General features: G+C 67.6%; 95 protein-coding genes and 2 pseudogenes (1 of these 97 cut by a window edge). 59 read left to right on the top strand and 38 right to left on the bottom strand.

Annotation, left to right across the window (positions count from 1 at the left end):
- Together EJV47_RS21705 and nagB are read right to left on the bottom strand one after the other, a co-directional pair.
- Nucleotides 1-1171, bottom strand: the start of a protein-coding gene (locus EJV47_RS21705) for a SusC/RagA family TonB-linked outer membrane protein (RefSeq protein WP_126695311.1). It extends 2081 nt beyond the left edge of the window; only the first 1171 of its 3252 coding nucleotides appear in the window; it begins with the start codon at nucleotides 1169-1171; its stop codon lies off the left edge, out of view.
- 383 nt (nucleotides 1172-1554) lie between these two features.
- The gene (gene nagB, locus EJV47_RS21700) at nucleotides 1555-3480 is read right to left on the bottom strand and encodes a glucosamine-6-phosphate deaminase (protein ID WP_126695310.1); all 1926 of its coding nucleotides are present in this window, start codon (nucleotides 3478-3480) and stop codon (nucleotides 1555-1557) included.
- Nucleotides 3481-3820: 340 nt separating this feature from the next.
- Here nagB and EJV47_RS21695 point away from each other — a divergent pair, with 340 nt between their 5' ends.
- The 3 genes from EJV47_RS21695 (at nucleotide 3821) to EJV47_RS21685 (ending at nucleotide 9932) form a co-directional block, all read left to right on the top strand.
- Nucleotides 3821-6949, top strand: coding sequence for a SusC/RagA family TonB-linked outer membrane protein (locus EJV47_RS21695; RefSeq protein WP_126695309.1), 3129 nt, complete (start codon nucleotides 3821-3823; stop codon nucleotides 6947-6949).
- Between the two features lie 100 nt (nucleotides 6950-7049).
- Nucleotides 7050-8600, top strand: a complete 1551-nt coding sequence (locus EJV47_RS21690) for a SusD/RagB family nutrient-binding outer membrane lipoprotein (RefSeq protein ID WP_126695308.1) — start codon at nucleotides 7050-7052, stop codon at nucleotides 8598-8600.
- A gap of 45 nt (nucleotides 8601-8645) precedes the next feature.
- Entirely contained in the window at nucleotides 8646-9932 is a 1287-nt protein-coding gene (locus EJV47_RS21685) for a hypothetical protein (protein WP_126695307.1), read from the top strand.
- A 99-nt stretch (nucleotides 9933-10031) separates the two neighbouring features.
- On the opposite strand, the gene EJV47_RS21680 is transcribed toward EJV47_RS21685, so the two are convergent.
- On the bottom strand, nucleotides 10032-11051 hold the full coding sequence (locus tag EJV47_RS21680) for a pectinesterase family protein (protein WP_126695306.1): 1020 nt from the start codon (nucleotides 11049-11051) through the stop codon (nucleotides 10032-10034).
- Nucleotides 11052-11266: 215 nt separating this feature from the next.
- On the opposite strand from EJV47_RS21680, the gene EJV47_RS21675 reads away from it, so the two are divergent.
- Nucleotides 11267-12085, top strand: a complete 819-nt coding sequence (locus tag EJV47_RS21675; RefSeq protein WP_126695305.1) for a hypothetical protein — start codon at nucleotides 11267-11269, stop codon at nucleotides 12083-12085.
- On the opposite strand, the gene EJV47_RS21670 is transcribed toward EJV47_RS21675, so the two are convergent.
- The 7 genes from EJV47_RS21670 to EJV47_RS21640 form a co-directional block, all read right to left on the bottom strand.
- Nucleotides 12071-13882 carry a family 10 glycosylhydrolase gene (locus EJV47_RS21670; RefSeq protein ID WP_126695304.1) on the bottom strand — a complete coding sequence of 604 codons (1812 nt, stop codon included), beginning with the start codon at nucleotides 13880-13882 and terminating at the stop codon, nucleotides 12071-12073. The two genes, EJV47_RS21675 and EJV47_RS21670, sit on opposite strands and share 15 nt — an antisense overlap.
- A gap of 201 nt (nucleotides 13883-14083) precedes the next feature.
- A complete protein-coding gene (locus tag EJV47_RS21665) occupies nucleotides 14084-14728 on the bottom strand; it encodes a M15 family metallopeptidase (RefSeq protein ID WP_126695303.1) in 645 nt (214 codons plus the stop codon).
- Between the two features lie 94 nt (nucleotides 14729-14822).
- A complete protein-coding gene (locus EJV47_RS21660) occupies nucleotides 14823-15563 on the bottom strand; it encodes a DUF434 domain-containing protein (protein WP_126695302.1) in 741 nt (246 codons plus the stop codon).
- A gap of 80 nt (nucleotides 15564-15643) precedes the next feature.
- Nucleotides 15644-16966 carry a serine hydrolase gene (locus EJV47_RS21655; protein WP_165903872.1) on the bottom strand — a complete coding sequence of 441 codons (1323 nt, stop codon included), beginning with the start codon at nucleotides 16964-16966 and terminating at the stop codon, nucleotides 15644-15646.
- A 129-nt stretch (nucleotides 16967-17095) separates the two neighbouring features.
- The gene (locus EJV47_RS21650) at nucleotides 17096-17494 is read right to left on the bottom strand and encodes a hypothetical protein (RefSeq protein WP_126695300.1); all 399 of its coding nucleotides are present in this window, start codon (nucleotides 17492-17494) and stop codon (nucleotides 17096-17098) included.
- A 46-nt stretch (nucleotides 17495-17540) separates the two neighbouring features.
- On the bottom strand, nucleotides 17541-17753 hold the full coding sequence (locus EJV47_RS21645; protein WP_126695299.1) for a hypothetical protein: 213 nt from the start codon (nucleotides 17751-17753) through the stop codon (nucleotides 17541-17543).
- A gap of 150 nt (nucleotides 17754-17903) precedes the next feature.
- Entirely contained in the window at nucleotides 17904-18263 is a 360-nt protein-coding gene (locus EJV47_RS21640) for a hypothetical protein (RefSeq protein WP_126695298.1), read from the bottom strand.
- A 129-nt stretch (nucleotides 18264-18392) separates the two neighbouring features.
- Between EJV47_RS21640 and EJV47_RS21635 the strand changes: the two genes are divergently transcribed.
- The 3 genes from EJV47_RS21635 to EJV47_RS28480 all read left to right on the top strand — a co-directional run bounded on the left by EJV47_RS21635 (nucleotide 18393) and on the right by EJV47_RS28480 (nucleotide 21816).
- On the top strand, nucleotides 18393-19184 hold the full coding sequence (locus EJV47_RS21635) for a rhomboid family intramembrane serine protease (RefSeq protein ID WP_126695297.1): 792 nt from the start codon (nucleotides 18393-18395) through the stop codon (nucleotides 19182-19184).
- Nucleotides 19185-19358: 174 nt separating this feature from the next.
- A complete protein-coding gene (locus EJV47_RS21630) occupies nucleotides 19359-20279 on the top strand; it encodes a T9SS type A sorting domain-containing protein (protein WP_126695296.1) in 921 nt (306 codons plus the stop codon).
- Nucleotides 20280-20592: 313 nt separating this feature from the next.
- Nucleotides 20593-21816: an esterase/lipase family protein gene (locus tag EJV47_RS28480; RefSeq protein WP_207895958.1), complete on the top strand. Its 1224-nt coding sequence runs from the start codon at nucleotides 20593-20595 to the stop codon at nucleotides 21814-21816.
- 150 nt (nucleotides 21817-21966) lie between these two features.
- Here the strand turns inward: EJV47_RS28480 and EJV47_RS21620 are convergent, their stop codons facing one another.
- Complete coding sequence (locus EJV47_RS21620; RefSeq protein ID WP_243651259.1) at nucleotides 21967-24441, bottom strand: glycoside hydrolase family 31 protein; 2475 nt, start codon at nucleotides 24439-24441, stop codon at nucleotides 21967-21969.
- 184 nt (nucleotides 24442-24625) lie between these two features.
- Between EJV47_RS21620 and EJV47_RS21615 the strand changes: the two genes are divergently transcribed.
- The 3 genes from EJV47_RS21615 (at nucleotide 24626) to EJV47_RS21605 (ending at nucleotide 30647) form a co-directional block, all read left to right on the top strand.
- Nucleotides 24626-25756 (top strand): glycosyltransferase family 4 protein, encoded by a 1131-nt coding sequence (locus tag EJV47_RS21615; protein WP_126695295.1) that lies wholly within the window; start codon nucleotides 24626-24628, stop codon nucleotides 25754-25756.
- A 12-nt stretch (nucleotides 25757-25768) separates the two neighbouring features.
- Entirely contained in the window at nucleotides 25769-26257 is a 489-nt protein-coding gene (locus EJV47_RS21610) for a YdeI/OmpD-associated family protein (protein WP_126695294.1), read from the top strand.
- Between the two features lie 547 nt (nucleotides 26258-26804).
- Nucleotides 26805-30647 (top strand): T9SS type A sorting domain-containing protein, encoded by a 3843-nt coding sequence (locus EJV47_RS21605; RefSeq protein WP_126695293.1) that lies wholly within the window; start codon nucleotides 26805-26807, stop codon nucleotides 30645-30647.
- An 81-nt stretch (nucleotides 30648-30728) separates the two neighbouring features.
- Here the strand turns inward: EJV47_RS21605 and EJV47_RS21600 are convergent, their stop codons facing one another.
- Together EJV47_RS21600 and EJV47_RS21595 are read right to left on the bottom strand one after the other, a co-directional pair.
- The gene (locus EJV47_RS21600; protein ID WP_126695292.1) at nucleotides 30729-32795 is read right to left on the bottom strand and encodes an alpha amylase C-terminal domain-containing protein; all 2067 of its coding nucleotides are present in this window, start codon (nucleotides 32793-32795) and stop codon (nucleotides 30729-30731) included.
- Between the two features lie 348 nt (nucleotides 32796-33143).
- A complete protein-coding gene (locus EJV47_RS21595) occupies nucleotides 33144-35240 on the bottom strand; it encodes an OmpA family protein (protein ID WP_126695291.1) in 2097 nt (698 codons plus the stop codon).
- Between the two features lie 173 nt (nucleotides 35241-35413).
- Between EJV47_RS21595 and ggt the strand changes: the two genes are divergently transcribed.
- From ggt to EJV47_RS21530, 13 genes are all read left to right on the top strand, one after another.
- Nucleotides 35414-37192, top strand: coding sequence for a gamma-glutamyltransferase (gene ggt, locus EJV47_RS21590; protein WP_165903871.1), 1779 nt, complete (start codon nucleotides 35414-35416; stop codon nucleotides 37190-37192).
- A gap of 218 nt (nucleotides 37193-37410) precedes the next feature.
- Complete coding sequence (locus tag EJV47_RS21585) at nucleotides 37411-37968, top strand: hypothetical protein (RefSeq protein WP_126695290.1); 558 nt, start codon at nucleotides 37411-37413, stop codon at nucleotides 37966-37968.
- A gap of 42 nt (nucleotides 37969-38010) precedes the next feature.
- Nucleotides 38011-38868, top strand: coding sequence for an energy transducer TonB (locus EJV47_RS21580; RefSeq protein ID WP_126695289.1), 858 nt, complete (start codon nucleotides 38011-38013; stop codon nucleotides 38866-38868).
- A gap of 219 nt (nucleotides 38869-39087) precedes the next feature.
- On the top strand, nucleotides 39088-40419 hold the full coding sequence (locus EJV47_RS21575) for a carboxylesterase family protein (protein ID WP_126695288.1): 1332 nt from the start codon (nucleotides 39088-39090) through the stop codon (nucleotides 40417-40419).
- Nucleotides 40420-40551: 132 nt separating this feature from the next.
- Nucleotides 40552-43563 carry a TIM-barrel domain-containing protein gene (locus EJV47_RS21570; RefSeq protein WP_165903870.1) on the top strand — a complete coding sequence of 1004 codons (3012 nt, stop codon included), beginning with the start codon at nucleotides 40552-40554 and terminating at the stop codon, nucleotides 43561-43563.
- Between the two features lie 249 nt (nucleotides 43564-43812).
- Entirely contained in the window at nucleotides 43813-44256 is a 444-nt protein-coding gene (locus EJV47_RS21565; protein WP_126695286.1) for a hypothetical protein, read from the top strand.
- Between the two features lie 194 nt (nucleotides 44257-44450).
- Nucleotides 44451-44903, top strand: coding sequence for a hypothetical protein (locus EJV47_RS21560; RefSeq protein ID WP_126695285.1), 453 nt, complete (start codon nucleotides 44451-44453; stop codon nucleotides 44901-44903).
- A gap of 33 nt (nucleotides 44904-44936) precedes the next feature.
- Entirely contained in the window at nucleotides 44937-46070 is a 1134-nt protein-coding gene (locus EJV47_RS21555) for an acyltransferase family protein (protein WP_126695284.1), read from the top strand.
- 48 nt (nucleotides 46071-46118) lie between these two features.
- On the top strand, nucleotides 46119-46679 hold the full coding sequence (locus tag EJV47_RS21550) for a hypothetical protein (RefSeq protein WP_126695283.1): 561 nt from the start codon (nucleotides 46119-46121) through the stop codon (nucleotides 46677-46679).
- 107 nt (nucleotides 46680-46786) lie between these two features.
- Nucleotides 46787-48259 carry an alpha-amylase family glycosyl hydrolase gene (locus EJV47_RS21545; protein ID WP_126695282.1) on the top strand — a complete coding sequence of 491 codons (1473 nt, stop codon included), beginning with the start codon at nucleotides 46787-46789 and terminating at the stop codon, nucleotides 48257-48259.
- 199 nt (nucleotides 48260-48458) lie between these two features.
- Nucleotides 48459-48944 carry a DinB family protein gene (locus tag EJV47_RS21540; protein ID WP_165903869.1) on the top strand — a complete coding sequence of 162 codons (486 nt, stop codon included), beginning with the start codon at nucleotides 48459-48461 and terminating at the stop codon, nucleotides 48942-48944.
- Between the two features lie 114 nt (nucleotides 48945-49058).
- Entirely contained in the window at nucleotides 49059-50228 is a 1170-nt protein-coding gene (locus EJV47_RS21535) for a T9SS type A sorting domain-containing protein (protein WP_126695280.1), read from the top strand.
- Between the two features lie 237 nt (nucleotides 50229-50465).
- Nucleotides 50466-51818, top strand: a complete 1353-nt coding sequence (locus EJV47_RS21530) for an alpha-amylase family glycosyl hydrolase (RefSeq protein ID WP_126695279.1) — start codon at nucleotides 50466-50468, stop codon at nucleotides 51816-51818.
- 30 nt (nucleotides 51819-51848) lie between these two features.
- On the opposite strand, the gene EJV47_RS21525 is transcribed toward EJV47_RS21530, so the two are convergent.
- Complete coding sequence (locus tag EJV47_RS21525; RefSeq protein WP_126695278.1) at nucleotides 51849-53432, bottom strand: N-acyl-D-amino-acid deacylase family protein; 1584 nt, start codon at nucleotides 53430-53432, stop codon at nucleotides 51849-51851.
- Between the two features lie 162 nt (nucleotides 53433-53594).
- Between EJV47_RS21525 and EJV47_RS21520 the strand changes: the two genes are divergently transcribed.
- Entirely contained in the window at nucleotides 53595-54548 is a 954-nt protein-coding gene (locus tag EJV47_RS21520; protein ID WP_126695277.1) for an aldo/keto reductase, read from the top strand.
- A 103-nt stretch (nucleotides 54549-54651) separates the two neighbouring features.
- On the opposite strand, the gene EJV47_RS21515 is transcribed toward EJV47_RS21520, so the two are convergent.
- On the bottom strand, nucleotides 54652-55083 hold the full coding sequence (locus tag EJV47_RS21515; RefSeq protein WP_126695276.1) for a hypothetical protein: 432 nt from the start codon (nucleotides 55081-55083) through the stop codon (nucleotides 54652-54654).
- A 252-nt stretch (nucleotides 55084-55335) separates the two neighbouring features.
- Here EJV47_RS21515 and EJV47_RS21510 point away from each other — a divergent pair, with 252 nt between their 5' ends.
- The 5 genes from EJV47_RS21510 (at nucleotide 55336) to EJV47_RS21490 (ending at nucleotide 60348) form a co-directional block, all read left to right on the top strand.
- Nucleotides 55336-56109: a rhamnogalacturonan acetylesterase gene (locus EJV47_RS21510; protein ID WP_126695275.1), complete on the top strand. Its 774-nt coding sequence runs from the start codon at nucleotides 55336-55338 to the stop codon at nucleotides 56107-56109.
- A gap of 268 nt (nucleotides 56110-56377) precedes the next feature.
- Nucleotides 56378-57169: a rhamnogalacturonan acetylesterase gene (locus tag EJV47_RS21505; protein ID WP_243651257.1), complete on the top strand. Its 792-nt coding sequence runs from the start codon at nucleotides 56378-56380 to the stop codon at nucleotides 57167-57169.
- The gene (locus tag EJV47_RS21500) at nucleotides 57166-58119 is read left to right on the top strand and encodes a pectinesterase family protein (protein ID WP_126695274.1); all 954 of its coding nucleotides are present in this window, start codon (nucleotides 57166-57168) and stop codon (nucleotides 58117-58119) included. Before EJV47_RS21505 ends, EJV47_RS21500 begins: the two co-directional genes overlap by 4 nt.
- 87 nt (nucleotides 58120-58206) lie before the next feature.
- Nucleotides 58207-59535, top strand: coding sequence for a T9SS type A sorting domain-containing protein (locus EJV47_RS21495; RefSeq protein WP_126695273.1), 1329 nt, complete (start codon nucleotides 58207-58209; stop codon nucleotides 59533-59535).
- A 96-nt stretch (nucleotides 59536-59631) separates the two neighbouring features.
- On the top strand, nucleotides 59632-60348 hold the full coding sequence (locus tag EJV47_RS21490; protein WP_126695272.1) for a YetF domain-containing protein: 717 nt from the start codon (nucleotides 59632-59634) through the stop codon (nucleotides 60346-60348).
- 109 nt (nucleotides 60349-60457) lie between these two features.
- Here the strand turns inward: EJV47_RS21490 and EJV47_RS21485 are convergent, their stop codons facing one another.
- Together EJV47_RS21485 and EJV47_RS21480 are read right to left on the bottom strand one after the other, a co-directional pair.
- Nucleotides 60458-60856, bottom strand: a complete 399-nt coding sequence (locus EJV47_RS21485; RefSeq protein WP_126695271.1) for a hypothetical protein — start codon at nucleotides 60854-60856, stop codon at nucleotides 60458-60460.
- 58 nt (nucleotides 60857-60914) lie between these two features.
- A complete protein-coding gene (locus EJV47_RS21480) occupies nucleotides 60915-61394 on the bottom strand; it encodes a carboxypeptidase regulatory-like domain-containing protein (RefSeq protein WP_126695270.1) in 480 nt (159 codons plus the stop codon).
- Nucleotides 61395-61754: 360 nt separating this feature from the next.
- Between EJV47_RS21480 and EJV47_RS21475 the strand changes: the two genes are divergently transcribed.
- Nucleotides 61755-62492 (top strand): LytR/AlgR family response regulator transcription factor, encoded by a 738-nt coding sequence (locus EJV47_RS21475; RefSeq protein WP_126695269.1) that lies wholly within the window; start codon nucleotides 61755-61757, stop codon nucleotides 62490-62492.
- Between the two features lie 350 nt (nucleotides 62493-62842).
- Here EJV47_RS21475 and EJV47_RS21470 read toward each other — a convergent pair whose 3' ends face one another.
- Both EJV47_RS21470 and EJV47_RS21465 read right to left on the bottom strand, forming a co-directional pair.
- A complete protein-coding gene (locus EJV47_RS21470; RefSeq protein WP_126695268.1) occupies nucleotides 62843-63610 on the bottom strand; it encodes a hypothetical protein in 768 nt (255 codons plus the stop codon).
- Nucleotides 63611-63703: 93 nt separating this feature from the next.
- Nucleotides 63704-65188 carry a T9SS type A sorting domain-containing protein gene (locus EJV47_RS21465; RefSeq protein ID WP_165903868.1) on the bottom strand — a complete coding sequence of 495 codons (1485 nt, stop codon included), beginning with the start codon at nucleotides 65186-65188 and terminating at the stop codon, nucleotides 63704-63706.
- A 335-nt stretch (nucleotides 65189-65523) separates the two neighbouring features.
- Between EJV47_RS21465 and EJV47_RS21460 the strand changes: the two genes are divergently transcribed.
- Both EJV47_RS21460 and EJV47_RS21455 read left to right on the top strand, forming a co-directional pair.
- On the top strand, nucleotides 65524-66084 hold the full coding sequence (locus tag EJV47_RS21460) for a hypothetical protein (protein ID WP_126695266.1): 561 nt from the start codon (nucleotides 65524-65526) through the stop codon (nucleotides 66082-66084).
- Nucleotides 66085-66164: 80 nt separating this feature from the next.
- Complete coding sequence (locus tag EJV47_RS21455; protein ID WP_126695265.1) at nucleotides 66165-66578, top strand: hypothetical protein; 414 nt, start codon at nucleotides 66165-66167, stop codon at nucleotides 66576-66578.
- 112 nt (nucleotides 66579-66690) lie between these two features.
- On the opposite strand, the gene EJV47_RS21450 is transcribed toward EJV47_RS21455, so the two are convergent.
- The gene (locus EJV47_RS21450; RefSeq protein WP_126695264.1) at nucleotides 66691-68595 is read right to left on the bottom strand and encodes a WG repeat-containing protein; all 1905 of its coding nucleotides are present in this window, start codon (nucleotides 68593-68595) and stop codon (nucleotides 66691-66693) included.
- A 148-nt stretch (nucleotides 68596-68743) separates the two neighbouring features.
- On the opposite strand from EJV47_RS21450, the gene EJV47_RS21445 reads away from it, so the two are divergent.
- Nucleotides 68744-69106: a hypothetical protein gene (locus EJV47_RS21445; protein WP_126695263.1), complete on the top strand. Its 363-nt coding sequence runs from the start codon at nucleotides 68744-68746 to the stop codon at nucleotides 69104-69106.
- A gap of 4 nt (nucleotides 69107-69110) precedes the next feature.
- Nucleotides 69111-69254 carry a hypothetical protein gene (locus EJV47_RS28170; RefSeq protein WP_165903867.1) on the top strand — a complete coding sequence of 48 codons (144 nt, stop codon included), beginning with the start codon at nucleotides 69111-69113 and terminating at the stop codon, nucleotides 69252-69254.
- A gap of 327 nt (nucleotides 69255-69581) precedes the next feature.
- On the opposite strand, the gene EJV47_RS21440 is transcribed toward EJV47_RS28170, so the two are convergent.
- Together EJV47_RS21440 and EJV47_RS21435 are read right to left on the bottom strand one after the other, a co-directional pair.
- Nucleotides 69582-70124: a DUF6799 domain-containing protein gene (locus EJV47_RS21440; RefSeq protein WP_126695262.1), complete on the bottom strand. Its 543-nt coding sequence runs from the start codon at nucleotides 70122-70124 to the stop codon at nucleotides 69582-69584.
- A gap of 368 nt (nucleotides 70125-70492) precedes the next feature.
- The gene (locus tag EJV47_RS21435; RefSeq protein ID WP_126695261.1) at nucleotides 70493-73522 is read right to left on the bottom strand and encodes an ATP-binding protein; all 3030 of its coding nucleotides are present in this window, start codon (nucleotides 73520-73522) and stop codon (nucleotides 70493-70495) included.
- A 146-nt stretch (nucleotides 73523-73668) separates the two neighbouring features.
- Here EJV47_RS21435 and proC point away from each other — a divergent pair, with 146 nt between their 5' ends.
- Together proC and EJV47_RS21425 are read left to right on the top strand one after the other, a co-directional pair.
- Nucleotides 73669-74487 carry a pyrroline-5-carboxylate reductase gene (proC, locus tag EJV47_RS21430; RefSeq protein WP_126695260.1) on the top strand — a complete coding sequence of 273 codons (819 nt, stop codon included), beginning with the start codon at nucleotides 73669-73671 and terminating at the stop codon, nucleotides 74485-74487.
- Nucleotides 74488-74673: 186 nt separating this feature from the next.
- Nucleotides 74674-78231 (top strand): PAS domain-containing protein, encoded by a 3558-nt coding sequence (locus EJV47_RS21425; protein ID WP_126695259.1) that lies wholly within the window; start codon nucleotides 74674-74676, stop codon nucleotides 78229-78231.
- Here the strand turns inward: EJV47_RS21425 and EJV47_RS21420 are convergent.
- From EJV47_RS21420 to EJV47_RS21400, 5 genes are all read right to left on the bottom strand, one after another.
- The gene (locus EJV47_RS21420) at nucleotides 78200-78604 is read right to left on the bottom strand and encodes a DUF3224 domain-containing protein (RefSeq protein ID WP_126695258.1); all 405 of its coding nucleotides are present in this window, start codon (nucleotides 78602-78604) and stop codon (nucleotides 78200-78202) included. The genes EJV47_RS21425 and EJV47_RS21420 overlap by 32 nt on opposite strands.
- A 121-nt stretch (nucleotides 78605-78725) precedes the next feature.
- Nucleotides 78726-79301, bottom strand: coding sequence for a YceI family protein (locus EJV47_RS21415; protein WP_165903866.1), 576 nt, complete (start codon nucleotides 79299-79301; stop codon nucleotides 78726-78728).
- A gap of 164 nt (nucleotides 79302-79465) precedes the next feature.
- A complete protein-coding gene (locus EJV47_RS21410) occupies nucleotides 79466-80011 on the bottom strand; it encodes a hypothetical protein (RefSeq protein WP_126695256.1) in 546 nt (181 codons plus the stop codon).
- 405 nt (nucleotides 80012-80416) lie between these two features.
- A complete protein-coding gene (locus tag EJV47_RS21405) occupies nucleotides 80417-81613 on the bottom strand; it encodes a helix-turn-helix domain-containing protein (RefSeq protein ID WP_126695255.1) in 1197 nt (398 codons plus the stop codon).
- Nucleotides 81614-81772: 159 nt separating this feature from the next.
- Entirely contained in the window at nucleotides 81773-82798 is a 1026-nt protein-coding gene (locus tag EJV47_RS21400; RefSeq protein WP_243651256.1) for a transglutaminase-like domain-containing protein, read from the bottom strand.
- Nucleotides 82799-82921: 123 nt separating this feature from the next.
- Between EJV47_RS21400 and EJV47_RS29165 the strand changes: the two are divergent.
- Nucleotides 82922-83116: pseudogene (locus EJV47_RS29165) on the top strand (AraC family ligand binding domain-containing protein); the annotation flags it as partial.
- Between the two features lie 31 nt (nucleotides 83117-83147).
- On the opposite strand, the pseudogene EJV47_RS28165 reads toward EJV47_RS29165, so the two are convergent.
- Nucleotides 83148-83245 (bottom strand): annotated as a pseudogene (locus EJV47_RS28165).
- 45 nt (nucleotides 83246-83290) lie between these two features.
- Between EJV47_RS28165 and EJV47_RS28160 the strand changes: the two are divergent.
- Both EJV47_RS28160 and EJV47_RS21390 read left to right on the top strand, forming a co-directional pair.
- Nucleotides 83291-83785, top strand: a complete 495-nt coding sequence (locus tag EJV47_RS28160; RefSeq protein ID WP_165903865.1) for a helix-turn-helix domain-containing protein — start codon at nucleotides 83291-83293, stop codon at nucleotides 83783-83785.
- A gap of 146 nt (nucleotides 83786-83931) precedes the next feature.
- Nucleotides 83932-84342, top strand: a complete 411-nt coding sequence (locus EJV47_RS21390) for a DUF983 domain-containing protein (protein ID WP_243651254.1) — start codon at nucleotides 83932-83934, stop codon at nucleotides 84340-84342.
- A gap of 3 nt (nucleotides 84343-84345) precedes the next feature.
- Here EJV47_RS21390 and EJV47_RS21385 read toward each other — a convergent pair whose 3' ends face one another.
- The gene (locus EJV47_RS21385) at nucleotides 84346-84984 is read right to left on the bottom strand and encodes a hypothetical protein (protein ID WP_126695253.1); all 639 of its coding nucleotides are present in this window, start codon (nucleotides 84982-84984) and stop codon (nucleotides 84346-84348) included.
- Nucleotides 84985-85116: 132 nt separating this feature from the next.
- On the opposite strand from EJV47_RS21385, the gene EJV47_RS21380 reads away from it, so the two are divergent.
- Nucleotides 85117-85437 (top strand): hypothetical protein, encoded by a 321-nt coding sequence (locus EJV47_RS21380; RefSeq protein ID WP_126695252.1) that lies wholly within the window; start codon nucleotides 85117-85119, stop codon nucleotides 85435-85437.
- A gap of 80 nt (nucleotides 85438-85517) precedes the next feature.
- On the opposite strand, the gene EJV47_RS21375 is transcribed toward EJV47_RS21380, so the two are convergent.
- The gene (locus EJV47_RS21375; RefSeq protein WP_126695251.1) at nucleotides 85518-85925 is read right to left on the bottom strand and encodes a hypothetical protein; all 408 of its coding nucleotides are present in this window, start codon (nucleotides 85923-85925) and stop codon (nucleotides 85518-85520) included.
- Between the two features lie 8 nt (nucleotides 85926-85933).
- Entirely contained in the window at nucleotides 85934-86248 is a 315-nt protein-coding gene (locus EJV47_RS21370; RefSeq protein ID WP_126695250.1) for a hypothetical protein, read from the bottom strand.
- Nucleotides 86249-86451: 203 nt separating this feature from the next.
- Here EJV47_RS21370 and serA point away from each other — a divergent pair, with 203 nt between their 5' ends.
- The 6 genes from serA (at nucleotide 86452) to EJV47_RS21340 (ending at nucleotide 92352) form a co-directional block, all read left to right on the top strand.
- A complete protein-coding gene (gene serA, locus EJV47_RS21365; protein ID WP_126695249.1) occupies nucleotides 86452-88359 on the top strand; it encodes a phosphoglycerate dehydrogenase in 1908 nt (635 codons plus the stop codon).
- Between the two features lie 8 nt (nucleotides 88360-88367).
- Nucleotides 88368-88964: a hypothetical protein gene (locus EJV47_RS21360; protein WP_126695248.1), complete on the top strand. Its 597-nt coding sequence runs from the start codon at nucleotides 88368-88370 to the stop codon at nucleotides 88962-88964.
- A gap of 18 nt (nucleotides 88965-88982) precedes the next feature.
- Nucleotides 88983-89570, top strand: a complete 588-nt coding sequence (locus EJV47_RS21355) for a hypothetical protein (RefSeq protein WP_126695247.1) — start codon at nucleotides 88983-88985, stop codon at nucleotides 89568-89570.
- A gap of 15 nt (nucleotides 89571-89585) precedes the next feature.
- The gene (locus tag EJV47_RS21350; RefSeq protein WP_126695246.1) at nucleotides 89586-90605 is read left to right on the top strand and encodes a nucleotidyl transferase AbiEii/AbiGii toxin family protein; all 1020 of its coding nucleotides are present in this window, start codon (nucleotides 89586-89588) and stop codon (nucleotides 90603-90605) included.
- Between the two features lie 12 nt (nucleotides 90606-90617).
- Nucleotides 90618-91094 carry a hypothetical protein gene (locus EJV47_RS21345; protein ID WP_126695245.1) on the top strand — a complete coding sequence of 159 codons (477 nt, stop codon included), beginning with the start codon at nucleotides 90618-90620 and terminating at the stop codon, nucleotides 91092-91094.
- A gap of 109 nt (nucleotides 91095-91203) precedes the next feature.
- The gene (locus EJV47_RS21340; protein WP_243651267.1) at nucleotides 91204-92352 is read left to right on the top strand and encodes a TlpA disulfide reductase family protein; all 1149 of its coding nucleotides are present in this window, start codon (nucleotides 91204-91206) and stop codon (nucleotides 92350-92352) included.
- A gap of 84 nt (nucleotides 92353-92436) precedes the next feature.
- Here the strand turns inward: EJV47_RS21340 and EJV47_RS21335 are convergent, their stop codons facing one another.
- A complete protein-coding gene (locus tag EJV47_RS21335) occupies nucleotides 92437-94110 on the bottom strand; it encodes a PA14 domain-containing protein (RefSeq protein WP_126695243.1) in 1674 nt (557 codons plus the stop codon).
- Nucleotides 94111-94416: 306 nt separating this feature from the next.
- Nucleotides 94417-94791: a T9SS type A sorting domain-containing protein gene (locus tag EJV47_RS21330; protein WP_165903863.1), complete on the bottom strand. Its 375-nt coding sequence runs from the start codon at nucleotides 94789-94791 to the stop codon at nucleotides 94417-94419.
- Here EJV47_RS21330 and EJV47_RS28155 point away from each other — a divergent pair.
- The 8 genes from EJV47_RS28155 to EJV47_RS21295 all read left to right on the top strand — a co-directional run bounded on the left by EJV47_RS28155 (nucleotide 94775) and on the right by EJV47_RS21295 (nucleotide 101918).
- Nucleotides 94775-94930 carry a hypothetical protein gene (locus EJV47_RS28155; protein ID WP_165903862.1) on the top strand — a complete coding sequence of 52 codons (156 nt, stop codon included), beginning with the start codon at nucleotides 94775-94777 and terminating at the stop codon, nucleotides 94928-94930. The two genes, EJV47_RS21330 and EJV47_RS28155, sit on opposite strands and share 17 nt — an antisense overlap.
- Nucleotides 94931-95041: 111 nt before the next feature.
- Nucleotides 95042-95395 (top strand): S-adenosylmethionine decarboxylase family protein, encoded by a 354-nt coding sequence (locus EJV47_RS21325; RefSeq protein WP_126695241.1) that lies wholly within the window; start codon nucleotides 95042-95044, stop codon nucleotides 95393-95395.
- A complete protein-coding gene (locus EJV47_RS21320) occupies nucleotides 95392-96705 on the top strand; it encodes a DUF4178 domain-containing protein (protein WP_126695240.1) in 1314 nt (437 codons plus the stop codon). Before EJV47_RS21325 ends, EJV47_RS21320 begins: the two co-directional genes overlap by 4 nt.
- Before the next feature lie 83 nt (nucleotides 96706-96788).
- Nucleotides 96789-96983, top strand: coding sequence for a hypothetical protein (locus tag EJV47_RS21315; RefSeq protein ID WP_126695239.1), 195 nt, complete (start codon nucleotides 96789-96791; stop codon nucleotides 96981-96983).
- Between the two features lie 105 nt (nucleotides 96984-97088).
- Nucleotides 97089-97304 carry a DUF350 domain-containing protein gene (locus EJV47_RS21310; protein ID WP_126695238.1) on the top strand — a complete coding sequence of 72 codons (216 nt, stop codon included), beginning with the start codon at nucleotides 97089-97091 and terminating at the stop codon, nucleotides 97302-97304.
- On the top strand, nucleotides 97297-98877 hold the full coding sequence (locus tag EJV47_RS21305; RefSeq protein ID WP_126695237.1) for a polyamine aminopropyltransferase: 1581 nt from the start codon (nucleotides 97297-97299) through the stop codon (nucleotides 98875-98877). Before EJV47_RS21310 ends, EJV47_RS21305 begins: the two co-directional genes overlap by 8 nt.
- Nucleotides 98878-99126: 249 nt before the next feature.
- The gene (locus tag EJV47_RS21300; RefSeq protein WP_126695236.1) at nucleotides 99127-100824 is read left to right on the top strand and encodes an NAD(P)-binding protein; all 1698 of its coding nucleotides are present in this window, start codon (nucleotides 99127-99129) and stop codon (nucleotides 100822-100824) included.
- Nucleotides 100821-101918, top strand: a complete 1098-nt coding sequence (locus EJV47_RS21295) for a hypothetical protein (RefSeq protein WP_126695235.1) — start codon at nucleotides 100821-100823, stop codon at nucleotides 101916-101918. Before EJV47_RS21300 ends, EJV47_RS21295 begins: the two co-directional genes overlap by 4 nt.
- 310 nt (nucleotides 101919-102228) lie before the next feature.
- Here the strand turns inward: EJV47_RS21295 and EJV47_RS21290 are convergent, their stop codons facing one another.
- Both EJV47_RS21290 and EJV47_RS21285 read right to left on the bottom strand, forming a co-directional pair.
- A complete protein-coding gene (locus EJV47_RS21290) occupies nucleotides 102229-103038 on the bottom strand; it encodes a ParA family protein (protein WP_126695234.1) in 810 nt (269 codons plus the stop codon).
- Nucleotides 103039-103154: 116 nt separating this feature from the next.
- The gene (locus EJV47_RS21285; RefSeq protein WP_126695233.1) at nucleotides 103155-103835 is read right to left on the bottom strand and encodes a metal-dependent hydrolase; all 681 of its coding nucleotides are present in this window, start codon (nucleotides 103833-103835) and stop codon (nucleotides 103155-103157) included.
- Nucleotides 103836-103923: 88 nt separating this feature from the next.
- On the opposite strand from EJV47_RS21285, the gene EJV47_RS21280 reads away from it, so the two are divergent.
- On the top strand, nucleotides 103924-105702 hold the full coding sequence (locus tag EJV47_RS21280) for an ABC transporter substrate-binding protein (protein ID WP_126695232.1): 1779 nt from the start codon (nucleotides 103924-103926) through the stop codon (nucleotides 105700-105702).
- A 246-nt stretch (nucleotides 105703-105948) separates the two neighbouring features.
- Here EJV47_RS21280 and EJV47_RS21275 read toward each other — a convergent pair whose 3' ends face one another.
- The 3 genes from EJV47_RS21275 to EJV47_RS21265 form a co-directional block, all read right to left on the bottom strand.
- Nucleotides 105949-107277, bottom strand: coding sequence for a DUF6438 domain-containing protein (locus tag EJV47_RS21275; protein WP_126695231.1), 1329 nt, complete (start codon nucleotides 107275-107277; stop codon nucleotides 105949-105951).
- A 139-nt stretch (nucleotides 107278-107416) separates the two neighbouring features.
- On the bottom strand, nucleotides 107417-109258 hold the full coding sequence (gene yidC / locus EJV47_RS21270) for a membrane protein insertase YidC (protein WP_165903861.1): 1842 nt from the start codon (nucleotides 109256-109258) through the stop codon (nucleotides 107417-107419).
- 402 nt (nucleotides 109259-109660) lie between these two features.
- Complete coding sequence (locus EJV47_RS21265) at nucleotides 109661-111322, bottom strand: CTP synthase (RefSeq protein ID WP_126695229.1); 1662 nt, start codon at nucleotides 111320-111322, stop codon at nucleotides 109661-109663.
- A 195-nt stretch (nucleotides 111323-111517) separates the two neighbouring features.
- On the opposite strand from EJV47_RS21265, the gene EJV47_RS21260 reads away from it, so the two are divergent.
- From EJV47_RS21260 to EJV47_RS29160, 4 genes are all read left to right on the top strand, one after another.
- On the top strand, nucleotides 111518-111814 hold the full coding sequence (locus tag EJV47_RS21260; RefSeq protein ID WP_126695228.1) for a hypothetical protein: 297 nt from the start codon (nucleotides 111518-111520) through the stop codon (nucleotides 111812-111814).
- Nucleotides 111811-112269, top strand: a complete 459-nt coding sequence (locus tag EJV47_RS21255) for a PIN domain-containing protein (RefSeq protein ID WP_126695227.1) — start codon at nucleotides 111811-111813, stop codon at nucleotides 112267-112269. The genes EJV47_RS21260 and EJV47_RS21255 overlap by 4 nt, the downstream gene beginning before the upstream one ends.
- Nucleotides 112270-112366: 97 nt before the next feature.
- A complete protein-coding gene (locus EJV47_RS21250) occupies nucleotides 112367-112834 on the top strand; it encodes an aryl-sulfate sulfotransferase (protein ID WP_126695226.1) in 468 nt (155 codons plus the stop codon).
- 38 nt (nucleotides 112835-112872) lie between these two features.
- The coding region (locus EJV47_RS29160; RefSeq protein ID WP_424321812.1) for a transposase-like zinc-binding domain-containing protein at nucleotides 112873-112960 on the top strand (88 nt) is incomplete at its 3' end.

The raw sequence follows: 112960 nt of genomic DNA, 5'->3' as shown, positions 1-112960 counted from the left end.
CTTCCGAGCCGCCCGTCAGCGAGACGCCGTTATCGGTGCCGTAGCCGCGCTGGAAGATGTCCTCGAAGTAGTTGTAGCGCGTCACGTCCACCAGGTTGGTGGCCAGCGGGGTGTTGGCGTTGGCCCGGTTGATGACGGTCGTCGTCAGGCCCGGCACCGGAATGTTGGCCGACTGCAGCGGGGCGGCCGAGCCGATAGAATACAGCCGGAACGTGTTGGTGGTCAGCGAGCCGTCCGGGTTACGGGTCGGGTACGTATCGGCCCCGAACTGCTTGCCGTAGGTATTCACCGGCACCATATGGCGCAGCTCGTTCATGTTGAAGCTGGTGTAGGCCGTCACCCGCACCTGCCCGGCCTGCCCGCGCTTGGTGGTGATGATGACCACCCCGTTGGCGGCCCGGGAGCCGTACTGCGCCGCCGCCGCCGCCCCGTTGATGACGTTGATGCTGGCAATGTCGTTAGGGTTCAGGTCGGCCAGGCGGTTCTGCCCGGTGTTGGCCACGCCCACGTCGCTGGTCACCGCCAGCTGCGACACGTTGATGCTGGCGTTGCTCACAATCACCCCGTCGATGACGTAGAGCGGGTCCGAAGAGCCGGCCAGGGAGTGAATGCCGCGCAGCCGCACCGACATGGCCCCGGAAGGGTCGCCGGAGTTCTGCACGATCTGGGCGCCGGGCACCTTGCCCTGCAAGGAGTTCAGCACCTGGGGCGAGCCGCTCTGCGTCAGCTCCTTGCCCTGCACCGTGTTGATGGCGTTGCCCAGCTCGCGGCGGTTCACGCTCACCGTCGAGCCGATAACCACCACGTCATCAAGGTTCTGCCGGGCCTCGCTCAGGCTGATGTCGGTTGTCACGGCGTCGGCCGTGCCCAGCGTGAGCGGGCGGCTCTGGGGCTGGTAGCCGATGATGGACACCTGCAGCGCGTAGCTGCCCGGCTTGAGCTGGGCCGTGAAGCGGTAGTTGCCATCGGCATCGGTGGAGGCGCCCTGGGTGGTGCCTTCTACCAGCACGGTGGCGCCTGGCAGGCCCTGGCCGCGGCCGTCCGTCACCCGGCCCTGCAGCGTGTACGACTGCTGCACCGCCTGCGCCACCACGGTGGCCGGGGGCAGTAGTCCGGGAATCAGGCAGCCGCCCAGCAGCAGGGGCCGCGCCCATAAGTAGATGTTGCGCATAAGGGAACAGGAAAAGGTGGGAAGTGAATGGAATGCCTGAGTAATGTACAAGTTTTAATAACACATTAATGCTGTTTGAAAAATTGGCTCCGCCCGCAAAGCCGACTACTCGAATGGGCCCGCACCCCGCACCCCGGCCAGTGGTGCCGCTACTCCCGCTGAAAGCCGCCTCTCCGCCCGGTCAGCCCGCAAAAAACCGCTGTCCGATTCCACCCGGCACCGTCAGAAACCACGCAAAAAACCGGCGGTCCGCGGCTCCGAACCCCAGGGTTTCGGAGCCGCGGACCGCCGCCTAACGGGACCTTGCAATATGGCGCGCCGCTTTACATAGTCCAAGAACTATGCAGTAGCATCAAGCCGGGCGGACTGCCGCATGGCCGGGCTCAGTACTGCCAGCGCACGAAGGCCTCGATGCCCTCGTACTCGGGCAGGCCGAGCTGGTCGTAGATTTTGGCGGTGGTGCGGTTGCGCTCCTCGGCCCGCTGCCAGAACTCCCGCTGGTCGGCCCCGGGGAACAGCGGCCGGTCTTTCTGCGACTGGTGCTTGAAGATGGCGCGGCGCTTGCGCGTCAGCTCCTGGGGCGAGAGGGGCACGGCCATTTCAATCTGGTCGATGTCCCACTCCTGCCAGGCACCGCGGTACAGCCACACCCAGCAGTCCTGCAGCCACGCGGCGCCTTCGGCCTTGAGGCGCTGCACGGCCTGCATAATGGCGGCCAGGCACACCCGGTGCGTACCGTGCGGGTCCGACAGGTCGCCGGCGGCGTAAATCTGCTGGGGCTGCAGGCGGTTGAGCAGGTCGATGGTAATCTGAATGTCCTCCTCCCCGATGGGCTTTTTGCGCACCCGGCCGGTTTCGTAGAAGGGCAAGTCGAGGAAGTGGGCCCGCTCGTCGGGGTCGAGGCCGGCGAGGCGTAGCGCCGATTTGGCCTCGCCGCGCCGGATGAGCCCCTTGATCTGCTGCACCTCGGCCGAATCGACCTGCCCGGGGGCCTTGCGGCGCAGAAACTCCGATATGCGCTGGTAGAGCTGCTCAGCGGGCTGCTCCCCGGGCAGGCGCAGGGCCTGGTCGTAGTCGGCCACGAAGTCGGCGAAGCGGATGGCCTCGTCGTCGAACACGGCAATGTTGCCGGAGGTCTGGTAGGCCACGTGCACCTCGTGGCCCTGGTCGACGAGGCGCAGCAGGGTGCCGCCCATGCTGATAACGTCGTCGTCGGGGTGCGGGGAGAAGATGAGCACGCGCTTGGGGAAGGGCGCGGCCCGCTCGGGGCGGTGGGTGTCGTCGGCATTGGGCTTGCCGCCGGGCCAGCCGGTGATGGTGTGCTGCAGCTCGTTGAAGACGCGAATGTTCAGGCCGTAGGCCTGGGTGTCGGAGGTGGCCAGCAAATCGGAGAGGCCGTTTTCGTTGTAGTCCTCGTCGGTGAGCTTGAGGATGGGCTTCTGCAGCTGCCGGGCCAGCCAGGTCACGGCCTTGCGCACGGTGGCCGCGTCCTGCCAGTTGCTGTCGAGGCCGGCCAGCCAGGGCGTTTTGCGGCGCGTCAGCTCGGCGGCGGCGGCCTCGTCGAGCACCACCTGCACGGCCGGGTGCTGCTGCAGGTAGGTGGCCGGCACCGAGTCGGTCGGCTCGCCCTCCACGGTGCGCTTCACCACGGCGGCCTTGCCCTCGCCCCAGGCCATCATGATAATCTGGCGGGCGTCGAGGATGGAGCCCACGCCCATGGTCAGGGCCCGGCGCGGCACGTTTTCCTCGCCGTAGAAGTCGGAGGCCGCGTCGGTGCGGGTGATGTGGTCGAGGGTGATGAGGCGGGTGCGCGAGCGGGCGCCGGAGCCGGGCTCGTTGAAGCCGATGTGGCCGGTGCGCCCGATGCCGAGCAGCTGCAGGTCGATGCCGCCGGCCTCGCGGATCTGCTCCTCGTAGCGGCGGCAGTACTCGGCCACCTGCTCGGCCGGCACGGTGCCGTCGGGGATGTGGATGCTGCCGGCCGGCACGTCGATGTGGTCGAACAGGTACTCGTGCATGAAGCGCACGTAGCTCTGCAAGGAGTCGGGCGCCATGGGGAAGTACTCGTCGAGGTTGAAGGTGACGACGTTCCGGAACGAGAGGCCTTCCTCGCGGTGCAGGCGCACCAGCTCCTCGTACACGCGGGTGGGCGTGGAGCCGGTGGCCAGGCCCAGCACGGCGGGGCGGCCCTCGGCGGCACGGGCGCGGATGAGGTCGGCAATCTGCCGGGCCACGGCCACGGAAGCCTGCTCGGAATCGGGGTAAACCTGGACGGGGACGCGCTCCTGGGCGCGGGCAGCTGAGTGCATGGCGGGCGGGGTTGGTGGGCGCTGCCAAGGTAAAGGCTTTTACCCGGGCGCGGTCAACTTGCATCATTCAAAGTTTCGGCCGTCTCTTGCTTGCTGAATTTGTTTATGCTTCCCGCTATTTTAATCTTACTTTACAAGCTCCCACGCCCCATTTCCGGCCGACGCGCGCCCCACCCGCCGGCGGCCAACCGTTTTTCCGTCTTCGATTCCGGCTCTATGTCAGCTTTTTGCTCCGTTTGCCGCTTCTGCCTCCCCCACACCTGAATTTGCATCCGTGCGCGGCTATATAGCCGCGCACGTTCTGTTTTCGCCCCTTTTCTCATCCTTTTCCCATTGCTCTATGAATAAACTTTTATGGTCATTAGCCGTGCCCGGCCTCGCGCTGGCGCAGCCGGCCTTGGCCCAGCAGACGCGCACCGTAACGGGCGTGGTGACGGCCGCCACCGACCGCTCGCCCCTGCCCGGGGTGAACGTGGTGGTGAAGGGCACCACCACCGGCGCCCAAACCGGCTCCGACGGCCGCTATACTTTGCAGGTGCCCGCGGGCGCTACGCTGGTGTTCAGCTTCATCGGCTACGACGCGGTGGAGCGCGCCGTGGGCGACAACTCCTCGGTGGACGTGGCCCTGGCCGCCAACACCACCCAGCTGCAGGAGGTTAAAATCACGACGGCCTACGGCATTCAGCAGGAGCGCCGCCAGATCAACTACGGCGCCCAGCAGGTCACGGCCAAGGACATCATCGAGTCGCGCCAGCCCAACATCGTCAATGCCCTGCAGGGCAAGGTGGCGGGCGTGCAGGTGACCAGTTCCGGCGGGGCGCCCGGCGAAGGCGCGGCCATCGTCATCCGGGGCGGCAACTCGCTCGACGGCGACAACCAGCCCCTGTTCGTGATTGACGGCATCATCATGGACAACTCCTCCTTCGTGGAGTCGACGGCGCCCGGCGGGGGCTCGGCCTTCAACGGCATCCTGGGCCGCTCGGTGGCCTCGCCCAACCGCGCCGCCGACATCAACCCCGAGGACATCGAGAGCATGACGGTGCTGAAGGGCCCGGCCGCCGCGGCCCTGTACGGGCTGCGCGCCGCCAACGGGGCCGTCATCATCACCACCAAGAAGGGCAAAGCCGGGGCTGTGAGCATCGACTACCGCACCCAGTACTCGGTGGACGAAATCAACCGCCTGCCCAAGCTGCAGAACGTCTACAAGCAGGGCACCGCCGGCGTGTTCGACCCGACCACGCGTCTGTCGTGGGGGCCGCAGTTTGCCCCCGGCGAGCAGGTGTACGACAACCTGGGCAACTATTTCGGCAAGGCCAAATCCTGGCAGAACTACCTGACCATGACCGGCGGCACCGAGAAGGGTTCCTTCCTGCTCTCGGCCTCGCACCTGGATCAGACCGGCGTGGTGCCGGGCTCCGACTTCAACAAATCGACGGTACGCCTGTCGGGCACGATGAAGTTTTCGCCCAAGATTTCGGCCCAGGGCTCGGCCCAGTACCTGAACTCGGGCGGGCGCCGCTCCCTGCAGGGCCCGGGCCTGTTCGGCGGCACCGGCGGCTACTTCGTGAGCCTGCTCACCTGGCCGCGCAACGACGACGCGCGCAACTACCTGAACCCCGACGGCACGCGCCGCCGCCTCATCGGCGGGGTAGGTTCCTCCGACCCCGATAACCCTTACTTCACGGCCGACCGCAACCCGGTGACGGACCGCACCAACCGCCTCATCGGTAACGCCCAGCTGACCTACCAGCCCACCAGCTGGATTACCCTGAATTACAACCTGGGCACCGACGTGTACACCGAGCAGGTGCGCTCGGTGCGGGCCATCGGCACCTCGCAGCCCGGCAACCAGGACGGCGGCATCTCGGAAACGACCACCCAGAGCCGCCTGCTCAACTCCAACTTCACGGCCCAGTTCACGCGCAACTTCGGCGAGAACATCGGCGCCACGCTGCTGCTGGGCAACACCGTGGAACAGGGCCGCCGCGAAAGCACCGACATCATCGGTCTGGTGTTCCGCTCGCCCAACTTCAACTCCATCAACAACACGGTAAACCGCGGGGCGCTGACCACCAACTCCCTGCGGCGCCTAGTGGGCAATTTTGCCCGCCTGAACTTCGATTTGTTCCGGCAGGTGACGCTGGAGCTGAGCGGCCGCTACGACATGTCGTCGACCCTGCCGCGGCCGGACAAGGGCAAGAACTACGGCCAGGGCTTCTTCTACGGCTCGGCTACGGCCGGCTACGAGTTTACCCGCACCCTGGGCCTCGACAACAACGCCTGGCTGAGCTACGGCAAGCTGCGCCTGGCCGTGGCCGAGGTGGGCAAGGACACCGGCCCGTACCGGGTGGAGTCGCCGCTGGCGCAGAGCACCTACATCGGGCAGGGTTTCCGCCTGGGCTTCTTCGGCTCGAACTCCCAGCTTAAGCCCGAGCGCACCCGCTCCTACGAGGTGGGCCTCGACCTGCAGTTCCTGAAAGGCCGCCTGGGCCTCGACGCGGGCTACTACTACGCCGAAACCCGTGACCAGCTCATTGCCCCGCGCGTGAGCCAGGCTTCGGGCTTTATCCTGCAGTACATCAACGGCGGCACGGTGGTAAACCGGGGCGTGGAAATTGCCTTGTCGGGCAAGCCGGTGCAGCTGGACAACGGCTTCACCTGGGACATCCTGGCCAATTTCTTCCACAACGAGAACCGCGCCAAGGAGCTGCCCAGCTTCCTGACGGAGGTAAACCAGTCGGACTCCTGGGTGATTGACGTGGCCCGCGGCAGCGCCTTCCCCGACCGGCCCATCACCTCCATCGGCGTTATCGACTATCAGCGCGTCAACGACCCGAACTCGCCCTACAACGGGCAGCCCATCATCAGCGCCACCACGGGCCTGCCCTCGGTGGTAGCCGGCACGTTCGTGTACGCCGGCGACCGGGCCCCCGACTTCACCACGCAGGTCACCAACACGGTAAGCTACAAGGGCCTCTCGCTGGCCTTTATGATGGACTTCCGCAAGGGCGGCAAGGTGGTCAACGGCAACGAGTGGGTGATGGTGCGCAACGGCCTGAGCGAGCGGACCCTGGACCGCTACAAAACCGCCATCATCGACGGAGTGGTGCGCAATGCCGACGGCACCTACGCGCCCAACACCCGCCCGGTAGAGCTGACGCAGGGCTACTTCATCAACCAGTACGCCGGCACGGGCTGGGCCTTCGTGGAAGACGGTTCCTGGACGCGCCTGCGCTACGCCACGCTGGCCTACCGCCTGCCCCAGAGCTGGCTGGGCGGCTCCTTCGTGAAGGGCGTGGAGCTGTCGGTGACCGGCCGCAACCTGCTCTTGTTCACCAAATACTCGGGCGCCGACCCCGAAACCGCCTCGGCCGGCGCAGGCGTGCGCGGCGGCGGCTCCGGCGGCTTCGACTACGGCAGCACCCCCGCCACCCGCGGCGTGGACATGGCCATCCGGGCGAATTTTTAATAAATGGCCGAATGGCTCAATGGTCAAATGGTTGATTGTTCATGAACCTAATTGGAACGACCAGCCATTTAGCCATGCAGCCATTTAACAATTCCATCAGATGAAAAAATACCTTCTCCTTCTGGGCTTGCTGCTGGGGGGCGGGGCGCTGACGTCGTGCGAGGATTTCCTCAACGTCAATACCGACCCCAATAACCCCGTCTCTTCCACGCCCAACTTCCTTTTGCCCGGGGGTATCTCGCAGGCTTTTCAGCAGCAGATGTTTACCTCGCTGACCACGGCTTACATCACCCAGTACGTCGTGCGCCGTACTCCCGCGGCCAGCACCGACCAGTACTACTTCACCACCGGCAACAGCACCAACACGTTTAATTACCTGTACTTCTACGCGGCCGGCAACCTCAATGCCACCATTGCCGCGGCGCAGCAGGAAGGCTCGCCCTACTACGTGGGCGCGGCCAAAATCACGCTGGCCATGAGCCTGGCCCACGCCACCGACATGCTCGGCGACGTGCCCTACTCCGAGGCGTTCCAGGGCGCGGCCAACTACACGCCCAAGTACGACCCGCAGGAGCAGGTGTACCAGACTATCTTCCGCCTGCTCGACGAGGGCATTGCGGAAATGCAGAAGCCCAGCTCGGCCAACCTGCGCCCCCTGTACCTGACCACGCCCAGCATCAGCGGCGACATCCTGTACCGCGGCGACACGCAGAAGTGGATCCGGCTGGCCAACTCGCTGAAGGCCCGGCAGCTCAACCACCTCACCAAGAAAAGCAGCTACAACCCCACCGCCGTGCTGGCCGCCGTCGACGCGGGCTTCCAGGGCACGGCCGACGACGCGCAGCTGCAGTTTGAGACGCCCGTGCCCCCGGTGACGGGCAGCACCAACATCTTCGGCACCACCCGCGCCAACTTTGCCACCGGCACCTACTCGCTGAACCTGCTGCGCTACCTGAACGGCAACATCGCCAACGCCACCTACCCCGGCGTAGTTGATCCGCGCCTGCCCGTCATGGCCAATACGGCCAGCCAGGGCGCCAATCCCGGCACGGCCGGCGGCACCACCATCGGCGGCGTGGCCGACTTCTACTACAGCTGGTACGCCCGCGACCTGGGCTACTTCGAGACGGTGACCTACCACGAGCTGAAGTTCATCGAGGCCGAAGCGGCCCTGAAGGCGGGCAACCGCAGCCGCGCCTTTACGGCTTACCGCCAGGGCATCGAGGCGCACATCCGCAAAATCAGCGGCGGGGGCACCTTCTCCTCGCAGGGCATTTCGGTGACGTTCCCGCTTATCACCCAGGGGCAGATCGACGCCTACCTGGCCAGCCCGGCCGTGGCCCAGACCGCAGCCGATTTGACCGAAAAGCGCATCATGGAGCAGAAGTACATTGCCATGTTCCTGAACCCGGAGTCGTGGTCGGATATGCGCCGCTACGACTTCCGCTCCGACATCTACGTGAACTACGCGTACCCCGCCGGCGCCAACCCCATCCTGAACCCGGTGCCGACGGACCCCACGCAGCGCAAGTTCCCGCGCCGCCTGGCCCCGCCGCAGACCGAGACGCTCTACAACCCGCGCGCCGTGGACGCGGCGGGCGGCAACCGGCCGGATTACGTGACGATTCCGGTGTGGTGGGACCAGCCGTAATGCCCGGCGCTGCTCGAGTTTTTCTCCCTACTGATTGCTCTCCCCATGAAGATATTGCTTAACCCGCAGCCCCGCCTGCTGCGTTGGTCGCCGCTGCTGGCAGCCGGCCTGCTCACGCTCGGCGCCTGCGAAAAGGAAATTGAAAAGCCCTACCAGGTACAGGACGACGGCGGCTTTGCGACCATCGGCGCCGCGCCCAGCGGCCTGCAGACCAAGTACGCCCCCGGCGAAACCGTGCGCCTGGTGGTGGGCTACAACGCCGCCGACCAGGTGCGCGACGTGACCGTGTTCCAGGTCGTCAACCGCCAGGACTCGGCCGTGGTCAGCACCACGCCGGCCGGCGGCACCATCGGCACCTCGGGGCTCACGGAGCTGGTCATCCCGTACGTGGTGCCGGCGAACCTGGCCAACAAGATTCCGGTGCGCGTGGACGTGACGACCACCTTCCAGAACGGGGCCACCCGCCTGCGCCGCTTCGCTTACAACGTGGCCGCCGCCCCTACCCTGCGCCTTGGCACCACCGCTTCGCCCACTACCATTACCAACTTCCGCAACAACCTCGCGGCCACGGCCCAGGCGGAGGGCGACATCATCGGCTACAACCTGGTGATTAACGAGGGCGGCATCGGCGCCATACCAACCACGCCCAGCACGGCCACGCTGTTCAAGAACGTGGACAGCCTGACGACCTTCTACCGCATCGGCGCGGGTGCGCCGGTGCGGGCGGGCGTGGTGCTAAACCCGAGCACCGGCGCCGCCAACGCCCGCACCGTGGACGTGCGCGTGCCGGCCGGGGCACAAGGCCAGAACGTCACGTACAGCTTCACGGCCTACGCCGGGCCGTACACGGCTTCCGTCACGGCCGCGCCCGTCAGCATCGTGGCCCCCGCCGCCCTCACGCGCCTGCGCACGGGCCGCATCACGGCCGGGGCCGGCTCGCCCCAGGACTCAGCCGCCTACGACCTGCGCCTGGGCGCCAACGTGCTCAACAGCGCGGCCGCCACTACCAAGGACGCTTACGCCTTCGTGGCCACCACCAGCACCGGCGCCAATACCCTGGGCATGCGGGCCGAAAACACCACGCTGTACTACCGCGTGCCGGCCGCTACGGTAGCCACCGGCTATTTCGCCAACGCCTCGGCCAACGCGGTGGGCACGCTGCTGTACACCAACGCCGCTTCCCTGACCGCCAACCCCGGCCCCGTCGCCCCCAACGACGTGTTTGCCGTGCGCGTGCGCGGAGCCGAGCCCATGCTGCTGCGCGTCATCGGCGTGCGGCCCAGCGCCTCCGGCTCCACCGGTCGCATCACCTTCGAGTACAAGGCGCTCTAGCGGCCCTTTACTCCGCTGAAAAGCCCGCCCAGACTGTTCTGGGCGGGCTTTTTTACTTTCCTCGAAAGGCTCATCAAGTCAGGACGGGCGGCGCCAGGCTCAGGGCTGGGCTGGCCGCACGGCCGGCAGCCAGGGCGCGGAGCTGGCAAAAATGCGCGCCGGGGTGTACTGCCGGGCTTGTTTGGCCGAGAGCTGCCGGCTCCACTGCACCCTCCCCGCGCTGCCCGCGCCGGGCCCTTTCGACTGGTACTCGGCGTAGAAGGCGGTTTTCTCGTTGTCGGCATTGCCCCAGTTGTGCCAGCCCTCGGGGCGGATGTGGGCGCCCAGCTCGCAGCCGATAAACACGGTGCGGGCGTGGGGGCGCCAGGGCCGGCCCAGGTACACCTTTTGGGCCTCGGGCGCGGCCGTCAGCCGGCAGCTGAAAAACACCAGCCCAAAGGCCTGCCGGGGCGTGGTGGAGGCGGCGGTGACGTACGAGTCGGACTTGCTGTGGATGACGCAGCGCTCAAACACGGCCGTGGCCGCGCCGAAGATGAAGTCGGTGGTACCTTCGATGTAGCAGTCCAGGTAGTACTGCCGGCTGTTTTCGGTGGCCAGAAACAGCGTATCCTGGTTGCCCAGCAGGCGGCAGCCGCGCAGCTGGGCCCGGTCGCCCTCCACGTGCAGGGCCACGGCCTGGCCCACCCGCCCGGCCGTGTTTTCGATGGTCAGGTTTTCGGCCCGGAAGTCGTTGCCCTGCACCCGCACCGTCGAGGACGTGTAGGTGGTGTGCTTGTCGGCGTCGCCGGAATAGTCGCCCCAGCTGATGACGACGCCCCGCTGGCTTTCCCCGAGCAGGGTAATATGCGTTTTCTGCGAGGGAACGAGCAGCTTCTCGCGGTAGGTGCCGTTTTTGATGAAGATGACGGCCTCCACCTGCATAAAGTCGCGCACGGCCATGACGGCCTCCTGCACGCTGCGGTAGTCGCCGCTGCCGTCGGCAGCCACTACCAGCCGCACCGACTTGTTGAACGAGGGCGGCTCCGGGGCTTTGGCCGGCGCGGGCGGGGTGGTTTGGGCGTACAGGGCAGGGCCGCTCAGCAGCAGGGCCGCGGCCAGCAGCGCGGGATGAAGACGCATGATTACGAGCAAGCGAGAAAGTAGAAACCGGCCTTTGATGAAGGCCGCGAAGGTGGCAAAACGACGGCAGCGGTGGGAACTTCGGCGGCCTCTTCAGCCCAATCTGCCCCGGCGAAAAGCCGACCCCGGCGCAAAAACCGACTTTTTTCGTGAATATAGGCGGCCCTGCGCCGCGCCGGTCGAGCCTAGGTATTCCCGTTGTTGCTTCCCTCCTGATGCCCACTTACCGGCTGCTTTGGATTCTGCTGCTTTATCCACTGCTAAGCAGCTGTGACCGAGCTACCCCAGACCAGCCGGCCGCCACGCCAGCGTACATATTCCCCCGCGCCCCGGCCGTGTCCGACGCGCAGGGCCGCCCCCACGACTCGCTTACCTTCTACCTGCCGCCCGTCGACTCGCTGTACGCGTATTACCCGGAAGACCTCCCCGGCTCGTCACGCGACGCCCGGCATGACTTTCTGACGCACCTTTCGGCCGAGCTGTACTACTTCGGCGCCCCGGTGCTGGCCAACGTGCCCCAGCCCGGGCGTACCTGGCGGGCCCTGCGCCACAGCGGCTTCGACTACACCACGCTCTTCACCGTGCGCGAAACGGCCCCGGGCCGGGCGCAGCTGCGCATCCAGACGCTCGACCGGCACCCGCGCATCGGTGGGCCCACGGCGCCCCCGCCCCCGCCGCCCGTCCTGCGCGATGCGGCGGGGCGCCTCATTCCCCGCGACACCAGTACCACGCCCGAGCACCGCGCCTACGAAGCCTGGGCCCGGCAGCCGCCCCAACTGGTCTGTGACACTACTTTCGCCCTCACCGCGGCCCAACGGCAGCAAGTGCTCCGGCACTTCGAGCAGACGCTGCCCGCGCAGTCCGGCGTGTCGAACGATATAGCCGACTGCTGCGACGGGGCTTCCTGGCTGCTGGAGGCGCAGACGCCGGGCCAGTACCGTTTCTGGCTTCACCGCGAAGGCAGCAGCACGCAAGGCCTGGCCGGCTGGCTGCTGCAGCAAGGCCGCCGGGCCCGCTGCCTACCGCCCGAATAAGCGCCCGAAGAAGCCGCGTTTCTTCGGCTTGGCCTTGGTTTTGGTCTTGATGGTGACGTTGTTGCCGGCCGTCGTTTTGCTCACGCCGGGCCGGGCACTGGTTTCCGCCGGGGGCAGCGTCACCACGGGCTGGCTCTTCGGGTTGGGCGCGGTGGCAATGGGCGTGGCGGGCTCGGTGGCCTGGGCCACCACCGGGCCGGCCACCGAGCCGATGGTCGTCACGCGCAGGGGGCTGCTTTCGTTGTGCAGGCGGTCCAGGGCCGTCACGTAGTAGGCGTACTCGGTGCCGAAGCGGGCGGCCGTGTCCACGTAAGCCAGCGTGGGGCGGCGCATGCCCGGCATGATGGTCAGGATGTGGCGCGGGTCGTCGGGGCTGGGCTGCTCGCCGCGGGCAAAGCGGTAAATGACGTAGGCCGAGGCCGAGTCGCCATCCGCCGCCGCCGGGCCAGGGCGCCAGACGAGCGTGACCGGGCCGCCGCCGCGCGTGAGCGTGAGCTGCTGCACCGAGCGGGGCGGCACGGCGTCCTTCCAGGGCATGGTGGGCAGCAGGGCCGGGTACTGAAACAGGTTCTGGCGCAGCGAGTCGGTGGTTTTGAGCGGGTTCAGCAGCACCGATTTGGCCGAGAAAAACACGCTGCCGCTGATGTCCTGCGGGTACGAGCGGTTCAGGCGCACCTGCCGCGGCAGCTCCCGCGGGCTGCGCCAGGTGGTATCCGACTTGGTGCTTTCCAGCATGCGGTAGGCGCCCTGCCCGATGTAGAGGTGCCGGTCGAAGCGGTTGCGGCTCCACCATTCCAGCAGCGTGGCGTAGGAAGCGGCCTTGAAGTTGGTGCTCCAGTACAGCTGCGGCAGCACGTAATCCACCCAGCCCTGGCGCAGCCACTCGCGGGCGTCGGCGTAGAGGCCGGTGTGGCCCTGAAAAGCGCGGGTGTCGGAGCCCTCGGGGTCCTCGTTGCGGTTCATCCACACGCCGAAGGGCGAAATGCCGAACTTCACCCAGTGCTTTTCCGCGTCGATGGAGTCGTGCACCTGCTGCACCAGCTGGTTCACGTTGCGGCGGCGCCAGTCGGGCACGCTCAGCCCCTCGTCGTTGTACTGGGCGTAGGCCTGCTCGTCGTGAATGACCTGCTTGGCCTCGGGGTACGGGTAGAAATAGTCGTCGAAGTGCACCCCGTCGATGTCGTAGCGGCGCACCACGTCCATAATAACCTGGGTGATGTAGGCGCGCACCGCGGGCAGGCCGGGGTTGTAGAGCAGCTTGCCCGAGTAGCGCAGAAACCACTCCGGGTGCTGGCGGTACGGGTGCTGGGGCGCCAGGCGGGCGGTGGTCGTGTCGGTGCTGGCGCGGTAGGGGTTAAACCAGGCGTGAAATTCCATGCCGCGTTTGTGGGCCTCCTCGATGAGGAAGGGCAGCGGGTCCCAGCCGGGCGCCTTGCCCTGCCGGCCGGTCAGCCACTTGCTCCAGGGCTCCAGGCTGCTCTGGTAGAAGGCATCCGAAGCGGGCCGCACCTGCACAAACACCGCGTTGATGCCCGTGCGCTGCTCCGAATCCAGCAACTTGATGTACTCCCGGCGCTGCTGCTCGGGCGTCAAATCCCGGCGCGAAGGCCAGTCGATGTTTTCGACGGTGGCAATCCAGACCCCGCGCAGCTCCCGCTTGGGCGGCGGCGAAGGAATGGGCGTGGTAATGACGGCGGGTTTCAGGGCCGCCGAGGGCAGCACGGCCGAAGGTTGGGCCGACAGGGAATGAGCGAGGAACAGCGCCCCAGCGGCGCCCAAAAGCAAACGACAACGCATCAACAGGAATCCGGCGGGCGACTCCGGCCGGTGGCCCGCACTGGCTACCGGCAGTTCGCCCGCTGCAAATTACGCATGTCGCGCGGGCTTGGCTCCGCCTTCCTTCGGTTTAGCCCGCGTCCGCCCGAACGTTAGTCGTTGCGCGGCCTGCTTCAATGACGATTAAAATTACTATCTGCAGGACGCGGGCTCAAGCCCGCGCTACGGGCGCAGCGCGGCAAAAGGCAGGTCCAGCAGCGGAAACTGCTCCCAGCCGCGGTGGTCGAAGTGCCACCACTCGGCTGGGTAGTTCACGAAGCCGTGCCGGGCCAGCACCCGGTGCAGGAGCGCCCGGTGCCGGATGGCGGCGGCCGGCAGCTGCTGGTAATCGGAGTGGGCGGCGGGCGTCATGGCGTCGAAATCGGTGGGCAGGGCCACGTCGCGGCCGGTCTTCAGGTCCACCAGGCCCACGTCGACGGCGCAGCCGCGGTTGTGGCGGGAGCCGCGGGTGGGCGGGGCGGCGTAGGTCTGGTCGGGCAGGGCTTCGTAGAGGCGGCGCGTGGCGGTGTATGGCCGGTAGGCGTCGTAGATTTTCAGCCCGTAGCCCAGCTGGTTCAGCTCCCGCTCGGCCCGGCGCAAGTCCTCGGCCACCGGCCGCCGCAGAAAAGCCGCCGCCTCGGGGTAAATGACTTTGCCGGTGAGGTTGTTGGCCGTGGCGTAGCGAATGTCGAGGTGCAGGCCGGGCACGAAGGCGGCCAAATCGACCAGCTCGTGGCGGGCATCCCGCTGCACCTGCCGGCGGTACTGGCCCACGTCGGCCACGACTACGGGCCCGGGCGGCGGGGCGGGAGCTTGCTGAACCATCATGGGCAGAGGCGTTGCAGGGGGCCGCGGCGGGCGGCCGATGGTAAAAATAGGCGGAGTCGGCGAGCTTACGGCCGAGCGGCCCCGGCAGGCCCGGCTACAGTACTTGCCCTTCGTCTTGGCTTAAATCGAGCAGCCAGGCCGGCGGCTCGGCGGCCAGGGCCAGGGCGGCCAGGTTCAGCCAGCCCCCGCCGGCCCGGTCGAGCACCACCGAGTCGGAGGTTACCACTACGTCGGTGGTGGCGGCCAGCACGTGGTCGGGGTTCATCACCACCTCGGCCGTCCACTCCAAGCCCAGCTCGGCACCCACGTCGCGCAGGCGCGCGGCCAGCCGGCCGCTGTTCGACACGGGCTGGTCGAGCAGCCAGCGCACGGGGCCGGGCCCGAGAGGCTGCAGCGCGGCGGCAACCAGGCGGATGGCCCGGTCGGTTTCCTGCACCGCCCGGTACGTGCCGTGGATGCTCGACAAGTCGCGCAGGGCACCGTCGCGGCCGCGCAGCACCACCCCGCCGCTCAGGGCCGTTTCGAGGGTGATGAGCAGGTTGAAGCCGTCGATGGACATTGGGCGGCCGGCCAGGCTGGTGGCTGGCAGCTGCGTGGCCGCGCGGTGCCGGTGCTGCTCGTCGGTGCAGGCGGCGCGGCCCACGGCCCAGCGCTGCCGCTCGGTCAGCGCGTACCGGTCGCCTACCAGCTTGAGGGTGGCACTGGGCGGATAGCCGCGCGTGAGCAGCCAGGCCAGCTCCGCCACGGCGCGGCGCAGCACCGGCAGCCAGCGGGGGGCAAACAGCTCATTATCGGCGGGGTGCGGGCCGCGGTGGCGGGTATCGGCAGGGCGCATAGCAGAAAGGGTCGGACGGAGCAGCAAGTTGCGCGGCAACGCGTCAGAATTCCTAACCGGGCTGGTCCCAAAAACGGCCGTCAGGGTGTGGCCCGCTCGTGCGGGGCCGACCAGTAGGCCCGTACCTGGGCGCGGCGCCGCTCGTCGGTGCGCGTCAGCTCGTACTGGTACACCAGCTGGCCCAGGCGGCGCAGGAAGGGCAGGCCCACGGTGTCGTAGTCGTACTGGTCGTCGTTGAGCACCCCGTCCTGGTTACAGTACACCACCGCCGACAGCATAAACTCCACCCCGCGCAGCGAGTCGACAATGCAGGCGTTGTCGATGAGGAAGCCGTAGGCCTGCCCGATTTTGTTGTAGATGCGCACGCCCTCGGGCAGGGCCGCCGGCGGGCCGCCGACGAGCAGAAACTTGGCGTAGTTGTCGGGGTACTCCTTGGCGTCGTAGCGCGGATACTGGCTCAGGCGGGGCGGCAGGCTCAGGTACTTGCGCAGGAAGGGGTAGTCGGCCGAATCGAGGGAAAAACGTTGGCGGCGCGCCCCGGCCTGCGGAAATAACAGTGCCTGCAGTACCCGCTGCTGCTCCCGGAGCGGGAAATTATTCTTGGTGCTGAAATCAAAAGACTGCTCCACGCGGCGGCCGCCCTGCAGGTAGGCCCGGCCGACGCGGTAGTGGCCGGCGCGCAGGCGGGGCAGCGGGCCGGAGTTGTAGCGCGGCGGCTGCCGGAGCGTCTTTGCAGTGCCCGCGCTGTCGATGGAAAACCGGAATGGATTGGTATAACGCGAACCGGGCTCGGCGTCGCCCACCGACAGGCGGTGGATGATGCGGCTGCGCCGATACCCGTGCACCCGCAGCAGCCGGTTCAGCGCCCGCTGCCCGGTGTACTCGTAGAGTCGATTGAAAGCATCATTATCACTGACCAGCAGCACCTTTCGGATGTAGTGTTCGATGGTCGGCCGCCCCGCCGGGGCCGTACTGTCGGCCAGCACGCGCGTTTGCCCCGCATAGGCCGAATCAATCTGCAGGGGCGTATTGCGGCGCGGCACGGTGTAGCGCTGCCCCGGCGGCGCCATGCCCACGCGCACGACGATGTCGGCCATGGAGGTGCCGAAGTGCAGCCATTCCAGCGCCGCGGCCGCCGCGGGCAGCTTCACCGTGCTGGCCGGGTAGAAATACTCCCGGGGCCGCAGCCGGAAGGTGTAGGACCGGAACGAGGGCCGCCCCTGGGCGTCGCGCCGAATCTGGGTGTAGATAAGCTGCAGCCGGTGCGCCGCCGGGTCGGCCAGCACCCGGCGCATCACGGCCGCTGTGTCGCGGCGCAGCAGCCGGCGCAGGGGGTTGCCGGGCTGGGCCAGCGCCGGGCCGGCCATCAGCAGGAAGGCTACAAACGCAAAAAACCGGTTCATCAGCCCGGAAGATACTTCCTGCGGCCGATGAACCGGTTTTTGGTAATGGCTAAATGGCCGGATGGTTAAATGGCTGGTCGTTCTGTCGTCAGAACAAGTAGCCATTTAACCATCCGGCCATTTAGCCATTTACTGATTCTGCGAATCCTCAATGGTGCCGCCGTCGTTGGCGGAGCTGCGCGAGAGGCCGCCGTTGGCGTAGTAGTTCGACTCGCCCTTGGGCTGGCTCTGGTTCTGCTTTTTCTCCGAGTCCTGGCCGCCGCCCTGGTTTTGCTGGTCGGCCGAGAGCTGGGCGCCGCGGTGGCTGCTGCCCTTGGCATTCTGGCCGCTGGCGGGCTGCTCGTTGCGGTTGTCCCGGTCGTTGCCGTGGTTACCGTCGTGCTGGCCGTGGCTGCTGCCGCGGGCCTCGGGGCTGCCGGGGCTGGCGTTGCCCAGGTGCTTTTGCTCACTGCGGTTCACGTTGCCGTCGGGGCTGGTCTTATCGATGGGCGCCTGCCCGGGGGCGGGCTTGTTCTGGTTGTGACTCATAGCGTGGGTGGGTAAGTGGGGGAAATCAAGCGCGGAAAACCGGTCTTTAGTCCGTGGCGTTGTCGTTGCGGCGCAGGTGCTTGGCTTCGTCGCGCACCTGTGAGCCGGCGCTGGCCTGCCCTTGCTCCTTGTCCTGCTGCTTGGTGTCGTCCTGGGCGTCTTTTTTCAGCGGAAACTGGTTCTGGCCGCTGTTGGCCACGCCTACTTTGTCGGCGCCGCTGCTTTCCTGGTTGGTCGAATTGCCTTGACCCTTGTTCATAGCTGGTGGGTGGTGTGGGTGGGTTGGTGCGGCGTATTGGTGAAATGGCGAGATGGTGAAATGGTGAGTTGATGTTCGGGAGGCGCTGCCCCGCGCATTTCGCGCAATCGGAACGACACTCACCATTTCACCACTTCACCATCTCACCGATTACAGTCCGGGGACCTGGCCGGGCTGGCCGGCGGAGGTGGCCGTGCCGGCCGAGGTGGTGCTACCGCCTACGTCGCCTTCGGCGGCGTTGCCGGGCGTGTCGTACTGGGTGCCGCGGCTCACGCTGTGGCCGGTGGTGGCGCGGCCGTCGGCGTTGCCGCCGCTGCCGGAGTTGTCGTCGGCGTTGTCGCCGGTCTGCACGTTCATCCGGTCGCCCATGCCGAAGCGGCCCTGGGGCTGACGCTCCTGCTCCGAGCTGGGCTGGCCCGAGGCGGTGGCTTCGGCCTCGTACTGGCGGCCGGCGGGACGGGCGTTGGTTTCCTGGTTGTAGGATTCGTCCTGAATGGGGTCGGGTGTCATGGTGTGGTGGGTTAGGTTCTGAGTTGCAATACTGGCTATACGGCAGGCTAGCAGGGCGGTTCCTACGGTTGGGCTTGCCAAGATGGCGGGCCGGGGCACGTTGGCAGGCTTGTAGCGGGACGCGGTGGCATGGATTCTGGTTCGCCCCTGGCCGCAGCCTTTGCCCGCAAAACCGACGCGGAGCTGCTCTACCTCACGCAGCACCCCGGCGCCTTCGCGCCCGCGCTGGTCGATGCGGCCTGGGCCGAGCTGCGCCGCCGCGGGCAGGTACCCGCGCCCGAGCCGCCCCCGCCGCCCGAGCCGCCCGCCCGCATTCCCCCCTTGCGCAGCGTGGCCCTCACCCTGGCCCTGGCCGCCCTGAACGGGCTGGTGTTTCTGCTGATGGTGGCCGCGGGCGTCGACGCGCTGCAGCCCAGCGGGCAGGACCTCATCCGCTGGGGCTCCAACTTCACCCCGCTGGTGCTGCGCGGACAGTGGTGGCGGCTGCTCACGGCCTGCGCCCTGCACGGCGGTCTGGCTCACCTGCTGCTTAATACCTACGCCCTGCTCGTCATCGGGGCGTTGCTGGAGCCGCTGGTGGGGCGCGGGCGGCTACTGGCGGCCTACGTGCTCAGCGGCCTGGGCGGCAGCCTGGCCAGCCTATGGTGGCACCAGCCCGGCTGGGTCAACAGCGTGGGCGCTTCGGGGGCCATTTTCGGGCTATACGGGGCCATGCTTACCCTCACCGCTACCAATGCCGCCCAACTCAGCCGCCCGGCGCGGGCCGCCCTGTTCGTGCACACGCTCTACATCATCGGGGCCAACTTCGCCACCGGCCTGCAGCCCGGCATCGACCACGCCGCCCACCTCGGCGGCCTGATTAGCGGCGCCCTGCTGGCCTGGCCGCTGCTGCGGCGTGGCAAGGTTAGGGTATGGGGGTAGGCGGGTAAGCGGGTAGGAGTTGATAACCAGCCCGTCATCCTGAGCATGTCGCGCCCTACCCCACTCCTCACCCTTTTGTGCGATTGACGCCGGGAATCGGGGCCGGTACTTTTGTAACGGTTGCAGGCCCTGCGCCGGTTGCCGCTCTTTTCGCCCTCTTTCTCCCTACCCGCTATGAAACGCTTGCTACTTTCCCTTTCCCTGGCGCTGACGGCCGCCCTCGGCGCCCAGGCCCAAACGCTGCCCGCTATTGCCAACGGCGGCTTCGAAACCTGGGCGCTGTCGGGCCAGGTCAATACCCCGACGGGCTGGACCACCTCCGACCAGATCTACAGCAACGGCCCATTCCCCTTTCCGTTCACCACGGCCGTGCAAACCAACGACAAGCACGGCGGTCAGTCGGCCCTGAAGCTGCAGGGCGCCAACCTGGGCGTGGCGTCGCTGCCCGCCTTCCTGATTCTGGGCGCTGCCCGCGACTTCGACAGCGAGTACCCCGGCGGCATGGCCTGCGCCGCGCGCCCGGCCGCGCTGCAGTTCTGGTACAAGTACCAGGGCAGCGTCAACGACACCACCTTTGCGGCCGTGATGCTCACCCGCGGCAGCGGGGCCGGCCGCGTCGAAATCGGCGGGGGCGGGCTGGCGCTGACGCCCAACGCCAGCACCGCCGATTACCGCCTCGGCCAGGTGCCAATTATCTACACCAACACCTCGGCGCTGGCCCCCGATTCGCTCTACAACGTGTTTGTGGGCAACAACGGCTCGGCCAACGGCATCCTTTTCCTCGACGACCTGACGCTGACCAACACCGTCACTGCCGCCCGGGAGCCGATGCTGGCCGGGGCCCTGGTGGCCTACCCCAACCCCAGCCAGGACGGCTGGTTTAAGGTGCGGGCCGAGCAGGACCACGACCTGGTAGCCGGCACGCTCACCGTGGCCGACGCCACCGGCCGCACCGTGCTGCGGCAGCCGCCCGTGGCGCCCGGCGCCGTCGTTACCGGCCGCCCCGTCGACCTGCGCGGGCAGGCTCCGGGCGTGTACACCCTGCGCCTGGCCACGCCCCGCGGCACCGTGGTGCGCCGCCTGATGCTGAACTAAGCCCGTGCGCCGTAGCCCGAAAATCCGTTTGGCGCAGCCGGCGGTTAGTTCGCGACGAGCCGCGGGCGAGTAGGAGGCCCCGCGCAGTTCCGTCTACTTATTTGCGCTTCGGCTCTTGCGCGAATCACCCGCCGGCTGCGCCAAGCGGGCTTGTGCAGCTGCTTCGGCCGAATTCCGCCGCTGCGTTTTCTCTACCCCACGGGCCCGCCGAACCTGGTTTCGGCGGGCCCGTCGGTTTCGCGGGCCGACCTTATGGGCTCAACTCGTCTGCCGCCGGGCGCGTACCTTGCCGCGTCCGTTTTCCCCGCTGCTGATGGCTGCTTCTCCCCTCGTCCCGTCGTCCGACGATTCCACGGCCCCGCGGCCTTCGCGCTGGCGGCGGGCCGCCGGCACGCTGCGCCGCGCCGTCACGGCGCCTTTCACCGGCCTGGAAGCCCTGCTGCAAACCGGCCGCAGCTACCGGCACTTCCTGCTGCCGGCCCTCAACGGCGCCATCGGCGACCAGCTGGCCGCCCGCGGCGACCAGCGCGCCATCCGCCTCAGCTTCCGCCTGCGCGACGCCGACGTGCCCGCCATCGACCTCAACCTCAGCGACGGACCGCGGCCCACGGTGGTATTTCTGCACGGGCTGATGGGCGACGAGCACATCTGGCAAACCGGGCCGGCCGGCCTGCTGCGCTACGGCCCGCGCCTGGCCGAAGACCTGGGCGTGCGCTGCCTGTACGTGCGCTACAACACCGGCCTGCACATCAGCGAAAACGGCCGCGCCCTGCACCAGCTGCTCACCCAGCTCCTGCAGGCCTGGCCCGACGCCATTACCGACCTCACGCTGGTGGGCCACTCCATGGGCGGGCTGGTCATTCGCTCGGCGGGCTACTATGCAAGTGAGGAAGAACGTATGAGGACGGAAGAAGCGGCCCAGGACGCGAAAGCCGAACCGGCCGGCGCCGCGTGGTTGCCCGATACTGCTTCTGCCCCGCCGGCTTCTGCTTCCCCCGACGCAGCAGGCGCTGAAAATCAGCCCGCCCCGCCTTCCCCGCTCATTCCTCCGGCTTCCCCCACCTGGCTGGCCCACCTGCGGCAGGTGTTTCTGCTGGGCGTGCCCAACGAGGGCTCGTTTCTGGAGCAGAACAGCTTTCTGACGGCCCTGGCCCTACGCCGCTTCGATTTGCGCCTGGCCCGCCTGCTGGCCGATACCATCGACCGGCGCAGCCACGGTATCCGCGACCTGCGCCACGCCCGGCTGGTGGACGAGGACTGGCAGAACCCGCACGCCGACGACCTGCTGCCGCCGCGCACCAACGTGCCGCCGCTGCCGGGCGTGCAGTACCACGTGCTGGCGGCCTCCCTGCTCAAAAACGCCGAATCGGCCCTGGCCCAGTACTTCGGCGACGGGCTGGTGGGCGGGGGCTCGGCCACCGGCAGCGTGTTTCGCCGGGCCCAGCAGGTAGCCGTGCAGGTGTTTCCGCGCCAGCACCACGGCACCCTCCTGGCCGACGCCGACGTGTACGAGTACATTCGGGCGCGGCTGGTCTGAGCGGCCAACGTTGCCCCGGGTTCCTGCGGAAACAACAGGCCGGCCGGTGTTATAAAATTTTGCTCACCGGCAAAATTTTATAACACCGGCCGGCCTAAATAATCCGGAAGCAGCAAAAACTTATGCAGCCTGCTCGGTGGTCCAGCCGGCTTACTTCTTGGCCGGGGCCACGGTCTTGATGGTCAGCTCGCGGAAGCCGCTGGGCACGATTAGCTGGGGCAGGTCCTGGCCGCCCGTCACGGAGGGCAGCACGCGCACGTCCACGGTGGCGCCGTCGGCGGCGGCGGTGAGCTGCTCGGCCGTGAGCGGGGGCAGGCCGTGCAGCACTACGCGGTAAGTGCCCCAGGTGGGCACCCAGTCGCCTTCGGTGTGCTGCTGCACTTTCAGGCTCATCACCGTGCCGGTGGTGACGAAGGTGCGCACGGTGTATTCGCCGTTCTGGTAGCCGTACCCGTCGCCGGCGTCCTCGTAGAGGGTGCTGGTTTCCTCGCCTTCGAGGTGGTACACGTGCAGGGTCAGCTCCGCGACGGGCCGCTCATCGGTGTACTGCATCACGGGGCGGGCCGGAATGACGGCACCGGCGCGCACGTAGAGCGGAATCCGCTCGAGGCCGGCCGGGGCCCACACCTCGGCGGCGCCGTCCTTGCGCTCATCGGTCCACCAGTAGTACCACTGGCCCTTGGGCAGATACATCCAGCGGCCGTCGGCGCCGGCCTGGGTGATGGGGCAGACGAGCAGATGGTCGCCCAGCCCGAACTCGGCCATGCGCTGGTAGTTCTGCGCGTCGGTCTGGTCGAGGAAGGCCAGGGGGCGCAGGATGGGCGTACCCTGCTGCACGTACTGCCAGAAGGCGGTGTACATCACCGGCAGCAGCTTGTAGCGCAGCTCGATGAAGTGCTTGGCGAGGTCGGCGTACTCTTCCCCGAACGACCAGGGCTCCTGGTCGCCGTGGTCCCCCGAGCTATGGGTGCGGAAGAAGGGGTGGAAGGCCGCCAGGGCCACCCAGCGCACGTACAGCTCGCCGTCGGGGGTGTTGATGAAGCCGCCCACGTCGGAGCCCACGAAGGAGAAGCCCGAGATGCTCAGGCGCTGGCACTGGATGTTGGCCAGCCACAGGTGCTCCCAGCTGGCAATGTTGTCGCCGGTCCAGCCCGAGGAGTAGCGCTGCCCGCCGGAGTAGGTGCTGCGGGTGATGGTGAAGGGCCGGTTGGGGTACGCGAAGCGCTTCACGCCCTCGTTGGTGGCCCGGGCCATCTGCATGCCGTAGATGTTGTGGGCCTTTTTGTGCGAGGCCCGGTGCCCGTCGTAGTCGAAGCGCACGTCGTCGGGAAAGGTGCCCTTCTCGAACACAGCCGGCTCGTTCATGTCGTTCCACACCCCGCGCACGCCCACGTCCTGGATCAGGCCCTTGAACAGCCCGCTCCACCACTCGCGCACCGTGGGGCTGGTGAAATCGGGGAAGTGGCAGAGGCCGGGCCACACCGAGCCCTTCATCAGCGGCCCGTCGGCGCGGCGGCAGAAGTGGCCCTGCTCGAAGCCCTCCTTCCAGACGGGGTACTGCGGGTCGATTTTGATGCCCGGGTCGATGATGACGATGGTTTTGAAGCCGTCCTGGGCCAGCTCGCGCACCATCTTCTCGGGCTCGGGGAAGTGCTCCGGGCTCCAGGTGAAGCAGCGGTAGCCGTCCATGTAGTCGATGTCGAGGTAGAGCGCGTCGCAGGGAATCTGGCGCTTCCGGAACTCCGCCCCGATGCCGCGGAACAGCTTTTCGGGGTAGTAGCTCCACTTGCACTGGTGGTAGCCCAGGGCCCAGAGCGGGGGCAGTTCGGGCGTGCCGGTAAGGCAGCGGGTGTAGTCCTGGGTGACTTCGGTGAGCGTGGGGCCGTAGATGAAGTAGAAGTTCATTTCCCCGCCGTGGGCCCAGAACGAGGTGACGTCGGCCCGCTCGGCGGCAAAGTCGAAGTAGCTCTTGAAGGAGTTGTCGAAGAACAGCCCGTAGGCCAGCTTCTGGTGCAGGGCCAGGAAAAACGGAATGTTCTTGTAGAGCGGGTCGGAGCCCTTCTCGTAGCCGTAGGTGTCGGAGCCCCAGTTGCAGAAGCGCTGCCCGCGCAGGTTCATGTTGGCGGGCTTGTCGCCGAGGCCGTAGAAGTGCACGCCGGGCTGCACCTGCTGGCTCATCTTCACGATGTCGTTGCCGGATTCCCAGTCGTACTCCCAGTGGAAGCCCTTCTCGTACTCCATCAGCACCACGCCGGAGCGGTTTAGCACGCGCACGTGCAGCCCTTCCTTGCCCACGATGCAGATGACGCGGCTGGTGGTGAGGCGGTAGTGGTCGTCCTTCTCCACGAACTCCAGCATGCTCACGCCCTGGCGCTGCGGGGCGCCCTGCTCGAAGGCGTAGCTGAAATCGGGGGCGAAGTGGCCGTCGGTGCTGTAGCGGAAACGCAGAATCTTGTCGCTAATGACCTGCACCAGCAGGACGACGCCGTTGTCGCAGCTAAAGCGGAAATCGGCGGTGCCGGGAATGACCTCGGCGCGTACGACCCGACCAGGATAAAACTCCTGGCGGCCCTTCTGGGCCAGGTCGTTGACCATGTAATTATTCTCCTGAATCGACTGATCCATGGCAAACAGGTGTGAGGCTACGGGAGCGGCTGAAAAAACGCCCGCCCGGGCCGATGCGCCGGACGGAAGCCGCGAAGATACACCGATTTGGGTGTGCCGCGGGCCTGATTCCGGGCCTTTCTGCGCGGGCGGCTTGTTTGCCCGCGCGGCCGGCCGTAGGTTCGCGGCCCACGTACACCGTTCTATGCCGATGCCTGCCGCCCCGTCGTCCGTGCTGTTGCTGGGCTGGGATGATACGTCCACTGCCCTGCCTTTCGCCCTAGCCCTCCCGCCCACTACCGCCGCCGAGCTGTGGACGGCCCAGCCGCTGCCGGCCGCCGCTACGGCGGGCCTGCGCCACAAGTCCTTGGACGTGACGCCGCCGCTGCCCGTGCTGCCCCAGCTGGGCCACCGGGTGCCGGCCTTCCCCTACGTGGGCCGCGGCGTGGGCCAGCCCCAGTCCGCCCCCGCCGCCGCTGGCACCCCGGTGGCCGTGCCCGCCGCGCCCTACCTGGGCAGCAGCGCAGCCCCGCCCGCCTACCCCGCCCGCCCGGCAGCCGGCGCCCGGGCCCGTACCTCGGCTCCGGCCCCGGCCCCGGGCCAGCCCGTAGCCGTGCCCCCCGCGCCCTACGCCGGCGCCACGCACGCCGAGACGCCGCCGCTCAGTCCGCTGCAGGCCGCCCCGGTGCCCGATTACCGCATTCCGGTGGCCGCCCTGCCCAGCCCGCCGGCCGACGCGCCTTTCGTCGCCGAGCCCGGCCCGGCCGAAGCCGCCGAGCTGGCCACGGAGCAGCCGCTGCCGCCGGTGGCCGTCGAGCGGCCCGCTGTGCCCGCCGACCTCGCCCCGGCCGCTCTGGCGCCTGCCCCGGCCGGGCCCGCCGAGTTGCCCGCTCCCGACGCCTCCGGGCTGGACGCCGAGGACGAAGAATTGCTCCGGGCCGGGGCCGCCAACAACGCGGCCGACCTCAACTTCCGCATCATTCAGTACGCCCGGCACGCCGCCCGGCTGGCCTTCGAGTCGCCGTTCGAGCTTATCTTTGCCCCCGACTGGCACACTTGGCTGGCCGGCGTAGAGCTGCGCCAGCTCACGCGCCGCCCGCTGGTGCTGCAGGTTACGCAGCTGGCCACCGACCTGGCCCCCTCGGCCGAGCGCGGCTGGGTGGAAGCCCTGGAGCGCATCACCCTGCCCCAGGCCGACCGCATTCTGGTGCCCGACGAAGCCACCGCCGCCCGCCTGCGCCAGCGCTACCGCCTGCCCGCCGAGCGCCTGTACGTGCTGCCCGCGGCGCCCGACCTGAGCGCCGCCCTGGTGCTCGATTCCCGTTTTTACGCTTAACCCCACCCGCCCATGCCCTCCGATTTCCCCGCCTTCACCCCCGAGCATACTTTCGAAGCCGAGCTGGAGCTGGAAAGCGAAAACGGCGGCGTGTTCGTCGTCATTCCCTTCGACGTGAAGGAGGCCTACGGCACCCGCGCCCAGGTAAAAGTGCTGGCCACCTTCGACGGCTTTCCCTACCGCGGCTCCCTGGTGCCCATGGGCGACGGGCAGCACCTGCTGGGCGTGCCGAAACAGGTGCGCGGCTCCATTGGCAAAACCTGGGGCAACACCGTGCAGGTGCAGCTGGCCCGCGACACAGAGCCGCGCGTGGCCGAAGTATCCGAGGACTTTGCCCGCGCCCTCAGCCAAGCCGGCCTGCGCCAGCGCTTCGAGGACATGGCCTACACCCACCAGCGCGAGTACACCCGCTGGATTGAGTCGGCCAAGAAAACGGAGACGCGCTACGAACGCATCAGCAAGGCCGTGGAAATGATCAAGGCCGGGCGCAAGCGCAGCTAAAAGGCCAGCCCTAGCAACGGCTCAGGCTGGTACTGCCCGTCCGCACCGCGGCCCCGGCGGCCGGGTAGGTGCGTTTGCAATGAGTGGAGCACGCCCGGCCACAGCCGGGCGCTGCCGGCGTGGCCCCGCCCGTTTGGACTGCTCGGTAGTTTCGGGTTCCGGGCGCGGCCCTATTCAATGGGCAGAAACGGAGACAGGAATGCGGCAACCCAGAATGCCAGCTAGGCTGCTATTGAACTGACGCAGGTCTCGGTTCACCGTCCGTGCGCAGGGTATTCGAGCTGGGTTGGCGCTGGTTTCGCGCGGCGCCGAGTGGCAGGTTGGCGGCTCCTTGCAGCCGAGGGCAGCGGACGAAGTCTTTGGGGGTACCGCGTTACGGGCCGCTGTTTTGGCGGCGGCCGGCGGCGGCTTTGTGACCTTACCCAAACGAAAGCACCAGCCGGCATAAACAATTGTCTGCTAGTAACTTTACCCGCCACTACTCGGCTAAGAGTAGTCTACCTGAGCGACGCTGCTCATTCCGTCCCCTCTCCCCAACACCCATTGCATGACAAACCCTTACCTCCTTTTTGACCGCGCCCGGACCTTGCCCGGCCGGCATGCCCCCTGGTATTTGCTGCAGCTGGCGTGGTGCTGGCTGGCGCTGGGCCCGACCACGGCCCGCGCCCAGGCCCCGGCCTGGAGCGACGCCACCATTGGCAGCAGCAGCCAGCTTGGCGGCACGTCCCTGGTGCGGGGCATTGCCCTGGATGCCGCCGGCAACGTGTTTGTTACCGGCACCATTACCGGGCAGGTGGGCTTTGGCAGCACCGTCCTCACCAGCGCCGGCACCACCGACTTGTTTATTGCCAAGTACGTGCCCGGCACCGGCACCTGGGCCTGGGCCGTGCGCGGCGGCGGCACCGGGGGCGAAACCGGCAACAGCATTGCCATCAGCGGCAACAGCGTGTACGTGACGGGCACCACGCAGAACAACGCGGCCAATGGCAACGGCGTCCGCTTCGATACGGGCAGCGGCACCGCCTCGGTGGCCGTACCCGGCAGCAGCAGCGGCGCCACCAACGACGATTTGATCGTGGCCAAGTATACCGACAACGGCAGCTCGGCCACCCTGAGCTGGGTACAGGCAGCGGGCGGCACCGGCTACGACGCGGGCATCGACCTGGCCGTGAGTGGCACCAGCGTGTACGTGACGGGCCTGATTACCAACAGCCAGCTCGATGCCAGCCTCGTGCGCTTCGGCGGTACGACCAGCGCGCCCGGCGCCAGCACCAGCAACACCCGCGACATCGTAGTGGCCAAGTACACCGACAACGGCGCCTCGCCCAGCGTGAGTTGGGTGCAGGTGGCCGGCGGCACCAGCTTCGACCAGGGCAGCAGCATTGCCGTGAGCGGCACGAGCGTGTACGTGACGGGCTACATCACCAACGACCAGGCCGACGCCAGCCTCGTGCGCTTCGGCGGTACGGCGGCGCAGGCCGGGGCCCACGCCACCAGCAGCCGCGACATTGTGGTGGCCAAGTACACCGACAACGGCGCCTCGGCCACGTTCGGGTGGAGCCAGGTGGGCGGCGGCTCGGCCGGCGACGAAGCCGCGGGCATTGCCGTCAGCGGCACGAGCGTGTACGTGACCGGCTCCATTACCAACACCCGCGCCGACGCCCAGGCCGTGCGCTTCGGCGGCACGGGCACCACGCCCGGCACGGCGGCGCAGGCCGGGGCCAGTACCGCCAGCGGCAACGACCTGGTGCTGGCCAAGTACACCGACAACGGCAGTTCGGCTACGTTCCAGTGGAGCCAGGTGGGCGGCGGCAACCAGTCCGACGGCGGCATTGCCGTTACCGCCAGCGGCTCCGACGTGTACGTATCGGGCAACATCTCCAACTCCACGGCGGATGAGCGGGCCGTGCGCTTCGGTGGCAGCGGCACCACGCTGGCCGCAGTAGCCCGGCCCGGCGCCAGCAGCGTGTACAGCGTCGACGCGCTGATTGCCAAGTATACCGATGCCGGCAGCTCGGCCACGCTGGACTGGACGCAAACGGCCGGCGGTTCGCGCCAGGAATACGGCCAGGACCTGGCGCTGCGGGGCGGCACGCTCTACGTGGGCGGTCAGGTAAACGCCACTGTCACGGGCTTCAGCTTCGGCGCGGCCAGCACCGCCCAGCTGGCCGGCACCCGCGACGTGCGCGCCACCATCAGCACCCTGGCAGCGGCCGACGGCAGCTGGCTAGCCGTGGCCTCGCCCGCGCACGGGGGCCTGAGTACTACCCGGGCCGTGGCCACCGACGCGGCCGGCAACGTGTTCGTGACGGGCTCCTTCTCGGGGCAGATAACATTCGGCAGCACCGTCCTTACGGCCGATGGCGTGGGGGAAAGCGGCGGCACGGCCAACGACTTCTTCGTGGCCAAGTACGTGCCCGGTACCCGCACCTGGGCCTGGGCCCTGAGCGGGGGCGGCAACGGCAACGACGGCGCCAACGGCATTGCCGTGAGCGGCAGCAGCATCTACGTCACCGGCACGTTCTTCAACAGCCGGACCGACGCCAACCTGGTGCGCATCGGCGGCACGGGCGCCACGGCCGGCACGGTGCCGGTCAACGGGGTCAACGTGAACAACGACGCGGCCAGCTTCGACCTGTTCCTGCTCAAGTACACCGACAACGGCACGTCGGCCACGCTGGCCTGGAACCAGATAGCCGGTGGCTACGGCAACGACCAGGGCTACGCCGTGGCCGTGGAGGGCACCAAGGTGTACGTGACGGGCCACATCCACAACAACACGACCAATAGCAGCCGGGTAAGCTTCGGCGGCAGCGGCACTACGGCTGGCAGCGCGCCGCAGTACGGCGCCTCCGGCAACTCCATCAGCAACAATACCGACATCGTGCTGGCCAAGTACACCGACAACGGCTCCTCGGCCGCGTTCCAGTGGAGCCAGGTGGGCGGCGGCCGGGAAACCGACGCCGGCTACGGCCTGGCGGTGGCCACGGTGAGCGGGGTAACGAGCGTGTACGTGGTGGGCCAGCTCACCAATAACCTGAGCGACGTCAACCTCGCCCGCTTCGGCGGCAGCGGCACCACGCTGGCCGGCGTGCAGCAGAACGGGGCCAGCACCAACGGCGTCAACAGCGGCACCGGCAACGACCTGGTGCTGGCCAAGTACACCGACAACGGCACCACCGGCACCTTCGGCTGGAGCCAGGTGGGCGGCGGCACCGTCTCCGATGCGGGCTACGGCGTGGCCGTGAGCGGGACGAGCGTGTACGTGACGGGCTTCATCACCAATACCGCGGCCGACGGCAACGCCGTGCGCTTCGGCGGCGCGGGCACCACCCCCGGCACGGCGCCGGTGAACGGCACCAGCGGCACCAGCAGCCCGGATCTGGTGCTGGCCAAGTACACCGACAACGGCACCTCGGCTACGCTGCGCTGGACCCAGACCGGGGGCGGCTCCGGCGCCGACGGTGGGGCTGGCGTGGCGGTGGACAATACGGGCGTGTACGTGACCGGCTTCGTCACCAACGACCTGGCCGATGCCAACGCCGTGCGCTTCGGCGGCAACGGCACCACGGCGGGCACTTTCCAGCAGGCGGGGGCCAGCAGCACCAGCTCCCGCGACCTAGTGGTAGCCCGCTACACCGACCTCGTCGACGGCTCCATCAACACGGCCCGCATCGAATGGGCCCAGGCCGGCGGCGGCGCGGGCCCCGACGAAGGCTACGGCCTTACCCTGCGCGGCACCAACGTGTACGTGGTAGGGACCGTGGTGCCGGCCGCCACCTTCAACAGCTTCGTGCTCAGCGCGCCCATCGGGAGCCAGACCGATTTCCTGGGCCTGCTGCCCACCAACACCGTGCTGCCCGTGGTGCTGACGGACTTCACCGCGGCGCCCGACGGGCCGGGCGCCGTGCGCCTGGCCTGGGCTACGGCGCAGGAAGAGAACAGTGCCGCCTTTGAGGTGGAGCGCAGCCTCGACGGACGCACGTTTGCGCGGGTGGGCCGCCGGGCGGCGGCCGGCCACAGCACCAGCCCGCGCCACTACCACCTACTCGATGAAAACCTGCCGGCCGGCGCGCCGCTGCTTTACTACCGCCTGCGCCAAATCGACCAGGACGGCACGTTCAGCTACTCCGAGGTGCGCGCCGTGCGCCGGCCCGCGGCTGACGCGCCCGCCCTGGCGGTGTACCCCAACCCCGCCGCCCACGCCGCCCGCCTCAGCGGCGCGGCCCCTGGCGCGGCGGTGCAGGTCGTGGACGTGCTGGGCCGGGTAGTGCTGGCGGCCACGGCCGATGCGGCCGGTCAGGCCCGGCTGGTGCTGCCCGCCGCCCTCCCTGCCGGCGTGTACATCGTGCGCAGCGGCGCGCAGACCGGGCGCTTGGTAAAACAGTAGCCCGGCCCCGCCCAATGCCACAACGGCCCGCTTCCTGCCAGGGGAAGCGGGCCGTTGTTGTTTTGAATCGGAGCGGGGCGCCTACTTGCCGCGCTGCAGCACCTGAGCGGTGCGGCTGGGCAGGTACAGGCTCAGGAAGGGCGTGCCGTGCTCGTCGGGCTGGGTGAAGTGCTTCACCTCGGGCTGGATGCGCTGGTAGCCGCCGAAGTCCGCCTGGTCGGAGTCCAGCACGGGCGTATAGCTGCCGGCGGTGCCCGCGAAGAAGCGGTAATCGGAGATGCTGCGCTCGGGGTGGAAGTTGAACACGAACACCAGGCCGCCGCGCTCAAAGGCCAGCACTTTGTTGTCCTCGTCGGCGTGCAGCAGCTTGGCCGGCGCGGCCAGGAAGCGGGTGCGGCGCTCCAGCTGAATCATGGCCCGGTCGAAGAGCAACCAGCTGTGGAAGTACAGGTCAGGGTTGTCGGCCAGGCTCCACTGGCGGCGGGCGTAGTGGTGGCTCCAGTTGTTGCCCTCGCGCGGGAAGTCCACCCACTCGGGGTGGCCGAACTCGTTGCCGATAAAGTTCATATAGGCCTCGCCGCCGGCCCCGAGCGTGACGAGGCGAATGAGCTTGTGCAGGGCCACGCCGCGGGCCGTTATCATGTCGGCTTCCTGTAGGCGCGACATGCCCGAGTAGATGCGCGCGTCGAGCAGCCAGTGCGAAATGGATTTGTCGCCCACCAGGGCCTGGTCGTGGCTTTCGGCGTAGGCCACGTTTTTCTCGCCCGGGCGGCGGTTGGTGAGCTGGTGCCAGAGGCCGCCCATGCTCCAGTCCTCGTCGCGCTGGTGCTTGAGCAGCTTGATCCAGTAATCGGGCAGGCCCATGTTGAGGCGGTAGTCGAAGCCCAGGCCGCCCTCGGCCACGGGCCGGGCCAGGCCGGGCAGCCCGCTCATGTCCTCGGCAATGAGCAGGGCCGATTTCTTCACCTCGCGCACCAGGGACGTGGCCAGCTGCAGGTACAGGATGGCGTCGTCGTCGGCGTCGGGGCCGAAATACTGCCCGTAGTCGGTGAAAGCCGCCCCCTCGCCGTGGTGGTGGTAGAGCATGGAGGTGACGCCGTCGAAGCGGAAGCCGTCGAAGTGGAACTCCTCCAGCCAGTAGCGCAGGTTGCTGAGCAGAAACTGCTGCACCTCGGGCCGGCCGTAGTCGAACAGCAGCGAATCCCAGCCGGGGTGCTGCCCGCGCGCGCCCGGGTGGAAGTACAGGGCGCCCGAGCCGTCGAGGTTGCCCAGGCCCTCGGCCTCGTTCTTCACGCTGTGCGAGTGCACCATGTCCATCACCACGGCCAGGCCGCGGCGGTGGGCTTCGTTGATGAGGTACTTGAGGTCCTCGGGCGTGCCGAAGCGGGCCGAGGGCGCGAAAAAGTTGGCCACGTGGTAGCCGAAGGAGCCGTAGTACGGGTGCTCGGCCACGGCCATGAGCTGCACCACGTTGTAGCCCCCGGCCTGAACGCGGGGCAGGATATGGTCGGCAAACTCGCGCCAGGAGCCCACCCGGCCCTCTTCCAGGGCCATGCCCACGTGCGCCTCGTAGATGAGCGGCTCCTTCACGTGGTTGGCCACGCGGAAGGTCTGGTCGCTCCACTGAAACGGCTGCTCGGGCCGCCAGATCTGGGCGCTGAAGTCCTTGCTGTGCTCGTCCTGCACCACCCGGCGCACGGTGGCCGGCAGCCGGTCGTGCTGGCCGTTGGCGGCGTGCACGTGGATTTTGTAGCGCGAGCCGGGCGTCAGGTTCGGGAAGGTCTGCTCCGCCAAGAACACCTCCCACACGCCGTCGTCGCGGCGGGTAAGCGGGGTATAGCCCCGGTCCCACTCGTTGAAGTCGCCGACGGCAAACAGGGCGTGGGCGGCGGGGGCCCACTCGCGCAGCCAGTAGCCGCGGCGGCGGGCGTCGTAGTGCAGGCCGAGCTGCTGGTGGCGGCAGGCGTACTTAGCTAAGGAGCCGCATTCGGCCTCGATTTCGGCCTTGCGGGCCAGTAGCCGGTCGTAGCGGCGCTGAATGACGTCGGCGTAGGGCTCCAGCCAGGGGTCGTGCTGCACCAGGGGCAGCAGCGGCTTGGAAGCGGCGGGCGAGGCAGTGGGCGGGGTAGCGGCAGCAGCGGTTTCCATTGGCGCGGAAGGCGTTTGGTTCGGGGCAAAGGTAAACCGCTGATTTATCTGATTCCGCTGAGTGCGCTGATTGCGGAACCGGGCGCGGGCTGCGCAAACGATTGAATAGCCGCTGGCGCCTATTCTGCTGCAGGTCAGTTTTTTTGCCGCCGGGCGGGGCTGGCGCCGGTTTAGCCGCGTAGCGGCGTAACCGGTGCCAAACATAAGACAGGCTTTCAGCCTGCGTCGCGTGACCGGACGAGTGGAGCCGCGTGATGTAGCAACGTTCCACGCAGGCTGAAAGCCTGCCTTATACCGGGCACCGGTTACGCCGTCTTCGACGGCTAAACCGGCGCCAGCGCCCCGGTGCTACTCCAGCACCACCAGCTCCACGCGGCGGTTTTTGCGGCGGTTGTACTCGTTGTCGTTCGGGGCCACGGGCTTGCTGCCGCCGTAGCCCAGGGTCTGCAGGCGCTCGGCGGCAATGCCCTGGGCCACGAGGTAGGCGCGCAGGTGCTGCACGCGGTCCTCCGACAGCTTCACGTTCAGCTTCGGGTCGCCCTGGTTGTCGGTGTGGCCTTCCAGGCGGATGCGCAGCTCGGGGTTGTCCTTGAGCACCTGCACCAGGCGGTCCAGCTCGGGCTGGGAAGTGGGCAGGATATCGGCCTTGCTTTGCTGGAAAAACAGGTTATTCAGCGCCAGGCGCTGGCCGGCGGCCAGGGGCGTGAGCGGAATGTCGCGGCTGATTTCGCCGTACTGGGTGCTGGCGGTGAGGTCCAGCGCCTCGGTGGCGGGCAGGTAGCCGGGGGCCGATACGCGCAGCTGGTAGCCGGCCCCGCCGGGCAAGGTCAGCTGAAACTTGCCGGCCGCGGCGGCCGTGGCCTGGGCGGCGGGCAGGTTGTTGGGCAGCAGCTCGGCTTTCACGTCGGCGGGGGCTTTGAGGGGCTGGCCGCTGCGGGCATCCACCACCCGGCCGCGCAGCAGCACGGTGGCCTTGGGGCGCAGGGCCGGCGGCAGCGTCACCCGAAACAAATCCTCGTTGCCCTGCTCGTTGATGCCAACCAGAAAGGCGTAGTCGCCGGCAGCCGCGACGGAAAAGTACCCGTCGTCCTGCAGGGTGTTGATGCCCGGGCCCAGGTTCAGCGGCTCGCTCCACTTGGTCCAGCTCTCGTCCAGCCGGGTCGTGACGAAAATATCGTCGCCGCCGAAGCCGGGGTGGCCGCCCGAGGCGAAGTACAGCGTCTTGCCGTCGGGGGCCAGGAAGGGGGCGTAATCGTCGCCGGGCGTGTTCAGCGTGGGCCCCAGCAGCCGGGGCTCCGACCAGTCGCCGCGCGGGGTGAGGTGGCTCACGTACAGGTCGCACTTCTGCGGGTGGCTGGGCGCGTCGAGGGCCAGCAGCATGGTGGTGCCGCTGGCGGCCAGGAAGTAGTCGGCGCGGGTGGCGGTGGGCGGCAGGGCGCGGAAGCGCACCGGCTCGGGCAGGCCCCACTGCCCATCGGGGCGGCGGCGGGCCAGGGAGGCGCCGCGCTCGGGCCGGCTGCGGCCGTCGGGGGCGTAGAGGTTGAGCAGCAGGGCCGTGTTGCCGTCGGGCGTGATGCTTTCCACGGCGTTGTTGCCCTCGTTGTTGAGCGGCAGGCCGGCGGCCTGCACCTCGGCGTAGCGCCCGTCGGGCTGGCGCTGGGCCACGAAGATGTCGAGGTTCTGGGCCTCGCCCTGGCGCACGTCGCGGGCGAAGTAGAGCTGCCGGCCGTCGGGGCTCACGCGGGGGTTGGTTTCGCGCACCCGGGGCTCGTTGATGGCCGCGCCCAGCGGGGTGCGCTCCAGCGTGAGGGGCACCTCGGGGGCGAGGCGGATGCGGGCCGTGTGCCAGGCGCGCAGGCGGTCGAGGCGCAAATCGACAGCCCGGCTGGCGTAGGGGCCCACGCCGGTGCCAAACACCCGCCCGGCCGCCTGCGTCCACACTTCGGTGCCGTCGATGAGGTAGCTGATGCTGCCCGCGTGCACCACCACGCGCAGGGCGTGGGCCTGCCCCACGACCGTACCCGGTACGGCCGCGGCCGGGTGCAGCTCCTCCCACTTGCCCTTCTGCCAGCGCCCGATAACGTAGCTGCGCCCCTCGTTTTCGAGGGCGAAGACGTTGCCATTGTCTTCGTCGGCGGCACCCCAGAACAAGCCGCCCCGGCCGCCGCCCGTGAGCTGCACGGCGGCTTCGAGGGCGTAGTCGGCGGCGGTATTCAGCGGCAGCGGCTGGTAGGTCAGGCTCACGTCCTGGCGGTTCAGAAGGCGGTAGTGGCCACTTTCCAGGCTGAAGGCGCCGTTGTCGGTGCGGCCGGTGCGCCAGCCTTGGCGGTTGTCGTCGAAAGCGTCGTCGAGCAGCAGGTGGGGCGGCAGGGCCTGGCCGGCGCTGCCAGCGGCGGGCAGCCCGAGCAGGCAGGGCAGAACGAGCAACAGCGGACGGAGCAGCATCGGGGAAGGGTATGAGGGTAAGTGGGTATGCGGGTAGGAGTTATTCGGTAGAGTATGGGGGCAGGAGTCCGGGAGTCGTCCGAAAAATAACTCCTACCCTCTTACCCCATACCCTCCAAACTCCTACCCTCACGCCCCATCAAAAAACACCGGCCGTCGTACCTTGGCTGCATATGCTCCACCGCTTCCTGCCCGCCGCCGGGCTGCTCACGCTGCTTTGGGCCGCCCCGGCCTGCCAGCGCGCCGCCGCCCCGGCCACCACCGTTTCCACGGCCTCTCCCCTACCCGCGGCTGCCGCGCCCGTCGTGGCCCGGCGGGCCATGGTCGTGTCGGCCCACCCGGAGGCCACGCGCATCGGGCTGGAGGTGCTGCGCCGGGGCGGCAACGCCTACGACGCCACCGTGGCGGTGCAGTTTGCGCTGGCCGTGTGCTTTCCGGTGGCCGGCAACATCGGCGGCGGGGGCTTCGCCGTGTACCGCGCGGCCGACGGCACGGCGGGCACGCTGGATTTCCGCGAAACGGCCCCGGCCGCGGCGTCGCGGGATATGTACCTCGATGCGCAAGGCAACGTCGTTCCTGGCCTGAGCACCACCGGGCACCGGGCCGTGGGCGTGCCGGGTACGGTGGCGGGCATGTGGGAGCTGCATAAGAAACTCGGGAAGCTGCCGTGGCGGGAGCTGGTGCAGCCGGCCGTGGAGCTGGCCGAAAAAGGCGTGGTGCTGACGAAGCGGGAAGCCTCTGGGTTGAACGGTACCACGTTTATCAGTACTTCAGCCCAGACAATTTATCCGTCCAGCGTGTTGAGGCCGCTACAACAGGTGGAGTACGTGCGGGTTGATGGCCGACCTTGGCAACTAGGTGATACGCTGCGGCAGGCCAACTTAGCTTCCACCCTCGGCCGCATCCGCGACCGGGGACGGAACGGCTTCTACGATGGGCGCACTGCCGAGCTTCTGCTTTCGGAAATGCGGCGCGGCGGCGGCTTCCTTCGCCAACCCGACCTCGACCAGTACCAGCCCAAGTGGCGGGAACCGGTGCGCGGCCGCTACCGCCAGTACGTAGTCATCAGCATGCCGCCACCCTCTTCCGGTGGCGTGGCCCTGCTCCAGCTGCTGCAGATGCTGGAACCCTACGATTTGCGCCGGCTGGGCTGGCACTCGGCCGAGGCCGTGCACCTGATAACGGAAGCCGAGCGGCGCGTGTACGCCGACCGCGCCACCTACCTCGGCGACCCGGACTTCGGCCGCGTGCCGGTGGCCCAGCTGCTGGCGCCCGAGTACCTGCGCCGGCGCATGCAGGGTGTCACGCCCGAGGGCGCGGCCACGGCTTCGGCCCAGGTGGCGGCCGGGGCGGGCTTGCCGGGCTACGAGTCGGACCAGACCACGCACTACGCGGTGGTGGATGCCCAGGGCAACGCGGTGAGCTGCACCACCACGCTAAACGGCGCCTACGGCTCGAAAGTGGTGGTGGCCGGGGCGGGCTTTCTGCTCAACAACGAAATGGACGACTTCTCCGCCAAGCCCGGCGTGCCCAACATGTACGGGGTGGTCGGGGGCGCGGCCAACGCCATTGGGCCGGGCAAGCGCATGCTCTCGTCGATGACGCCGACCATCGTGACGGAAAAGGGCCGGCTGCGGCTGCTGGTGGGCACGCCCGGCGGCAGCACCATCATTACCTCGGTGCTGCAGGCTACCCTGAACGTGCTCGACTACCAGATGGACCCGCAGCAGGCCGTGGCCGCCCCGCGCCTGCACCACCAGTGGCTGCCCGACCACATCGATGTGGAAGCCGGCGCCCTCACCCCCGCCGCCGAAGCCGAGCTGACGCGCCGCGGCTACCGGCTGAACCCGCGCAACGCCTGGGGCCGGGTCGAAATCATCGAGCGGCGGCCCGACGGCACCCTGCGCGCCGGCGCCGACCCGCGCGGCGACGACACGGCCGCCGGGTACTGAGGCGGCTGGCGCTAGAAGCTGGCGCCGGTTTAGCCGTCGAAGATGGCGTAACCGGTGCCTACCATAAGGCAGGCTTTCAGCCTGCGTCTGGCACCCGAATGACTGTTCCGGCCGGCTTTACCAACGTTCGACGCAGGTTGAAAACCTGCTTTATTTCGGGCACCGGTTACGCAACTCCGTTGCTAAACCGGCGCCAGCTTCCTATTCGTCCTTGATTGATGCGCCGCTGCTTGCCCCTGCTCCTGCTACTGACCGCTGCCGCCGTATCCCTGGCCTGCAGCTGCGTGTGGTTTGAAACCGAGGAGGCCCTGCAGGATTTGTTCGATGAATCCGACGTGGTACTGATGGGCCACGCCGTGCGCAGCCTTACGCCCGATTTGGACCGGCGCCCCAGCAAGAAATACCTCGGCTATAACGTGCTATTCAGGGTCACACGGGTGTACAAGGGTCAGCTGCGGGCCGACTCGATATTTGTGCTGCAGCAAGCCGAGGGCAACTGCGCCCGGCCTTTCAAGCGGCAGGATACCGTCCTTGTCTTTGGCACCGCCGTCCGGGCCGTCCGCCGCGCGCCCCGCTCGGACGACAGCCACTACGACCCGGGCGTGCAGGACAGCACCCGCATCTACTACTCGGCCCGCCGCAGCCGGCACCACCGCCTGCTGCGCCGCCTGCACGCCCGCCACTTTACGCTCACCACCAGTCAGTGCGTCAGCTTCAACCCGCACAACGAGCTGATAGCCGCCTTCATCCGGGCCAAGGCGTCTGCACGACCGTAGCCTATTGCCCACACTCTTTCATCCCTTTACAGCTCGTTTTGCATGAAGCACTTTTTACGCCTTTTCCTCGCCTTGCTGCTGGTAAGCGGGGCCGCGCCGCGCGTTTTCGGGCAGGAATATCTGGTCGACGGGGCTCTGAAGCTCAGCGGCCAGAGCACCGACAAAGAGTACGGCTACAAGGACGACTACGCGCACTGCATCAAGGTGGGCAGTCCGGCCAACATCATTGCCTTTATCAACGCCCTGCGCGGGCCGCAGGGGCAGAAAGTCCACATCGTGCGCACCGGCAGCTGCTGCCCCTACGAGTGGAACGAGGGCCCCAACGGCATCGGGCTGCTGGCCCGCTGGCAGGTTATTTACGACGGCCTCGACCAGCCCATCACGCTGTATCTGAACAAGAACGTGTACGACAACCCGCTGTGCCCGGTGGGTTTCACCTTCGTCACTGAGCAGACGGTAAAGCCGCCCCTGCGCTTCCCGGCCGACAGCATCCGCCGGGTGCGGCCCTGCGCCCAGCCCGGTTACGCCGTCGACGAGCCCATGCTGCGGGCCAGGCTGGGCACCACTCTGCCCGCGCCCGATACCGCCCCCGCCCCCATTGGCGACGAGCTGACACGCTTCTTTGCCGACAAGCAGCTGCCGCCCTCCGACGTGCACCGCATGGCCCTGTGGGTCACCATCGGCTTTCAGGTGACTTGTGAGGGGCAAGCTGGCAACGCTATGGTCGTGAGTACCGGCAAGGGCGAGCTGGAAACCTACGCCAACCAGGTGCTGGCCATCGTCAACCGCATGCCCCGGCGCTGGCAGCCCGCTACCAAGAGCGGCAAGCCCGTAGACTGCTACCAGACCATTTCGTTTATGCTCCTCAAGGGCCGCCTGGCGCAGTTCGATTTGCGCTAATTCAGCCGCCGCAAGGTCGTAGCGCGAACCGAAGGGCAGCGGAGCTAAGTTGTGCTTCGCGTATTCAGAACGACTCGTTGAACGACCATCGTTGGTTATCTGTCAACGACAAACGCGCGGAATACGCGAAGCAGAGCTTAGCTCCGCTGACCTGCGGTTCGCGCTACGACGCGGGCGGCGCGGACGGTGCCGAACGGCTCTACCACCCCACCTTTCCCCATGACTCCACCCGAATTTCACGCCCCCGCCGGCCGCATCATCGGCCGCCGCGACGGGGCGGTGCTGCGCGCCCAGGGCATCCGCTACGCCCGCGCGGCCCGCTTTCGGCCGCCCGTGCCCGAGCCGCCCAGCCCCGCCCCCATCGAGGCCCTGGCGCCCGGCCCGGCCTGCCCGCAGTCGGCCGATGCGCTACTGGCCCAGGCCCTGGGCGACTTCTGGGCCGATACGCGCTTCGACGAGGACTGCCTGCACTTATCGGTGACGACGCCCGCCGACCGGCGCCCCGACGAGCAGCTGCCGGTGCTGGTGTGGATTCACGGCGGCTCTTACGTGACCGGCGCCGGCGACCTGGCCTTCTACGACCCGGCCCGGCTGGTGGCGGAGCAGCGCCTGGTGGTGGTGGCCGTGACCTACCGGCTGGGCTTGTTCGGCTTCTTGGGCAGCGAAGGCGGCACCCCGCCCAACCTGGGTTTGCTGGATTTGCTGGCGTCCCTGCGCTGGGTGCAGCAAAATATCCCCGCCTTCGGCGGTGACCCGGCCCTGGTGACGCTGCTGGGCCACTCCTCTGGCGGCGACGCGGCGGCCCACCTGATGATAGCCCGCGGAGCCGAAGGGCTGTTTCGGCGGGTGATTCTGCACAGCGCCCCGCTGGGCCTGGCCCCGGGCCGCGGCGCCCTCACCCGGGCCATGACGGCCGCCGTGGGCCCATTCGCCGAGGCGGCCACCACCGCCGAGGTGCTGGCCCGGGAGCCGCGGGCCTGGCGGGCGGCCCGGCGCTACGGCCTGAAAGCCGGTATGCCCTTCGGCACCCAGTACGGGGCCGCACCGCTGCCGCCCGAACCGGAGGTAGAAGCTGCCTGGCAGGCCGCGGCCCCGCGCATCGACGTGCTCATCGGCACCACGGCGGAGGAAGTGCGCTTTTTCGCCGTCATCGACCCGAAGTTTCAGTGGCTGGGGCGGCTGCCGCTGCTGGGCCGCCCGGCCGTGCGCCTGCTGGTGGATAAAGTGTCGGCGCGGATTTACGGCGCCCCAGCCACGGCATTTGCCCGGCGCCACGCCGCGGCCGGGGGCCGGGCCTACCGCTTCACGCTCACTTACCAGCCGCCCGCCAGCCCTTTCGGCGCCGCCCACACCGTGGATTTGCCCTTCCTGCTCGGCGCCGAAAGCACCTGGGCCGCCGTGCCGCTGCTGGGCCAGGCCGACTGGGCCGAGGTGGACCGGGCCGGCCGGCAGCTGCGCCAGCTCTGGGCCGATTTCGTCCGTACCGGCCAGCTGCCCGACGAGGCCGAAATACCGGACGTGCTGACCGTGCAGCGGGTACCGGGTGCGTAAGCTGACGCGGCCAGCGGGCCGCAGCCCCCGGGGCGGACGTACTGCCGCCGGCGGGCCGGCCGTTGGCGGCAGGTAGCTTCGCGGCCCGCCCGGCCGATGCGCGTATCTTCCTTCCCCTTTTCGTCTGCCCGTATGCTCTTGTCCGCGCGCCGTCTTCCACTGCTCATGCTGGGCCTGCTGGCCCTCGCCCTGCCCGCCCGGGCCCAGCGCGAGGGCGGCGGCCCGCCCACCCAGGACCCATTCGGGCGGCGCGAAACGCCCGCGCCGGTGCGCGCCATCGGCAACTACCGCAGCCACCAGGCCACCCTGCGCGAGCTGACCGTGCAGAGCACCGATGGCAGCACCCTGCGCGTGCGGCGCTGGGCCGAGGGCGTGGTGCGGGTGGAGTACTACCCCGCCGGCCAGCCCGTGCGCCCCGATTCGTCGCTGAGCGTGGTGCAGACGCCCCACGTGCCCTACCCCAACACCAAGCTGGAAGCCTACCACCTCAACCTGCAGCCCGACCGCAGCCTGGTGCGCAACACTCCCGGGGCGCTGTACTGGCCGCTGCTGAACGGCGGGGTGATAACCGGGCACGTGGTGGTGCAGAAACGCCCGCTGCGCGTGAGCTACCACCGCTACGGCGACACCCTGGTGGCCGAGGCCGGCGGGGTATTCCGGCAGCTGGGCGCGGCGGGCGGCACCGGCGTCTCGTTTCGCCTGCGGCCCGAGGAGCACCTGTACGGCACCGGCTCCCGCGCCCTCCCGCTGGACCGCCGCGGCCGGCGCGTGCGCCTCTACAACGAGGCCCACTACGGCTACCAGAACGGCGAACCGACGCTGAACGTGAGCCTCCCCTCGGTGCTCAGCAGCCGGGGCTACATGCTGTTTTTCGACCACCACACGGCCGCCACCCTCGACCTGGGCGCCACCGATAAGAACGTGCTCGAATACCGCGGCGAGGGGCTGCGGAACCTGGCTTACTTCATCATCGCCGGCGACGCCTACGCCGAAATTCTGGACCGCTACACGGCCCTCACCGGCCGCCAGCCCCTGCCCCCGCGCTGGGGCCTGGGTTTGCTGCAAAGCCGCTTTGGCTACCGCTCCGAAACGGAGATGTACCAGGTGGCCCGCCGCATGCGCCAGGCCGGCTTTCCGCTCGACGGGCTGGTGCTCGACCTGTACTGGTTTGGCGGCACCCACCGGCAGGGCGACTTCCGCTGGGACGCCGCCCACTTCCCCAATCCCCGACGCCTCACCCGCCGCCTCGACTCGCTCGGCGTCAAGACCCTGCTGATTTCGGAGCCCTACGTGATGCGTAGCTCCCTCAACGACGCGCTGGTGCGCAGCCGGGGCCTGGTGGAGCGCGACGCCCAGGGCCAGCCCTACACGGTAGAGTCGTTCTGGGCCGGGCCGGCCACGCTGCTCGATATGTACCGCCCCAGCACCCGCCAGTGGCTCTGGCAGCAGTACGCCCGGCTGAAGCAGGACGGCGTGGCTGGCTGGTGGACCGACCTGGGCGAGCCGGAAAACCACCCCGCCAGCATGCGCTCCGACGGCGGCCCCACCCGCCGCGGCCACAACGGCTACGGGCAGGCCTGGGCCAGCATTCTGAGCGAGGGGTACCAGCAGCACTACCCCCAGGAGCGGCTGTTCAACCTGGCCCGCTCGGGCTGGGCGGGCATGCAGCGCCACGCGGTGTTTCCGTGGTCGGGCGACGTGAGCCGCTCCTGGGCCGGGCTGCAAGCCCAGGTACCTATCATGCTGAGTATGGGCCTGGGCGGGGTGGGCTACATGCACTCCGACGCGGGCGGCTTCGCCCAGGGCACGCCCGACCCCGAGCTGTACGCCCGCTGGCTGCAGCTGGCCGCCCTGGGCCCTATTCTGCGCCCCCACGGCGGCGGCGAAATTGCGCCCGAGCCCTACTGGTGGCCGCCTGCCACCCAGGCCGCCGTGCGCCCCTACGCCCAACTGCGCTACCGCCTGCTGCCCTACCTCTACTCCCTGGCCTGGGAAAACAGTCAGACCGGCACCCCGCTCACGCGCCCGATGAACTACGGCGCCACCTACCTGCGGCCTGAGGAAAGCCTGCTGGACGAGGACACCCTGCTGCTGGACATGGCCGACGACTGGCGTCAGCGCGGCTGGTCCACCGGCAAGTTTGGCTGGAATGTGGAGTACCTCTACCAGTGGCGGGACCCGGCCACCGGCAACGACGCGGCGGCCCTGAGCAACGTCAACGACCAGTTTCTGCTCGGCCCCAATCTGCTGGTGGCCCCGGTGCTGCAGCCCGGGCAGCGCCGCCGCAACGTGGTGCTGCCCCCCGGCAACTGGATTGACTTCGACTCGCACCAGACCCTGCCCGGGGGCCGCACCGTGGGCCGGGTAGCCCCGCTGCAGCGCCTGCCGCTGCTGGTGCGCGGCGGGGCCTTTCTGCCCCTTACCCGCTACCGCCCCAGCACCGCCCAGTACCGTCCCGATACCCTGCAGGTGCAGTACTACGCCGACCCCAGCGCCGGCCTGACCACCTTCGCCGTGTACGAGGACGACGGCCGCAGCGCCCGCACCGCCGCGGCCACCTACCACTTCCAGGCGCTGACCCTGCACGGCCTGAGCACCGCCGCCGAAACCCGCGTTACCATGACGCTGAGCGGGCAGCCCTACCCCGGCCGCCCCCCGCGCCGCGTGGTGGAGCTGCTGATTCCGCGGGTGCCGGCCCCGCCCACGGCCGTGCTGCTGGGCGCCGCCCCGCTGCCGCCCGCCGCTTGGCAGCACGAGGCCGCCACCCGCACCCTGCGCCTGCGCGTGATTCTGGATACCACTGCTGCGGGCCACCACTTAGCCCTGCGCCTGCTGAACCTGCCCCTCGACACCGCTGCCGCCCCCTACCTCGACCCCGAGCTGCTGACCCTGGAAGCTCCCGCGGCCCGCGCCTTCCGGGGCGGCACCGAGCTGCGCTACACCCTGCACCAGCCCACCGCACCGGGGCCGCTGCGCATCGTCGGCAGCCGCGGAGAGCTGGTGCGCCGCCTCCCCGTCGCCACCACCGCCGGGCCGCACCGCCTCACCTGGGACGGCCGCGACGAGCAGGGCCGCCCCCTGCCCGGCGGCGTGTACTGGGCCGAGCTGGCCGGGCAGCGCCAGCGCCTGGTGCTGCTGCCCTGAGCCTGGAACATTTCGGCAGTACCTCTAACCGGCCTGCGGCCGTACCAGGCCGGTTTCAGACCGCAACCTCGCGGTTCAGCACCGCTCATTGGGTGGTATAGGATTGTGAGGTTGCGGTGCCGAACCGCGAGGTTGCGGTGCCGAACCGCGAGGTTGCGGTGCCGAACCGCGAGGTTGCGGTGCCGAACCGCGAGGTAGGTTGCGGTGCCGAACCGGTAACAGACCCCGAGTACCCGTCTGAACTATTCTATGCAAGAGCTATTCGACGACATCGTGCGGGCTTTTCAGGCAGTCTGCCGGGCCACGGGGCTGACCTACCCGGAGCTGAATATCCTGGTGTACTGCCTGCTGGCCCCGCTGAGCTGGCTGCTGGTGCTGGCCTTGCGCCGGCCGCGCCTGGGCGGTGCGTTGCTGGCCGCGGCCCTGCTGCTCAGCGCCGCGCTGGTGGCAGAGCGGCGGCGCTTCACCGGCCTGAGCCGCTGGTTTTATGACTACAACATCCGGGTGCTGGAGCAGCTGGGCCGGGCCACCGGGCTGGGCTACGTGGCCCTGTCCTTGCTGATGGGGGTGCTGGTGCCGGGTCTGGCCCTGCTGCTGCTGGCCGTGGTGCCGCGCCGCGGGGTGCTGCCGCTCACGCTGGCCTTTATCGGCCTGCTGCTGGCGTATTTCGTAGTGGGCTGGTGGCTGGTCTGAGCCTCGGCCGCCACCGGTGGAGCTTCGGGGCGGGCGCGCCCGTAGCGCGGGCTTCAGCCCGCGTCCATCTGGCCGATTTCGTTCGGGCGGACGCGGGCTGAAGCCCGCGCTACAGGCGCGCTGCAAGTCGGCCCGGCCCTGGCCGCCCCCGTTTATCACCGTCATCAGCGAATCATCAGCGCAATCAGTGGTCCATGAAACGTAAGCTCCGCGAGTGGCTGCGCCGCTACCTGCCGGCCGAAGTGCTGTCGTTGCTGGCCACGCTGGCGGCGGCCGCCCTGGCTTTGTGGCTGACGGGCAGCCGGGTGACGGCCGCTTTGGCGGGCACCTGGGCCGGCAACGTGCTGTACTTCGGCACCATCCTGCTCACCGACGTGTGGCGGGCCCGCCGGCAGCGCCGCGCCGCCGGGCAGCGCTACACCTGGCGCACCTTCGGCCGCAACGTGCGCGCCCTGCTGGTGGAGTTCGGCCTGGCCGAGCTGGCCGACTCCTTCGTTATCCGCCCGGCCCTGATGTACTACCTGCCGCTGTGGCTGGGCCACTTCTCGGCCGGCATCCTGGCCGCCAAGCTGCTGGCCGACGTGACCTTCTACGTGCCGGCCATCATCGGCTACGAGCTGAGCAAAAAGCACCTGCGCGACTTCTGAGGCGAGGCCCGGGCCGCTGTATCTTGCCGCCCCATGCCGACTGCCGCCCCACTTGCCCCAGCCGCTACGGCCGCTGCCCGCGCCTACCTGCCCGCCCTGACGGGCATTCGGGCCGTGGCGGCGTACATGGTGTGCCTGCACCACTTCAACCCCTTCGCCGAGGGGCCCGGCCTGGGCGGCTTCCTGCACAACCTGCTGCTGGAGTTTCACGTGGGCGTGCCGGTGTTTTTCGTGCTCAGCGGCTTCCTCATCTGCCTGCGCTACTACGGCACCGAGCAGTGGACGGGCCGCTGGTGGGGCCGCTACCTGCGCAACCGGGTGGCCCGCATCTACCCCATGTTCTTGCTGCTGACCACGCTCACCTTCGCACCCGCCTGGCTGGCCCACGCGCCGGACACCACGCGCCTGTGGCTGCTGAACGTGACGTTCCTGCGCGGCTTCTTCGATGCGCACAAGTACTCGGGCATCCCGCAGGGCTGGACGCTGACGGTGGAGGAGTGCTTTTACCTGTGGGCGCCCGTGGCCTTCGGGCTGCTGCGCCGCCGCCCGCGCCTGCTGTGGCTGCAGCCGCTGGGGCTGCTGGCCCTGGGCTGCGCGCTGGTGCTCGGGCTGGGGCCGCTGGCCTACGAGGGGCTGTTCGGCAGTTTCCGCTTTATGCTGCTGTACACTTTTTTCGGGCGGGCCGTGGAGTTTTATGCCGGTATGCAGCTGGCCCTGTGGTACCGCCGCGGGCTGCTGCGGGCCCCGCGCGGCCCCCGCGGCCTGTACACCGCCGCCGGCCTGGGGCTGCTGCTGGCCGCCGTGCTGGCCCTGGTGGCGGTGCGCGGCCAGTACCCCTACGGGCAGGAAGCCCCGGCCGGCATTGCCCTCAACAACGTGGCCCTGCCCGCGGGCATCGTGCTGCTCTTCGCCGGCCTGCTCACCGAGGCCACCTGGCTGCGCGCCCTGCTGGCCTCGGCCCCGCTGCAGCTGCTGGGCCGCAGCTCCTACGTGTTCTACCTCATCCACTTCGGCACCATCAAGGGCTGGCTGCGCGACTACGTAACCGCCAGTCCGGCCGGGCAGTTTGTGCTGCTCAACGTGCTGGCCATCGGGCTCTACTACCTGGTGGAGCAGCCCCTGAACCGGCTGCTGCGCGCCCCTTCGGCGGCCGAACCAGCCAACTAACCAAGCCCAACAGCCCCGGCTTGATTTCAATTAACGTCCGCTGACGCTATGCCCCTGCTGACTGCCCGCCGGGAGCGGAACCTAGTCCTACTGCTCACCGTCGCGGCCACCGGGCTCCTGCTGATGCTCACCTTCGATGTCGCGGCTGCTTACCAGGTGCTGTTCGCCGGCTCGTTTGTGCTCATTGCGCTGGCCCTGCTGGGGCTGAGCCTGTGGCGTCTGGCGCTGAGTTTCACCGAGCACCGCCCCTTCCCGACCCGCCCGCTGACCGCCGTGCTGGGCCTCGCGCTGCTGACCGGCCTGTGCTACGGCTGGTACCACGGCGCCTTCTACGGCCGCCAAGTCCTGAGCGGGGTGTTCATCGATGACTTCAGCCGCCTGGACCTCGTCTTGTACGAGGACGGCCACTACCTCATCGAAGAAGGCTGGATACTGGGCTCCGAGCGGTTTGCGGGCCGCTACACCCGAAGCGGCGACTCCCTCATCTTCGACAACTATTCGTTTACCGGCCCCAAGGCCCCAAACCACGTCCTTACCCGCCGCGGCAGCCGGCTGTACTTTCCCTCCGCCGATACCAGCTTCTACCACTTTCAGATTCAGCAGCCCTAAGCCACCCGCCCTTTCTCCCCCGCCTAAACTTTCCAACGCCCAACCCCAACAACTCCTGCCCTCTCACCCGCCTACCCTCTTACCCTATCCCTGTGTATGTTTAGGCCATGCGTCCCATCCCTTTCCTGACCGCCTGCAGCCTCACCGTGCTGCTCGGCGCCTGCCAGTCGCAACCAGCTGAGCAGACAGCCACCGCCACCACTCAAAACTCCAACGCCAAGGCCACCAACACCGACTGCCCGCCCCCGCCGCCGCAGTACCGCATCCGGCACCCCGACTGGGCCCGGCAGGCCAGCATCTACGAGGTCAACGTGCGGCAATACACGCCGGAGGGCACCTTTCGGGCCTTTGAGCAGCATTTGCCCCGCCTGCAGAAAATGGGCGTGGGCATTCTGTGGCTGATGCCGGTGCACCCCATCGGCCGCGAAAAGCGCAAGGGCACGCTCGGCAGCTACTACTCGGTGCAGGACTACCGGGCCGTCAACCCCGAAATGGGCACGCTCGCCGACCTCAAGCACCTCGTCGACGAAGCCCACCGCCGCGGCATGCACGTCATCCTCGACTGGGTGGCCAACCACACCAGCTGGGACAGTAAGCTGGCCCAGGAGCACCCCGAGTGGTTTACCAAGGACGCCCAGGGCCGCTTCGTAGCACCGGTTGCGGACTGGCAGGACGTCATCGACCTGGACTTCGGCCAGCCCGGGCTGCGCCGCTACATGACCGAGAGCATGGCCTACTGGGTGCGCGAGGCGGGCGTCGACGGCTTCCGCTGCGACGTGGCCGGACTGGTGCCTACCGATTTCTGGAACGCGACGCGCGCCGAGCTGGAGCGCATCAAGCCCGTATTTATGCTGGCCGAGTGGGACGAGCTGCACGAGCCGCCCTTCCTGCGGCCCGGCGAGTTCACGCCCAACACCAAGCTGCTCGAACAAGCTTTCGACGCCACCTACGCCCTGCGCCTGCGCTACTTGCTCGACAGCGTGGCCCGCGGCCAGCAGCCCGTGGCGGCTGTAGACAAGTACCTGGCCGTGGAGCGCGCCCGGTACCCGCGCACGGCTTACCTGATGAACTTCACCTCCTCGCACGACATCAACAGCTGGACGGGCACCGAGTACGAGCGGCTGGGCCCGAACGTGCAGCCCCAGGCCGTGCTGGCCGCCCTGCTGCCGGGCATCCCCATGCTGTACTCGGGCCAGGAAGCGGGCCTGAAAAAGCGGCTGAAGTTTTTCGACAAAGACCCCATCGACTGGCAGAATTACCCGCTGCAGGACTTCTATACCCGCCTGCTGCAGCTCAAAAAGCGCAACCCCGCCCTGGCCAACGGCGACGCCTGCGGGCAGCTGGAGCGGCTGGCCTCGCCGGCTTCGGTGTACGCCTTCGTGCGGCACCGCGGGCCCCAGCGGGTGCTGGTGGCCGTGAACCTGGGCGCCGAGCTGCAGGAGCTGTCCATCCCGCAGCGCTGGCAGGGCGACTACCACGACGTCTTCGCCGACCAGGCCTACATGCTGGCCCCCGGCGCCACCCTGCCCATCGACCCACACGGCTACCGGGTGCTGGAGCTGCCCGCGGCGGGGCAGTAAGGCCGGCTTCAAACCGCCTCGGCTCCGACGGACGGGCCAGCAATGTTGCCGCGCTGTTGCTCCCACGGCCTCATGCTCAGTCTGGAGCACGGACTCATCTGAATTTAAAAGAGTTGATAATCAACCTGAGGCGTTGGCCGAGTACTGAATTTAAAAAATTCGGTACTCGGCCGCGCCATCGTTTTTGCCTGTGATGCCCATGGCTGACCTCTTCCCCCACGCCCCGCAATACGCCCTGGTGCACAGTGCCCGCGGCGCCCTGCTCGACTACTGCGCCACGCTCAGGCCCGCGGATTTGCTGGCCCCGGTGCCGGCGTTCAACCACAGCAGCATGCGCGACCTGCTGGTGCACGTGGCCCGCACCTACCAGTACTGGCTGGGCCAAGTGGGCCTGCAGCGTCCCGGCCCCCTGCCCTACCCGCCCGACGCCCCGGATTTGGCGGCCCTGCGCGGCCTCTTCGCCGCCGTCGACGCGCTGGTGGACGAGTTTGGAGCGCACGTGGCCGGCCGCTGGCTGGAGGAAGCCCCGTACGCGCTGCCCCCCGCCGGCCGCCCCCTCCCGCTGACGCCCCTGCAGCTCTTCACCCACGTCATTACCCACGAATTCCACCACAAGGGGCAGGTGCTGAGCATGAGCCGGCAGCTGGGCTACACCCCCATTGATACCGACGTCATCCGCACCTGAGCCGGGCGCGCCCGAACGGTTGCAATTCATTCCCGCCAGCATCCATAATCTTACCGGCTTTGCGCGTAGCTTTGCAGCCAGTCACTGGTCTTTGTCACTCATCATCTTCTTGTTATGAAACACGCTTACTTCCTTGGCCTGGCCGGCCTCTTGACGGCCGGGGCCGCCCAGGCTCAGATTACCATCACCCAGAGCAACTTCCCGGCTACCGCGGCCACGGTGGAGCGGATGCAGGATGCCAATCCCACCGGCCTGACGGCCCCGACCGCCGGCGCCAACCAGACCTGGAACTACAGCGCGGCCACCTTCACCGGCAACGTGCAGCAGGAAACCTACATTGCGCCCCCGGCCAACGCAGCTTTCCCCACTGCCACCCGCGCCTACACTTACCAGGTGGATTTCGGGCCGGTGGCCGTCAACGGGGTGCAGTACCAGTCGCTGAACGCCAACGGGCTGCAGGATTTGGGCTTTGCCCTGCCGGAGCAGCGCATCAGCCTGCGCGCCCTCACCTTCGGGCCCAACGACTCGCTCATCATCCCGGCCCAGGCCCGGCCCTACACCAATACCTACCTGGTAAAATTTCCGCTGACCACCGGCACGGTGCAGGTCAACAGCTACCGCAGCGTGGCCACGGGCGTGGTAACGGTGGCCCTGGCGGGCCTGACCCGCACCCGGATGCGCATCGTGCAGCGCGTGATTCAGCGCGACTCGGTGGCCGGCTGGGGCACCCTGCGCGTGCCGGCGGTGCCCACCGGCGGCACGGCGGCCATTCCGGTACTGCTGCGCCGCACCCGCTTCGTGCAGATTGACAGCCTCTACGAGGGCAGTGCCCCGGCCTCGCCCACGGTGCTGGCGCTGCTCAACATCCAGCAGGGCCAGGTGACGCGCGGCTACTCCGACCAGTTTTTCCGCGAAAACTCGGCTCAGCCGCTGGTGTTTTTCTTCTACACCAACAGCACTTACCAGACCGTGGATTTCGCCCAGTTCTCGCGCGAAACCAACCTGGTGACCAGCAGCCGCGCCGGCCTGGCGGCCCAGGTGGGCGGCGTCGTGGCTTACCCCAACCCGGTGGCGGGCCAGCCGCTGACCATTGCCCTGGGCAACGGCCAGCGCCGCGCCGTGCAGCTGACCGTGCGTGATTTGAGCGGCCGCAGCATCCGCACCGCCCCGGCTACTACCGGCCAGCCTTCCGAGGTGCTGAGCGGCCTGGCCGCCGGCACGTACGTGGTCGACGTGGTGGCTGCCGACGGCGCCCGCAGCGCCCTGAAAGTAGCCGTACAGTAAGGCTTTACTTGTCCGCTTTGTCCGCCCCCGGTTGCCGCTACGGTAGCCGGGGGCGGCTTTTTTTGCGGTATCCGCTTGGCGCCAGCGTACCGAAGCATTTCTCGCAGAGGTTGGCAGAGGATTTCGCGGAGGTGCGCAGAGCTGTTCCAGTACACCCTCTGCGAGAAATGCCCCGGCCCACCCGTCCCGCCATTTCCGCGTACACCCGGCTCGTTGCCCACCCAAACGCTGCTTGCCGTGTCTGATTTGCCGCTTCACCCCGCCGCCCACTTGTTCCAGGTTCCGCACCCCGACTGGGCAGCCAACGCCACCATCTACGAAGTCAACACCCGCCAATTCACGCCGGAGGGCACATTCCGGGCCTTCGAGCGGCACCTGCCGCGGCTGGCGGCCATGGGCGTGAGCATCGTGTGGCTGATGCCGGTGCACCCCATCGGCCAGACCGGGCGCAAGGGCGCGCTGGGCAGCCAGTACGCCGTGCAGGACTACTTCGCCGTCAACCCCGAGTTTGGTACGCTGGACGATTTGCGCCACTTGGTGCAGACGGCCCACGGCCTGGGCCTGCGCGTGCTGCTCGACTGGGTGGCCAACCACACCAGCCTCGACAACGCGCTGATTCAGGAGCACCCCGAGTGGTTTCAGCACGACGAGCAGGGCCGCCTGCTGCCGCCCGTGCCCGACTGGACCGACGTGGCCGCCCTCGACTACCGCCAGCCCGCCCTGCGCCGCTACATGACCAACGCCCTGCTGTACTGGCTGCGCGAGGCCGACATCGACGGGTACCGCTGCGACGTGGCCGGGCTGGTGCCCACCGACTTCTGGGACGCGGCCCGGCCGGAGCTGGACCGGGTGAAGCCCGTGTTCATGCTGGCCGAATGGGACGAGCTGTACCCTTCGGGCGGGCTGAGCTGGGAAAACTTCAACTCCGACACCAAGCTGCTGGAAAAGGCCTTTGACATGTCGTTCGGCCTGCGCCTGCACTATTTGCTCGACCACATTGCCGAGGGCAAAGCCCCGCTGCACGCCATCGACGAGTACCTGGCGGCCGAGCGGGCCAAATACCCGCCCACGGTGTACCTGATGCACTTCACCAGCAACCACGACGTGAACAGCTGGGACGGCACCGAGTACGAGCGGCTGGGGCCCCTGGCCCTGCCCTTCGCGGTGCTGACGGTGCTGCTGCCCGGCATGCCGCTGGTGTACTCGGGCCAGGAAGCCGCGCTGAACAAGCGCCTGGAATTTTTCGACCGGGACCCGATAGACTGGCAGGACTACCCACTGCAGGACTTCTACACCCGTTTGCTGCAGCTCAAGCGCCGCCACCCAGCCCTGCTCAACGGCGACGTGCAAAGCCGTTTCCGCCGCCTCGCCGGCCCGCCCGCACTGTACGCCTTCGTGCGCGAGAAAGGCCCGGCCGCCGTGCTCTGCGCCATCAACGTGGCCGCCGAACCCCGGCCGCTCCCGCTACCCATCGAGGCCGCCGGCCGCTGGCAGGACGTGTTCAGCGGCGCCACCCTGGAACTCTCGGCCGGGACGGAGCTGCCGGTGCCCGGCCACGGCTGGCGGGTGCTGGAGCGGCGGGCCGATTAGTAGCCTATGCTTGACTACGTCGAGCTTATGCTACTGCGGCCCGCGCAGCACCTGCCCGGCCCGCGCGCCGGTGTGGCGGCCGTTGCGCACCGTCACGCGGCCGTTGACGAGCACGTAGCGCATGCCCACCGAGTACTGGTGCGGCCGCGTGAAGGTGGAGCGGTCCTGCACCGTGGCGGGGTCGAACACGACGATATCGGCGACCATGCCGGGGCGCAGCAGGCCGCGGCCGCTGAGGCCGAAGGTCTGGGCGGGCAGGCTGGTCATGCGGCGGATGGCTTCTTCCAGGCGCAGCAGCTGCAGCTCGCGCACGTAGCGGCCGAGCACGCGGGCGTTGGAGCCGTAGCCGCGCGGGTGCGGCACGCCCGCGCCCCACACCCGGATGCTGGCGTCGGAGGCCACCATGTTGTGCGGGTAGCGCATAATCTGCTGCACGTCCGCCTCGCTCATGCCGTGAAACACCATGCCCGCGTCGTGCTGCAGCACCAGATCCACGATGGTGGCGGCCTCGGCGCGGGCCCGGTGCGGCCGGCCCCGGCGGCGGTTGATTTCCTCGATGCTGAGCCCGTTCAGGGTGGTATCGGGCGGGAAGCTGGCCACCACCGCGTAGCTAAAGTGGCGCAGGCGGCGGGCTTGCAGGCGCTGCCGGAGGGCGGCTTCGGTGGCGGCGCGCACGGCCGGTCGGGCCAGGCGCCCGCGCAGCGAGTCGCGGCCGTCGGCCTGCACGGCGTCGGGCAGCAGGGTGCTCAGGGAAGTGGAGCTGGCCGTGTAGGGGTACTGGTCGATGGTGACTTCCTGCCCGGCCTGGCGGGCGGCCTCAATCAGCCCCAGCAGCGCGGCCGTACGGCCCCAGTTCTGCTGCCCGCCCAGCTTGAGGTGCGAAATCTGCACCGGCAGGCCCGCCTCGCGCCCCACTTGCAGGGCCTCCTCGATGGCCTGGGTCACGCTGTCCGACTCGTTGCGCATGTGGGTGGCGTAGAGGCCGTGGTGGCGGGCGGCCACGCGGGCCAGGCGCACCAGCTCGGGGGTGCGGGCGTAGGTGCCGGGCACGTAAATCAGCCCCGACGACAGCCCCACGGCCCCGGCCCGCATGGCGCTGTCGACCAGCGCCTCCATGCGCTGCAGCTCCGGCTCGGTGGGCGCGCGGCGGGCCCGGCCCATCACCGCCTTGCGCACCGTGCCGTGCCCGACGAGCGAGGCCACGTTCACCGACAAACGCAGGGAGTCGAGCTGGCGGAAGTAGCGGCGCAAATCGGGGCGCGAGGAGCCGCAGTTGCCCGTCACCACCGTCGTCACCCCGTCGTAGAGGAAGTTGTCGGCCGTGGGCTGGCGCACTTCGTCGTCCTCGATGTGGGTGTGCACGTCGATAAAGCCCGGGGCCACGGCCAGCCCGCGCGCGTCGATAACGGAATCGGCGGGGTAGTCGGCGGGCAGGCGGCCCACGGCCACGATGCGGCCCCGGCGGATGGCCACGTCGCCGTAAGTCCAGGCGTTGCCGCTGCCGTCGTAGAGGCGGCCGTGGCGGATAAGCAAATCGGCGCGGGGCGCGGGCTGGGCGCGGACGCTGCCAGCCAGCATCAGCAGCCCCAAAAGCCAGGCAAGCGGGAGCTTCATGCCGGCAGGTTACGCATTTGCGGGTGGATTGCACGAAACCCTCCTGCTCGGGTGGGAGTTGGCCGGGCAACTTAGCCCCGCGCCAACAACAAGCCCGTCGGCCGGTTATAAACTTATTGTGCTTCCTGCGGGAAGCTGTTTGTCCACCTCGATCCGCAAGCAATGCAACATCGTGAACTGGGCCGCTCCGGCCTGCGCATCGCGCCCTTCGTCTTGGGCACCAACGTATTCGGCTGGACGGCCGACGAAGCTGCCACCTTCCAGATTCTCGACGCCTTCGTGGCCGGCGGCGGCAACGCCATCGACACGGCCGACGCCTACTCCGCCTGGGTGCCGGGCCACCGGGGCGGCGAATCCGAGACGCTTATCGGCAAGTGGCTGAAGCAGCGCGGCCGCCGCGACGACGTCATCGTTGCCACCAAAGTGGGCTGGGAAGTCGACGCCCAGAACAAGGGGCTGAAGAAAGACTACATCCTGCGGGCCGTGGAAGGCTCGCTGCGCCGCTTGCAGACCGACTACATCGATTTGTACCAGTCGCATAAGGACGACCCTGCGGTGCCAGTGCAGGAGCCGCTCGAAGCCTACGCCCAGCTCATCAAAGAAGGCAAGGTGCGCGCCATCGGGGCCTCCAACTTTTCGGCCGAGCGCCTGCGCGAGGCCCTGCAGGCCAGCGAGCAGCACGGCCTGCCCCGCTACGAAACCCTGCAGCCCGAGTACAACCTTTACAACCGCGCCGACTTCGAGCAGCAGCTGCGGCCCGTCACCCAGGCGTTTGAGCTGGGCGTGATTCCCTACTACGGGCTGGCTTCGGGCTTCCTCACCGGCAAGTACCGCTCGGAGGCCGATTTGCAGCAGAGCGTGCGCGGGGCCGGCATCGGGCAGAAGTACCTGAACGAGCGGGGCCGGCGCATCCTGGCCGCCCTCGACGCGGTGGCCGCCGACCACCAGGCCACGCCCGCCCAGGTGGCCCTGGCCTGGATCAGCGCCCAGCCCGGCCTGACGGCCCCCATTGCCTCGGCTACCAGCGCCCGGCAGCTGCAGCAGCTGTTACCGGCCCTGCACCTGCAGCTCAGCTCGGCCGACGTAGCCGAGCTGAACCAGGCCAGCCGCTACTAAGCCGCCAGCTGCCCACAAGCCACTAGCCGCCCCAGCGCCGGAATTTCCGGTGCTGGGGCGGCTAGTGCGTTCAGGCCCCCCGAAGCCAGCCGTGACGCCCGGCTCAGGGCAGGTCGCTGAGCAGCCACCGCTCGGCCTCCTGCTCGTTGTCGAAGTGGGCTACGTGCAAGGGCAGGCCCGCCAGCTGCGACACAATCTGGTTGGTGGCCATGCGGTTGAACAGGTTGAAGGCCTGAATCACGGCCCCGCGGTGGTAGCCGGTGGCCTGCATGGTTTCGGGCACCCAGGTATCGGACAGCCAGCGCTGCAGGCCCGGCGAGAGGGGCGGCATGTGCCGGTGGTCGGACAGCACGCGGGTGAAGCCGAACCGGCCCAGGGCGTCCGTCGTGGCCTTGTACAGGTCGCGCACGTGAGACTCGCTGCCGGGGGCACGGTGCCATTCCAGGCGCACAAACCCCTCGGGGTGGTGCCAGATGCGCCCGGCGGGATTGTCGAAAATCAGCGAGGCGGCAGCAGGAGAAGCGGAAGTAGTCATTAGCAATAAAACGAAGGGAGAAGCTGCGGCACCCGGCACAGACGAAGCCGGGGGGGCCTGGGTTGCGCCCTAAAGTTGGCAACGTTCCCGACAACGATTGCGCAGAAAAATGATTCGGGTGGCTTGCACACCCCGCCGGAAAGCCGCAACTATCGGTTGGTGAGTGAAATGCCCCGGCGCCGGCCGTTGCTTTTTGGGCAGCGCGCCGGGGTCGCGGGCGCTTGTATTTTCCCCGCTCACCGGCTTGCACTTATGCGTGTACGTTTCGTAGCCGGGATTTTGTTGTGCCTGCTGCTGGCCGCCTTTGTGGCCCCCGCGCCCGTCCGCGTCTACCTCATCGGCGACTCCACCATGTCGACCAAGGAAGTAAAGGCCTACCCCGAAACCGGCTGGGGCACGCCCTTCGCCGTGTTCTTCGACGAGACGGTGACCGTGGACAACCGCGCCCAGAACGGGCGCAGCACCAAAAGCTTCATCGCCGAAAACCGCTGGCAGTCGGTACACGAGGCGCTGCGGCCCGGCGACTACGTCTTCATCCAGTTCGGCCACAACGACGAGGTGCCGACCAAGAAAAACCACACCACCGAAGCCGAGTTTCAGCAGAATCTGCGCCGCTTCGTGCTGGAGACGCGCGCCAAAAAGGCCCTGCCGGTGCTGCTCACGCCGGTAGCCCGCCGCAAGTTCGACGCCGCGGGCCGGGTGGAAGATACCCACGCTGTGTACGCCGAGCTGGTGCGCCGGGTAGCCCGCGAAAATCAGGTGCCGCTCATCGACCTGAGCCAGAGCAGCATGGCCCTGCTGCAGCAGTTCGGGGTCGAAAACTCCAAGCTGCTGTTCGTGCAGCTGGCCCCGGGCGAGCATCCGAACTACCCCGACGGCCGCGACGACAACACCCATTTCTCGGAGCTGGGCGCCCGCAAAATGGCCCAGCTGGTGCTGGCCGATCTGCGCACGCTGAACCTGGAGCTGGCCGAGCGCGTGGTCAGGCGCGAATCGAAGAAGACGGTGGACGCGCAGGCCAAATAATTCGGCGGTCATCCTGAACGCAGTGAAGGACCTTCCTCCAGCCCTGCACTGCCGTAAATACCAACGTACTGACGCTTAACCGCATCGACTGCAAAGCTCAGCAGTTAACGCCCTGTTGCAAGTACGTCGAAGCTTGGACTTAGGCGCCGGTGCAGGGTTGGAGGCAGGTCCTTGGCTGCGCCTTCCTTCGGTTCGCTCTGCTCAGGATGACGTTCTTTTTCCCTCCCACCCTCACCCGTTTCATCCGTTGAAACATCCGTTCTCATCTGTGGTCCTCGTGGTCCTGCTGCTGATGGCCTTCACCGGGCCCACGCCGCCGCGCAAGACGACCATCTACCTCATCGGCGACTCCACCATTGCCCAAAAAACCCGGCAGACCTTCCCCGAAACCGGCTGGGGTATGCCGCTGGGCACCTTTTTCGACACGACGGTGGTGGTGGCCAACCACGCCCAGAACGGGCGCAGCACCCGCACCTTCCTGGCCGAAAACCGCTGGCAGCCCATCGCGGCAGCCCTGCAGCCCGGCGACTACGTGCTGGTGCAGTTCGGCCACAACGACGAGTCGGAAGCCCACCCGGACCGCTACACCTCGCCGGCCGACTACCGCCGCAACCTGCTGAAATTCGTGCAGGAAACGCGGGCCCGCAAGGCCTACCCGGTGATCATCACCCCGGTGACGCGGCGCAAGTTCAAGGACGGCCGCCAGCAGGAAACCCACGTGGCCTACTCGGCCGCCACCGCCGAGCTGGCCCGCGCCGAGCGGGTGCCGCTCATCGACCTCGACAAGCTGAGCCGGGAGCTGCTGCAGCAGTTCGGGGAGGAAAACTCCAGGCTGCTGTTTCTGCAGCTGGCCCCCGGCGACCATCCGAACTACCCCTACGGCCGCCAGGACAACACGCACTTCTCGGAGCTGGGGGCGCGCAAGATGGCCCAACTGGTCGTCAGTGAAATCAAGGCCCAGCAGCTGCTGGGGCTGGCCGACCACCTAGCCCAGCCGACGGCCAAAAACGCCGTGCCGCCTACCCCGGCCGGCAAAGACGCCCAACCCACCACCCCGTGAAGCATTTTCTCCTTTTCTTCTGCCTGAGCTGGCTCACGCTCGGCCGCGCCCTCGGTTACGACTTCGTGGTGGCCCAGGATGGCTCGGGGCAGTTTCGCACCGTGCAGGAAGCCTTCAACGCCGTGCCCGACTTCCGCAAGAAAGTCACCACCATTTTCGTCAAGAAGGGCACCTACAAGGAAAAGCTGGTGCTGGCCGGCTCCAAGCAGCTGGTGCGCCTCATCGGCGAGGACCGGGAGCAGACCATCCTCACCTACGACGACTACAACCAGAAGAAGAACATCTTCGGGGAGGAGAAGGGCACCTCGGGCTCGGCCAGCTGCTACCTCTACGGCACCGATTTCACGGCCGAGAACCTGACCTTCCAGAACACCTCCGGCCCGGTAGGCCAGGCCGTGGCCCTGTGGGTGGCCGGCGACAAGATGCGCTTCAAAAACTGCCGCTTCCTGGGCTTTCAGGACACGCTCTACACCTACGGCTACGGCTCGCGCCAGTACTACCAGGAGTGCTACATCGAGGGCACGGTGGACTTTATCTTCGGCTCCAGCACGGCCTGGTTCGAGGGCTGCACCATTGTGTGCAAGACCAACGGCTACGTGACGGCGGCCTCCACGCCCGACTCGGCCCGCTACGGCTACGTGTTCAACCGCTGCCGCATCGGCGGGCCGGCGCCGGCCGGCTCGTTTCTGCTCGGCCGGCCCTGGCGCCCCCACGCCCAAACGGTGTTCCTGCGCTGCGAGCTGGGCAGCGTCATCGGGCCGGCGGGCTGGGACCATTGGGGCCAGGACAGCAACAAGCAGACGGCCTACTACGCCGAGTACCAGAACCGCGGCCCCGGCTACCAGCCCAAGCAGCGCGTGGCCTGGAGCCATCAGCTGACCGAGCAGGAGGCCCGGCAGTACACCCTGCAGAACGTGTTCCGCAACTGGAACCCGCAGCAGGACCTGTAGGCTCCGCGCCGCCGGTCGGGGCAGGTATAGCACTTACCCAAGGCACCATTATTGCAGCGGCGCTATCCGGATTCTTTTTCACCGGATATGAAGCACGCATTACTCCTGATTACCGGGCTGGCCCTACCTCTAGTGGCGGCCGCCCAAACCCAACAAACCACCCTCGACCCGGCCTACCAGCCGCTGGAGGTGCCCGCCACCATTCCGGTGCCGCTCCGCAGCCATCCGCTGGAAATGTACAACCTCGACCCGGACGGGGCCAGCTGGGTGTCGATGCGCATTTTCCTCGACGGCGTCGGCAACCCTACCAGTCCCCGCAACATCTGGCTGGACCGCTTTAGCTACAACGCCGCCGGGCAGGTCACTCGCGTCGACCACACCGATTCGCTGGTAGCGGCCCCGCGCACCGGCCGCATCAGCGCCTACTCCCCCGACGGCCGCCTGACGCAGGTGCAGATGTACTACTGGACGAACGGGCAGCCGGCGCCCACCGTCTACCCCTATTCCTTCGCCTACGACGCGCACGGCAACCTCACCCGCGACGACGAGGGCGGGGCGGTGTTTGACTACCAGTACACCTACGACGCGGCCGGCGTCATTACGGCCTGCACCAAGTTTCGGGAGCTGTCGGGCCAGCCCCGCACGCCCTACCAGCGCATCACCTTCACCCTGCAGAACGGCCAGTGGGCCAGCAGCGTGCAGGAGCAGTACGACAACGGCACCTGGAAGCGGCGGCGCGTGGTGCAGCGCTACAGCTGGCACGACTGGTCCCGCCGGCAGCTGCGCGCCACGCAAACCATGCTCGTGGACGACTTCAATGACTTCAGCTTCCACCGGGATACCGTGCGCTACCTCACCAATGGCACCAACCGCATCGTGAGCACCACCACGGAGTCCCTGTCGGGCGGCGTGTGGATTCCCCGCCAGTACCGGGATGTGGAGTACAACGCCCAGGGCCAGCGCGTGGCCGGGCGGGTGCGGGAGCCGCACCAGACGCAGCCCGGCCGCTGGGTGTACTCCGCCCACGACTCCACCGTGTACCACCACGACGCCCAGGGCCGCACGCTCAACTGCACCCAATACACCCGCCACCGCAACGCCACCAGCGCCCTGGTGCTGGTCAACACCTTCTACTTCGGCCCGCGCCTGGTGACGAGCACCCGCGCCGCCGCCCGGCTGCCGCTGCGCGTGTACCCCAACCCGGCCCGCCAGCAGCTGCACCTGGCAGCCCCGGCCCTGAGCGGCTCGCTGACGGTGGAGGTGCTCAACGGCCTGGGCCAGCTGGTGGAGCGGCGCCGCCTGTCGGCCCCCGCGCTAGCCCAGCCCTGGGACGTGAGCCGCTGGCCCGCCGGCGTGTACACCCTGCGTCTGCGCGCGGCCGAAGGCACCGCCACCCAGCGTTTCGTGAAAGAATAGGCAGCCACAGGCCGCCGCGTACGTAGAAAGCGCAGCTCCTCACACCGCGGGGCTGCGCTTTCTGCGTATCCAGCCGCCGCACCGCCTACCTGTCCAATGCCCTTACTAGCCGCCACCATCCAGCCCTTCGACTGGCAACGCGTCCTGCTCTCGGAAGACGCCCCCGCCCTGTTTCTGCTCGAAATAGTCGTGCGCTGCGTCGTTACCTACCTGCTCGTCCTGGCGGCCCTGCGCGTGACCGGGCGACGCGGCGTGCGGCAGCTGAGCATCTTCGAGCTGAGTATCATCCTGGCCCTGGGCTCGGCCGCCGGCGACGCCATGTTCTACGACGACGTGCCCCTGCTGCACGTGATGGTGGTATTCGGGATGGTGTCGGGGCTGTATCTGCTCTTCAACCGGCTCACCGAGCGGTACCCGCGCTTCAGCGACTGGCTGGAAGGCGCCCCGGTGCTGCTGGTGGACGAGGGTGAGGTGCAGCTGGAAAACTTTCGCCGCCAGAATCTGACGCAAAAGGAGCTGTTCGGGGAGCTGCGCATACACCAGGTAGAGCACCTGGGCCAGGTGCGCCGGGCCTACATCGAAGCCACCGGCAACGTGAGCATCTACTTTTTCGAGGACGAGGAGCGGCGCCCGGGCCTGCCCATCTGGCCCGAGCAGCTGGCGCAACAGTGCCGCCAGCCCGCCGACGCCGGCGAGTACGCCTGCTGCCAGTGCGGGCACGTGCGCACCCTGGCCCGCGGCCTCGTGGCCGCCTGCCCCCGCTGCCGCGCCGACGCCTGGGTTCCGGCCTGCACCAAGCGGCGCGTGGCCTGATGCGTGGCATCGTTCGGTTTTCCCATCCGCCCCCAAACGCCAGCGCGCCGACGCCAGCACCCCGGTAGGTGCACGGCGCCGGCGCGGTCGGCAGCGGCTAACGGGTGGCCTAGCGGGCTGCCAAGACCCGCGACAGGGTGGAGGTGACGATGGGGCCCCGCTCCAGGGCCCGGAACGCGGTGAACTGCGTCGGCGTGAGGATGCCGGCCATGGCGGTTTCGTAGTCCTTCTGTACTTCCAGCGTGGCGTCGGGGGTGCCCGAGGTGGGCGAGGCGGCCAGCAGCTGCAGCTCCTGGCGGGTGCACTCGCGCACTTTCACGGCCTGGGCCTGCGTCAGGTGCAGGGCGTCGGTCAGGTAGAGGGTGAGCGAGAGGGCGCCCTGGTCGGCGGCGGCTTTGGCGTCGGGCGTCAGCACGGGGCCGTTGGCGCCGAAGCTGGTGAAGTGCAGGCCCGGCAGCAGCAGGGCGGTGAGGACGAGGGCGAAGAGGTGGCGGCGGGAGAGTTTCATGACCGTAGGCGGAAGAAGTAGGTGTGCAGAAAAAGGCAGGGCGGAAAAGGCGGATGACTTAGTGGCGCTTGGGGGCGGCTTCGCGCTCCAGGTTCACCACAAACTGATTCAGGGGGCGGGGCTGGCGCAAATCGAGCTGCTGCTCCTGGTAGCCCTGGTAGCCGCAGGTCAGCGTCACGGGGGCGTTGGTGGGCAGGGTCACGGTGAAGTCGCCCTGGGAATTGGCCACGGCCAGCACCTCGCGGGTGTTGGTTTTCCAGATAGTGGCCCCGGCCAGCGGCAGGCCGTCGGCGTTGGTGATGGTGCCCACTACCGTCACGGCGAAGTGGGCGTTGAGCACATCCTTGGCAGGAGCCACCGCGGCGGGCTGCAGGCGGGCCGTGGCCGGGGCGGCCGGGGCGCGGTGCGGGGTGGCCGCCTTGCGCGGGGCCGTGGTTTTCAGGCGGGCGGCCTTGACCGGGGCCCCGTCTGCGGCCCGGGCGGGGGTGAGCGAGGCAGCACCGAGCAGGGCGGCCGTCAGCAGTAAAGAAAGGCGCATGGTAGGTGTGGTGTAAGCGGCAAAGAGGTGTGAGAAAACCCAGCGGGGCGGCGGGCGGCAACCGGCCGCGCCGTGGGCCAAGGCGTAGGTAAGCAGAACGGAGCAGCGGCCAGGTGGCAGCCGGGGCCGACTGGACTGGACCAGGAACGGCGCGGGCGGCAACCAGCGGCAGGCCCCGGTTCACCGGGCAAAAGCGGTGGGTAATCGAAAAGCGCTGCGCTTATCTTGAATCAAACTTAGCTTCGCCCCACAGTTGCTGCTTTGTATTTAGCTTAACAGTGAAGTTTCACTGTGCGAACGGAAGCGGGGACTGTGCCAACCCCAATCTGCCCCGCTCCTCTCCACCTATTGCCCGCAAGTATGTCCGCTCCCCCTGTTCTGCGCTGCGTCATCGTCGACGACAACGAAATCAACCGCTTTACCCTGGAACACTTCGTGGAGCTGACCGAGGGGCTGGAGCTGGTGGCCTCGCTGCCCGACGCCCGCGCCGCCCTCTCGCTGATGCGCTCGGCCGAGCAGCCCATCGACGTGCTCCTGCTCGATATCGAAATGCCCCACCTCTCGGGCCTGGAGCTGGTGCCGCTGCTGCCCTCGCCCGCCCCCGACGTGGTGCTGGTTACCTCCCACCCCAACTTCGCCGTCGATGCCTTTGACCTGCGCGTGACCGACTACCTGGTGAAGCCCGTGGAGTACCCGCGCTTCCTCAAGGCCGTGGACCGCGTGCGCGCCCACCGCGTCAGCGCCGCCCCCGCCCCCACCGCCGACCCCACCCCGGCCACCTTCGAGAATTCGGAGCTGTTCGTGAAGGTCAACAACAAGCTGGTGCGCCTGGACTTCAACGAGGTGCTCTTCATCGAGGCCATGTCGACCTACTCCATCCTGGTGACGGAGACGCAGAAGCACATCGTCTACATCACGCTCAAAGCCCTGGAGGAGCGCCTGCCCTTTGCCCACTTCCGCCGGGTGCACCGCTCCTACATCGTCAATACCCGCCGCATCGACTCGGTGCACGACAACATGCTGCAGCTGGGCTCCTACGAGGTGCCGGTGGGCAAGTCCTACGCCGAGGAGTTTATGAAGCAGCTGCGCGGGCTGTAGCCGGCCGCACGGCTCCCGACTCACCGCCCCCCTCGCACCCGCACTCGCTCGGCTATGCCGAGTGAGGCCTACGTAGCTCGGCTGCGCCGAGCATCCGCCCGTGCCGCCTGGGCGTCGTGGCGCGGCAGAATACCCAGGGCGGCGCGAATCCGCCGCACGCGCCAGGGCCGCGCCGGGAAGCTCCGGGCGCGGCCCTGGCGTTTCTAGTTTCCCAGGCGGTATCATCCGACTGCGCGGCGCCCTCCGCCGCACCGCACGGGTTTCGTCGTTCAAGCGACGCGAACGACTGCTCGGCGTAGCCGGGCCACGTAGGGCTCACTCGGCGCAGCCGAGCGAGTGCGGCCCCAAGCTCAGGGCGAGACGCTAAGCCACGGCTCAGTTGCCACGCGGCTCTGGCAGCGCAGCAGCTCGGCATCCAGGCGGCAGCTTTTGATGAGGACGTAATCCTGGGCCCGGCCAAAGCACTCCCGCAAGCCGGGGTAGTACCGGGTAGCTTGGCAGCCGACGGCCACCACGTCGCCGTGCTGCCAGGTGCGCGTGGCAATGGTCAGCTGCCGGACGGTCCGGGGCTGGCCGCTGGCCGAATCGGTGCAGCGGACCACCTCCGCGCTGGCAATGGTGTCGCGCACGCCCGCGCCGAAGCCGTACGCCTCGCTCTGGAAAGCCTGCATCACCACCGGCAGGTCGTCGCACCAGATGCGGGCTAGCACGCCTTGGTGGAAGACGAGGTACAGGCCGCTCACCAGCTGCTCGGGCGTGCCGGCAGGCATCGGCAGCTCGTAGTAGGGCAAGACGAACACGCGCACCTCGGGGCAGCGGCGCAGCAGCTGGTGCAGCGCGTCGTGGCTGGGGGCTTTCAGCTCCAGGATAAGCGGGCGGCCGTACGTCACCTCCTCATCCAGCCACGACGACACCGCCCGCACCCGCGTGTGCCACTCGGCCTGCAGCGGCCCGATGACGGCCGCCAGCGGCTGACCGATGACGAAGCGGCCCAAACCGGTGGGGCCGGGCGGCGGGGCCGGGGCGCGGGCTGCACCGGCAGGCTGCCCCCGTTCTTGCGCCAGGGAGGGTGCCGCGCTCAGCAGCGCGACCATTAGTAGGCCGACGGTGGACTTCATGGGGCTGAATCGGTCTTGGAGCGAGAATATGCAGCTGGCTAGCCCACGCTCCGCTAACGCAAGGAGAAGGCGAAACGGAGCATGGCGGGCAAGTTAGCGGGCAATCTGCAGGCGCTCGACGGCCACCACCCGCCCGTCCTGCACCAGCTGGCAGGCGTAGAGGCCAGCGGGCAGGTGGGCTAGCTCCAACCGGTTCTGGCCGGCGCGCACGGCCTGCTGCTGCACCACCCGCCCCACGGCGTCGAGCAGGCGCACGGTGCCGGCCCGCGCCACGCGTACGGCGACCTGCTGCTGGGCAGGGTTGGGGTACACCGCCAAGGCCTCGGCCGGCGCGGGCCGGGCCGGGGCCGCCGCCGTGACGACGGAAGGCAGCCCGGCCAGGTCGATGAGGGCCGCGTAGGCCCCGCCGCCGCTGTAGCCCTCGCAGCCCCCGCCCACGAAGAGGAAGCGCCCCGTCGGGTCGGCCAGCAGCTTGATCGGCGTTGGGTTGGTGCAGGCAGTGGTGATGAAGGTGTATTGGGCTAAGAACTGCCCCTGCGCGTCGTAGCGGTGCAGGTAGTAGGTGGAGGTGACCCCGCCGGCGGCCAGCACCAGGATGGAGCCGTCGGCCAGCGCCACCGTGCCGAAGTAGCGCAGGCCCACGGAGGCGCGGTAGGCTCGCAGCCACTGCAGGCGCAGCTGCCGGTCCACCTTCCAAAGTAACGGCTGGGTCTCGCGCCGCCCGTTGAGGGTCGTGTCCCCGTCGGCCGGCAGCACAAAGCCCCCGTCGGCCAGCGGTAGCAAGCGGTGGTGGCCGTATTGGGGGGCAACGGTGCGCGCCCCACGGGGCGTCAGCACCACGCCGCGAATGGAGTCACCTTGTGCATTGACTTCCAACAGACGCACGGACCAGGTATTGGCAGTGACCGATAAAGACGTCACACCGGCCAACAGCACTGTGCCCGTGTTGGTGTAGGCCGCGTCCATTTGGTAATCGTTCATGTCCCATCCTTGGGCACGTTGCCAGAGTACGGTGCCCACGCTGTCGGTGCGCACCAGCTCGGCCCGCCGCCGCGGTGTGGCCCCTAGCGTGGAGCCGGCCCAGAGCAGCCCCCCATCGGGGGTACGCAAGGCCGCCCCGAAATAGCGGCCCCAAGCACCTGACTGCGGCAGCGCTACCGTGCGCCGTACCCGCCCGGCCGGGCTGATGATCTGCAAAGCCCACTCCAACGGAGTACTGCTGCCGACAATGAAACCGCAAAAGGTGAACTGGTTGCCCGGTCCTGTCACCAGCCGTTGCGGCCCTGCATTCATATCCAAGCCTACAGCGGTCCAGAGCGTGTCGAGGGTAGTGGGTGAGAGCAGCAGAAAGCGGTTGTGGAAGGGCTGCAGCGGGTCGTTGTTCTGCACTCCGGCCACCAGCACATTCCCCTGCGGGGTGAACACGGCGTCGTTGAACAGCGTCGGGTAGCGCGGGGCGGTGTGGGGGTAGAAGTGGTCCACGACCAGGCGCGGCGCTTGGGCGTAGGCTGGTGGAGCGCCGCCGGCCAGCAGACCAGTGGCGCCGAGCACTATCCAAGCGAAGAGGCAACGGAGCATAGCGGGCAACATACGGTTGGGTAATGACGCCATCTTTCAGCCCGTAAGCAAGTCAGCGCCGCCACCACTGCCCGCGCAGCCGGCGCTGCTCCCCGGTCCGTCGCGCGGCGGGCTGATTAGCTCAGGCTACGGCGCGCCGCGAGGCTCGGGCCGCCAAGCCACGCCGCGTCACGCGCAAGCCAGCGTCGAAGCAGGTCATAAATTTTCGGCGGGCTGAAAATTTATGACCACGTCGCACCATCTCCGACCAGGTCATAAATTTTTCGGCCGCTCAAAATTTATGACCTGGTCGGGCATTGGGTTATTATCTTCCCCCGACCAGCCTCCTCTCCCCGATGAAAAAACCGGCCTCGCCCTCGCCCAAAGGCGGCCTGACGGCGGCGGTGCGCACGTACTTCGGCCTGCTGCAGGCCGACCTGGCCCGCCTGCTGGGCGTCAGCCAAGCCCAGGTTGCCCGTGACGAAGCCGATACCAAGCCCTTGCCCGCCGCCGCGCTGTACCGCCTGCGCGGCCTGCGCCCGCTGCTGCAGGCCTCCGAGCCCACCCCGCCCCCGCCCGACGCGGCCGCGCTGCAGGCCCGCCGCGCCGCCTGCCTGGAGCAGGCCCGGCGCCTGCAGTGGCGCCTGACGCACGAGCTGCCGCAGCGCGCCGCCCCGGCCCTGCGCCGCCTCGCCGCCGCCGACGCCCTGCCTGCCGCCCTGGCCGCCCGCCTGCCCGATGCGCCCCTCACCGAGCGGCAGCTGCGCGAGCAGCAATGGCAGCTGGAGCAGCTGCCGGTGCAGGCCCGCCACGAGCTGGCCGAGCGCAGCGGCCCCACCCCTACCGCGCTGCCGCGCGCCCGCGTGGCCGGCCTACTGGCCGAGGCCCAGGCCTTGAGCGAAGAACTTGGCGAATAACCCCGCCAACGCTTGCGAATATTATTCGTGCTACTCTATATTACCCGTAAACTTTTCAATAATCCTAACCCAACTCCATCATGGCGTACTCCATTTCCGACCTGACCACCCGCGCCGAGTGCGAACAGGTCACCAAGGTCCTCGTCAAGAAGCGCGACGAGGCCGCCAACCGCCGGACCAACCTGGCATTTGAGCTGCAGAACTTCGGCGACCCGGCCGCCCGCGCCGCCGAGCTGACGCGGTTGAACCGCCGCATCACCGACGCGCAAACCGACCTGCCCACCATGCCCGACGGCCGCGAGAAGCGCAAAGTCGAGAACGAGCTGAGCAGCCACACGCGGCAGCGCAACACCCTGCTGAACCAGGCCGACGCGCAGGGCAGCGACGACCGCGTGCTGCTGGAGTTCGAGCTGTTCAACGTGGCGGCCGCCCACGACGAGGCCGTGCGCCTCATCACCGAGGTCGAGGCGCACCGCAACACCCTCTCCGCTTAAGCCCTATCCCATTACCCGAGTACGCCTATTGCAACACCAACGCCCCACCTGGCTCCGGCCGGTTGGGGCGTTTGGGCTTATTAAAGACGCGGGCACCTGCCGGGCGCCGCGCCTACTTCACCTCGTCGCCGTCGGTATCAATGCTGAAGCTGCGGCCGTTCTGCGTCACGCGGGCCCGGCCGTTCTCGAAGTCGGTGGCCTGCTCGTAGCGGCCGAAGGGCTCGGTGCCGTCCTCGGGGTCCTGCAGGTAATCCTTGGTAATGTAGGTGTAGCCGTCGGCCAGGCGCACGCGGGCCAGCCCGTCGCGGAAGGAGTAGGCCTCGCGGAAGATGACAGGCGGCTTGGCCGGGTCCTCGGCCTCCGGCCCGCTGATGTAGAACCAGCCGCGGTGGTCGAGCACGGCGGCGTAGCCCTCGGCGAAGTCCAGGGCGTTGAAGTAGTAGCTGTCGAACTCCTGGCCCTGCTCGTCGAGGAAGGTGTACGCGTCGCCGACGCGCACCCGGGCGTAGCCCCCGGCGTAGGGGTTGAGCGCGTCGTAGGCCGGCGCCACCACTTCCTGGCCGCTCTCATCCACCAGGCCGAAGGCGCCGTTCTGCTCCACCACGGCCTGCTCCTGCCGAAACTCGCTCACGGAGGAGTATTTGGGCGCCACCACGGGCTTGCCGCTGGCGTCGGCGAAGCCCCACTTGCCGTTTTCCTGGTAGGGCCGGGGCGCATCGGTGCCCAGGTGGCTCAGGCCCCACGCACCCAGGCCCAGCAGCGCCACGCCGCCCAGCACCGCCCCCAACCGGGGCAGCCGGCGGCGCCAGCCGCGCAGGCGGCGGTAGGCAGAAACCCAGGCCAGCGGCGCGGCGGCCGGAGTGGGCCGGCCGGCGGGGCCGCTGGCGGCTGCGGGGCGGGCCGTGGCGGCGGGGCCGGCGGCCGGAGTGCTGCCCGTCGGCGGGGCCGTGGCGCGGGCGTTGAGCTGTTCGAGCAGGCTGCCGAGCTGCTGAATCTTGGCGTCCAGCTCGCGGTTGCGGCTTTCCGACTCGGCCCGGGAGGCGCGCATGGCTTCTTCCAGGGCAGCCTTTTCGCGGCCTTCGGCGGCCAGCCGCTCGCGCAGCTCCTGGGCTTCGCTGGTGACCGGGGCGGCCTGGGCCAGCTGGGCCCGCAGCTCGGCCATGTTCCGCTCGCGCTCGGCTTCGCGGGCCTCCAGCGCCAGCAGCTGCTGGCGCAGCTCGGCCTGCGACTCCTGCCGCACGCGCTCCAACCGCTCTTTTTCGGCGCTGCTGGCCGCCACCTGCGCGGCGGGGTAAGCGCCGTAGGGCGTATCGTCAGGGATGTCCTCGGCCCCCAGCCAGCGCCAGGCCCGGCGCCAGAAGCTCGGGGCCTCCTCGGGGGAAGCCGGCGCAGCGGGGGCCGCCGCAGCCAGCGGGGTGGCCGGCGCGGGCGCGGGCTCGTCGGCCAGGTCGCGGGCCCACTGGGCCAGCTCGTCGGCCGTCAGGTCGATTTCGGGGCGGGCCAGCTGCTTGAGGCGGCGGGGCAATTGGGCCGCGGCGGCCAGGAGCTGAAAGGAGCTGCCGGGCTGCTGGCTAAGCTGCTCCTCCACGTCGGGGCTGAAGCTGATGGGGCCCTCGAACACCACCATGCCGGTGATGAACTGCAGGTTGGCCTGCTCGGGGGTCAGCTGCGGGGTCAGCCAGGCGGCCAGGGCTTCCTTCTGCTGGCGAAACTGCTCGTAGGGGTTGTCTGCGTCGGCAGCGTGGCCGCGCAGGGCCTGTGCATCCAGCTTCCAGCTGCCGTAGGTCAGGGCCGGAATGCTCAGCCGGCCGCTGCCCGGCACCAGCACCAGCAGGGTGATGCTGTGCGGCCGCACCACCACCGCGTCGAGCGGGGCGCCTTCTTCGTCCGTGGCAAAGTTGCCCAGCAGCAGGGTGTCCGGGCCGCTGGTATCGGCTTGCAGGGCGGCCAGCACTTGCTGGTACAGGCGCTGGCGCGCGGCGTCGGGGAAGGGGGCAAACTGGAAATGGTGCAACATGGGGCAAGCAAGAGTGCGGCGCGGGTAAGGCCAGCAGCGGAGTTCTACGGCAAGGAGCAGGCCAAGGGCGACGCGGTGCGGAGGTTGGTCTAAACTTTGCCTGTGGGGCGGCGTAAAGCTCCCCCCTTTCACTTTCCCGCTCTTCCCGATGACACATTCCACGCTACTGCTCACCCTGGGCCTGCTGCTCGCCGGCCCCGCCGGCTGGGCCCAGGGCCGCGGCAACGACAAGGACAACGACAAGAAGGAGCACAAGGGCGAAAAGGATAAGAAGTACGAGGACCGCGATAAGGACGACGAGCGGTACAAAGGCCGCGGCAACGACGACCGGAACGCGCGCGGGGGCACGGCGATGGGCGGCATTCTGGGCCGCGTCATTTTCCCGCCCGCGGGCACGGTGGGGCCGCGCCGGCTCGAGGGCGTGCCCCGCGGCCACTACCCGCCGCCCGGGGAATGCCGAATCTGGTACCCCAACCGTCCGCCCGGCCAGCAGCCCCCGCCCCTGCGGTAGCCTGGTGGGCGTACGCCTGGAGCCGGGGGCCTTCATCCTGCACGGCGACCGGGCCTACGACGCCGAGTACGACTGGCGCGAGGAAAACCGCCGCCGCCCCGGCTCGGTGGTACAGGACATCCTCGACATTCTCTTTCCCCGCCGCTAGTTCTTCCCCGCTCCAGCAAGACGCGCTCCACATAGCAACGCCCGGCTGCTCTTCCACGAGCGGCCGGGCGTTTGGTTGTCGGCAAGGCAGCTACGCTAAGTTGCGGAGCTAGCGGCTAGTTCCCCTCCTCAGATGAGGAGGGGCTAGGGGTGGTTGACCGGTCGTTGCACGGCCGTACAAGGGCGTCATGTCGAGCCCCGCGAGACATCTCGCGTGCTGACTGCCGCAAGTAATTTCTAACTCTAATTTTTCAACCACCCCTAGCCCCTCCTCAGCTGAGGAGGGGAACTGGCCTCTAGCTCTTAATTCTAGCCTTTGCCCGAGCTGCTAGTCGTCCCAGCCTTTGCCCCGCTTCCATTTGTGCTTCTGCTTCTTGCCCCGTGCGTGCTCTTCGCGCTTGTGCTCGGCTTCGCGGCGCAACTCCTCTTCCCTCTTGCGCTGCTCCCGGGCCCACTCCTCGGCTTTCTTGTCGTATTCCTCGTAGTGCGGTCCGCCGCCCAGCAAGCCATTCAGTACCAGTCGGACCTGTTCGACGGGCGGTGCAGCCGCTGTGCCCCGGCGCGGCCCGGCCAGGGCCAGGGCCCCGTTGTGCTCCACCACGCCTACTACGTTGCCGCGCAGGTCGCAGCCCTGGCCTTCGCGCAATTCGGTGCGCCGCCCGTCGCGCCCCAGCACGAAGCCGTCCTTGGTGACCACGGCGCCGGTGGGCAGGCGCGCATCCCGCGTCATCGGGCGCAGCTGGCCGTTGCGCAGCACGTGCATCTGCCCGTTGCGGCGCTGGAAGCCGTCGTTGCTGACCGTTTGGGCCTGCGCCGTAAGCGCGCTGCACAGCCCTAGACAGAAAAGAAACCAACGGACGCGGTGGAGCATGGTAAAAAGCAAGGTGAAAGGAGGCGCGAACAGCAAATACGGCGCCAGCCGGCAATACGATGCGCCGCGCCGCCCGGCGTTGGGTTTTGGATGAGCAGATGAGTGGATGAGTAGATAATAGCAGAACGTCATCCTGAGCAGAGCGAACCGAAGGAAGGCGCAGCCAAGGACCTTCCTCGCACCCTACACCACCGCTGATGCTAAGGGGCAAACCCTAATTTGCCGCGACGACAAAAGCGCAGCCACCACGCCCGGACGAATGGGCGTTGGTGGCTGCGCTTCTTAGTTGGTGCAGGGTGCGAGGAAGGTCCTTCGCTCTGCTCAGGATGACGTTCTGCTATTATCCACTCATCCGCTCATCCACTCATTTACTCCAGCTCCCGGGGCAGCTCGTCGAGGGCGCGCTGCACGGCGGCGGCCAGCTGCTGGGCGGCGGCTTGCAGCTCGGCGGCGGGCAGGTGCACGGGCACATCGTGGCGGAACTGCTCCAGCAGGGCCACCGGGCCGTCGACGCCGGTGACGCGCAGGGCCACCAGGTTGGGCTTGATGTGGTGCACGGTGCGGGCTACGTCGGGCCAGTGGCCGGCGGCGGCTTCGGCCTGCAGGGCGGCCAGGCTCTCGGGCATGTTGGTGAGGAAGGAGCGGATAATCTTGGTCACGAAAGCCTCCTTGCCGCGGGCCATGTCGCGCAGCGGGCCGAGGTTGTAGGCCGGCTCAGCCGGAGCGGCGGCGGCGTGGCTGAGCACGTCGCAGAGCACCTGGTAGAGGTCGGCTTCCTCGAAGGGCTTGGCCAGGCAGGCGTTCATGCCGGCGGCCAGGTACTGCTCGTTGTCCTCGCGGAAGGCATTGGCCGTCAGGGCCACAATGGGCGTGGCGGCGCGGCGGGCGTCAGGGTGCTGGCGCAGGCGGGCGGTGGCGCCGAGGCCGTTGAGGCCGGGCATCTGAATGTCCATCAGCACCGCGTCGTAGGGCTGGGCGAAGAACTGCTCCACGCCCTGCTCGCCGTTGTGGGCTTCTTCCACCACCACGCCCCAGTCTTCGAGCAGCAGGCGGGCCACGTCGCGGTTGATTTCATTGTCTTCCACCAGCAGCACGCGCTTGCCGCGCAGGGCGCCGGTATCGAGGTCGGGGGCCGCCGCGGGGGCCACGCGCTCGGCCTTGGGCAGAGTCACGGTGAAGGCGAAAGTGCTGCCCTGGCCCACGGTGCTTTCCACCGTGAGCGTGCCGCCCATCTGCTCCACCAGGGCGCGCGAGATGGTCAGGCCCAGCCCGGTGCCGCCGTGCTTGCGCGAGGTATCGGCGTAGGCCTGGGTGAAGGAGTCGAAGATGCGCTCCACGCGGTCGGGCGCGATGCCCGGGCCGGTATCCGTCACCCGGAACTCCACGGTGAGCGTGCTGTCGGTTTCCGAAACCTGCCGCCCCACCACGTCGACGTGGCCGCCGGCGGGCGTGAACTTGATGGCGTTGGCCGTCAGGTTGATAAGCACCTGATTGAGCCGGTGCGCGTCGCCCATAATCCAGGGGTAGAGGCAGCTGGTGCGCAGCGGGGTGCCGCTGAAGGTGAGGCCCTTCTGGGCGGCCTGCAGCACCAGGGGCTGAATGGCGGCGCCCATGGAGTCGCAGAGGTTGAAGGCTTCCTCGGCCAGCTCCAGCTTGCCGGAGCTGATTTTGGCCATGTCCAGCACGTCGTTGATGACGCCCAGCAGGTGCTGGCCCGAGGAGCGGATGACGTCGAGGTAGTGGCTCTGGCGGTGGTCCAGCTGGGTTTTGGCCAGCAGCGTGGCCATGCCCAGCACCCCGTTCAGCGGCGTGCGGATTTCGTGGCTCATGTTGGCCAGGAAGTTGGCCCGGGCCGTGGCCGAGGCTTCGGCGGCTTCCTTGGCCTGCTGCAGGGCGCGGCCGGCCAGCACCCGCTCGGTAATTTCGTGGCCGAAAGCCATAACCTGCGGCTCCTCGCCGGGCTCCTCCATCAGGCGGCTGAACTGCTGTACGTAGTGCAGGCCGCCGCGCTGGTCGCGCAGCTTCACCACGCCCGTGTACTCGCCGGCCGTCTGGATGTGCTGCAGGAAGTGCTGCACGGCCGCGTGGTGGTCGGCGTCGAAGGCGTCCTGCAGGGGGCGGCCTACCACGGCTTCGGGCGCGAGGCCCAGCAGCTCGCCCAGGCTGGGGTTGGCCGAGAGCAGGCGCCCGTCGAGGTCGTGGGTCCAGATGAGAGCCTGGGCGTAGTTCATCAGCTCGCTGTAGCGCCGCTCGTTGCGGGCCAGCTCGCGCTGGGCCTCGGTCAGGGCCGTCACGTCGGTGGAGACGATGAGGATGGCCGCCTCGTCGTCGGGGCGGGTGAGGCGGCGCAGGTCGATGTGCAGCCAGCGTACCTCGCCAGTGTGCAGGATGATGGAGCCGGTCAGGGCCTCGTCGCGCCCGGTGCGCAGCACCCGCCCGACGGCCTCGCGCAGCTGCTGCATCTCCTCCTCGTGGGTTTGCAGGCTGCGGCTGTGCAGCTCGCGGAAGGCGCGGTTGGTAAAGACCTCCTGCCCGCTGGCCGTGCGCACCAGAATGGTATTGGGCACGGTGTCGAGGATGTGCTGGGTAAACTGCTGCTGCTCCTGCAGGCGGGCCTCGCTCACGCGGGTCTGGGCCTGCGCGTCGTGGCGCTCGGTGATGTCGAGCAGGTACACGTTGAGGTAGCCCGCGGCAGCGAAGGGCGCCACGTAGGCCAGAAACTGCCGGGTGCCAATCATCATTTCCAGCTGCCGGGCTTCGCCGGCCTCCACGGCCCGGGCCGCCAGGCGGAAGATCTGGCCGCGGGCCTGCTGCTGGCCTTCGTCGTTGAGCTGCTGGCGCACGCGCCAGGCGGCCGGGTTGGCGTAGAGCACCTCCCCGTCGAGGGCGTAGCGGATGATGGGGTACGGGCACTGCTCGGGCATGCTGGCGGCGGCCAGCATGCCTTCGCCCAGATCCTGCTGCGTCACGTCGCTGAGGTGCTCCAGGTAAGCCCCGTCGGGCAGGGGCTGCTGCTGGCGGCGCAGCACCACCCCGTCGGGCAGCACGAGGGCATCCGGGCGGGGGCTGCGCAGGGGCTGGCCGTGGACGAGCACGCGGTGGTGGCCCACCAGATCGGCCAGGCGGTCGGCGGGCTGGCCGCGCCAGTCGGCCGCCTCGCCCTCCAGGCCCAGCAAGCTCAGGTACTGGGCATTGACGGTGCGAATCAGCTGGTCGGGACCCACGTAGAGCAGGCCCACGGGCACGTACTCGGCCACGGCGGCCAGCTGCCGCTCCACCTCGGCGGCCTGGTCGGTGGCCTGCTGCAGGGCGGCGGATAGTTCGGCGTTGCGCGCCTCGGCACGGGCCAGGGCGGCGGTCAAATCGGCAATAGGGGCGTCGGAATCAGGGGCAAGCATGCGTCGGGGCTCAGTAACTCAACTTCGAAATTATTGGCCCGCGGGCAGCCTGGCGGACCCTTCTCGCCCAACCGGGCCTTTTGCTGGGCGAATGGCGCGTGGCGCGGTGCGAAAGAATCGGGGCCGGGGCGCTACTATTGCAGGCTATGAACACGACCTCCCCGAACATTGCCATTCTGGGCAGCGGCAACATCGGCTTGTCGCTGGCCAAGGGGCTGGTGAAAGCCGGCCTGACCGCCCCCGACCAGATAACCCTGACCCGCCGCAACGCCGCTGCCCTGGCCCCGCTGGCCCAGGCCGGCTACCGCACCACGGCCGACAACCGCGCCGCCATCCGGGGGGCCGCGCTGGTGGTGCTGGCCGTGCTGCCCCAGCAGCTCGATCAGCTGCTCGACCAGATTCGGCCCGACCTCGACCCGGCCCGGCAGCTGCTGATTTCGGTGGCTTCGGGCGTGAGCTGCGCGGCCATCCGGGCGCGGCTGGGCCTGCCCGCGCGGGTGGTGCGCGCCATGCCCAACACGGCCATTGCCATCGGCCAGTCGATGACCTGCGTGGCGGCCGACGACGCCCCGGCCGACGACGTGGCCCTGGTGGAGCGGCTGTTCAACACGGTGGGCGTGAGCGTGCGCATTCAGGAGGAGCTGATGACCTCGGCCACGGCCCTGTGCGCCTGCGGGGTGGCCTTTTTCCTGCGCGCCATCCGGGCCGCCTCGCAGGGCGGCACCGAAATCGGTTTCCACGCCCACGACGCGCTGACTATGGCCGCCCAGACGGCCAAGGGCGCCGCCGACCTGCTGCTGCAGCTGGCCTCCCACCCCGAGCAGGAAATCGACAAGGTTACCTCGCCCAAGGGCTGCACCATTGCCGGGCTGAACGAGATGGAGCACCAGGGCTTTAGCTCGGCGCTGATCAAGGGCATCAAGGTGTCGGCCGACAAAGCCGGCAAGCTTTACCACGAAGGCTAAGCGGCGGGCCGCAGCCACAGCAGCGGCTATCTAGGGGGGCTTTTTTAGCCAGTCGGCCCGCTGGCTTGGGCCTCGTACGGAGCCGGGGCGGTTTATTTAGGTATCTTTTGCCTGCCTTCGTACCCGCTTGCCGCGTCCGGTCCGGATTGCCCCTGCCGTTCTCCGCTTTGATTTCCTGCAAGCCTCATGGTGCCCCCCACCACCTCGTCTGACTACCTGAGCCTGTTTCGGTACCTGCCGGGCAATTTCCTGCTGCTCGCCCCCGACGCCGCCGCTACCATCGTCGACCACACGGCGCGCCACGCCGCCGTGTCGATGAAAAGCCGGGCCGAGGTGGTGGGCCGCCCGCTGTTTGAGGCCTACCCCGCCGCCGACCAGAACCAGGCCGACGTGCTGCGGGCCTCATTGGAGCACGTGCGCCGCCACCTGGAGCCGCACACCATGCCGCTGATTCGCTACGACTTGGAGCGGCCCGCGGCCCAGGGCGGCGGCCTGGAGGAGCGTTACTGGCAGGCCACCCACCACCCCATCCTCGACGAGCAGGGCCGGCTGCGCTTTATTCTGCAGGAAACCGAGGACGTGACCGAGCGGCACCAGCAGATGCAGCGCGAGCTGGCCGAAAGCGCCAACCAGACCCGCTTTCTGCTGGAGGAGCTGCCGCTGATGATGTGGACCACCCGCCCCGATGGCACGGCCGACTACCAGAACCCCTGGTGGCTGCGCTTCACCGGCCGCACCCTGGCCCAGGCCCGCGACTGGGGCTGGCTCAACGACATTCACCCCGACGACCAACCCGCCGTGGGCGCGGCCTGGCAGCAGGCCCTGGCCACCGGCCTCGACTACCAGGTGGAGTACCGCCTGCGCCGCCACGACGGCCAGTACCGCTGGCTGCTGGTGCAGGCCGTGGCCCGGCGCGACGCCGGGGGCCGCATTACGGCCTGGGTGGGCACCGGCACCGACATCCACGAGCAGAAGCTCAGCCAGCAGCAGCTGACCGAGAAGGACCGCCTGCTGCAGCAGATTCTGCAGCTGCTGCCCGCGCAGGTGGCCACGCTCAGCGGCCCCGAGCACGTGTACACCTTCCTCAACGAGCGGAGCACGGCCCTGCTGGGCTCCCAGGCGCGGCCGGGGGTGCCCGCCGCCTCGGTGCTGCCCGAGCTGGCCCGCAACGGCATGGCGGAACTGCTCGACCAGGTGTACCGCACCGGGCAGGCCGTGCAGCTCAACGAGGTGCCCATGCCCCAGCCCCCAGCCGCCGACGGCTCGGTGGCCCTGCGCTACTTCGACGGCTCCTTCCAGGCCCTGACCGACGAGCAGGGCACGCCCACCGGCATCCTGGTGTTCGGCGTCGATGTGACGCGGCGGGTGCAGGCCCAGCAGCGCGCCGCCGAGCTGCAGGCGGAAGTACGCCAGCAGGCCGAGCAGTTTCGCCTGCTGGTCGAGTCGCTGCCGCTGTACGTGTACATCACCGACCCCGAGGGGCGCATGCTCTACGTGAACCCGCAGCGCCAGGCCTACACCGGGCAGGAAGCGGCCCAGGCCCTTGCGCACTGGGAGGAGCCCGTGCACCCCGAGGACCAGCCGCGCATGCGGGAGCTGTTTGACCAGGGCCGCCGCCGGCGCCAGCCCTGGTCGGGCGAGTACCGGCTGCGCGGGCGCAACGGCGAATACCGCTGGGTGCTCACCCACGCCGTGCCCCTGCTCGACGCCGCGGGCCAGGTGCAGCGCTGGTACGGCTCCAGCGTCGACATGCACGACCAGCGGCAGCTGCTGCAGGAGCTGGAGCAGAAGGACGAGCAGCTGCAGCGCATGCTGCGCGGGCTGCCGGCCATCGTCAATACCATGGAGGGCCCCGAGCACCGCTACACCTACGTCTCGCCGCAGATGCAGGCGCTGGGGGGCGAGCGGGTGCAGTTGGGCCGGCGCGTGGCCGATGCCCAGCCCGAACTGGCCGAGCAGGGCTTCGTGCAGGTGCTCGACGAGGTGTACCGCACCGGGGAGCCGTACACGGCCCTGGAGCAGCGCGTCGACCTGCTGAGCCCCGCCACCGGGCAGCTCGAAACGCGCTACTTCAGCTTCTCCTACCAGCTGCTGCCGGCCCTGGCCCACCGCCCCGAAACCCGCGGCATCCTCGCCTTCGCCGTCGACATGACGGAGCAGGTGCTGGCCCGCCAGCGGGCGGAGGAGCTGCAGGCCGAGGTAAACCAGCGCAGTGAGCAGCTGCGCCGCATGACCGAGGCGCTGCCGGCCGTCTCCTTTATCCTCTCGCCCGACATGCGGCTGGAGTACGTCAGCCCGCAGTGGCACCAGGTGACGGGCTACCCCGCCGGCACCGACATCGACGCGGTGTGGCCCACGCTCATGCACCCCGACGACCAGGCCCCCACCCGCGCCGTGTACGCCCAGGCCATTGCCCGGAACGCGCCGCTGGAGTTCGAGTACCGCCTGCTGCACCCCGACGGGCAGTACCGCTGGCAGGTGTGCCGGGCCGTGCCCGAGCTGGGCGCCGACGGGCAGGCCGTGCGCTGGTACGGCACGCTGGTCGACAACCACGCCCAGCGGGAGCTGCAGCAGGAGCTGCTGCGCTCGGAGGCGCAGTTCCGCTTTATGGCCGAAAGCATTCCGCAGGTGGTGTGGACGGCCCAGCCCGACGGCCGCCTCGACTACCTGAACCAGCGCTGGACCGAGCTGACTGGCACGTCGGTGGAGCACGCGCTGCGCTTCGGCTGGGCCGAGCTGGTGCCGGCCGAGCTGGCCACCACCATCGTGGGCAAGTTTATGGCGGCCATGCAGTCGGGGCAGGACTACGAGCAGGAAAGCCCGCTGCGGGCCCGCTCCGGGGAATACCGCTGGTTTTTGCACCGGGCCACCCCCATGCGCAATCCCGAGGGGCAGGTGCTGAAGTGGTTCGGCACCAGCACCGACATCCACGACTTCAAGCAGGCCCAGCAGCAGCTACAGGCCCAGAACGCCGAGCTGCGCCGCATCAACCAGGACCTGGACAACTTCGTGTACACCGCCTCGCACGACCTGAAGCAGCCCGTTACCAACATGGCGGGCATCTTCCAGGAGCTGATGCGCACGGCCACCTTCGCCGACCCCGCGGCCCACACCCTGATGGGCATGTTTGAGCACGCCCTGCACCAGATGCACGGCACTATCCAGGACCTCTCGGACGTGGTGCAGGTGCAGCGCCAGCACGAGCAGCTGCCGGCCGAGGCCATCGAGCTGCTGCCCTTCACCCGCGAGGTCATTCGCGGCCTGCAAAGCCAGGCTGAGGCGCTGGGAGCCGGGTTCGAGCTGGATTTTGCGGCGGTGCCGGCCCTGCAGTTTGTGCGGCCCAACCTCAAGAGCATCCTCTACAACCTGCTTAGCAACGCCCTGAAGTACGCCGTGCCGGGCCGCCCGCCGCGGGTGCGCCTCAGCACCGCCCTGGCCCCGGGTGGCGTGCCGGTGCTGCGCGTGCAAGACAACGGCCTGGGCATTGATCTGGCGCGGCACCACAAGGAGCTGTTCCAGATGTTCCGCCGCTTCCACGACCACGTGGAGGGCTCGGGCATGGGCCTGTACCTGGTCAACCGCATTGTGCAGCAGCTGGGCGGCTACCTGGCAGTAGAGAGCGAGGTGCAGACGGGCACGGTGTTTCAGCTGTATCTGCCCGGTACGCTGCCAGCCGCCCTGGCCGCCCCGCCGGCACCGGCGGGGCAGCCGCTCACGGCCCCAGAAACTCGTATTCCAGGGTAAGGGCGGCCGAGCGGCCGGGGCGGCGCACCACCCAGCCGCGGCCGCGCAGCCCGCCCAGGTCCTGGGTGCCCGAGCCGGGCACCACGGCCAGGTTGGCCTTGCTCACGCCGTCTTCCACGCTGCCGGTGTGCTCCAGCACGAAGGAGCCGGCGCGCCCGCCCACGCGGCCCACTACCCGCTCCAGCCCCACGGAGCTGGCCGAGCCATCGGGGTGGTACGTCAGCAGCACTTCCAACTGCCCGGTGCCCTCAATGTCGCCGCGGAAGTGCTGGGTGGCACTGGCCCGGGCCAGCACCGCCTGCCCGTCGATTTCGTGGCAGGCCTGCTCCCGCCAGGTTTCCAGCTCCAGGGTACTCAATGCGCGTTCGTTCATAGCCGTTGGTGGTGGTTAGCGTGGTCGGCTACGAAGATAAGTCACCCTTAAATATATAGCTCAATTTATACTAAAATAAATAGCAATTACTACCCTCCTATCCAATTCATCAACCTCTTACCTATTTCTTAACTACCGACGCATCAGCCGCCGCCAGCACGTCGAAGGTGAGCTGAAAGTCGTTGCGGATGGCCTGGTCGCCGAGGCCGGCGAAGAAGCTGGCGGAGTTGTAGCGGATGCCGAAGCGGGTGCGGTCGAGGGTGGCCGTGCCCTGCACCCGCAGCTGCCCGCCGGGCAGGCGACTGATGCGCACCGGGAAGCTTACGGGCTGGGCCACGCCCCGGATAGTGAGCTGCCCGCGGGCCTGGCCGGCGGGGCTGGGCAGCAGGCGCAGCTCGGCCGTCGGGAAGCGGGCCACGTCGAAAAAGTCGGCGCCGCGCAGGTGCTCCTGCAGCTGGGCGTTGTCGTGGCGCAGGGCCGTGAGGTCGACGACGAAGTGGCCGCCGCGCAGGCGGGTACCGTCGTACTCGAAGCGGCCGTTGCGCAGGGCCACCGTGCCCGTGGGCGCGTAGCTCCCCACTTCGGCGTGGCCCGTCCAGCTCAGGCGGCTGTCGGCGGGCCGGGCGGTGTAGGCAGTGGTGGCGGGGCGGAAGGCCAGCGCGGCGGTGGCCAGCAACATAATCAGCAGGATTTTCATGGGAAAAGTTGAGTTGGTTCGTCGCAGGATTTGGCCGGCAGAGCCGAGTCCTACGGAAAGGGAATCCGGGCAGCAGCCTACGCTGACCCTCTCACGTGGTGGGGCAATGCGGCCCGCGTTCCAACGCGGGCCGGCAAGCATCGTCCACCGATCCGATACCGGCCCTAGGGGGCGGCAGTCGGGCGCACGGTGGCTTCGGTTTCGAGGAGGCCGTAGCCTTTGTAGAGGCGGCCCTGCTGGTCGCGGGCCAGGATGTACCAGAGCGCGTCGCCGCCGTAGAGGCCGCGGCTGCTGTCGGCGTAGCGGTAGTTTTTCGGGAAGGTGTAGACTTGGCCCTGCCGCAGCTGGCCGCCGGGGCAGCCGAACAACTCGGCAAACTCGGCGGGCGTCTCGCGCATGTTCTGCTGCCAGCCGGCCTCGTTGTACCAGATAAAGCTGCCGCACTCCACGATGGTGAGGTCGGCCACGTCGGCGCGCACCACGGTGCTGTGCTTCCACACGAAGCCGCCGGGCTGCGCGGGGTTGGGCTCGGGGTAGTTGGGGTTGGGCGTGTGCCAGAGCGAGAGGCCCACGGGCAGCTCACGCAGCTTGTCGGGCAGCACGCGGCGGTGGTTGGTCCAGGCAGCGGGCGGCGCTGGCGTTTGGCCGGCGGCGGGCAGGTGCAGCGTCAGCAGCAGGGCCAGCAGCGGAGCGGTAAGGAGGCGGTTCATGGCCGGGTTCGGTTGGGGTTGAACGACGGTCCAAAAGTGGCCCCGCGGCCCCCGCCAAGCGCCCCAGCGGCGGAAGTGGAACGTCCCAAAGCGTGTTTTGGGACTATCTGGGGTAGTGAGGTGAGGAAAAAACGTCGTCCTGAGCAGAGCGAACCGAAGGAAGGCTAAGCCAAGGCCCTGCCTAGCACCCTGCACCGCCGCTACCGACGAAGGGCAGACGCTTTTAGTGGTGGCAAAGTAGGAACGCAGCTGCAGCCCGAATAACCGGGCCGTGGCAGCTGCGCTTTTGTCGTGCTGACGAAGTAGTGTCGGAGCATTGTCACCTGCGGCGGTGCGGTGTGCGAGGAAGGTCCTTCGGCTGCGCCTCAGGATGACGGCCGCTTTCATGACGCTCTTTCTTCTTCCCTACTCTTCCTTTCCCCGGCCAAACTCGCTCGGGGCTACGCCGGTGGCTTGCTTGAAGATGCGGTTGAAGGTGGTCTTGGAGTTGAAGCCGCTTTCAAAGGCAATGCCGAGCAGGGTGAGGCGCTGGGCGTCGTCGGTACGGGCAAGGCGGCGCTGCACTTCGGCCACGCGGTAGCCGTTGACGAGGTCGTTGAAGGACTTGCCGAAGCCCTGGTTGACGGTAAAGGAAATCAGCCGGGCGGGCAGGCCGGTGTGGGCGGCCAGCTCGGCCAGGGTAAGCGTGGGGTTGCGGTAGAGCTGCTCGTCTTCCAAGGCCCGCCGAATGCGCTCCTGCACGGCAGCATCCACCGCGGCCACTTCGCGCGGCGCGGCCAGCGGCGCGGGCACCGGGGCCGGAGCGGCCACTGCTGCTGCTGCGGAGGCGGCCGGTCCGGTGGCGGCAGCGGGGAACTCCGGCTCCGTTTCGGCGGCCTCGAAGTGCACGGCGCGCATGTCGGCCTGGCGCAGGCCCACCACGCCGATGAGCAGCACTACCACGCCCAGCAGCTCGGTGGAGTAGTCGTAGCGGTAGTACAGGCCGCCAAACTCGCGCAGCAGCACCTCGGCCAGCCATTGGGCGCTGACCACGGCCAGCAGCACCAGCAGCACGCGCAGCCAGCGCAGGCGCAGCTGCGAGGTTTCGGAGAAGTTGTCGTCGAGGTAGCGGCCGAAGTGGCGCAGGCGGCGCAAACTCAGGCCGAGGTAGAGCATAAGCGAAACCCAGGTGCCGATAAACTCCAGCCGGTAGGTGTAGGGCCGGTGCACCTGCTCCCAGAACCAGGCCCGGCTGGGGTAATCCGCGAAGCGCAGCGCCAGGTACAGCCCCGCTTGCAGCAGCACCGGTCCGAAGTGCCACAGGTGGCGCGGCTCCAGGCGGAAGTCGTGGTTGGTGAGGCTGCGCACGTAGAAGTACAGCAGCGGCCCAAAGGCGAAGGAATAGTAAATCGGGGCGAAATACCAGTTGGGATTTTGCCCGTAGATGTTGGCCGCGCGGAAAAACCCGTCGAGAATCCACAGGGCAAAGGCCAGCATGAGCAGGGCCAGCAGGCGGTTGGGGCGGCGGTTGTGCGGGGCCGCCCACAGCAGCCCCGCCGCAAACACGGCCTGGGCCATGACGGCCAGCAGCAGCACCACGACGGGCGTAAACGGTATCTGCAAGGGAATGAGGAATGAAGAGCGAAGAAGGAAGAATCGGCTCTTAAAAGCAATTCCTGATTTCCCGGAGCTGTTCACGGGGCCCCGAAACGCCAGACTTGATTAGCGCCACGGCGTGCGGGCCATATCCTGGGCTGGTTCCGCAACCCGGGTTCCTGCCCCTTATTCCGTGGCGTCGCGGTAGCGGAACTGGTGGCTGAGGCCCGAATAGGGGCGGCCGTCCAGCTCGGCGTAGGGGTACACGAAGTAGTTCAGCGGCTCGCCCTGCTGGGGCGGCGTCAGCGTCAGGTCGCGGCCGCGGGTCAGCTCCACCCGGTTTTCGTCGTGGTGGCCGAAGAAGTACTCGCGCTTGTCGGGGTTCTTGGCCGCCTCGGAGGCGTCGATGGGCACCCAGCCGGTGGTTTTGGTGTAGAACTCGGCCCAGCAGTGGTAGCCCTTCACCTCGCCCTGCCCGCGCTCCGCGGGCAGCGGCAGGCCGATGCTGAAGCGGGCCGGAATGCCCAGCGCCCGGCAGTAGCCGATAAACAGGGCGTGAAAGTCGGTGCAGTTGCCGCGGCGGGCGTCGCAGGCGTAGTAAATGTCGCCGCGGCCCCAGCCCTGCCCGCTCTTGTCGTACTTCACGGTGCCCACCACGTGGTTGTAGATGGCGCGGGCCTGTTCCAACTCGGTGCGGGCGCCGGCCTGGGCCACCACGCGCCGGGCCCACACCCGGATGGAGTCGTCGAGGGGCACGAGGCGGTCGGGGGCCAGCCAGCGGTTGAGGTCGGGGTCGGCTGCTTCTTTGGGGGCTTTGCGGCCGGGCGCCGGGGGCAGCAGCGGGTTGGTGTGCTCCCGGCGCGTCACCTGGCAGTGCAGGGCCACGGTAAACGGCTGGGCCGACGCCGGGCTCAGGCGCAGGTGCAGGACGCGGTTGCCGTACTGCCCGGGGCGAATATCAAAGGGATACGGCGAGTCGATTTTCAGCTCGCGGATGTCCTGCGAGGCGTCGTCGTGGGGCACGGGCAGCCACAAATCGAGGGCCCGGGCTCCGGCCGGGGCGGCGGCCACGGTGGCCTGGTAATCGAGGGCAAAGGTGCGCACGCACGGCACCACGGGCGCGGCGGGTTGGGCAGCGGTGAGCATCAGCAGCGAAGTACAGGTGACGAGCAGCCCGGCGCGGGCCCGCCCCACCGAGAAACGGATGGACATGGTTAGGTAGACCGTCGAGCGGGGGCAGAAGTTTGGCCGGCGCGCGAAAACAGCGGACAAAGGTACCGCGTCGTAGCGCGAACAACGTGCTGCCGCGGCTTTCCTGCTAATTTCCGCCGCCCGATGAAGCCCACTGCCCCGCCCGTCCTCGCCCTCGACTCATTTCCCGCCCCCGCGCTGCCGCGGCCTTATTACGTGGCCGGGCTGGCCGAGCACCTGGCCCGCTTTCCGCACGTACGCGCGCCGCACGCCCACGACTTCTACCTGCTCATCTACGTCACCCAGGGCCGGGGCACGCACACCATCGACCAGGTAAGCTACGCGCTGGAGCCGGGCAGCGTGTTTTTTCTGGCGCCGGGGCAGGTGCACCACTGGCAGCTGCCGCCCGAGGCCGACGGCTACGTGGTGTTTTTCAGCGCCGAGTTCTACCTGTTCCGCTACCCCGGCCCGCGCCTCTACGAGTACCCCTTCTTCGACGGCCGCCACCCGCCGGTGCTCTACCTGCCCGCCCCCGACGAGCCGGCCCTGCTGCCGCTGCTGCGCCGCCTGCACGCCGAAACCCGCACGGCCCAGCCCCAGCAGGACGAGGTGGTGCGCGCCTATCTGCTGCTGACGCTGGAGCTGGCGGCCCGGCAGTTCGGGGCCGAGGCCAGCGGCGGGGCGGCCCTGGCCCAGCAGCAGGTGCGGCAGTTCGGGGCCTTGCTGAACCAGCATTTTCGCACCCGGCGCACCGTGCAGGAGTACGCCGAGCTGCTGCACCTGACGGCGGGTCACCTGAACGCCGTGTGCCGCCGCGTGCTCAACAAAACGGCCAGCGCCCTCATTCACGAGCGGGTGGTGGTGGAGGCCCAGCGCCTGCTCACGCACTCGGCCCTGTCGGTGGCACAAGTGGCCCACGAGCTGGGCTTCGACGACGCGAGCTATTTCGGGCGCTATTTCCGCAAGTACGCCGGCCAGCCGCCCGAGCAGTACCGCCAGCAGCGGTGATTTGTACCGGACTTGCCCGGAAGTAGTCCGCAATGGCCGAGCGCCGCCCTGGTAACTTTGCCGTAGAAACAAAGCCGCCGCCCACTCGCGGCGGCTGGCCCCGCCCCGGGCGGTGCTCGTTCCGTCAACTTTTCCGCCGCTTTGTTATGGCTACTGAATCGTCCACCCAGTCGTTGCTGCAGCTCAAGTGCCCGCGCTGCCACGAGGGGCCGCTGTTTACCCATTCGGCCCTGAACGTGGCCCACTTCGCCGACATGCCCGCCCACTGCCCCGTGTGCGCGCAGACCTACGAGCCCGAGCCCGGGTTCTACTACGGGGCCATGTACATCAGCTTCGGCTTTGCCGTGGCCGTGTTTGCCCTGGTCGGCGTGGTGCTCTACTACCTGGCCGGCGACCCGCCGCTGTGGGCCTACATCGTGTCGGTGGCCGTCGTCACGCTGCTGACCACCCCGCTGGTGTACCGCTACTCCCGCGCCCTGATGCTGTATTTGTTTGGGGGCGTGAGCTACGCGCCGCGCGGGGCCCGGCCGGCCAATCCGCGTAGCACGGACCGGTAGGCCTCAGCGCAAGGTCAGCCGCTTGTACACGGTGTGCTCCAGGTTCGGGCCGACTTTGGCCTGTACGTCCAGCGTGCGGTTGTCGCGCCAGGCCAGGCGCTGCGGCTCCCAGCCGTCGGGGCGCAGCGTTACCAGCGGCGTCAGCCGGCCCGGCGTCACCTGAAATACCTGCACGCCGTTGGGCACGGCGCTGTATTCCAGCCCGGCCGAGTAGGTAGCTACCCGCTGCTGGTTGGGCGAGAACTGCGGCCGGTTCCAGAGACGCGTCACCGCCCCAGTATCGTACGACACGAGCCACCACTCGGTGCTTTCGTAGTACGTGACTTCGACGAGGTGCAGCCGCACGGCGGCCAGGTAGCCGTGGTGCTGGTAGCCCACCTGGCCGTCGAAATCGGTGTGCTGGTGGTAGTCGCGCAGGGTTTTGGCGCCGCTGCGCAGGGGCAGCGTGAGCGTGCCGCGCCGCTTGGCTACCACCTGCGTCAGGGGCCAGGGCAGGCGCAGCAGCGTATCGGCGGCCGAGGGCGCGGCAGCGGCGGCCGTGATGGTTTCCAGCCGGTAGGCGGGAGCGGTTTGGGGCGGGGTGGTCTGGCTCGGGGCCGCGACGCTGCCGGCCAGCAGCCCCGGGAGAAGTAGCAGGCGCATCGGCGGCCAAAGAAACGGCGGCGGGCGGGTCGGCGCGAGCCCTACTCCAACCTCAACCGCGGATTTCCGTTTAAGCTAGGCATCGGCCCGCCCGAACGGGCAGGCCGGTTTCAACCAAGACTCGACCTAGCCATGAAAAAGCTCCTCGTACTTGCCGCTCTGCTGGCCACCGGCGCTACCGCCGCCACTGCCCAGACCCGCACCACGACGACCACCCAGCAAACCACCACTACCCCGGCTACGCCCGCCCCGGCCCCGGTAATCGTGCAGCCCGCCCCGGCCTCCACGACCACCGAAACCACCACCACGACGGTGGAATCGACCACGACGGGCGGCTCCAGCATCCAGACGCAAGCCGGCTCCGGCGTGACGCAGAGCACCGTGTCGCCCCGCACCGACGACGTGAAGGTGAAAGACAAGCGCCGCAAGTCGAAAGCCAAAATGGACGACTAAGCCCCGGCTTATCCCCCGATACGCGAAGCGCCCGACGTAGCCTTACGTCGGGCGCTTCCGTTTTAACGACGGCTGCGGCCTCAGCGCAGCCGGTACACCACGCCCAGGCGCCACACCTGCGCGTAGGCCTCGTTGACGCCGCCCACCCAGCTGCGGCGGTAGTTGGTCAGGCCGTGGGAGTAGCCCAGGCTCAGCCCGGCGCGCTTGTAGTAGGTGGTCAGGTTCAGCCGGGGGCGCACGTCCAGGCCCGGCTGAGGCCGCTCCAGGTTACTGCTTAGGGTTTGTCCTTGCTCATCGGTGGCCCGGCCTTTTTCTTGGCTGTGCAGCAGCAGGCCCAGGTCGGCCCCGGCGCTTACGTCCACGCTCAGCGCCTTGCCCAATCCGAAGCGCCGCCCCACGAACGGGTGCACGTTGACAAACTCGTTGATGAGGTGGGTGCGGCCGCTGAGCGTGGGCAGGTAATCGGCCCCCGAGTAGTAGAGCAGCACCAGGCCGGCTACGAGCGGCTGCGCAGCCGCTCGTAGCCGGCCTGCAGCCCCAGCAGCAGCCGGCCCTTGGTGACGCGCTGCTGCTGCAGGGCTACCCCGTACGACAGGCCCGGCCGGGCGCCGTAGGGGTTGTTGGTGTAGCCGGTGCTGCCTGTTGGACTGACAACGTTTGTCCGGTACATATTCAATATCGACGCCCGCTCGGCCGAGGCGCCGCGGAAGTTGAAGCCGCCGCCGGTCAGGTGCGCCGAGGTTTCCCAGGCCTGCGCCTGCGCGGTGGTAGCCAGGCCGGCCAAGGCGCCGATAAGTAAAAGCTGCCGCATAATACGTGGAGGTTGATTGAAATGAGCTAATCAGAAGTAGGCACCCGCTGCCCGCGGGCTCCGCTGGCAGGAGCCCGAACGGGGGCCGATGGTTGCAGCGGAACCGGCGGTTTTTGGCCGCCGCCCGGGCCAGCCGCCGCGGCCCGCCGCAATTATCTGCCGCCCGGGCCGCGGCGCAAGCTATTCTGCCCGATATTGCGGCCATGACTGCACCCGCGCCTTTACCCTTTCTGGTAATCGACTTCGACAGCACCTTTACCCAGGTAGAAGCCCTGGACGAGCTGGCCGACATTGCCCTCCGCGGCCGCCCCGAGCGCGCCCAGGTAGTGGCCGACATCAAAGCCCTGACCGACGCGGGCATGGACGGCTCCCTCTCCTTTAGTGAGTCGCTGAAACGGCGCATTGCCCTGCTGCCCGCCCGCCGGGAGCACCTCGACGAGCTGGTGCAGCACCTGCGCACCAAGGTATCGGACAGCATCCGGCGCAACCAGGCGTTTTTTCACGAGCACGCGCCGGGCCGCATCTACATCGTCAGCAGCGGCTTCCGCGAGTTTATCGTGCCGGTGGTGGCCGAGTTCGGCATTCCGGCCGAGCAGGTGCTGGCCAACACCTTCACCTTCGACGAGGCCGGCAACATCACCGGCTTCGACCCCACGAACCCGCTCAGCCAGGACGGCGGCAAAATCCGGCAGCTGGAACAAATGGGCCTGGAAGGGGCCGAAGTGTACGTGCTCGGCGACGGTATTACCGACTACCAGATCCGCGAAGCCGGCATGGCGCACCGCTTTTATGCCTTCACCGAAAACGTGGCCCGGCCCGCCGTGGTGGCCAACGCCGACAAGATTGCGCCCACCTTCGACGAATTCCTCTACCAGAATAAGCTCCCGATGACCCTCTCCTACCCCAAGAACCGCATCAAGGCTCTGCTGCTCGAAAACATCGAACCCACCGCCGAGCGGCTGTTCCGGGAGGAGGGCTACCAGGTGGAAATCGTGCCGGGCGGGCTGGATGAGGAGGAGCTGATGGCGCGCATCGAGGGCGTGAGCATCCTGGGCATCCGCTCCAAGACGCAGGTGACGCCGCGGGTGCTGGAGCGGGCCAACCGCCTCATTGCCGTGGGCGCCTTCTGCATCGGCACCAACCAAATTGACCTCGTGGGCTGCATGCAGCGCGGCATTGCCGTGTTCAACGCGCCCTTCTCCAACACCCGCTCGGTGGTGGAGCTGACCATCAGCGAAATCATCAGTCTGGCCCGCCGCCTGCCCGTCAAGAGCGAGAAGATGCACCGGGGCGAGTGGGACAAGTCGGCCGCCGGGGCCTTTGAGGTGCGCGGCAAGAAGCTGGGCATCGTGGGCTACGGCAACATCGGGGCCCAGCTGTCGGTGCTGGCCGAAAACCTGGGCATGCAGGTGCTCTACTTCGACATTGCCGAGAAGCTGCAGCTGGGCAACGCGGTGAAGTGCCGCACCCTCACCGAGCTGCTGCAACAGGCCGACGTGGTGACCCTGCACGTGGACGGGCGCAAGGAAAACACCAACCTCATCGGCGCCGCCGAGCTGGCCCAGATGAAGCCCGGCGCTCTGCTCATCAACAACGCCCGCGGCCACGTCGTCGACGTGCCGGCCCTGGCCGAGGCTCTGCGCAGCGGCCACCTGGGTGGCGCCGCCGTCGACGTGTTTCCGTACGAGCCTAAGACCAACGCCGAGACATTTGAGAACGAGCTGCGGGGCCTGTCGAACGTGCTGCTTTCGCCCCACATCGGCGGCAGCACGGCCGAGGCCCAACGCAACATCGCCGAGTTTGTGCCGGAGCGCATCATGCAGTACATCAACACCGGCAACACCCAACAGAGCGTGAACCTGCCCAACCTGCGGCTGCCGGCCCAGCAGGATGCCCACCGCCTGATTCACATCCACGCCAACGTGCCCGGCGTGCTGGCCCGCATCAACAACGTGCTGGCCGCCCACCAGGTAAACATCCTCGGCCAGTACCTGAAGACCAACGAGCACATCGGCTACGTGATTACCGACGTGAACCGCGAGTACGACCAGGAAGTCATCAAGGCCCTGCGCGAGGTGGAGCACACCATCAAGTTCCGGGTGCTGTACTAAGCCGTAGCATGGCGACAAAGCGGCTGACCCACCGTCAACGGGCGCAGCAGTACCTGCGCGAAGCCAAGGCCGCCGGCAATGCCGCGCTGGCCGAGGAATTCGGGCAGGTACTGCACGAGCTGGAGCAGCCGCGGAAGAAGGCCGTCGGGCTGCTGATGAAGCGGCTGGCGGCCACGCCCCACTTCGAAACCAAGTACTTTATCAGCCGGTTGTTCGAAACCGTGCAGGACGAGCGGGTACTGCGGCCGCTGATGCGGGCCATTGCCGACCCCGCCAACGCGGGCTACACCGCCAACTTCATCTGGGCCTGCAGCGCCTACGACTGCACCCGGCACCTGCCCTTCTTCGTGCGCCTGCTGCTCCATAGCACCGACCCGGGCGAGCCAGTAGTAGCCTGCCTGCATGTCTTGGACTACATGCAGGGGCCATTCGAACCGGCTACGCTGAAGCGCTGCGTCGCGCAGTTGCTGCGGCGCAACGGTCCGCGGCTGGTAACTGATTCCACGTTGTATTTACAGGACGAGCTGTTTACCACCCAGGCCGCTCACATCCTGCTCGACAAGTACTTTACGCAGGTAGATAAGGCTTATAAGATGCGGCCGTAAGCTGCTTTTTCACTTTCGATGACGCCCTTCGAGCTGCACCTGACCACTGCCCCGCTGCCCGACGACCAACTCGATGGCTTCGTGGCGCTGTGCCGACAGCTCGACGCCAAGCCCCTGCTCATCGAGCTGGCGCGGGGCGCCGTCATGCAGCAGCCCATGCTCAGCAAGGTGCAGCCCTTGCCCGACCTACCCGCCGCCCTGGCCCTGGCCGCCGCCGATGCCCGGCAGCTCCAAGCGGGCGGCTTCGCGGTGCAGCGCGTCAAAATCGAGGTGCCGCTGGCGGGCGGCCACCTGGCCACGCCCGGGGCCGGCGCGGCCTACCAGCCCTACTTCGAGTGGCACGGCAAGGTGGCCTACGAGCGGGCGGCGGAGCTGCTGGCCCTGTGCCAGCGGCACGGGGCGCACCTTTCGGCCAATGGCCTGCGCGACGCCGCCGGCACCCGCATTGTGACCCTGCGCGAGTACGGCACCCAGGCCACCTTCGAGGCCCGCGTGGCCGCGCTGACGCGGGCCCTGCAGGCCAGCTGGCCGGTGCAGAAAAGCCAGGCCGAGTGCTGCCTCTACGACAGCAACGCCGGGCTGGACCGCGGCTGGCTCACTACCTGATTACCTTGGTCCCTTATGCAGCTATCCGACGATAAACGCCGCGAAATCATCGTGTACGAGGCCTTTCTGCGCCGGGCCGCCCAGCTGGAGCTGCCCTTCCTGCTCAAGGGTAGCTACGTCACGCGGCAGTACTTCGACGACCCCGCCGACCGCCTGCCCGGCGACATGGACTGGCTCTGCCTGGAGCACCTGCCCGACGCGGCCGCGGCCCAGCAGACCCTCAACGACTGGGCCACCCGCGTGACCGAGCTGGACCTCGGCGACGGGGTGCGCTTCCGCAGCTTCCGCGAAAACGCGTTCTGGCGCATGATTGATTACGCCATGGCCGACGATTTTCCCACCGTCAATACCGACCTGGGCTACTGGCTCGGCGACGGGGAGTTGCAGGAGCTGCCGCTGGACGTATCGTTCAACCTGCCGCTGAGCGTGCCGAGCGTGCCGCTGCGCTACCAGCCGCTGCAGGGCGCCCCGTTCGTGGTGCCATATTCCGCCCCGCTGGCCCTGCAGGTAGCCTGGAAAATTCACCAGACGCTGGTACGCCCGCGCTTCAAGGACTTGTTCGACCTGCTGCACCTGCTGGGCCACGCCACTTATACCGCCGCCGTCCGCCAGCAAACCCTGCAGGCCCTGCTGGCCGAGTGCCGCGCCGATGGCACCGACCCCGGCCGCCTGCACTGGCTGGTGGAAGGCCGCCTCGAACGGCTATTTGCCGACCCCAGCGCCGAGGCCGCCTGGAACTACTGGCGGCACGGCCTGCGCGGCCCGCGCCAGTACTGGTACGTTGAAACGGCCCCAACTATCATCAACGTCAGCACCCTGCCCGAGACGCTGCCCGACTTCGCGGCGCAGGTGCGGGCAGCGTTTGAGGCGGCGGGTTTCGGGGCGGAGCTGGCCGCGGTGCCCCGGCCCAGCTGGCTGCCGGCCGCCGTGGCCACCCAAACGGCTACCCTACGCTACCACGCCGGCAACACCCTCGACAAGGCCGCTGCCCGGCACTGGAGCCTGCTCGACCGGATCTGGCAGTGGTTTAAGTAAATACCTGATTCTATGCTCCTGTTCACCGCTCCGCCCCCTGCCCCTCCCCTGCCCGCCTGGGCCGAAGCCCGCTGGCAGGCCGCCGGCCTGGGCCGCAGCTACACCCGCACGGCCTACCTGCAGCCCGCCACCCAGCAAGCCGACTTCGACGGGGACGGCAAAACCGACGTGGCCGTACTGGTGACGGACCGGCAGCAGCGCCGCGGCATCGTGGTGCTGCACCAGGGCAAGGCCGCGCCGGTGGTGCTGGGCGCCGGCCGCCGCTTCGGCAACGGTGGCGACAATTTCAGCTGGCTCACGGAGTGGAAGCTGTACCGGGCCAAAACCGCCGAAGTCACCCGCACGCAGCCCAACGGCGACCTGGCCGGCACCCGCACCGTGCCACTGCGGCGGCCCGGTCTGCTCATTTTGGCCACCGACGAGCAGTATTCGGGCGGGCTGGTGTACTGGGACGGGCGGCGCTACACCTGGCTGCAGCAGGGCGACTAGAACGATGCCCCGGCTACGCTGCCCCTGGCCGCCGCAGCAGCGTAGCGGCAGTAGCGCCGGCCGCCTTATCTTGACCGCACGTTTTCGATTCCCTTCCATTCTATCCTTGATGCGACATCGTATGCTGTGGCTGGCCCTGCTGAGTGCCGGCACCGTCCGGGCCCAGAGCCCGGTCAACTTCACCATCAAAGGGCAGCTCGGCCCGCTTAGCGGCCCGGCGAAAGTGTACCTGCGCCGCGAGGGACTCTTCCAGGGCGCCATTACCGATTCGGCCCGGGTGAAAGACGGCGCCTTCGTGCTGCGCGGCACCACCCCGACGCCGGGGCGGGCCCGCCTGGTGCTGGTGCTGGCCGGCAAGCGGCGGCGTCTGCTCACTGGCCAGGCCGACCAGCTGCGCCTGTACCTGGAGCCGGGCACACTCACGCTCAGCAGCCCCGATTCGCTTACCCACGCCGCCCTCGTCGGGGGCCCGCTGAACACCGAGTACCAGGCTTTGCAACGCCAGCTTACCCCCGTACAGGCGCCCCTGGATGTCCTGCTGGCCGAGTACTACGCCACGCCCCCGGCCCAGCGGGAAGCCACGGGCGTACTCCGGCGCCTGAACACGCAGCAGAAGCTCACCGAGCCCGTCGTCAAATCCCTGCAGACTGGTTTTGTGCAGGAGCATCCGCGCAGCCTCATCAGCCTCGACGTGATTCAGGACCTGGCCGGCCCCATCCCGACCTACGAGGCCGTTGGGCCGCTGTTTCTGAACCTGGATGCCAGCGTGCAGAATACGCCGCAGGGCCTGGCCTTCGCCAAGCAGCTGCTGGCCCTGAAACGGGTGGCCGTGGGAGCTACGGCTCCGGCTTTCAGCCTGCCGACCGCCGATGGCCGGACGGTGGCGCTGGCCGATTACCGCGGCAAGTACGTGCTGGTCGATTTCTGGGCCAGCTGGTGCGGCCCCTGCCGCCGCGACAACCCCAACCTGGTGCGCTCCTACCGGCAATTCCGCCCGCGCAACTTCGAAGTGGTCGGCATTTCGCTCGACACGGCCGCCGACCGCGCCAAGTGGCTCAAGGCCGTGCAGGACGACCAGCTGCCCTGGACGCAGGTGTGGGCACCCGAAGGCTGGAACCAGGGCGTGGCCCCGCTCTACAACGTGCGCGCCATTCCGCAGAACTTCCTGCTCGACCCGGCGGGCCGCATTATTGCCACCAACCTGCACGGCGCGGAGCTGCAAAGCACCCTGGCCCGCGTGCTGCCGGCCGCCCCGTAGCGCCGGGCCGGCCCTACCGCACAAAAACAGCATCGGCAGCCCCACAAGAGGCCGCCGATGCTGTTTTTTATACAAGCAGATGGTTTACTCGCCCGCCGGGGCCGGGGCGTCGGCCGGGCGCTGCTTGCGCAGCTGCAGCTGCTCGCGGGTCGTCACGGTGCCCACGGTCATGCGCAGGTTGTAGTCGCCCGGGGGCAGGCCGGTGAAGTCCAGGGTCTGGTGGTGGGCACCGGCGTTCTGGCGGCGGTAGTCCGACACGCGCACCGGGGCCCCGTTCTGGTTGTAGAGCACCCAGCCCATCGGAATGGCCTCGGGCAGCTCGTAGCGCAGCTGCACCACGCCGTTGGAGGGGTTGGGGTAGATGCTCATCTTGTGAGCCCCGACGCCGGGCCGGGCGCCGGCCATGATGAGCGGAGCGGGCGTTTCTTCCTGCACCGGGGTGAGCTTCCACATCTGGCCTTCCTTGCCGCTGTAGCGCCACTGCACGATGCCGTCTATCGAGTCGCGGATGCTCAGGGCCTTGTTGCTGTGCTTGGCCAGCAGCTTGTAGTAGCCGTTTTCGGTCGGCTCAATCTTCCACAGCTGGTTGTTGCCGCTGTAGTAGGTCCACACGTTCATGGGGGTGCCGTTGGAGGTCGACGAGCCCAGCACTTCCAGCACCTTGTTGTTGCCGGGCACCAGCAGGCGGTAGTAGCCGTTGCCCAGGCTTTCGATGCGCCACTGCGGGGCTTCGCTGCGGGCGCCGGGGGCCGTTACGCCGGCATCCTGGTAGGCGCGGCTGTTGGGGCGCGAGGGGTCGAGCACCTGCAGGGGCTGGCCGGTGGTGCGCGAGGTCAGCACGTACACGCCGGGCTCCACGATGGCCGGGGCGTCCGGGGCGTTGGCGGCGGCTTTATCGGCGGCGGCCTTGGCGCGGGCGGCGGCGCGGGCCTCGGCCTGGGCGGTTTTATCGGCCTGGGCCTGCGCGGCCTTGTCGGCGGCGGCTTTTTCCGCCGCGGCCTTCTCGGCCTCCACTACCTTGGCGCTGGCCTTATCGGCCTTGGCTTCGGCTTTGGCGACTTTGTTTTCGGCCTTATCCAGCCGGTTTTCGGCTTTGGCTTCGGCCTTGGCTATTTTGTTTTCGGCCTTGTCCACCTCCGCGCTGGCCTTGGCGACGGGCTTGGGCGCCGCCGGGGCCGGGGCCGCGGCTACCGGCTCGGGGGCCGTGGGCATCCCTTCCCCTTCCAGCGGGTAGAGGTAGCTGGTCGGGATGAGCTGGGGCGCCTGCCCGGGACCGGCCCACTGCAGCTGCAGGTGGGCGTCGCCGTCGGCTTCGGCAAATTCCAGCTTGATGGTAGCTTTTTCGCCAGCGGCCAGGCCCACGGTGCCCTCGGCGTTCTTTTTCTTGCCGTTCCAGGTGTCGAGCACCACCTTGCCGTTGATCCACAGGCGCACCTCGTCGTCGGTGCGGGCCACGAAGCGGTAGTTGCCGGTGCCGGGGGCGGCCACCAGTCCTTCCCAGCGCACCGAGAAGTTGTCTTCGGGCACGCCGGGCGCCGGGGCGGCCATGCCCCAGCGGAAGTCGATGCTGGGGTCGACGCGCCGCAGGACGGGCGCCCCGGCCAGCGTGCCGTTGGTATAGTACGAAGCCGTCAGGCCCGTGCCGGTACCCGTCCGGTCCGAAGCGTCGTCGGGGCGGCCGGGGCCGGGGGCCGCAGTCAGGTTTATGATTCCGGAGCTGAGACCGGCCACCAGCGAGCAGAGTATCAGTCTACGCACGACATCTGGGGGTTGAGGGGGAGTGATACTACCGGCTGAGCGCCGGACTTGGGACTACGGGAGCCGCTGGGTGAAACGGGTACACCGGAGCCGTGGCATGAATCTACGGCAAATCGGGCATCCGTGCCAGCCCTGAGCCGAATTGCGGGCAAGTTTTTGCACTTTTTCCCGGCATTGGCTAACTGTATCCGGTCAGGTGCCAAATCGGGCCACCGCTTTTTGCACCCCAAACGCCGCTGCCCCCCGGCCCCGCCCGGGATGAAACGGGCAGGCCGGGGGCCAGGGCGCAGGCGCAGGCGGGTGGCGTTAGCGGTGCGAAATGCGCTGGGTAGTGGTGCCGGCGGCAGTGGTCAGGCGCAGCACGTAGATGCCGGGGGCCAGGCCGGGCAGGCTCAGGCGCTGCGGGGCGGCCTGCGGCTGCAGCGGGGCACTCAGTACGGGCTGGCCGGTGAGCGTGGTCAGCACGGCGGTGGCGGGCTGGGGCTCGGTGCCGGCCGGCAGGGCCACGTACAGCTCGTCGGCGAAGGGGTTGGGGTAGGCCGTGCAGCTGGCGGCGGCCGCGCCGGCTACCGTCACGGCTACCACCGGCGAGTACTCGGTGCTGCCGTCGCGGTCGACCTGGCGCAGGCGGTAGTAGCGGCTGGCGGCGCCCGGCGTAAAAGGCGTGGAAACCCTCGACAAGAAGGAGCACAAAGCCACCGTGACCATGGGCGTCGGTGAGCGGTTTCTGGTGACGGTGGAGGCCTCCGACCAGCGCGACACGGAGCTGGTGAAATCGGTGGCCCGCAGCCTGGACCTGGGCGGGCTGGCCCGGCGCTAAAGCCCGGCGCCGGCCGGGGCGCTGGGGGGTGGTTTTGGGCGTCCGGGCCGGCCTGCGTAATATTGGTACGGAGCCGCCCGGTTTAGCGCGGCGCCACCGCCCTGTTATCCGATGACGGCTTATACCCCCGGCCTGCACGTACTGGCCACTTTCACGGCGCCGGCCGCGCCCCTCACCGATGCCCCGGCCTGCCAGGCCTTTTTCGACGCGCAGATTACGGAGCGCGGGCTGGTGAAGGTGGGCGAGGCCTACCACACCTTCCCCGGCGGGGGCTTCACGGCCGTGGTGGCCCTCACGGAGTCGCACCTGAGCATCCATACCTGGCCCGAGCACGGTCTGGCTACTTTCGACGTGTTTCTGAGCAATTACCAGCGCGACAACTCCGCCACCGTGCGCGCCCTGTACGCGGCCACGCTGGCCTTTTTCGGGGCCACCGAGCAAAGCAAAACCGAAGTGCGCCGATGAGCCTGACCGACGCCCAACGCGACTTAGCGGCCGCGGGCCAACTTGATTGCCCCACGTGCCATAAAGCATTTCCGTACTACGACGAGGCCAACAGCGTCTTTTTCGCCTGCCCGCATTGCGCCACGTACTTCAAGCTTGAAACCGGCAAGCGCCCCGAAGTGCTGGACCACTTCAAGGCCCCGCACTTTGTGCCCCAGGTACTACCGCTGGGCGCCACAGGTCTGATGCCCGACGGGCGTGAGTACCGCATCGTGGGCTTCATGGCCAAGCACGAGGCCAAATCGATGAACTACCGCTGGGGCGAATACGCCTTGTTCAGCCCGCCGGCGCACTACGCCCAGCTGTCGGTGTTCGAGGGTCACTGGCAGTTTATCCGCCCCGAGGCTGAGCACCGCATCATCCGGCCCAACACCCGCGAGGCGGAGGTGCGCGTGGGCGACGACGTGTACGAGCTGTACAACAAGTACTCCCCGCGCCTGCAGCACGCCGTGGGCGAGTTCAGCTGGAACGCCCGCGACAGTCACCGCCTGATTGTGCAGGAGTTTGTGGCCCCGCCCTACATGCTGGTGCACGAGCAGCTGCACGATACCGCCAGCTGGTTCTGGGCCGAGCACCTGGAGCCCGGGCAGGTGGCCGAGGCCTTCGGGCTGCCGGCTACGGCCATGCCCGACCGCCACGGGGTGGGCGCCATCCAGCCCCCGCCCGGCGACGCTACCTGGAAGCCCCTGCTCACCTTCACGCTGCTCATGGCCTTGGCGGTGGTGCTGGCGCAGGTGTTTATTTCCACCGCCAAATCCCGCCACTGGGTGCTGCAGGAAACCTACAGCACCCAGCCCGATCCGGCGCCCACGGCCGTGGCCGGGCAGGGCGCGGTTATCGTCACGCCCTCGTTTGAGGTGCACGGCCCCACGGCGCTGAACTTCGAGTTGAAGGTGGGGCTAGACAACCAGTGGCTGGAGCTGCCGGTGAACCTGGTAAACGAGCAAACCGGCCAGAGCTGGGAATTCACCAAGACCATCGAGTACTACCACGGCTACGAGGGCGGGGAAAGCTGGAGCGAGGGCAGCACCGAGGGCGACGCCACCCTGCACGACATTCCCTCGGGCCGCTACCATGTGAACCTGTACCCGCAGTCGGAAACCGGCCAGCCGATGATGGTGCAGCTGCGGGTGGAGGAAAATACCCCGCTGCAGTCCAACCTGCTGCTCATGCTCCTGCTGCTCTTCGCCTGGCCCGTCATCCAATACCTGCGCCGCCGCTACCACACCCAGCAGCGCTGGGCCAGCAGCGACTATGGACCTCAGGAGTGACTGAGTGCTTGAGTGACTGAGTGATTGTGCAGGAACGACACTCAGTCACTCAAGCACTCAGTCACTCCATCACCACCAAAGCCATGACCTTTCTCCGCAAACTGGGCCTGTACGCCGTGCTGATGCTGCTGGCCACCGCCGGCTTCGTGTGGGCGGGCCTGCAGGGCCACCGCCTGCTCGGCGACGACAACGAAAGCACCGAAAACCTCAACGGCTCGGCCGGCGCCCGCCGCGGCAGCGGCTACCGCGGCGGCCATTCTTCCTTTTACCACAAGTGAGGGTAGGAGGGTATGGGGGTAGGAGGGCATGAGTTGCAAGTGCTCCTACTTGCCCTGAACTATCCTCCTAAACTCCTACCCTCTTACCCTCCTACCCTTCCCTACATGGAATACCTCAACTTCAAGCTCATTACGGCTTCGGTCGTGTACTCGCTGATTGGCATCGTCATCCTGTTCATCAGCTTTTTCATCTTCGAGAAGCTGACGCCCAAGACGCTCTGGCGCGAAATCATGGAGGAGCACAACAACGCCCTGGCCATCATTGCGGCGGCGTTTATGATTTCGGTGGCCCTGATTATCAGCGCGGCCATTCATGGCTAACGAGCCCGCGCTGCTGGACGCGCCCCCCGAGCCCCCGGGCACCGACCGCCGCCCCGCCGGCCCCGATTACCGCCCCGCTCTGCTGCTGGGCTCGGTGTTCGTCATTGCCACCTGCGGGCTGATTTACGAGCTGATTGCGGGCACCTTGGCCTCCTACCTGCTCGGCGACTCGGTCACGCAGTTTTCCACCATCATCGGGGCTTACCTGTTCTCGATGGGCATCGGCTCGTGGCTTTCGCGCTTCCTCGACGCGCCCTTGCTGCGCTGGTTTATCCGGCTCGAAATCCTGGTGGGGTTGGTGGGCGGTTTCTCGGCCCCACTGCTGTTCGTGCTCTTCGAGTACGTCACCTCCTTTCGCATCATTCTCTACGCCCTGGTGGGGCTGACGGGCGTGCTGGTGGGCCTGGAAATCCCCTTGCTGATGCGCATTCTGGAAAACCGCTTCGAGTTCAAGGAGCTGGTTTCCCGCGTCTTCACCTTCGACTACATCGGCGCCCTGCTGGCCTCGCTGATTTTTCCGCTGGTGCTCGTGCCTCAGCTCGGGCTGATTCGCACGGCCCTGCTGTTCGGGCTGCTGAACGTGGCCGTGGCGGCCGTGGTACTCTACCGTTTCCGCGAAACCCGCCCCTACCGCCGTGGCCTGCTGACGGCCGTGGTTTTGTCCTCCGCGGCCCTGCTGGCCTGCTTCGCGTACGCCGAGCGGGTGCAGGTGTACACCGAGACGCTGGCCTTCCAGGACCAGGTGATTTACAGCAAGAGCACGCCCTACCAGCGCATCGTGCTGACGCGCAACGCCCGCGAGCTGCGCCTGTTTCTGAACGGCAACCTGCAGTTCAGCTCCCTCGACGAGTACCGCTACCACGAGGCCCTGGTGCACCCGGCCATGCAGGCGCTGCCCCAGGCCCGGCGGGTGCTGGTGCTCGGCGGCGGCGACGGGCTGGCCGTACGCGAGCTGCTGAAGTACCCCCGGCTCCAGAGCATCCGCCTCGTCGACCTGGACCCGGGCATGACCGAGCTGTTCCGCCGCAACGAGCTGCTGCTCCGGCTCAACCAACGCTCCTTGCTGCAGCCGAAAGTGCAGGTTATCAGCGCCGACGCCTACCAGTGGGTGCGCCAGGATACCGCCCGCTACGATTTGCTGGTCATCGACTTCCCTGACCCGTCGAACTACAGCATCGGCAAGCTCTACAGCACCGCCTTTTACCGGGAGCTGGACAAGCTGCTGGCCCCGGGCGGCCGGCTGGTGGTGCAGAGCACTTCGCCCTACCTGGCCCGCCGCTCGTTCTGGTGCATTGCCCATACCCTGCAGGCGGCCGGCTTCCACACCATTCCCTACCACCTCTACGTGCCCTCCTTCGGCGAGTGGGGCTACGTGCTGGCCGGCCGCAACGCCCACTGGCGCCCCGACGCCGGCCCGCTCCCCCCGGGCCTGCGCTACGTCACCCCCCAGAGCATCCGACAGATGCTCACCTTCCCGCCCGACATGGCCGAGCTGCCCACCGACGTGAATCAGCTCAACAACCAGGCCCTGGTGCGCTACTTCGAGGAGGACTGGGGTCCCTACACGCACTGATTTTTTTAATGTGCGGAATGTTATTTGAATGTGCGGAAATGTGGGATGAATGTGAAAAATGTGCGGGAATGTGGCGCGGGTAGAAATGTACCGGCTACGCAGCCTGTGACGAACGGGCCATAGGCTGATGTCCGCTTACTACCAGCCCGCAACGCTCATTGACCAAGCTACCAGTTACCGCTGCCTCCATTTCCACATTTCCCACATTCCAAGCACATTTCCACATTCACCCCACATTCCCCGCTACCGATGACTACAGCTAACAAGCTACTGCTAGTCCCCCCTCTCCTTGGGGAGAGGGGGCTAGGGGGTGAGGTCCCGCGCCGCCGCTTCCTGCAGCAGGCCGCGCTGGGGGCCGTGGGCTTGCTGCTGGGTTCCTCGGGCCTGCCCGCCTGCGCCCCGGCCGCCTCGCGGGCCCACATCAAAGGCAGCATGCGCGGGGCCGATTTTAGCCTGGGTCACCTGCTGCGCCAGCCCGGCCAGCTGCCCGCGCCCACCCGCACCGAGCAGGTCGGGGTGCTCATCATCGGCGGCGGGGTGGCGGGCCTCTCGGCCAAGCGCTGGCTTTACCGCCACGGCCGCACCGACGTGCTGCTGCTGGAGCTGGAGCAAGGGCTGGGCGGCAACGCAGCCGGCGGGCAGAATCCTGTATCGGCCTATCCCTGGGGGGCCCACTACCTGCCCGTGCCCGACGCGCGCAACACCGAGCTGCTGGCGTTTCTGCGCGAAGCGGGCGTCATCACCGGCACCGACGAGACCAGCGGCCTGCCCGTCTACAACGAGTACCACCTCTGCCACGACCCGGAGGAGCGCCTGCTCATCCACGGCCACTGGCAGCAGGGCCTGGTGCCCGAGCTGGGCGTGCCCGCCGCCGACAAAGCCCAGATTCAGCGCTTTTTCCGGCTGGTGGAAGCCATGAAGCAGGCCCAGGGCGCCGACGGCCGCGACGCCTTTTGCATCCCGCTGGACCGCTCCTCCACCGACGAGCAGTTCCGCCGCCTCGACCAGCTCAGCTTCGCCGACTACCTCGCGGCCGAGGGCTATACCTCGCTCTACCTGCGCTGGTACCTCGACTACTGCTGCCAGGACGACTACGGGGCCCCGGCGGCCCGGGTATCGGCCTGGGCCGGGCTGCACTACTTCGCCGCCCGCAAAGGCCGCGCCCACAACGCCGAGGCCGCCGACGTACTGACCTGGCCCGAGGGCAACGCCTTTCTGGTGCAGCAGCTACAGCGCGGCGTCGACCGCGGCGGCATCCGGGCGGCTACGCTGGTGTACGAGCTGCGCGAAACGGCCGCCGGCGTCGAAGCCCTGGCTTATGACGCCGTCACGCGCCAGACCACCCGCATCCTCGCCCGGCAGGTGCTGCTGGCCACGCCGCACTTCGTGGCGCGCCGGCTGCTGGCGGGCTGGGCCGATGCGCCCGCCCTGCAGCCCTACCACGCGCCCTGGCTGATTGCCAACCTCACCGTCGACGGGCTGCCGCAGGGGCCGGGCCAGCCGCTGTGCTGGGACAACGTGCGCTACGGCAGCCGCGCCGTGGGCTACATCGACGCCAACCACCAGGACCTCGGCCGCGACGTGGGCCAGCCCCGGGTCATTACCTTTTACTGGCCCCTGACCGAGGCCGAGCCCGATGCGGCCCGCCGCCAGGCCTACCAGACCAGCTACGACCAGTGGCTGCAGCGCCTGCTGGCCGAGCTGGAAACCACCCACCCCGGCGTGACGCGGCACGTGCAGCAGGCCGAGCTGTGGGTGTGGGGCCACGGCATGGTGGCGCCCACGCCCGGCTACCTCTGGGGTCCCGACGAGGCCCGGCAGCGCGCCGCCCAGCCGCTCCGAAACCGGGTGTTCTTCGCCCACACCGATTTGAGCGGCGTGTCCATCTTCGAGGAGGCCTTTTACCAGGGCATCCGCGCCGCTACCGAAATCCTCGCCGCCGTATGACGCCCTCCGTCGCCGAACAACGGGCCGCCCAGCCGACCGCCGCCCCGCGCCAGCCCTGGATTCAGTCCGCCACCTACGACGGCTGGCTGATTCTGGCCCCGCCCTTCCTGGCCTTGCTGGTGGTGGCCGTGCTGCCCGACGCTTACCGCAGCACCGCGCAGATGCCGGTGCTGGGCTGGGTGGTGCTGGTGCTGCTTATCGACGTGGCCCACGTGTACAGCACCTTGTTCCGCACCTACCTCGACCCGGTGCGGCGCCGGCAGCAGGGCCTGCTCTACCTGCTGGTGCCACTGAGCTGCTACGCCCTCGGCGTGGCCCTGTACCTGCTGGGCGGGGCGCTGCTGTTCTGGCGGGTGCTGGCCTACGCGGCCGTGTTTCACTTCGTGCGCCAGCAGTACGGCTTTTTGCGCCTCTACAGCCGCCACGAGCCCCGCGCCACCCTCTCCCACCGCCTCGACGCGGTGCTCATCTACGCCGCCACGCTCTACCCGCTGCTCTACTGGCACCTCTCTCCGCCCCGGCACTTCAACTGGTTTGTCGACGGCGACTTTGTGCAGCGCGACTGGCCCGCCGGCCGCCTGGCTATCAGCGTAGCCTACCTCGGCCTGCTGCTGGTTTACCTGCTGAAAGAAGCCATACAGTGGCAGCAGACGCGCCGGCTGAACTGGCCCCGCAATCTGCTGCTGCTCGGCACGGCCGCCTCCTGGTACGTCGGCATCGTGGTGTTCAACGGCGACCTGGCCTTTACCCTGCTCAACGTAGTGGCCCACGGCATTCCGTACCTGGCCCTGGTGTGGAGCGCCGGCCACCAGCCCGGGCCCGACGGCCGCCGCCTGCGCCGCGGCGCCTGGGCCGGCCGCTACGGCTTGCTGATCTTTCTGGGCGTGGTCGGGCTACTGGCCTACCTCGAAGAAGGCATCTGGGACGGCCTCGTCTGGCGCGAGCATACCAGCGTCTTCGGCCTGTTCCAGCACCTGCCCCGCGTCGCCGACGCCACCTTGCTGGCCTGGCTGGTACCCCTGCTGGCCCTGCCCCAGGCCACCCACTACGTCCTCGACGGCTTCATCTGGCGCCGCAGCAAAGCAGCTGCGTAGCACCCACGCCAATCGTCCACAGCCGCAGCGCGGCGCCATATCGGTAGTCCACCAGATGGCAGAAAGCAAGCAGAGCTGCAGCGCAGCGACATGGCATAGGGGCCATATGGCCGGCCGTTCAATGTCAGCACGGCAATGCCGCTGCGCTGCAGCTCGCCCGTTCTTGCGAGGTGCTTTGCTACCAATATGCCGCCGCGCTGCGGCTAGATGTTGCCGCCGCGGACGAGTTTCAGGAGCTTTTGATAGAGTAATCCAACAAAAAGCCCCGACTCACCAGGAGCCGGGGCTTCGCATTTTTAATCAGCAGCCGTTACGCCGCGTCGTCCTCGGCGTAGGCACCGGCGCTGCCGGGCACCACGTTCTTCTCCACGATTTCGCGGGCCAGGTTCAGGTAGCTGATGGAGCCTTTGCTTTCCGCGTCGTGCAGGATAACCGGGATGCCAAAGCTCGGCGACTCCGATAGCTTCACGTTGCGCGGAATAATGGTGTCGAACACCAGCTGCTGGAAGTGCAGCTTCACTTCCTCCACCACCTGGTTCGACAGGCGCAGGCGCACATCGTACATGGTGAGCAGGATGCCTTCTATTTCCAGCTGCGGGTTCAGGCGGCTCTGAATGATCTTGATGGTATTCAGCAGCTTGCCCAGGCCTTCGAGGGCGAAGTACTCGCACTGCACCGGAATAATCACCGAGTTGGCGGCCGTCAGGGCATTCACCGTGATAAGGCCCAGCGAGGGGGAGCAGTCGATGATGATGAAGTCGTACTGGTCCACGATGGGCTCCAGCGCCGCTTTCATCTTCTCCTCCCGGTTCGGCAGGTTGATCATCTCCACTTCGGCCCCGACGAGGTCGATGTGGGAGGGCATCAAATCCAAGTGGGGCAGGATGTTGGTCGGCAGGATGATGTCCTGGGCGTTGATGCCGTCGACCATGCACTCGTAGATGCTGTGCTGAATGTCCTTGGGGTCGAAGCCCACGCCGGAGGTAGCGTTGGCCTGCGGGTCGGCATCCACCAGCAGGGTGCGGTACTCCAGCGCCGCCAGGGAGGCCGCGAGGTTGATGGACGAGGTGGTCTTGCCCACGCCGCCTTTCTGGTTAGCTACCGCAATGATTTTGCCCATGGCAAGGTTTATCTTGTTGAATGGCTAAATGGCTTGCTGGCTAAACGGCTGGTCGTTCTAAGGGAGCCCCTGAACAATCAGCCATTTGACCATTTGGCCATTTAACCATTCCAAACTTACAAATTAATCTGCTGTCCGATGGTCGGCAGGATGAGTTCAATGCCGGCCGCTTCGGCTTTGCGCTTGGCCTCTTCGTGGTCGATTTTGATGACCGGGAAGGTGTCGAAGTGCATGCCGATGACCTTCTTCACGCCCACCCACTTGGCGGCCGTCAGCGCGTCGGCTATGCCCATGGTGTAGTTGTCGCCGATGGGCAGCAGGGCCACGTCCAGCTGGTGCTGCTCGCCGATAAGCTTCAGGTCGTAGGTCAGGGCCGTGTCGCCGGCGAAGTACAGGTTGCCCTCCGCCGTTTCGAGCACGAAACCGGCCGCCAGGCCGCCGTAGGAGCCGTCGGGCATGGAGGAGCTGTGCAGGGCGGCCACCATCTTCACCGAGCCGAAGGGCAGCTTCACCCGCCCGCCGATGTTCATCTGGTAGGTGGCTTTCAGGCCTTTCTGCCCAAACCAGCCGGCTACCTCGGCAATGGCTACCAGCTCGGCGCCGGTGCGCTTGCCGATGGCCTCCACGTCGGCCACGTGGTCACCGTGGCCGTGGGAGAGCAGGATGTAGTCGGCCTCGATGCTGTCGATGCTGATGTCCTTGGCCAGCGGGTTGGGGCTGATGAAGGGGTCGAAGAGCAGGCGGGAGCCGGCGACTTGCAGGCCAAAGCTGGCGTGGCCGTAGTAGGTGAGTTCCATGCGAGGAGTTTTAGCCGCGTAGTACGGCCACGGCAAGCCGTGGTTTTCCCCGTACTTTACCACAAATATACACCTCTTTCCCGTTCGCATGCCCCGCTTTTTAGCCCGTTTGGGCCGTTTTCCGGGCTCCTCAGAATCAGCGGTTTCGGCCCCTGCGGTCCGGCAAACGCCGATTTTCGCGCGGTTTTCCGCCTCGATTTCCCGTGGCCCGGCGGCCCGCGCCGCCGGGCTGGGCCTGCTGAGCCTAAGTTTTTTAGCCAGCTGTAGCTCAGCCGATAAGCCGGCCGATGCCCGCCGCGTCTTCCGCTACAATCAGCCCGAGGCCCTGACCTCCCTGGACCCCGCTTTTTCGCGCAACCAAGCCAACATCTGGGCCGTCACCCAGCTCTACAACGGCCTCGTTGACCTCGACGACTCGCTGCGCCCCGCCCCCGCCCTGGCCCGGCGCTACAGCATCAGCCCCGACGGCCGGACCTACACCTTCGTGCTGCGCCGCGGCGTGCATTTTCACGACTCGGAGGTGTTTCCCGGCGGCAAGGGCCGCGAGGTTGTGGCTCAGGACGTGGTATACTCCTTCCGCCGCATCCTCGACAAGCCCACGGCCAGCCCCGGCGGCTGGATTTTCCGCGGCAAAATCCTGGAGAAGCCCGACGGGGAGCCCTCCGATACGGCTTTCGTAGCCCCGAACGACTCCACGGTGCGCATCTACCTCAAGGAGCCGTTCATTCCCTTCCTGGGCATTCTGACCATGCCCTACGCCTACGTGGTGCCGCGCGAGGCCGTGCAGCGCTACGGCAAGGACTTCCGGGAGCACCCGGTGGGCACCGGGCCGTTCGTGTTCCGGCGCTGGGACGAGGGCTCGGCCATCGTGTACCACCGCAACCCCCACTACTGGCGCCGCGACACCAAGGGCCGGCAGCTGCCCTACCTCGACGCGGTGCAGATCAGCTTCATTGCCGACCGCAAATCGGAGTTTCTGACCTTCCAGCAGGGCAAGCTGGACTTTCTGAGCGGTATCCGCGCCGGCTCGCGGGACCTGATTCTGTACCCCAACGGGCAGGTGCGCGAGGATTTCGCCGGCAAGTTCCGCTTCGAGAAGGTACCCTACCTGAACACCGAGTACCTCGGCATTCAGCTCGACCCGACCAACCTGCGCGGCAAGGCCGACCAGCCCGCCCTGCGCGACCGGCGCGTGCGCCAGGCCCTGAACTACGCGCTGAACAAGCCGGAATTGCTGGCTTACTTCCTCAACAACGTGGGCGTGCCCGGCGCTTCGGGCTTCGTGCCTTCGTCGCTGCCTTCCTACAGCGAAAAGGAAGTGCCCGGCTACAGCTACCAGCCCGCCAAGGCCCGGCAGCTGCTGCGCGAGGCCGGCTACGGCCCCGGCAAGCCCCTCACGCTGACCCTGACCACCGTGGCCGAGCGCAAAGAGGTGTGCGAGTACCTGCAGAAAAAGTGGGCCGAAGTGGGCATCCAGGTCGGCATCGACGTGAACCAGGCCGCGGCGCAGCAGGAGGTGGTCGACAACGGCCGGGTGGCCTTTTTCACCAAGAGCTGGCTGGGCGACTACCCCGACGCGGAAAACTACCTGGCCCTGTTCTACAGCCCCAACTTCAGCCCCGCCGGCCCCAACAAGACCCACTACAAAAACGCCGAGTACGACCGCCTCTACGAGCAGGCCAAGCTGGAGCGCGACGACGTGCGCCGCTGGGCCCTCTACCAGGCCATGGACCGCCTCGTGGTGCGCGACGTGCCCGTCATTCCGCTCTACTACGACCAGGTGGTGCGCCTTACGCAGAACAACGTGCACGGCCTCACCCCCAACCCCATGAACCAGCTGGTGCTGGAGCGCGTCTGGAAAGAATGACCGCGGATGGCAACGGATGAATGAGCGGAGGGAACGGATTCGGACCGCAGATACGCACGGATGAATGAGCGGAGGGAAACGGATTCGTTCTGAACGCCCGGTGCTTCCTTTCTAACTCACCGCATAAACAGCAGCGCCCGACCATTTGGTCGGGCGCTGCTGTTTGGTATTGTCTGATAAGCGCGGATATCAGCGCCGACAGAACGAATCCGTTCCCTCCGCTCATTCATCCGTGCGTATCTGCGGTTACCGGTCGGCGCTGTTGCCGCCCCCGATGCGCTCAATTTCCTTGTTGATGTAGGTGAGCAGGCTCATCAGCTCGGCGGGGGCGCCTTCCTCCACCTGCACCGTCTTGGCGGGCTTGCCCGGGCGGTTGTAGGTCAGGTAGGTAGAGGGCATGTCGGTGGCCCCGCTCATGTACCGGTCTTTGAGGTTGGCAAAGCCGATTTCGTTGGCCTGCCGCAGCATTTCGCGCACTACTTCCTTGGGCAGGCGCAGCTCGTGGGTGCCTTCCAGGGCCACGTGGCTGCGGCCCACGTACTTTACCCGCCCGTCGGCGTAGATGCTGGCTTCGAAGTGCGGGCAGAAGCCCAGGCAGGGCGTTTTGCGAAACACCAGCACCGGGGCGGCCGGTTTTTTCTGCTCCGGCTCCACAACGTCAAAATCCAGTGGCAGTTCGGCGGCTCCTACCCCACCGCGTGCGCGGCGCACCGGCGCCTGTTCGGTGGGCATGCTTTCCTGCTGGGGTTGCTCGGTTTTCTCCGGCATGGGCTTGGGCGGCGCCGTGGGCAGCACTTCCGGCTCTTTGGTGGGCTGCTCGGTCTGGGGCTGGGTGCGCACCGGCTGCTCCTGGGCCGGAATCGGCTTGGGCGGGGCGGTGGGCAACACCTCCGGCTGCCGTACCGGAGCCTCGTCGTGCGAAAGTTGCCCAGCCGGCGTTTCGCTGCGCCCCGGAATCGGCTTGGGCGGGGCCGTCGGCAGCAGTTCCGGCTGCTTCGTCGGCTGTTCGGCCGGGTTTAGGCTGCCCGCTTCCGAGCGGCCCGGAATCGGTTTGGGCGGGGCCGTGGGGAGCAGGTCCGGCTGCTTTACCGGCGGCTGGTCGGCCGGGTTCAGGCTGCCCGGCTCGGTACGGCCCGGGATGGGTTTGGGCGGCGCGGTGGGCAGCAAGTCCGGCTGCTTGGTAGTCGGCATCGACTGCGGCGGCCGCGTGGGCTGCCCATCGGGCTGCCGGGTGCCCGGAATGGGCTTGGGCGGGGCCGTGGGCAGGGTGCCGTTGCCGCTGCCGGGGTTCGGGTTGGCCGGGGGCGTGGTCGGCTGCGGATTGTGGCGGATGGGCGGCTGCGGATTGCGCACCGGCGGGTTGCGCACGGGCGGGGCCGTGCGGATGGGCGGCGCCGTGGGCCCCGGCACAACCACCACCGGGCCAGGTTGCGGCGCGGGGTAGTCGTAGTCGTAGCCGGGCTGCGGGGCCGGGGTGGCGTAGCGGGTGCCGCCCACGTAGTAGTTGACCGAGCAGGCCGAGAGGGAGCCCAGCAGCAGGGTGCCCAGGGCCAGGGAAAGTAAGTTTGCGCGCATAGCTGTAAGGGAGAAGGGAAGTTCGGCCGGGCAATTCCAAAAAGCGGACCAACACGGCAAGTTGCTAATATTCGCCCACAAAAAAGCCTTCCAGCGGGGCGCTGAAAGGCTTTTAAGTTCTTGAGGCAGAAGCCGGAAATTATTTCTTGCCGCCCTGCTTCGGGGCCTTGCGGGCTTCGGCCTCGCGCTCCTGGGCGTTCTTCATGGCCTCGGCCAGGCGGGCCTGGAAGCCACCGGGCTTCTTGTCCTTGTTCTTCTCCTTGTTGGCCTGCAGCTGGGCGTGCAGCTTGTCCTCGTCCACGAAGCGGCGGGTAATGGCCTGCTGGGCGAAGGTCACCACGTTCGACACGAAGTAGTACCAGGTGAGGCCAGCCGGGTAGTCGTTCAGCACGAAGAAGAAAATCAGCGGCATCAGGTAGCTGTAGAACTTCATTGGGCCCTGCATGGCGGCCGGGTTCATCTGGTTGCTCTGCCAGGTCATCAGCAGCGTGCTGATGGTCATCAGCAGGGTAAACAGGCTGATGTGGCGGGACTCGGTGAAGGGAATCTTGAAGGGCAGGTGGATGAAGGCGTCGTAGGTGCTCAGGTCCTTAGCCCACAGGAACGACTCCCCGCGCAGCTCGATGGCGTTGGGGAAGAACTGGAACAAGGCCAGCAGGATGGGCAGCGTCGCCAGCATGGGCAGGCAGCCCGAGAGCGGGCTGGCGCCGGTGCTTTGGTAGAGCTTCATCGTCTCCTGCTGCACCTTCATCTGGTCCTCGCCGTACTTCTCCTTGATCTGGTCGATTTCGGGCTTGAGCACCCGCATCTTGGCCTGCGAGAGGTAGGACTTGTACACCAGCGGCCACATCACCAGCTTGATAAGGACCACCAGCAGCACGATGATTAAACCGTAGTTGGTCATGTAGTGCTCCAGGAAGTTGAACACCGGGATGACCACGAAGCGGTTCACGTAGCGGAACACGCCCCAGCCCAGGTACACGTTGCGCTCGAAGTAGGGGGCCACGTCCTTGAGCACCGGGAAGGAGTTTGGGCCGAAGTAGTAGCGGAAGCTGGCCCCACCGGCCGACTGCACGTCGGCGGCCGGAATCTGCAGGGTGCTCTGCATGGTCTTCAGGAAGGTAGTGTCGCCCTCCTGCACGTTGGTGTTGAACTTGCCGCTGGGGAAGGGCTTGGCGGGCACCAGGCCGGCGGTGAAGAAGTCGTGCTTGTGCCCGATCCAGGCCACGGGGGCGGTGGCCGTCTGTTCCTCGGGCTTCTCGCTGGCCTCGGCAATGGAGCCCAGGTCGTCGTCGGTCCAGTAGTTGATGGTCGAGTGGCTGCGGTTCTGCTTGGCGCTCTGCTCGGTCTGCCGCACGCGGTCCAGCCAGGTCAGCGTCAGCGGCTCGGCCGTGACCAGGCCATTCAGGCCCACCAGCTTCAGGTTGTAGCCCAGCTCGTAGGAGTCGTCGAGCAGGGTGTAGGTCTGCTGAATCTGCTGGCCGGCGGCCAGCTCGGCCACCAACTGCACGCGCTGGCCTTTCTTGCCGTTGTCCGTCACCGATTCCACGGCCGAGGGGCGGAAGTACAGGCTCGAAAGCTTCACCCGGCGCCCGTCGGCGGTGGGCACTTGCACGTCGATGTCGGCGCTCTGCTTATCGAGCAGGTAGAACGGGGCGCCCCGGAAGGTCTTCTCCCCTTCCAGGCGCACGGCCTGCGGGCGGCCGCCGCGGGTGCTCAACGACACGGCGACTTTGCTGTTGCGCAGCTCTACGCTTTGGGCCGTGCCCTGACCCGCCGCCGCAAAGGCACCGAGCGTACGCACGAGGGCGGCCGAGTCGAGCGGGGCGGCGGTGGCCGTGTCGGGGCGGGCCGCCGCGGCGGCAGCCGGCTTGTTGGCTTGCTGCTTGGCTTGTTCGTCGGCCTTGGGCTTCAGGAAAAACAAGTACGCCAGCAGCAGGGCCGAAATGAGCATGAGGCCCGTGGCCTGATTCTTATCCATGAATGGATTAGGTATTGGGTAAAAAGCAGTTAGCGCCCAACGCGCGGGCTGACCTGCCGAAAGCAGCCGCAAAAGTACGTGGCAATCAGCGAAGTGACTACCCCGGCCCCGGATTTGGGGCGGCGCAGCGGTCTGCAACAACCGGGCACGGGCGGGGCGGGCTGTCAAATTGGCCGGGCAGAATGTTATCCGCGGTTGACCTTCGGACAAAACAGAACGTCTCGAACAAAGCAGAACCCCTCGGACAAAGCAGAACGTCATTCCGAGCGAAGTCGAGGAATCTCGCGTGTTTAGCCGGATAGCATTCTTCTCGTTGAACGAGGATTTTACTATCAGCCCTCAGCACGCGAGATTCCTCGACTTCGCCCGGAATGACGTTCTATATTGTCGTTCTACCAGCCCCTACGCCACGGCTACCTGCTGCTTGTGGTGCTGAATGGCGGCGCGCACGAAGCGCACGAACAACGGGTGCGGGGCCTGCACGGTGCTCTTCAGCTCGGGGTGAAACTGCCCGGCCACAAACCAGGGATGGTCGCGCAGCTCTACCATTTCCACCAGGCCGGTGTCGGGGTTGATACCCGAGGCCAGCATACCGGCGGCTTCGTATTGCTCGCGGAACTCGCCGTTGAACTCGTAGCGGTGGCGGTGGCGCTCCTGGATCTGCGTGGCGCCGTAGGCTTTGGCGGCCTTGGAGCCCTTGCGCAGCTCGCAGGCGTAGGAGCCCAGGCGCATGGTGCCGCCCTTCTGGGTGATGTTTTTCTGCTCCTCCATCAGCCCGATAACCGGGTAGGGCGTGCCCGGGTCCATTTCGGTGGAGTTGGCCCCTTGCAGGCCCAGCACGTTGCGGGCGAATTCGACCACGGCGCACTGCATGCCCAGGCAGATACCGAAGAACGGAATGCCCGACTCGCGCACGTAGCGGATGGCGGCCAGCTTGCCCTCGAAGCCCCGCTCCCCGAAGCCGGGCGCCACCAGCACGCCGTCGGCGCCGTGCAGCTGCTGGGCCACGGTTTCGGGCGTGATGTGCTCCGACTGAATCATGCGCACCGTCACCTTGCACTCGTTCTGGGCGCCGGCGTGCACGAAGGCTTCCAGGATGGATTTGTAGGCGTCGGGCAGCTCCACGTACTTGCCCACCAGGGCCACGGTGATTTCCTCGGTGGGGTTTTTGAGGCGGCCGAGGAAGTCTTTCCAGGCGTCGAGGTCGGGGTCGGGGGTGCCGCCGGTGAGCTTCATCTTCTTGATGACGCGCTCATCCAGCTTTTCCTTGCGCATGAGCAAGGGCACGGAGTAGATGCTGTCGGCGTCGAGGCTTTCGATAACCGAGTTGACCTGCACGTTGCAGAAGAGGGCAATCTTCTTGCGCATCTCGGCCGGGATGGGGTGCTCGGAGCGGCAGACGAGGATGTCGGGCTGCAGGCCGGCTTCGCGCAGGTCGCGCACGGAGTGCTGGGTGGGCTTGGTCTTGAGCTCCTTGGCGGCGGCCAGGTAGGGCAGCAGCGTGAGGTGAATGACCAGCGAATCGTTCGGGGGCAGCTCCCAGCGCAGCTGGCGCACGGCCTCCACGAAGGGCAAGGACTCGATGTCGCCGATGCAGCCGCCGATTTCGGTGATGACCACGTCGAACTCGCCTTTCTGGCCCAGCAGCAGCATCCGGCGCTTAATCTCGTCGGTGATGTGAGGCACTACCTGCACGGTCTTGCCGAGGTAGGCGCCCTCGCGCTCCTTGCGAATCACCGAGTCGTAGATGCGGCCGGTGGTCACGTTGTTGGCCTGCGAGGTGGGCACGTTCAGGAACCGCTCGTAGTGGCCCAGGTCGAGGTCGGTTTCGGCCCCGTCGTCGGTCACGTAGCACTCCCCGTGTTCGTAGGGGTTCAACGTGCCCGGGTCGATGTTGATGTAGGGGTCGAACTTCTGGATGGTGACCCGGAAGCCGCGGGCTTGGAGCAGCTTGGCCAGGGAGGCCGAAACGATGCCTTTGCCCAGCGAGGAGGTCACGCCGCCCGTGACAAAAATGAACTTGGCCGTAGTGGCAGCCGTGGAAGTGGGGGTTCGGTCTGGCATAACGGGAAACAAAGGTAGGGAAAGAGTTGGGCGGCGCGGCAGGTGGGGGCGGGTTTTGGTGTGGGGGAACAGAGTGGGTGCGGGGTCCACTGACATGACGGTACTCTATACCATGCTTGCACGAAGCAGGAACAAAAGCGAAATTTGGAGCCAGCTCACGGTCTTCTTTCAACATCCTTTTGACTACCCCCGCTCATGACACTTAGAAAATTGCTGGACATTGCCAAGAATCAATTAAATGAATTGACCTCGGTGAGCAACCCTGATTTCCGGCTTGAACAAGCAGAGTTTAAAAAAGACGAAGAGGTTTGGGATATTGTAATATCTTATTTAATCGAAGAACCTGTAACCCCAGTAAATAAGTCAAACCCACTTAATCCACTAAGCGAATTTGCAGCACTTATTGCTGAGCCTAAATTCCAACGAATGTATAAAAGAATCAAAATAGACAAAGAAGAAAAGGTGCTTGGATTCTATATGTTCGATAAATGAAACCTATATTAATCGACACCAATGCTTTAGTTGTTCTTATTATTGGCTTGATGAACCCACATATACTAAAAACACACAAAAGAACGTCGATATACGAGGAACAGGACCTTCGCAATCTTCTGTACATTATTCAAGACATAAGCAATCTTGTCGTTTTACCGAATGTCTGGACTGAGGTCGATAACTTACTAAATAGCTTCGACAAACAGCGAAAGTATACCTATCTAAAAACTTTAAGAAGCGCAATAGAGCAAACAACCGAAAAATACATACCCTCGGTCAGCGCGACACATAATACTGCATTCATTGACTTGGGCATAACTGATTCTCTGCTTTTAGAACATGCCAAAGAGTGCAGGCTGCTCATAACTGGTGATTCGGCATTATCAGATTATGCTTCGGCATACGGCATAGCTGTTTATGATATGGTAAGGGCTCGAAATGAGCGCTTGTAATACATTCCCCAAACACCACAGCTCGCCTTGCCGCTGGGGCGGCAGTGGGGGCGCAGGTTGTTGTGCCATGACAACCTCAAATTCCCAACCTTCCCACATGACAAGATTATTTCCTGCCCTTGCTATTGGCTTGGCTCTTACTGCCTGTTCAGCAAATAACTCCCACGACGGTGAGCAAGCAGCGGCAGCAGTACCCGCAGTTTCGACTCAGCCGGAAAGCAACAGCGCAGCTACTGTACTGACTGATACCACCAAAGTAAAAACCTGGTTGACCGGTGTAATTGAGGATTATGCCAACAACGAAAACCCTAACGTCGGTTTTGAGCATTTAAGCAAGGCCATGACCGACGATTATCATACGTACAAGCAGGACGCCATCAATCTTGAATACGATTCCAGTGACTCGGCTATGACCGAGGAGGATTTTAAAAAGAAGTGGCAGGGAAAATATAACACCGAGCTTGTTGGCAACGGCGGCTATCTTATTTCCGCGCAGGACAATGGCAAAGTCGAAGTAACGAAATGCAACTTCATTAAGCACTTGGATCAGGAAGCTTCGCTTTAGGTGGTGGCCCAAGTAGGGTGTTAGCCGTATAAGCGGGTATGGATACCTGCCCGCACTGCCGCTCAACGAAGTTGCGCAAACACGGCTTGGCCCGTAACGGCAAGCAACGCTATTGCTGCCCAGATT

The organism is Hymenobacter gummosus, from assembly GCF_003970915.1.
Taxonomy (GTDB): domain Bacteria; phylum Bacteroidota; class Bacteroidia; order Cytophagales; family Hymenobacteraceae; genus Solirubrum; species Solirubrum gummosum.
Note: the sequence above shows the minus strand (reverse complement) of the source record. Positions and strands in the feature narration are given on the sequence as shown.

What these genes read in the sequence shown, in the direction of transcription:
- EJV47_RS21450 (WP_126695264.1), bottom strand. Translation starts at nt 68,595, where the DNA reads ATGTTGCACCATTTCCAGTTTGCCCCCTTCCCCGACGCCGCGCGCCAG.
- EJV47_RS21600 (WP_126695292.1), bottom strand. Translation starts at nt 32,795, where the DNA reads ATGGAAACCGCTGCTGCCGCTACCCCGCCCACTGCCTCGCCCGCCGCT.
- EJV47_RS21585 (WP_126695290.1), top strand. Translation starts at nt 37,411, where the DNA reads ATGCGCCGCTGCTTGCCCCTGCTCCTGCTACTGACCGCTGCCGCCGTA.
- EJV47_RS21515 (WP_126695276.1), bottom strand. Translation starts at nt 55,083, where the DNA reads ATGACTACTTCCGCTTCTCCTGCTGCCGCCTCGCTGATTTTCGACAAT.
- EJV47_RS28480 (WP_207895958.1), top strand. Translation starts at nt 20,593, where the DNA reads ATGGCTGCTTCTCCCCTCGTCCCGTCGTCCGACGATTCCACGGCCCCG.
- EJV47_RS21595 (WP_126695291.1), bottom strand. Translation starts at nt 35,240, where the DNA reads ATGCTGCTCCGTCCGCTGTTGCTCGTTCTGCCCTGCCTGCTCGGGCTG.
- EJV47_RS21610 (WP_126695294.1), top strand. Translation starts at nt 25,769, where the DNA reads ATGCCCTCCGATTTCCCCGCCTTCACCCCCGAGCATACTTTCGAAGCC.
- EJV47_RS21675 (WP_126695305.1), top strand. Translation starts at nt 11,267, where the DNA reads ATGCCCACTTACCGGCTGCTTTGGATTCTGCTGCTTTATCCACTGCTA.
- EJV47_RS21565 (WP_126695286.1), top strand. Translation starts at nt 43,813, where the DNA reads ATGCAAGAGCTATTCGACGACATCGTGCGGGCTTTTCAGGCAGTCTGC.
- EJV47_RS21545 (WP_126695282.1), top strand. Translation starts at nt 46,787, where the DNA reads ATGCGTCCCATCCCTTTCCTGACCGCCTGCAGCCTCACCGTGCTGCTC.
- EJV47_RS21345 (WP_126695245.1), top strand. Translation starts at nt 90,618, where the DNA reads ATGCTCCTGTTCACCGCTCCGCCCCCTGCCCCTCCCCTGCCCGCCTGG.
- EJV47_RS21290 (WP_126695234.1), bottom strand. Translation starts at nt 103,038, where the DNA reads ATGGGCAAAATCATTGCGGTAGCTAACCAGAAAGGCGGCGTGGGCAAG.
- EJV47_RS21640 (WP_126695298.1), bottom strand. Translation starts at nt 18,263, where the DNA reads ATGACACCCGACCCCATTCAGGACGAATCCTACAACCAGGAAACCAAC.
- EJV47_RS21425 (WP_126695259.1), top strand. Translation starts at nt 74,674, where the DNA reads ATGGTGCCCCCCACCACCTCGTCTGACTACCTGAGCCTGTTTCGGTAC.
- EJV47_RS21635 (WP_126695297.1), top strand. Translation starts at nt 18,393, where the DNA reads ATGGATTCTGGTTCGCCCCTGGCCGCAGCCTTTGCCCGCAAAACCGAC.
- EJV47_RS21630 (WP_126695296.1), top strand. Translation starts at nt 19,359, where the DNA reads ATGAAACGCTTGCTACTTTCCCTTTCCCTGGCGCTGACGGCCGCCCTC.
- EJV47_RS21570 (WP_165903870.1), top strand. Translation starts at nt 40,552, where the DNA reads ATGCTCTTGTCCGCGCGCCGTCTTCCACTGCTCATGCTGGGCCTGCTG.
- EJV47_RS21355 (WP_126695247.1), top strand. Translation starts at nt 88,983, where the DNA reads ATGACGCCCTTCGAGCTGCACCTGACCACTGCCCCGCTGCCCGACGAC.
- EJV47_RS21380 (WP_126695252.1), top strand. Translation starts at nt 85,117, where the DNA reads ATGAAAAAGCTCCTCGTACTTGCCGCTCTGCTGGCCACCGGCGCTACC.
- EJV47_RS21465 (WP_165903868.1), bottom strand. Translation starts at nt 65,188, where the DNA reads ATGCTCCGTTGCCTCTTCGCTTGGATAGTGCTCGGCGCCACTGGTCTG.
- EJV47_RS21555 (WP_126695284.1), top strand. Translation starts at nt 44,937, where the DNA reads ATGCCGACTGCCGCCCCACTTGCCCCAGCCGCTACGGCCGCTGCCCGC.
- EJV47_RS21615 (WP_126695295.1), top strand. Translation starts at nt 24,626, where the DNA reads ATGCCGATGCCTGCCGCCCCGTCGTCCGTGCTGTTGCTGGGCTGGGAT.
- EJV47_RS21485 (WP_126695271.1), bottom strand. Translation starts at nt 60,856, where the DNA reads ATGAAACTCTCCCGCCGCCACCTCTTCGCCCTCGTCCTCACCGCCCTG.
- EJV47_RS21420 (WP_126695258.1), bottom strand. Translation starts at nt 78,604, where the DNA reads ATGAACGAACGCGCATTGAGTACCCTGGAGCTGGAAACCTGGCGGGAG.
- EJV47_RS21300 (WP_126695236.1), top strand. Translation starts at nt 99,127, where the DNA reads ATGACTACAGCTAACAAGCTACTGCTAGTCCCCCCTCTCCTTGGGGAG.
- EJV47_RS21650 (WP_126695300.1), bottom strand. Translation starts at nt 17,494, where the DNA reads ATGAGTCACAACCAGAACAAGCCCGCCCCCGGGCAGGCGCCCATCGAT.
- EJV47_RS21475 (WP_126695269.1), top strand. Translation starts at nt 61,755, where the DNA reads ATGTCCGCTCCCCCTGTTCTGCGCTGCGTCATCGTCGACGACAACGAA.
- EJV47_RS21685 (WP_126695307.1), top strand. Translation starts at nt 8,646, where the DNA reads ATGAAGATATTGCTTAACCCGCAGCCCCGCCTGCTGCGTTGGTCGCCG.
- EJV47_RS21510 (WP_126695275.1), top strand. Translation starts at nt 55,336, where the DNA reads ATGCGTGTACGTTTCGTAGCCGGGATTTTGTTGTGCCTGCTGCTGGCC.
- EJV47_RS21400 (WP_243651256.1), bottom strand. Translation starts at nt 82,798, where the DNA reads ATGTCCATCCGTTTCTCGGTGGGGCGGGCCCGCGCCGGGCTGCTCGTC.
- EJV47_RS21285 (WP_126695233.1), bottom strand. Translation starts at nt 103,835, where the DNA reads ATGGAACTCACCTACTACGGCCACGCCAGCTTTGGCCTGCAAGTCGCC.
- EJV47_RS21410 (WP_126695256.1), bottom strand. Translation starts at nt 80,011, where the DNA reads ATGAACCGCCTCCTTACCGCTCCGCTGCTGGCCCTGCTGCTGACGCTG.
- proC (WP_126695260.1), top strand. Translation starts at nt 73,669, where the DNA reads ATGAACACGACCTCCCCGAACATTGCCATTCTGGGCAGCGGCAACATC.
- EJV47_RS21540 (WP_165903869.1), top strand. Translation starts at nt 48,459, where the DNA reads ATGGCTGACCTCTTCCCCCACGCCCCGCAATACGCCCTGGTGCACAGT.
- EJV47_RS21260 (WP_126695228.1), top strand. Translation starts at nt 111,518, where the DNA reads ATGACACTTAGAAAATTGCTGGACATTGCCAAGAATCAATTAAATGAA.
- EJV47_RS21255 (WP_126695227.1), top strand. Translation starts at nt 111,811, where the DNA reads ATGAAACCTATATTAATCGACACCAATGCTTTAGTTGTTCTTATTATT.
- EJV47_RS21265 (WP_126695229.1), bottom strand. Translation starts at nt 111,322, where the DNA reads ATGCCAGACCGAACCCCCACTTCCACGGCTGCCACTACGGCCAAGTTC.
- EJV47_RS21645 (WP_126695299.1), bottom strand. Translation starts at nt 17,753, where the DNA reads ATGAACAAGGGTCAAGGCAATTCGACCAACCAGGAAAGCAGCGGCGCC.
- EJV47_RS21315 (WP_126695239.1), top strand. Translation starts at nt 96,789, where the DNA reads ATGACCTTTCTCCGCAAACTGGGCCTGTACGCCGTGCTGATGCTGCTG.
- EJV47_RS21495 (WP_126695273.1), top strand. Translation starts at nt 58,207, where the DNA reads ATGAAGCACGCATTACTCCTGATTACCGGGCTGGCCCTACCTCTAGTG.
- EJV47_RS21415 (WP_165903866.1), bottom strand. Translation starts at nt 79,301, where the DNA reads ATGAAAATCCTGCTGATTATGTTGCTGGCCACCGCCGCGCTGGCCTTC.
- nagB (WP_126695310.1), bottom strand. Translation starts at nt 3,480, where the DNA reads ATGCACTCAGCTGCCCGCGCCCAGGAGCGCGTCCCCGTCCAGGTTTAC.
- EJV47_RS21310 (WP_126695238.1), top strand. Translation starts at nt 97,089, where the DNA reads ATGGAATACCTCAACTTCAAGCTCATTACGGCTTCGGTCGTGTACTCG.
- EJV47_RS21455 (WP_126695265.1), top strand. Translation starts at nt 66,165, where the DNA reads ATGGCGTACTCCATTTCCGACCTGACCACCCGCGCCGAGTGCGAACAG.
- ggt (WP_165903871.1), top strand. Translation starts at nt 35,414, where the DNA reads ATGCTCCACCGCTTCCTGCCCGCCGCCGGGCTGCTCACGCTGCTTTGG.
- EJV47_RS21560 (WP_126695285.1), top strand. Translation starts at nt 44,451, where the DNA reads ATGAAACGTAAGCTCCGCGAGTGGCTGCGCCGCTACCTGCCGGCCGAA.
- EJV47_RS21620 (WP_243651259.1), bottom strand. Translation starts at nt 24,441, where the DNA reads ATGGATCAGTCGATTCAGGAGAATAATTACATGGTCAACGACCTGGCC.
- EJV47_RS21320 (WP_126695240.1), top strand. Translation starts at nt 95,392, where the DNA reads ATGAGCCTGACCGACGCCCAACGCGACTTAGCGGCCGCGGGCCAACTT.
- EJV47_RS21580 (WP_126695289.1), top strand. Translation starts at nt 38,011, where the DNA reads ATGAAGCACTTTTTACGCCTTTTCCTCGCCTTGCTGCTGGTAAGCGGG.
- EJV47_RS21490 (WP_126695272.1), top strand. Translation starts at nt 59,632, where the DNA reads ATGCCCTTACTAGCCGCCACCATCCAGCCCTTCGACTGGCAACGCGTC.
- EJV47_RS21575 (WP_126695288.1), top strand. Translation starts at nt 39,088, where the DNA reads ATGACTCCACCCGAATTTCACGCCCCCGCCGGCCGCATCATCGGCCGC.
- EJV47_RS21250 (WP_126695226.1), top strand. Translation starts at nt 112,367, where the DNA reads ATGACAAGATTATTTCCTGCCCTTGCTATTGGCTTGGCTCTTACTGCC.
- EJV47_RS21525 (WP_126695278.1), bottom strand. Translation starts at nt 53,432, where the DNA reads ATGAAGCTCCCGCTTGCCTGGCTTTTGGGGCTGCTGATGCTGGCTGGC.
- EJV47_RS21480 (WP_126695270.1), bottom strand. Translation starts at nt 61,394, where the DNA reads ATGCGCCTTTCTTTACTGCTGACGGCCGCCCTGCTCGGTGCTGCCTCG.
- EJV47_RS21440 (WP_126695262.1), bottom strand. Translation starts at nt 70,124, where the DNA reads ATGCTCCACCGCGTCCGTTGGTTTCTTTTCTGTCTAGGGCTGTGCAGC.
- EJV47_RS21390 (WP_243651254.1), top strand. Translation starts at nt 83,932, where the DNA reads ATGGCTACTGAATCGTCCACCCAGTCGTTGCTGCAGCTCAAGTGCCCG.
- EJV47_RS21370 (WP_126695250.1), bottom strand. Translation starts at nt 86,248, where the DNA reads ATGCGGCAGCTTTTACTTATCGGCGCCTTGGCCGGCCTGGCTACCACC.
- EJV47_RS21550 (WP_126695283.1), top strand. Translation starts at nt 46,119, where the DNA reads ATGCCCCTGCTGACTGCCCGCCGGGAGCGGAACCTAGTCCTACTGCTC.
- EJV47_RS21695 (WP_126695309.1), top strand. Translation starts at nt 3,821, where the DNA reads ATGAATAAACTTTTATGGTCATTAGCCGTGCCCGGCCTCGCGCTGGCG.
- EJV47_RS21690 (WP_126695308.1), top strand. Translation starts at nt 7,050, where the DNA reads ATGAAAAAATACCTTCTCCTTCTGGGCTTGCTGCTGGGGGGCGGGGCG.
- EJV47_RS21295 (WP_126695235.1), top strand. Translation starts at nt 100,821, where the DNA reads ATGACGCCCTCCGTCGCCGAACAACGGGCCGCCCAGCCGACCGCCGCC.
- EJV47_RS21275 (WP_126695231.1), bottom strand. Translation starts at nt 107,277, where the DNA reads ATGCGCGCAAACTTACTTTCCCTGGCCCTGGGCACCCTGCTGCTGGGC.
- EJV47_RS21350 (WP_126695246.1), top strand. Translation starts at nt 89,586, where the DNA reads ATGCAGCTATCCGACGATAAACGCCGCGAAATCATCGTGTACGAGGCC.
- EJV47_RS21325 (WP_126695241.1), top strand. Translation starts at nt 95,042, where the DNA reads ATGACGGCTTATACCCCCGGCCTGCACGTACTGGCCACTTTCACGGCG.
- EJV47_RS21605 (WP_126695293.1), top strand. Translation starts at nt 26,805, where the DNA reads ATGACAAACCCTTACCTCCTTTTTGACCGCGCCCGGACCTTGCCCGGC.
- EJV47_RS21670 (WP_126695304.1), bottom strand. Translation starts at nt 13,882, where the DNA reads ATGCGTTGTCGTTTGCTTTTGGGCGCCGCTGGGGCGCTGTTCCTCGCT.
- EJV47_RS21460 (WP_126695266.1), top strand. Translation starts at nt 65,524, where the DNA reads ATGAAAAAACCGGCCTCGCCCTCGCCCAAAGGCGGCCTGACGGCGGCG.
- EJV47_RS21280 (WP_126695232.1), top strand. Translation starts at nt 103,924, where the DNA reads ATGCCCCGCTTTTTAGCCCGTTTGGGCCGTTTTCCGGGCTCCTCAGAA.
- EJV47_RS21520 (WP_126695277.1), top strand. Translation starts at nt 53,595, where the DNA reads ATGCAACATCGTGAACTGGGCCGCTCCGGCCTGCGCATCGCGCCCTTC.
- serA (WP_126695249.1), top strand. Translation starts at nt 86,452, where the DNA reads ATGACTGCACCCGCGCCTTTACCCTTTCTGGTAATCGACTTCGACAGC.
- EJV47_RS21385 (WP_126695253.1), bottom strand. Translation starts at nt 84,984, where the DNA reads ATGCGCCTGCTACTTCTCCCGGGGCTGCTGGCCGGCAGCGTCGCGGCC.
- EJV47_RS21445 (WP_126695263.1), top strand. Translation starts at nt 68,744, where the DNA reads ATGACACATTCCACGCTACTGCTCACCCTGGGCCTGCTGCTCGCCGGC.
- EJV47_RS21680 (WP_126695306.1), bottom strand. Translation starts at nt 11,051, where the DNA reads ATGCGTCTTCATCCCGCGCTGCTGGCCGCGGCCCTGCTGCTGAGCGGC.
- EJV47_RS21470 (WP_126695268.1), bottom strand. Translation starts at nt 63,610, where the DNA reads ATGAAGTCCACCGTCGGCCTACTAATGGTCGCGCTGCTGAGCGCGGCA.
- EJV47_RS21305 (WP_126695237.1), top strand. Translation starts at nt 97,297, where the DNA reads ATGGCTAACGAGCCCGCGCTGCTGGACGCGCCCCCCGAGCCCCCGGGC.
- EJV47_RS21660 (WP_126695302.1), bottom strand. Translation starts at nt 15,563, where the DNA reads ATGCGCCCTGCCGATACCCGCCACCGCGGCCCGCACCCCGCCGATAAT.
- EJV47_RS21360 (WP_126695248.1), top strand. Translation starts at nt 88,368, where the DNA reads ATGGCGACAAAGCGGCTGACCCACCGTCAACGGGCGCAGCAGTACCTG.
- EJV47_RS21655 (WP_165903872.1), bottom strand. Translation starts at nt 16,966, where the DNA reads ATGAACCGGTTTTTTGCGTTTGTAGCCTTCCTGCTGATGGCCGGCCCG.
- EJV47_RS21340 (WP_243651267.1), top strand. Translation starts at nt 91,204, where the DNA reads ATGCGACATCGTATGCTGTGGCTGGCCCTGCTGAGTGCCGGCACCGTC.
- EJV47_RS21435 (WP_126695261.1), bottom strand. Translation starts at nt 73,522, where the DNA reads ATGCTTGCCCCTGATTCCGACGCCCCTATTGCCGATTTGACCGCCGCC.
- EJV47_RS21665 (WP_126695303.1), bottom strand. Translation starts at nt 14,728, where the DNA reads ATGATGGTTCAGCAAGCTCCCGCCCCGCCGCCCGGGCCCGTAGTCGTG.
- EJV47_RS21535 (WP_126695280.1), top strand. Translation starts at nt 49,059, where the DNA reads ATGAAACACGCTTACTTCCTTGGCCTGGCCGGCCTCTTGACGGCCGGG.
- yidC (WP_165903861.1), bottom strand. Translation starts at nt 109,258, where the DNA reads ATGGATAAGAATCAGGCCACGGGCCTCATGCTCATTTCGGCCCTGCTG.